General features: G+C 55.2%; 113 protein-coding genes, 2 pseudogenes and 1 other annotated feature (1 of these 116 only partly in view). Of the genes and pseudogenes, 70 read left to right on the forward strand and 45 right to left on the reverse strand.

Going from position 1 to position 113,100, the window contains the following annotated elements; translation table 11 throughout:
- Positions 1 to 406: 406 nt before the first annotated feature.
- Positions 407 to 1,108 carry a FadR/GntR family transcriptional regulator gene (locus PGR79_RS11840; protein WP_087858855.1) on the forward strand — a complete coding sequence of 234 codons (702 nt, stop codon included), beginning with the start codon at positions 407 to 409 and terminating at the stop codon, positions 1,106 to 1,108.
- A gap of 13 nt (positions 1,109 to 1,121) precedes the next feature.
- Complete coding sequence (mdtD, locus tag PGR79_RS11845) at positions 1,122 to 2,519, forward strand: multidrug transporter subunit MdtD (RefSeq protein WP_087858856.1); 1,398 nt, start codon at positions 1,122 to 1,124, stop codon at positions 2,517 to 2,519.
- On the opposite strand, the gene rbsR is transcribed toward mdtD, so the two are convergent.
- The 7 genes from rbsR to kup all read right to left on the reverse strand — a co-directional run bounded on the left by rbsR (position 2,516) and on the right by kup (position 10,422).
- Positions 2,516 to 3,508, reverse strand: a complete 993-nt coding sequence (gene rbsR, locus PGR79_RS11850) for a ribose operon transcriptional repressor RbsR (protein ID WP_087858857.1) — start codon at positions 3,506 to 3,508, stop codon at positions 2,516 to 2,518. The two genes, mdtD and rbsR, sit on opposite strands and share 4 nt — an antisense overlap.
- A 3-nt stretch (positions 3,509 to 3,511) precedes the next feature.
- Positions 3,512 to 4,444, reverse strand: coding sequence for a ribokinase (gene rbsK, locus PGR79_RS11855; protein ID WP_183269082.1), 933 nt, complete (start codon positions 4,442 to 4,444; stop codon positions 3,512 to 3,514).
- 98 nt (positions 4,445 to 4,542) lie between these two features.
- Positions 4,543 to 5,433 (reverse strand): ribose ABC transporter substrate-binding protein RbsB, encoded by an 891-nt coding sequence (gene rbsB / locus PGR79_RS11860; RefSeq protein WP_015368990.1) that lies wholly within the window; start codon positions 5,431 to 5,433, stop codon positions 4,543 to 4,545.
- 27 nt (positions 5,434 to 5,460) lie between these two features.
- A complete protein-coding gene (rbsC, locus tag PGR79_RS11865; RefSeq protein WP_015368991.1) occupies positions 5,461 to 6,426 on the reverse strand; it encodes a ribose ABC transporter permease in 966 nt (321 codons plus the stop codon).
- Positions 6,427 to 6,431: 5 nt separating this feature from the next.
- Positions 6,432 to 7,937, reverse strand: a complete 1,506-nt coding sequence (gene rbsA / locus PGR79_RS11870) for a ribose ABC transporter ATP-binding protein RbsA (RefSeq protein ID WP_015368992.1) — start codon at positions 7,935 to 7,937, stop codon at positions 6,432 to 6,434.
- 10 nt (positions 7,938 to 7,947) lie between these two features.
- Entirely contained in the window at positions 7,948 to 8,367 is a 420-nt protein-coding gene (gene rbsD, locus PGR79_RS11875) for a D-ribose pyranase (protein WP_087858858.1), read from the reverse strand.
- 186 nt (positions 8,368 to 8,553) lie between these two features.
- The gene (gene kup, locus PGR79_RS11880) at positions 8,554 to 10,422 is read right to left on the reverse strand and encodes a low affinity potassium transporter Kup (RefSeq protein ID WP_015368994.1); all 1,869 of its coding nucleotides are present in this window, start codon (positions 10,420 to 10,422) and stop codon (positions 8,554 to 8,556) included.
- Between the two features lie 217 nt (positions 10,423 to 10,639).
- On the opposite strand from kup, the gene ravA reads away from it, so the two are divergent.
- Positions 10,640 to 12,139 carry an ATPase RavA gene (ravA, locus tag PGR79_RS11885; RefSeq protein WP_087858859.1) on the forward strand — a complete coding sequence of 500 codons (1,500 nt, stop codon included), beginning with the start codon at positions 10,640 to 10,642 and terminating at the stop codon, positions 12,137 to 12,139.
- Positions 12,136 to 13,584 (forward strand): ATPase RavA stimulator ViaA, encoded by a 1,449-nt coding sequence (gene viaA / locus PGR79_RS11890; protein WP_015368996.1) that lies wholly within the window; start codon positions 12,136 to 12,138, stop codon positions 13,582 to 13,584. The genes ravA and viaA overlap by 4 nt, the downstream gene beginning before the upstream one ends.
- A 3-nt stretch (positions 13,585 to 13,587) precedes the next feature.
- Here viaA and asnA read toward each other — a convergent pair whose 3' ends face one another.
- Positions 13,588 to 14,580 (reverse strand): aspartate--ammonia ligase, encoded by a 993-nt coding sequence (gene asnA, locus PGR79_RS11895; protein ID WP_047044566.1) that lies wholly within the window; start codon positions 14,578 to 14,580, stop codon positions 13,588 to 13,590.
- A gap of 152 nt (positions 14,581 to 14,732) precedes the next feature.
- Here asnA and asnC point away from each other — a divergent pair, with 152 nt between their 5' ends.
- The 25 genes from asnC to PGR79_RS12020 all read left to right on the forward strand — a co-directional run bounded on the left by asnC (position 14,733) and on the right by PGR79_RS12020 (position 40,006).
- Positions 14,733 to 15,191 (forward strand): transcriptional regulator AsnC, encoded by a 459-nt coding sequence (gene asnC / locus PGR79_RS11900; RefSeq protein WP_015368998.1) that lies wholly within the window; start codon positions 14,733 to 14,735, stop codon positions 15,189 to 15,191.
- A 98-nt stretch (positions 15,192 to 15,289) separates the two neighbouring features.
- Entirely contained in the window at positions 15,290 to 15,730 is a 441-nt protein-coding gene (gene mioC, locus PGR79_RS11905; RefSeq protein ID WP_087858860.1) for an FMN-binding protein MioC, read from the forward strand.
- A 383-nt stretch (positions 15,731 to 16,113) separates the two neighbouring features.
- Positions 16,114 to 18,003, forward strand: coding sequence for a tRNA uridine-5-carboxymethylaminomethyl(34) synthesis enzyme MnmG (gene mnmG, locus PGR79_RS11910; RefSeq protein ID WP_430921739.1), 1,890 nt, complete (start codon positions 16,114 to 16,116; stop codon positions 18,001 to 18,003).
- A gap of 112 nt (positions 18,004 to 18,115) precedes the next feature.
- Positions 18,116 to 18,739, forward strand: coding sequence for a 16S rRNA (guanine(527)-N(7))-methyltransferase RsmG (gene rsmG / locus PGR79_RS11915; protein ID WP_087858861.1), 624 nt, complete (start codon positions 18,116 to 18,118; stop codon positions 18,737 to 18,739).
- A 616-nt stretch (positions 18,740 to 19,355) separates the two neighbouring features.
- A complete protein-coding gene (gene atpI, locus PGR79_RS11920) occupies positions 19,356 to 19,736 on the forward strand; it encodes a F0F1 ATP synthase subunit I (RefSeq protein ID WP_015703918.1) in 381 nt (126 codons plus the stop codon).
- Between the two features lie 8 nt (positions 19,737 to 19,744).
- Positions 19,745 to 20,560: a F0F1 ATP synthase subunit A gene (gene atpB, locus PGR79_RS11925; protein ID WP_015369004.1), complete on the forward strand. Its 816-nt coding sequence runs from the start codon at positions 19,745 to 19,747 to the stop codon at positions 20,558 to 20,560.
- A gap of 48 nt (positions 20,561 to 20,608) precedes the next feature.
- Entirely contained in the window at positions 20,609 to 20,848 is a 240-nt protein-coding gene (gene atpE, locus PGR79_RS11930) for a F0F1 ATP synthase subunit C (RefSeq protein ID WP_000429386.1), read from the forward strand.
- A gap of 54 nt (positions 20,849 to 20,902) precedes the next feature.
- Positions 20,903 to 21,373 carry a F0F1 ATP synthase subunit B gene (gene atpF, locus PGR79_RS11935; RefSeq protein WP_004107293.1) on the forward strand — a complete coding sequence of 157 codons (471 nt, stop codon included), beginning with the start codon at positions 20,903 to 20,905 and terminating at the stop codon, positions 21,371 to 21,373.
- Positions 21,374 to 21,387: 14 nt separating this feature from the next.
- On the forward strand, positions 21,388 to 21,921 hold the full coding sequence (atpH, locus tag PGR79_RS11940; RefSeq protein WP_015369005.1) for a F0F1 ATP synthase subunit delta: 534 nt from the start codon (positions 21,388 to 21,390) through the stop codon (positions 21,919 to 21,921).
- Positions 21,922 to 21,933: 12 nt separating this feature from the next.
- A complete protein-coding gene (gene atpA, locus PGR79_RS11945) occupies positions 21,934 to 23,475 on the forward strand; it encodes a F0F1 ATP synthase subunit alpha (RefSeq protein WP_015369006.1) in 1,542 nt (513 codons plus the stop codon).
- Positions 23,476 to 23,525: 50 nt separating this feature from the next.
- Complete coding sequence (atpG, locus tag PGR79_RS11950) at positions 23,526 to 24,389, forward strand: F0F1 ATP synthase subunit gamma (protein ID WP_015369007.1); 864 nt, start codon at positions 23,526 to 23,528, stop codon at positions 24,387 to 24,389.
- A 26-nt stretch (positions 24,390 to 24,415) separates the two neighbouring features.
- On the forward strand, positions 24,416 to 25,798 hold the full coding sequence (gene atpD, locus PGR79_RS11955; RefSeq protein ID WP_015369008.1) for a F0F1 ATP synthase subunit beta: 1,383 nt from the start codon (positions 24,416 to 24,418) through the stop codon (positions 25,796 to 25,798).
- A gap of 20 nt (positions 25,799 to 25,818) precedes the next feature.
- Positions 25,819 to 26,238 (forward strand): F0F1 ATP synthase subunit epsilon, encoded by a 420-nt coding sequence (locus PGR79_RS11960; protein WP_015703917.1) that lies wholly within the window; start codon positions 25,819 to 25,821, stop codon positions 26,236 to 26,238.
- 709 nt (positions 26,239 to 26,947) lie between these two features.
- Positions 26,948 to 28,318 carry a bifunctional UDP-N-acetylglucosamine diphosphorylase/glucosamine-1-phosphate N-acetyltransferase GlmU gene (glmU, locus tag PGR79_RS11965; protein WP_113374105.1) on the forward strand — a complete coding sequence of 457 codons (1,371 nt, stop codon included), beginning with the start codon at positions 26,948 to 26,950 and terminating at the stop codon, positions 28,316 to 28,318.
- A 185-nt stretch (positions 28,319 to 28,503) separates the two neighbouring features.
- Positions 28,504 to 30,333 carry a glutamine--fructose-6-phosphate transaminase (isomerizing) gene (gene glmS / locus PGR79_RS11970; protein WP_113374104.1) on the forward strand — a complete coding sequence of 610 codons (1,830 nt, stop codon included), beginning with the start codon at positions 28,504 to 28,506 and terminating at the stop codon, positions 30,331 to 30,333.
- 167 nt (positions 30,334 to 30,500) lie between these two features.
- Positions 30,501 to 31,079: a hypothetical protein gene (locus PGR79_RS11975; protein ID WP_430921741.1), complete on the forward strand. Its 579-nt coding sequence runs from the start codon at positions 30,501 to 30,503 to the stop codon at positions 31,077 to 31,079.
- A 226-nt stretch (positions 31,080 to 31,305) separates the two neighbouring features.
- Positions 31,306 to 32,346 (forward strand): phosphate ABC transporter substrate-binding protein PstS, encoded by a 1,041-nt coding sequence (pstS, locus tag PGR79_RS11980; RefSeq protein WP_015369012.1) that lies wholly within the window; start codon positions 31,306 to 31,308, stop codon positions 32,344 to 32,346.
- Positions 32,347 to 32,471: 125 nt separating this feature from the next.
- Positions 32,472 to 33,431: a phosphate ABC transporter permease PstC gene (pstC, locus tag PGR79_RS11985; protein WP_015703914.1), complete on the forward strand. Its 960-nt coding sequence runs from the start codon at positions 32,472 to 32,474 to the stop codon at positions 33,429 to 33,431.
- Positions 33,431 to 34,321, forward strand: coding sequence for a phosphate ABC transporter permease PstA (gene pstA, locus PGR79_RS11990; protein ID WP_015369014.1), 891 nt, complete (start codon positions 33,431 to 33,433; stop codon positions 34,319 to 34,321). The genes pstC and pstA overlap by 1 nt, the downstream gene beginning before the upstream one ends.
- 46 nt (positions 34,322 to 34,367) lie before the next feature.
- Positions 34,368 to 35,141 (forward strand): phosphate ABC transporter ATP-binding protein PstB, encoded by a 774-nt coding sequence (gene pstB / locus PGR79_RS11995; RefSeq protein ID WP_015369015.1) that lies wholly within the window; start codon positions 34,368 to 34,370, stop codon positions 35,139 to 35,141.
- A 49-nt stretch (positions 35,142 to 35,190) separates the two neighbouring features.
- Positions 35,191 to 35,916 carry a phosphate signaling complex protein PhoU gene (phoU, locus tag PGR79_RS12000; protein ID WP_004145007.1) on the forward strand — a complete coding sequence of 242 codons (726 nt, stop codon included), beginning with the start codon at positions 35,191 to 35,193 and terminating at the stop codon, positions 35,914 to 35,916.
- 166 nt (positions 35,917 to 36,082) lie between these two features.
- Positions 36,083 to 36,283, forward strand: coding sequence for a hypothetical protein (locus PGR79_RS12005; protein ID WP_081422713.1), 201 nt, complete (start codon positions 36,083 to 36,085; stop codon positions 36,281 to 36,283).
- A 110-nt stretch (positions 36,284 to 36,393) separates the two neighbouring features.
- The gene (locus PGR79_RS12010; protein WP_395226727.1) at positions 36,394 to 38,028 is read left to right on the forward strand and encodes a carbohydrate porin; all 1,635 of its coding nucleotides are present in this window, start codon (positions 36,394 to 36,396) and stop codon (positions 38,026 to 38,028) included.
- A 42-nt stretch (positions 38,029 to 38,070) separates the two neighbouring features.
- Positions 38,071 to 39,237 carry an alpha/beta hydrolase-fold protein gene (locus tag PGR79_RS12015; RefSeq protein ID WP_395226726.1) on the forward strand — a complete coding sequence of 389 codons (1,167 nt, stop codon included), beginning with the start codon at positions 38,071 to 38,073 and terminating at the stop codon, positions 39,235 to 39,237.
- Between the two features lie 49 nt (positions 39,238 to 39,286).
- Positions 39,287 to 40,006, forward strand: a complete 720-nt coding sequence (locus tag PGR79_RS12020; protein ID WP_087858868.1) for a glucosamine-6-phosphate deaminase — start codon at positions 39,287 to 39,289, stop codon at positions 40,004 to 40,006.
- A 69-nt stretch (positions 40,007 to 40,075) separates the two neighbouring features.
- Here PGR79_RS12020 and yieH read toward each other — a convergent pair whose 3' ends face one another.
- A complete protein-coding gene (gene yieH / locus PGR79_RS12025; RefSeq protein ID WP_113374101.1) occupies positions 40,076 to 40,741 on the reverse strand; it encodes a 6-phosphogluconate phosphatase in 666 nt (221 codons plus the stop codon).
- Positions 40,742 to 40,911: 170 nt separating this feature from the next.
- On the opposite strand from yieH, the gene PGR79_RS12030 reads away from it, so the two are divergent.
- The gene (locus tag PGR79_RS12030) at positions 40,912 to 42,249 is read left to right on the forward strand and encodes an NCS2 family permease (protein WP_015369021.1); all 1,338 of its coding nucleotides are present in this window, start codon (positions 40,912 to 40,914) and stop codon (positions 42,247 to 42,249) included.
- Positions 42,250 to 42,294: 45 nt separating this feature from the next.
- Here the strand turns inward: PGR79_RS12030 and PGR79_RS12035 are convergent, their stop codons facing one another.
- The 10 genes and pseudogenes from PGR79_RS12035 to PGR79_RS12080 all read right to left on the reverse strand — a co-directional run.
- A complete protein-coding gene (locus PGR79_RS12035) occupies positions 42,295 to 42,861 on the reverse strand; it encodes an NADPH-dependent FMN reductase (protein ID WP_045378124.1) in 567 nt (188 codons plus the stop codon).
- A gap of 37 nt (positions 42,862 to 42,898) precedes the next feature.
- On the reverse strand, positions 42,899 to 43,483 hold the full coding sequence (locus tag PGR79_RS12040; protein WP_183269086.1) for a 4'-phosphopantetheinyl transferase family protein: 585 nt from the start codon (positions 43,481 to 43,483) through the stop codon (positions 42,899 to 42,901).
- 309 nt (positions 43,484 to 43,792) lie between these two features.
- A complete protein-coding gene (yidZ, locus tag PGR79_RS12045; protein WP_087858870.1) occupies positions 43,793 to 44,752 on the reverse strand; it encodes an HTH-type transcriptional regulator YidZ in 960 nt (319 codons plus the stop codon).
- A complete protein-coding gene (locus PGR79_RS12050) occupies positions 44,721 to 45,905 on the reverse strand; it encodes an MFS transporter (RefSeq protein WP_113374100.1) in 1,185 nt (394 codons plus the stop codon). The genes yidZ and PGR79_RS12050 overlap by 32 nt, the downstream gene beginning before the upstream one ends.
- A gap of 197 nt (positions 45,906 to 46,102) precedes the next feature.
- Positions 46,103 to 47,467, reverse strand: a complete 1,365-nt coding sequence (gene mnmE, locus PGR79_RS12055; protein ID WP_113374099.1) for a tRNA uridine-5-carboxymethylaminomethyl(34) synthesis GTPase MnmE — start codon at positions 47,465 to 47,467, stop codon at positions 46,103 to 46,105.
- Between the two features lie 194 nt (positions 47,468 to 47,661).
- Entirely contained in the window at positions 47,662 to 49,308 is a 1,647-nt protein-coding gene (yidC, locus tag PGR79_RS12060) for a membrane protein insertase YidC (protein ID WP_015369027.1), read from the reverse strand.
- 2 nt (positions 49,309 to 49,310) lie between these two features.
- A complete protein-coding gene (yidD, locus tag PGR79_RS12065) occupies positions 49,311 to 49,568 on the reverse strand; it encodes a membrane protein insertion efficiency factor YidD (RefSeq protein WP_015703903.1) in 258 nt (85 codons plus the stop codon).
- Positions 49,532 to 49,891 carry a ribonuclease P protein component gene (rnpA, locus tag PGR79_RS12070; RefSeq protein WP_015703902.1) on the reverse strand — a complete coding sequence of 120 codons (360 nt, stop codon included), beginning with the start codon at positions 49,889 to 49,891 and terminating at the stop codon, positions 49,532 to 49,534. Before rnpA ends, yidD begins: the two co-directional genes overlap by 37 nt.
- 15 nt (positions 49,892 to 49,906) lie before the next feature.
- Positions 49,907 to 50,047 (reverse strand): 50S ribosomal protein L34, encoded by a 141-nt coding sequence (gene rpmH / locus PGR79_RS12075; RefSeq protein ID WP_015369029.1) that lies wholly within the window; start codon positions 50,045 to 50,047, stop codon positions 49,907 to 49,909.
- A gap of 217 nt (positions 50,048 to 50,264) precedes the next feature.
- Positions 50,265 to 50,315, reverse strand: a pseudogene (locus PGR79_RS12080) (hypothetical protein); the annotation flags it as partial.
- Positions 50,316 to 50,666: 351 nt separating this feature from the next.
- Here PGR79_RS12080 and dnaA point away from each other — a divergent pair.
- The 13 genes from dnaA (at position 50,667) to PGR79_RS12145 (ending at position 66,655) form a co-directional block, all read left to right on the forward strand.
- Positions 50,667 to 52,067, forward strand: coding sequence for a chromosomal replication initiator protein DnaA (gene dnaA, locus PGR79_RS12085; protein WP_015703901.1), 1,401 nt, complete (start codon positions 50,667 to 50,669; stop codon positions 52,065 to 52,067).
- Positions 52,068 to 52,071: 4 nt separating this feature from the next.
- A complete protein-coding gene (gene dnaN / locus PGR79_RS12090) occupies positions 52,072 to 53,172 on the forward strand; it encodes a DNA polymerase III subunit beta (RefSeq protein ID WP_045378110.1) in 1,101 nt (366 codons plus the stop codon).
- Positions 53,173 to 53,320: 148 nt separating this feature from the next.
- A complete protein-coding gene (gene recF, locus PGR79_RS12095) occupies positions 53,321 to 54,394 on the forward strand; it encodes a DNA replication/repair protein RecF (RefSeq protein ID WP_045378107.1) in 1,074 nt (357 codons plus the stop codon).
- Positions 54,395 to 54,422: 28 nt separating this feature from the next.
- On the forward strand, positions 54,423 to 56,837 hold the full coding sequence (gene gyrB / locus PGR79_RS12100) for a DNA topoisomerase (ATP-hydrolyzing) subunit B (protein WP_087858873.1): 2,415 nt from the start codon (positions 54,423 to 54,425) through the stop codon (positions 56,835 to 56,837).
- A 202-nt stretch (positions 56,838 to 57,039) separates the two neighbouring features.
- Entirely contained in the window at positions 57,040 to 57,852 is an 813-nt protein-coding gene (yidA, locus tag PGR79_RS12105; protein ID WP_271032427.1) for a sugar-phosphatase, read from the forward strand.
- Positions 57,853 to 58,171: 319 nt separating this feature from the next.
- Positions 58,172 to 59,185 (forward strand): hypothetical protein, encoded by a 1,014-nt coding sequence (locus PGR79_RS12110; protein WP_271032428.1) that lies wholly within the window; start codon positions 58,172 to 58,174, stop codon positions 59,183 to 59,185.
- Positions 59,182 to 60,318, forward strand: a complete 1,137-nt coding sequence (locus PGR79_RS12115) for a BamA/TamA family outer membrane protein (protein ID WP_113374096.1) — start codon at positions 59,182 to 59,184, stop codon at positions 60,316 to 60,318. The genes PGR79_RS12110 and PGR79_RS12115 overlap by 4 nt, the downstream gene beginning before the upstream one ends.
- Before the next feature lie 233 nt (positions 60,319 to 60,551).
- A complete protein-coding gene (dgoR, locus tag PGR79_RS12120; RefSeq protein ID WP_015369039.1) occupies positions 60,552 to 61,241 on the forward strand; it encodes a D-galactonate utilization transcriptional regulator DgoR in 690 nt (229 codons plus the stop codon).
- Complete coding sequence (locus PGR79_RS12125) at positions 61,238 to 62,116, forward strand: 2-dehydro-3-deoxygalactonokinase (protein ID WP_213794855.1); 879 nt, start codon at positions 61,238 to 61,240, stop codon at positions 62,114 to 62,116. Before dgoR ends, PGR79_RS12125 begins: the two co-directional genes overlap by 4 nt.
- Entirely contained in the window at positions 62,100 to 62,717 is a 618-nt protein-coding gene (locus PGR79_RS12130; RefSeq protein ID WP_271032429.1) for a 2-dehydro-3-deoxy-6-phosphogalactonate aldolase, read from the forward strand. Before PGR79_RS12125 ends, PGR79_RS12130 begins: the two co-directional genes overlap by 17 nt.
- Entirely contained in the window at positions 62,714 to 63,862 is a 1,149-nt protein-coding gene (dgoD, locus tag PGR79_RS12135) for a galactonate dehydratase (RefSeq protein WP_271032430.1), read from the forward strand. Before PGR79_RS12130 ends, dgoD begins: the two co-directional genes overlap by 4 nt.
- 177 nt (positions 63,863 to 64,039) lie before the next feature.
- Positions 64,040 to 65,377, forward strand: coding sequence for an MFS transporter (locus tag PGR79_RS12140; protein ID WP_047037691.1), 1,338 nt, complete (start codon positions 64,040 to 64,042; stop codon positions 65,375 to 65,377).
- Between the two features lie 51 nt (positions 65,378 to 65,428).
- A complete protein-coding gene (locus PGR79_RS12145) occupies positions 65,429 to 66,655 on the forward strand; it encodes a DUF3748 domain-containing protein (protein ID WP_430921747.1) in 1,227 nt (408 codons plus the stop codon).
- Position 66,656: 1 nt separating this feature from the next.
- Here the strand turns inward: PGR79_RS12145 and PGR79_RS12150 are convergent, their stop codons facing one another.
- On the reverse strand, positions 66,657 to 66,986 hold the full coding sequence (locus tag PGR79_RS12150) for a YceK/YidQ family lipoprotein (RefSeq protein ID WP_015369045.1): 330 nt from the start codon (positions 66,984 to 66,986) through the stop codon (positions 66,657 to 66,659).
- 233 nt (positions 66,987 to 67,219) lie between these two features.
- Positions 67,220 to 67,294: a sequence feature (ROSE (Repression Of Heat Shock gene Expression) occurs in the 5'-region of heat shock genes and acts as an RNA thermometer to modulate expression.), on the forward strand.
- Between PGR79_RS12150 and ibpA the strand changes: the two genes are divergently transcribed.
- The 6 genes from ibpA to PGR79_RS12180 all read left to right on the forward strand — a co-directional run bounded on the left by ibpA (position 67,288) and on the right by PGR79_RS12180 (position 71,316).
- Entirely contained in the window at positions 67,288 to 67,701 is a 414-nt protein-coding gene (gene ibpA / locus PGR79_RS12155) for a small heat shock chaperone IbpA (RefSeq protein WP_015703892.1), read from the forward strand. Its footprint overlaps the feature before it by 7 nt.
- Before the next feature lie 116 nt (positions 67,702 to 67,817).
- Positions 67,818 to 68,246 (forward strand): small heat shock chaperone IbpB, encoded by a 429-nt coding sequence (gene ibpB, locus PGR79_RS12160; protein WP_015369047.1) that lies wholly within the window; start codon positions 67,818 to 67,820, stop codon positions 68,244 to 68,246.
- Between the two features lie 123 nt (positions 68,247 to 68,369).
- The gene (locus PGR79_RS12165; RefSeq protein WP_032713024.1) at positions 68,370 to 70,031 is read left to right on the forward strand and encodes a putative transporter; all 1,662 of its coding nucleotides are present in this window, start codon (positions 68,370 to 68,372) and stop codon (positions 70,029 to 70,031) included.
- 100 nt (positions 70,032 to 70,131) lie between these two features.
- Entirely contained in the window at positions 70,132 to 70,479 is a 348-nt protein-coding gene (locus tag PGR79_RS12170; RefSeq protein WP_015369053.1) for a YidH family protein, read from the forward strand.
- A complete protein-coding gene (locus tag PGR79_RS12175; protein ID WP_430921749.1) occupies positions 70,469 to 70,831 on the forward strand; it encodes a DUF202 domain-containing protein in 363 nt (120 codons plus the stop codon). The genes PGR79_RS12170 and PGR79_RS12175 overlap by 11 nt, the downstream gene beginning before the upstream one ends.
- Positions 70,828 to 71,316: a hypothetical protein gene (locus PGR79_RS12180; RefSeq protein ID WP_047044633.1), complete on the forward strand. Its 489-nt coding sequence runs from the start codon at positions 70,828 to 70,830 to the stop codon at positions 71,314 to 71,316. The genes PGR79_RS12175 and PGR79_RS12180 overlap by 4 nt, the downstream gene beginning before the upstream one ends.
- Here PGR79_RS12180 and dsdA read toward each other — a convergent pair.
- Both dsdA and dsdX read right to left on the reverse strand, forming a co-directional pair.
- Entirely contained in the window at positions 71,313 to 72,641 is a 1,329-nt protein-coding gene (dsdA, locus tag PGR79_RS12185; protein WP_430921751.1) for a D-serine ammonia-lyase, read from the reverse strand. The two genes, PGR79_RS12180 and dsdA, sit on opposite strands and share 4 nt — an antisense overlap.
- A 16-nt stretch (positions 72,642 to 72,657) precedes the next feature.
- Positions 72,658 to 73,995 (reverse strand): D-serine transporter DsdX, encoded by a 1,338-nt coding sequence (gene dsdX / locus PGR79_RS12190; protein WP_045389052.1) that lies wholly within the window; start codon positions 73,993 to 73,995, stop codon positions 72,658 to 72,660.
- Positions 73,996 to 74,218: 223 nt separating this feature from the next.
- Here dsdX and dsdC point away from each other — a divergent pair, with 223 nt between their 5' ends.
- Entirely contained in the window at positions 74,219 to 75,142 is a 924-nt protein-coding gene (gene dsdC, locus PGR79_RS12195; RefSeq protein ID WP_213794868.1) for a DNA-binding transcriptional regulator DsdC, read from the forward strand.
- A 251-nt stretch (positions 75,143 to 75,393) separates the two neighbouring features.
- Here dsdC and emrD read toward each other — a convergent pair whose 3' ends face one another.
- The 5 genes and pseudogenes from emrD to PGR79_RS12220 form a co-directional block, all read right to left on the reverse strand.
- The gene (gene emrD / locus PGR79_RS12200) at positions 75,394 to 76,578 is read right to left on the reverse strand and encodes a multidrug efflux MFS transporter EmrD (RefSeq protein WP_047044642.1); all 1,185 of its coding nucleotides are present in this window, start codon (positions 76,576 to 76,578) and stop codon (positions 75,394 to 75,396) included.
- Positions 76,579 to 76,753: 175 nt separating this feature from the next.
- Positions 76,754 to 77,587: a DMT family transporter gene (locus PGR79_RS12205; RefSeq protein WP_047046121.1), complete on the reverse strand. Its 834-nt coding sequence runs from the start codon at positions 77,585 to 77,587 to the stop codon at positions 76,754 to 76,756.
- A 67-nt stretch (positions 77,588 to 77,654) separates the two neighbouring features.
- Positions 77,655 to 78,101 (reverse strand): GNAT family N-acetyltransferase, encoded by a 447-nt coding sequence (locus tag PGR79_RS12210; protein ID WP_308958079.1) that lies wholly within the window; start codon positions 78,099 to 78,101, stop codon positions 77,655 to 77,657.
- 89 nt (positions 78,102 to 78,190) lie between these two features.
- Positions 78,191 to 78,310: a type I toxin-antitoxin system toxin TisB gene (gene tisB / locus PGR79_RS12215; protein ID WP_004145059.1), complete on the reverse strand. Its 120-nt coding sequence runs from the start codon at positions 78,308 to 78,310 to the stop codon at positions 78,191 to 78,193.
- Between the two features lie 370 nt (positions 78,311 to 78,680).
- A pseudogene (locus PGR79_RS12220) lies at positions 78,681 to 78,849 on the reverse strand (hypothetical protein).
- Positions 78,850 to 78,861: 12 nt separating this feature from the next.
- Here PGR79_RS12220 and ivbL point away from each other — a divergent pair.
- The 7 genes from ivbL to uhpT all read left to right on the forward strand — a co-directional run bounded on the left by ivbL (position 78,862) and on the right by uhpT (position 86,164).
- On the forward strand, positions 78,862 to 78,957 hold the full coding sequence (gene ivbL / locus PGR79_RS12225; RefSeq protein ID WP_016162016.1) for an ilvB operon leader peptide IvbL: 96 nt from the start codon (positions 78,862 to 78,864) through the stop codon (positions 78,955 to 78,957).
- Between the two features lie 104 nt (positions 78,958 to 79,061).
- Positions 79,062 to 80,750 carry an acetolactate synthase large subunit gene (gene ilvB, locus PGR79_RS12230; RefSeq protein ID WP_087858887.1) on the forward strand — a complete coding sequence of 563 codons (1,689 nt, stop codon included), beginning with the start codon at positions 79,062 to 79,064 and terminating at the stop codon, positions 80,748 to 80,750.
- Positions 80,751 to 80,753: 3 nt separating this feature from the next.
- The gene (ilvN, locus tag PGR79_RS12235) at positions 80,754 to 81,041 is read left to right on the forward strand and encodes an acetolactate synthase small subunit (protein WP_016162014.1); all 288 of its coding nucleotides are present in this window, start codon (positions 80,754 to 80,756) and stop codon (positions 81,039 to 81,041) included.
- A 150-nt stretch (positions 81,042 to 81,191) separates the two neighbouring features.
- A complete protein-coding gene (gene uhpA, locus PGR79_RS12240; protein ID WP_015369064.1) occupies positions 81,192 to 81,785 on the forward strand; it encodes a transcriptional regulator UhpA in 594 nt (197 codons plus the stop codon).
- A 17-nt stretch (positions 81,786 to 81,802) separates the two neighbouring features.
- Positions 81,803 to 83,287, forward strand: coding sequence for a signal transduction histidine-protein kinase/phosphatase UhpB (uhpB, locus tag PGR79_RS12245; RefSeq protein WP_430921908.1), 1,485 nt, complete (start codon positions 81,803 to 81,805; stop codon positions 83,285 to 83,287).
- An 11-nt stretch (positions 83,288 to 83,298) separates the two neighbouring features.
- A complete protein-coding gene (locus tag PGR79_RS12250) occupies positions 83,299 to 84,627 on the forward strand; it encodes an MFS transporter (protein ID WP_113374086.1) in 1,329 nt (442 codons plus the stop codon).
- A gap of 145 nt (positions 84,628 to 84,772) precedes the next feature.
- Positions 84,773 to 86,164: a hexose-6-phosphate:phosphate antiporter gene (gene uhpT / locus PGR79_RS12255; protein ID WP_015369067.1), complete on the forward strand. Its 1,392-nt coding sequence runs from the start codon at positions 84,773 to 84,775 to the stop codon at positions 86,162 to 86,164.
- A gap of 80 nt (positions 86,165 to 86,244) precedes the next feature.
- Here uhpT and PGR79_RS12260 read toward each other — a convergent pair whose 3' ends face one another.
- Both PGR79_RS12260 and PGR79_RS12265 read right to left on the reverse strand, forming a co-directional pair.
- Entirely contained in the window at positions 86,245 to 87,111 is an 867-nt protein-coding gene (locus PGR79_RS12260) for a DUF6708 domain-containing protein (RefSeq protein ID WP_113374085.1), read from the reverse strand.
- A 21-nt stretch (positions 87,112 to 87,132) separates the two neighbouring features.
- Positions 87,133 to 87,990, reverse strand: a complete 858-nt coding sequence (locus PGR79_RS12265; RefSeq protein ID WP_113374084.1) for a DUF6708 domain-containing protein — start codon at positions 87,988 to 87,990, stop codon at positions 87,133 to 87,135.
- A 270-nt stretch (positions 87,991 to 88,260) separates the two neighbouring features.
- Here PGR79_RS12265 and PGR79_RS12270 point away from each other — a divergent pair, with 270 nt between their 5' ends.
- Positions 88,261 to 88,713 (forward strand): DUF1198 family protein, encoded by a 453-nt coding sequence (locus PGR79_RS12270; protein ID WP_004901545.1) that lies wholly within the window; start codon positions 88,261 to 88,263, stop codon positions 88,711 to 88,713.
- A 90-nt stretch (positions 88,714 to 88,803) separates the two neighbouring features.
- Here PGR79_RS12270 and PGR79_RS12275 read toward each other — a convergent pair whose 3' ends face one another.
- The gene (locus tag PGR79_RS12275) at positions 88,804 to 89,127 is read right to left on the reverse strand and encodes a helix-turn-helix domain-containing protein (RefSeq protein WP_004173862.1); all 324 of its coding nucleotides are present in this window, start codon (positions 89,125 to 89,127) and stop codon (positions 88,804 to 88,806) included.
- On the reverse strand, positions 89,111 to 89,470 hold the full coding sequence (locus tag PGR79_RS12280; RefSeq protein ID WP_087858890.1) for a type II toxin-antitoxin system RelE/ParE family toxin: 360 nt from the start codon (positions 89,468 to 89,470) through the stop codon (positions 89,111 to 89,113). Before PGR79_RS12280 ends, PGR79_RS12275 begins: the two co-directional genes overlap by 17 nt.
- Positions 89,471 to 89,681: 211 nt before the next feature.
- Between PGR79_RS12280 and nepI the strand changes: the two genes are divergently transcribed.
- Positions 89,682 to 90,866 carry a purine ribonucleoside efflux pump NepI gene (nepI, locus tag PGR79_RS12285; RefSeq protein ID WP_015369069.1) on the forward strand — a complete coding sequence of 395 codons (1,185 nt, stop codon included), beginning with the start codon at positions 89,682 to 89,684 and terminating at the stop codon, positions 90,864 to 90,866.
- A gap of 5 nt (positions 90,867 to 90,871) precedes the next feature.
- Here nepI and phnX read toward each other — a convergent pair whose 3' ends face one another.
- Together phnX and phnW are read right to left on the reverse strand one after the other, a co-directional pair.
- A complete protein-coding gene (gene phnX / locus PGR79_RS12290) occupies positions 90,872 to 91,681 on the reverse strand; it encodes a phosphonoacetaldehyde hydrolase (protein ID WP_015703877.1) in 810 nt (269 codons plus the stop codon).
- A gap of 9 nt (positions 91,682 to 91,690) precedes the next feature.
- A complete protein-coding gene (gene phnW, locus PGR79_RS12295) occupies positions 91,691 to 92,794 on the reverse strand; it encodes a 2-aminoethylphosphonate--pyruvate transaminase (protein WP_113374083.1) in 1,104 nt (367 codons plus the stop codon).
- 141 nt (positions 92,795 to 92,935) lie between these two features.
- On the opposite strand from phnW, the gene phnR reads away from it, so the two are divergent.
- The 5 genes from phnR (at position 92,936) to phnV (ending at position 97,625) form a co-directional block, all read left to right on the forward strand.
- Entirely contained in the window at positions 92,936 to 93,655 is a 720-nt protein-coding gene (phnR, locus tag PGR79_RS12300) for a phosphonate utilization transcriptional regulator PhnR (protein WP_045397821.1), read from the forward strand.
- A 178-nt stretch (positions 93,656 to 93,833) separates the two neighbouring features.
- Positions 93,834 to 94,847, forward strand: coding sequence for a 2-aminoethylphosphonate ABC transporter substrate-binding protein (gene phnS / locus PGR79_RS12305; RefSeq protein WP_040182531.1), 1,014 nt, complete (start codon positions 93,834 to 93,836; stop codon positions 94,845 to 94,847).
- Between the two features lie 5 nt (positions 94,848 to 94,852).
- Entirely contained in the window at positions 94,853 to 95,965 is a 1,113-nt protein-coding gene (gene phnT, locus PGR79_RS12310; protein WP_113374082.1) for a 2-aminoethylphosphonate ABC transport system ATP-binding subunit PhnT, read from the forward strand.
- Positions 95,965 to 96,825, forward strand: coding sequence for a 2-aminoethylphosphonate ABC transporter permease subunit (phnU, locus tag PGR79_RS12315; RefSeq protein WP_087858896.1), 861 nt, complete (start codon positions 95,965 to 95,967; stop codon positions 96,823 to 96,825). Before phnT ends, phnU begins: the two co-directional genes overlap by 1 nt.
- A 2-nt stretch (positions 96,826 to 96,827) precedes the next feature.
- Positions 96,828 to 97,625, forward strand: coding sequence for a 2-aminoethylphosphonate ABC transport system, membrane component PhnV (gene phnV, locus PGR79_RS12320; RefSeq protein ID WP_113374081.1), 798 nt, complete (start codon positions 96,828 to 96,830; stop codon positions 97,623 to 97,625).
- Positions 97,626 to 97,682: 57 nt separating this feature from the next.
- On the opposite strand, the gene PGR79_RS12325 is transcribed toward phnV, so the two are convergent.
- The 3 genes from PGR79_RS12325 to PGR79_RS12335 form a co-directional block, all read right to left on the reverse strand.
- On the reverse strand, positions 97,683 to 99,062 hold the full coding sequence (locus PGR79_RS12325) for a carbohydrate porin (protein WP_113374080.1): 1,380 nt from the start codon (positions 99,060 to 99,062) through the stop codon (positions 97,683 to 97,685).
- A 276-nt stretch (positions 99,063 to 99,338) separates the two neighbouring features.
- A complete protein-coding gene (locus tag PGR79_RS12330; protein ID WP_015703869.1) occupies positions 99,339 to 100,664 on the reverse strand; it encodes a PTS cellobiose transporter subunit IIC in 1,326 nt (441 codons plus the stop codon).
- An 11-nt stretch (positions 100,665 to 100,675) separates the two neighbouring features.
- Positions 100,676 to 100,990, reverse strand: a complete 315-nt coding sequence (locus PGR79_RS12335) for a PTS sugar transporter subunit IIB (protein WP_015369080.1) — start codon at positions 100,988 to 100,990, stop codon at positions 100,676 to 100,678.
- A 292-nt stretch (positions 100,991 to 101,282) separates the two neighbouring features.
- Between PGR79_RS12335 and PGR79_RS12340 the strand changes: the two genes are divergently transcribed.
- Positions 101,283 to 102,218, forward strand: a complete 936-nt coding sequence (locus PGR79_RS12340) for a LacI family DNA-binding transcriptional regulator (protein ID WP_113374113.1) — start codon at positions 101,283 to 101,285, stop codon at positions 102,216 to 102,218.
- A 29-nt stretch (positions 102,219 to 102,247) separates the two neighbouring features.
- Here the strand turns inward: PGR79_RS12340 and PGR79_RS12345 are convergent, their stop codons facing one another.
- The 5 genes from PGR79_RS12345 to PGR79_RS12365 form a co-directional block, all read right to left on the reverse strand.
- Positions 102,248 to 102,562, reverse strand: a complete 315-nt coding sequence (locus tag PGR79_RS12345) for a CcdB family protein (RefSeq protein ID WP_113374079.1) — start codon at positions 102,560 to 102,562, stop codon at positions 102,248 to 102,250.
- Positions 102,563 to 102,564: 2 nt separating this feature from the next.
- Positions 102,565 to 102,798, reverse strand: coding sequence for a type II toxin-antitoxin system CcdA family antitoxin (locus PGR79_RS12350; RefSeq protein ID WP_045390507.1), 234 nt, complete (start codon positions 102,796 to 102,798; stop codon positions 102,565 to 102,567).
- A gap of 216 nt (positions 102,799 to 103,014) precedes the next feature.
- Positions 103,015 to 103,305 carry a YicS family protein gene (locus PGR79_RS12355; protein WP_015369086.1) on the reverse strand — a complete coding sequence of 97 codons (291 nt, stop codon included), beginning with the start codon at positions 103,303 to 103,305 and terminating at the stop codon, positions 103,015 to 103,017.
- A 101-nt stretch (positions 103,306 to 103,406) separates the two neighbouring features.
- On the reverse strand, positions 103,407 to 104,309 hold the full coding sequence (locus PGR79_RS12360; protein ID WP_045375196.1) for an EamA family transporter: 903 nt from the start codon (positions 104,307 to 104,309) through the stop codon (positions 103,407 to 103,409).
- A 63-nt stretch (positions 104,310 to 104,372) separates the two neighbouring features.
- A complete protein-coding gene (locus tag PGR79_RS12365; RefSeq protein ID WP_113374078.1) occupies positions 104,373 to 105,278 on the reverse strand; it encodes an AraC family transcriptional regulator in 906 nt (301 codons plus the stop codon).
- Between the two features lie 116 nt (positions 105,279 to 105,394).
- On the opposite strand from PGR79_RS12365, the gene PGR79_RS12370 reads away from it, so the two are divergent.
- A complete protein-coding gene (locus PGR79_RS12370) occupies positions 105,395 to 105,931 on the forward strand; it encodes a carboxymuconolactone decarboxylase family protein (RefSeq protein WP_113374077.1) in 537 nt (178 codons plus the stop codon).
- A gap of 19 nt (positions 105,932 to 105,950) precedes the next feature.
- On the opposite strand, the gene PGR79_RS12375 is transcribed toward PGR79_RS12370, so the two are convergent.
- Positions 105,951 to 106,421: a DUF1348 family protein gene (locus tag PGR79_RS12375; RefSeq protein WP_087858902.1), complete on the reverse strand. Its 471-nt coding sequence runs from the start codon at positions 106,419 to 106,421 to the stop codon at positions 105,951 to 105,953.
- Complete coding sequence (locus tag PGR79_RS12380) at positions 106,421 to 107,050, reverse strand: pyridoxamine 5'-phosphate oxidase family protein (RefSeq protein WP_063447230.1); 630 nt, start codon at positions 107,048 to 107,050, stop codon at positions 106,421 to 106,423. The genes PGR79_RS12375 and PGR79_RS12380 overlap by 1 nt, the downstream gene beginning before the upstream one ends.
- Positions 107,051 to 107,089: 39 nt before the next feature.
- On the opposite strand from PGR79_RS12380, the gene PGR79_RS12385 reads away from it, so the two are divergent.
- A complete protein-coding gene (locus tag PGR79_RS12385; RefSeq protein ID WP_162750186.1) occupies positions 107,090 to 108,061 on the forward strand; it encodes a LysR substrate-binding domain-containing protein in 972 nt (323 codons plus the stop codon).
- On the opposite strand, the gene PGR79_RS12390 is transcribed toward PGR79_RS12385, so the two are convergent.
- Entirely contained in the window at positions 108,058 to 109,551 is a 1,494-nt protein-coding gene (locus tag PGR79_RS12390; RefSeq protein ID WP_015369093.1) for an MDR family MFS transporter, read from the reverse strand. The genes PGR79_RS12385 and PGR79_RS12390 overlap by 4 nt on opposite strands.
- Before the next feature lie 80 nt (positions 109,552 to 109,631).
- Here PGR79_RS12390 and PGR79_RS12395 point away from each other — a divergent pair, with 80 nt between their 5' ends.
- Complete coding sequence (locus PGR79_RS12395) at positions 109,632 to 110,279, forward strand: TetR/AcrR family transcriptional regulator (protein WP_045390522.1); 648 nt, start codon at positions 109,632 to 109,634, stop codon at positions 110,277 to 110,279.
- Positions 110,280 to 110,455: 176 nt separating this feature from the next.
- On the opposite strand, the gene PGR79_RS12400 is transcribed toward PGR79_RS12395, so the two are convergent.
- Entirely contained in the window at positions 110,456 to 110,872 is a 417-nt protein-coding gene (locus PGR79_RS12400) for a GNAT family N-acetyltransferase (protein ID WP_113374075.1), read from the reverse strand.
- A gap of 288 nt (positions 110,873 to 111,160) precedes the next feature.
- On the opposite strand from PGR79_RS12400, the gene eefA reads away from it, so the two are divergent.
- Both eefA and eefB read left to right on the forward strand, forming a co-directional pair.
- Positions 111,161 to 112,285, forward strand: coding sequence for a multidrug efflux RND transporter periplasmic adaptor subunit EefA (eefA, locus tag PGR79_RS12405; RefSeq protein WP_430921760.1), 1,125 nt, complete (start codon positions 111,161 to 111,163; stop codon positions 112,283 to 112,285).
- A protein-coding gene (gene eefB / locus PGR79_RS12410) for a multidrug efflux RND transporter permease subunit EefB (protein WP_430921762.1) crosses the window boundary here: on the forward strand, positions 112,285 to 113,100 show its 5' end (the start). Its footprint extends 2,292 nt past the window's final position; the window shows 816 of its 3,108 coding nt (coding positions 1–816); its start codon is at positions 112,285 to 112,287; the stop codon falls past the right edge of the window. The genes eefA and eefB overlap by 1 nt, the downstream gene beginning before the upstream one ends.

Below are 113,100 nucleotides of genomic sequence, written 5' to 3' on the forward strand. Positions count from 1 at the left end.
ATCCATGTCACTTTGAGTGCCCACACAGATTGTCTGATAAATTGTTAAAGAGCAGTTGCAACGCGGCTTTCAGCTCACCGTTGCGAGGTCCCGTATATTACGTTTTCCTCATTCAGAGTCAAGCGTTTATTTTCACTTTTCTCTGTCGGTTTTCAGCGTTGTTATTTACCGCTGAAACCCTGCTGACCCGGCGGCTTGCTTGCCGTTGTTCCGTGTCAGTGGAGGCGCATTATAGGGAGTTCTGAGACGTTGACAAGCCCTGTTTTCAAAAAACTTTTCAACCGTCTCTTTTTTCGCCAAAGGCGGTGTTAAAACCGTAAAAAAACGCCCTTTTGCTGTTTTAACCACCGAAACAAGCCGCCAGATGGCATACTGATGAAGTAGAAAAGAGAAAGGAACGGCATTCATGTCTATAAGCGCACAGCAGCTGGCGGCACAAAAAAACATCTCCTGGGTCATCGCGGAGAAGATCGCCCAAAAAATCCTCACCGGCGAATATCCGCCAGAGAGCATCCTTCCTGGTGAAATGGAACTGGGTGAACAGTTTGGCGTGAGCCGGACGGCAGTGCGAGAAGCGGTAAAAACGCTGGCAGCTAAAGGCATGCTGCTTCCGCGTCCGCGTATCGGTACTCGCGTTCTGGCGCGCAGCAGCTGGAACTTTCTGGATAAAGAGCTGCTCGCCTGGTGGCTGACGGAAGATAATTTTGCCGAGGTGGTTAGCCATTTCCTGGTGATGCGCAGCAGCCTGGAGCCTCAGGCCTGTTTTCTGGCGGCGATAACCGGCACCTCCGAGCAGAAAGCGCAGCTCAATACGCTAATGGAAGAAATGATCGAACTAAAAAGGCATTTTATCCGCGAACGCTGGATTGAAGTTGATATGGCCTGGCATGAACATATCTATGCGATGAGCGGCAATCCGTTTCTCACCTCTTTCGCGTCATTATTCCATTCGGTATACCAGACATATTTCACCTCGATTACGCAAAATGAAGTCGTTAAACTCGATCTGCACCAGGCTATTGTTGACGCCATTCAGGAAAGCGACGGCCCGCGCGCGCAGCTTGCCTGCCAGACATTATTGAATACCCCAAACCATACAGGTAAATAAAGAAGGAAATGGCATGACCGGGAAGAAAGGGCTGAGTATGGCCGGACTGCCGTGGATTGCGGCCATGGCTTTCTTTATGCAGGCGCTGGACGCCACTATTCTTAATACCGCGCTTCCCGCGATTGCGCATAGCCTCGGTCACTCCCCGCTGGCGATGCAATCCGCCATTATCAGCTACACCCTGACGGTAGCGATGCTGATTCCGGTGAGCGGCTGGTTAGCTGACCGCTTTGGCACCCGCAAAGTCTTTATCGTTGCCGTTAGCCTGTTTACCCTGGGCTCCCTCGCCTGCGCGCTTTCCACTTCGCTTCCCGAATTGGTTGTCTTCCGCGTTATCCAGGGGATCGGCGGCGCGATGATGATGCCGGTTGCGCGTCTGGCGCTGTTACGCGCCTATCCGCGTAGCGAACTGCTGCCGGTACTCAACTTCGTTACCATGCCCGGACTGGTCGGCCCCATCCTCGGTCCTGTACTTGGCGGCGTGTTAGTTACCTGGGCCAGTTGGCACTGGATTTTCTTGATTAATATCCCGATTGGCATCATCGGCATTCTCTACGCCCGCAAATATATGCCGGACTTCACCACGCCCCGCCGTCGTTTCGACACCAGCGGTTTTGTGCTTTTCGGTTTAAGCCTGGTGCTGTTCTCCAGCGGTATTGAGCTCTTTGGCGAGAAAATTGTCGCCAGCTGGCTGGCGCTGGCCGTCATCGCCCTGAGCGTCGTGCTCATGCTGGCCTATATTCGACATGCTCGTCGCCATCCCACTCCGCTGATTTCGCTCTCTCTATTTAAGACCCATACCTTCTCTGTCGGAATCGCCGGTAACCTGGCGACACGGTTAGGTACCGGCTGCGTGCCGTTCCTGATGCCGCTGATGCTACAAGTCGGTTTCGGCTACCCGGCCATTATCGCCGGCTGCATGATTGCGCCGACGGCCATCGGCTCAATTATCGCCAAGTCGACCGTCACGCAGATCCTGCGCTGGTTTGGTTATCGCAAAACATTGGTGGGAGTCACCATCTTTATTGGTCTGATGATCGCGCAGTTTGCGCTGCAGTCGCCGGGAATGCCGCTTTGGCTGCTACTACTGCCGCTATTTGTACTGGGGATGGCGATGTCCACGCAGTTCACCTCGATGAACACCATTACGCTTGCCGACTTAACCGATGACAATGCCAGCAGCGGCAACAGCCTGCTCGCGGTAACCCAGCAGCTGTCGATTAGCCTGGGCGTGGCCATCAGCGCGGCGGTCCTGCGCTTTTATGAAGGGTTTGACAACGCCAGCACCATCGAACAATTCCACTATACCTTTATCACAATGGGTGCGATCACCGTGGTATCAGCGTTGATGTTTATGCTGCTCAGAGCCAAAGATGGCCGCAACCTGATAACGGAGCGGCACAAGCATTAAGCTGAACCGCGAATCACCAGCTCGGGGGTAAGCTGCACGCGCTGTTGTTTTTGCCCGGGTTCCGCCATGCGGTGAATCAGCACATCGATAGCCAACTCCCCCAGTTCATCTTTGGGTTGATGAATGGTGGTAAGCGGCGGGGTCATATAGCGCGCCAGTTCAATATCGTCATACCCCACCAGCGCCATATCCTGTGGAATACGCAACCCGGCCTGATACAGCGCCTGATAAGCGCCGACCGCCATCGCATCATTACCGACAAATACCGCCTGCGGCCGTGGCGTTAACGCCAGCAGTTGCTGCATCGCAGTAAAACCGCCGCCAAATTCAAAATCGCTGGTAATGACATAACCTTCGGCGACATCCAGCCCGGCGCGCGCCATCGCCGCATGATAACCTTCCAGGCGCAGTCGCGACGGCGTCTTATCCAGCGGCCCGGCAATGCAGGCAATACGGGTATGACCGCGATCGATCAGATACTGGGTCGCCATATCGCCACCGAGCAATGAATTATCCTGAATCAGATCGCTGTCGCCGTCGAAAGGCGCCCAATCCATCATCACCGTCGGCACCGACGGATAACGCTGCATGATCTCCTGGGAAGGTTGATGCGTTTCGGTGCACAGCAGCAGCAGACCATCGACGCGTTTTTGCATCAACGTTTCCAGATTGCGGTTCATCCGCTGCTCATCGCCTTCGGTATTACATAGCACCAGGCTGTAACCGCGCTCGAAACAGCTACGCTCCACGCCGCGCACCAGCTCCGAATAAAACGGGTTGGTACTGGCGGTGATCAGCATGCCGATGGTTCGCGTCTGATTTAACTTGAGGCTACGCGCCAGCGCCGAAGGCGCGTAGTTAAGACTTTTGATCGCCGCATCAACTTTGGCGGTAATCGCCTCGCTGACAAAGCGGTCTTTATTAATGACGTGAGAAACGGTCGAGGTGGAAACGCCCGCGACGCGGGCCACATCCTTCATGGTAGCCAAGCATTACCCCTGTTGACGCAAGAATTCGTCGATCTCTTTGCGCCACGGCACAGACGGTTGCGCCCCCTTACGGGTGACGGCAATCGCGGCGGCGGCATGGGCAAAACGGATGGCGTCTGACACTTCGCGGCCTTCCAGCAGCGCGGTGACAAATGCGCCATTAAAAGTGTCGCCAGCGGCAATCGTATCGATGGCCTGAACTTTAAATCCTGGAACCCGGCGGCTTTCGCCCTCGCAGCTTAACCATACGCCGCGGCTGCCGAGAGTAATCATCACCGTACCAATTCCCTTCGCATGAAGCGCGCTGGCGGCTTTCGCGGCATCGTCGTCGCTCTCAACGCGAATACCGGTCAGCTTTTCCGCTTCGGTTTCATTGGGCGTAATGACATCCACCAGCGCCAATAGCTCATCCGAAAGTTCACGCGCCGGTGCGGGGTTGAGTACCACCGTCGTCTGATGCTGATGGGCGATTTTCGCGGCGGCCATCACGCTCTCCAGCGGCGACTCCAGCTGCATTAACAATGCCTGCGCGCTGGCGATACGTTCTTTCTCCGCCTCAACCTGAGAAACCGATAGCGCCGCATTAGCGCCGGCATGAATACCGATGACATTCTCACCTTCCGCGTTAACGAAAATTAACGCGACGCCAGTAGATTCACCAGCAACGGCGCGCACCGGCGCCACGTCGATATTATCGCTCGCTAGCTGGCGGCGGACGCGTTCGCCAATGTCGTCATCGCCGGTACAGGCAATGAAGGCAATATCCGCGCCGCTACGCCCGGCAGCCACCGCCTGGTTAGCGCCTTTACCGCCGAATGCGACCTGATAGTGGTTTCCGGTGACGGTCTCACCTGGAGTAGGGAAGGATTCAAGGTTAAGAATGTGATCGGCATTGATGCTGCCAAGGACGACAAGTTTGCCTGCGGTTTTCATCATCTTTATTCCCGGGAAAGCGCGCCACCGGACTCCGGTGGCGCATGCCCTGCTTTTCTTTTTATGTTGTCCCTCGGGCCGTTGCCGACCCGAATCGCATTTTACTGCTTAATGACCAGTTTCAGCTCAACCGGATAGCTGGCATCCACTTTTTCGCCCTTCAGCACTTTATCAGCGGTTTCGACGCCTTTAACGCCGATCTGCTCCGGCAACTGGGCGATAGTCGCTGCCAGTTTGCCACTATTTACTGCTTTTTCGCCATCCGGAGTGCCGTCAAATCCAACCACCATCACATCAGATTTTCCTGCAGTCTGCAGCGCACGCAGCGCGCCCAGCGCCATTTCGTCGTTCTGCGCAAACACCGCCTGCACGTCCGGATGCGCCGTCAGCAGGTTCTGCATCACGTTCAGACCTTTAGTACGGTCGAAGTCAGCAGGCTGGCTGGCCAGTACGTTGAACTTATGCGCCGCCACGGCCTGTTTGAAACCTTCGCCGCGCTCGCGCGCCGCAGAGGTACCTGCAATGCCTTGCAGCTCAATCACTTTCGCGCTTTCGCCGACTTTCTTCGCAATATAGTCGCCGGCCATTTTACCGCCCAGCACGTTATCGGAAGCAATATGGCTTACCACATCGCCTTTAGAAGCCTGGCGGTCAAGGGTAATGACCGGGATTTTAGCCTGGTTCGCCATCTTCACCGCATTGCCGACAGCATCGGAGTCGGTTGGGTTAATCAGCAGCAGCTTAGCGCCGCGCACCGTTAAGTCCTGTACGTTCGCCAGCTCTTTTGCCGGGTTATTTTGGGAATCCAGCACCACCAGGTTGTAACCCAGCTTATCGGCTTCTTTCTGCGCGCCGTCTTTCAGAGAAACGAAGAACGGGTTATTCAGGGTAGAGATAACCAGTGCGATGGTATCTTTCGCCATCGCGTTTGCGCTAACGGTCGCGCTTAGAGCAACAGCAGAGACCAGGGTCGCCAGTTTTTTCATATTCATAGTTAAGATGTCCTGTAGAGTTCTCAGTTACTGCTTTTTGTTATCTACCAGTACCGCCAGCAAAATCACCACCGCTTTGACGATCATCTGGTAATAGGAAGAAACGCCTAAAAGGTTCAGACCATTGTTCAGGAAGCCAAGGATCAACGCGCCAATCAGCGTGCCGACGATGCGCCCCTTACCACCGGCCAGGCTGGTGCCGCCAAGTACGACCGCTGCAATCGCGTCTAATTCATAGCCTGTCCCCGCCGTTGGCTGCGCAGAGGAAAGACGCGCCACTTCGATGATACCGGCCAGTGAAGCCAACATCCCGCACAGCGCATAGACGATGATTTTCACTCTATTCACGCTGATGCCGGAAAGCCGCGTCGCCGCTTCGTTACCGCCCAGCGCGTAAATATAACGGCCCAGGCGAGTATGGTGCAGCATGTACCAGGCCGCCAGGAAGACAATCGCCATAATCCATACCGGCGTCGGGATCCCCAGCGGGCGTCCGATACCAAACCAGCCAAATAGATCGGCGTTATCGCTAAAGCCGGTGTTGATCGGGCTGCCGTTGGTATAAACCATCGTCACGCCGCGCAGCAGCAGCATCATCACCAGGGTGGCGATAAACGCCTGCACGCGACCTTTCGCGACAATTACCCCGGTCACCGCGCCAATAGCCGCACCGAGCGCCAGCGCGGCGGCAACGGCCACCAGCGCATTCACTTCGATACCGACGATAGACGCCGCGACGGCGCCGGTCAATGCCAGCAGAGAACCGACGGACAGGTCGATCCCCGATGTCAGAATGACCAGCGTCATCCCGACCGCCATGATGGCGTTAACGGAAGTTTGCTGCAGAATATTGAACAGGTTATTAACGGTAAAAAAGTTAGGGCTCATGGTCGAAACGATCGCGATCAGCACCAGCAGGGCGATCAGCGATTTTTGCTCCATCAGCCACGCTTTAGTGAAATAGCGGCGACCAGTAACAGCCTGGGTAGTCATCTTTTTTACTCCTGATTCACACGGTTAAGCTTGCCCACAGCGGCAGCCATCAATACTTCCTGGGTGGCCTGCTCGCGTGTGAATTCACCGCCGAGATGCCCTTCATGCATCACAATGATGCGATCGCTCATGCCCAGCACTTCCGGCATCTCCGAAGAGACGAGAATGATGCTCAGGCCATCGGCTTTAAACTGGTTAATCAGCTGGTAGATCTCTTTCTTCGCCCCGACGTCGACGCCACGGGTTGGTTCATCAAGGATCAGCACTTTTGGCCGGGTCATCAGCCCGCGAGCAATAGCGACTTTTTGCTGGTTACCGCCGGAAAGCAGACCTATTGCCTGCTCCATTGAAGGCGTCTTCACATTAAACAGCCGAATGAAATCACTGACCGCCTGCTGTTCATCTTTATGCTTAAGGCTGCCGCCCGCCCGGCTGAAGTAGCGCAGCGCGGTCAATGACATGTTCTCTTTGACCGACATTCCGAGCACCAGGCCATCACGCTTACGGTCTTCGGAGATATAGACAATGCCGTTAGCCAGACCATCCTGCGGTGAACGGGTGACAACTTCATGGCCATCCAGCGTCACGGAACCGCTGCTACGCGGCAGCGCGCCGTACAGCACTTTCATCAGTTCAGTACGTCCGGCCCCCATCAGCCCAGCGACGCCAAGGATTTCGCCCTGACGCAGGGTAAACGTCACGTTTTCCACACCGGAGCCGCAGAGATTATCGACCTTCAGACGGACCGCGCCCGGCGCCTTATCGAGATGCGGATATTGATCTTCCAGCTTACGGCCAACCATCATCTCGATCAGTCGATCCTCATCCAGCGAAGCCACTTCGCGCTCGGCAATAAATTGCCCGTCGCGGAATACGGTGACGTCATCGCAGATTTCGAAGATCTCTTTCATGCGGTGAGAGATATAGACAATGCCACGCCCCTGCGATTTCAATTCGCGAATGACGCGGAACAGCGATTCGGTCTCGGTATCGGTCAGGGCATCGGTGGGCTCATCCATAATGATGACCTTCGATTCGAAGCTCAGCACTTTGGCGATTTCCACCATTTGCTGATCGCCAATCGACAGATCGCCCACCAGCTTCTGGCTGTTAAAGCGTAAATTCAGCTTCGCCAGCAGCTTGTCCGCTTCGGCATACATCTTTTTCCAGTCGATTTTGCCAAAGCGGTTAACGAACTCGCGGCCAAGGAAGATGTTTTCTGCAATCGTTAATTGCGGGATCAGGTTGAGTTCCTGGTGAATGATGCCGATACCGGCTTCCTGTGAGGATTTTGGGCCGTTAAAGGTCGTTTCTTTACCTAACCACAGCAAAGAACCGGCATCACGGGTATAGATGCCGGTCAGTACCTTCATCATCGTAGATTTACCGGCGCCATTTTCCCCTACCAGCGCCATTACCCGGCCGGCATAGACATTCAGCGCCGCGCCCGAGAGCGCTTTGACGCCAGGGAACGCTTTATCGATCCCTTTCAGCTGTAATAAAGCTTCCATGACGGCGACCTCAGAAAGTGACGCCAGCACAGAGAATAATATTCGCAAACGGGGAACACTCCCCGCTGCGAATTACCGCCTGACTATCTGCGGTTTGTTTTTTGAACTGCTCATGACTGGTGTAACGAATTTCAATCGTATTTCCCTGGTGCTGCTGCAGCTGCTCAAGATGATTGAGCAACGTCGCGTGGAGTTGCGGATTATGGGTTTTAATCTCTTCCGCGATGACCGCCGCCTCAACCTGCATTTCCGTCGTTACGACTTCCAGTACCTGCATAAAAGAAGGTACGCCCTGAGTAAGCGCCATATCAATGCGCGCGCTGCTGCGGGGAACCGGCAACCCGGCATCGCAAACAACCAGCGTATCGGTATGACCGAGGCGGGAGATAACGGAAGAAATATCAGCGTTAAGTACGGTGCCTTTTTTCATTTTTTCTCTTTTGCTCCACTAGCGAAACGTTTCGCTGGGCTAAGTATTGTCAATCAGCGAACAGAAAACCACCGGCAGAAGAGAGAAATGTGATCGCCATCGAAACGTTTCGCAAGACGTGGACAAGAAGTTACATCAAGATGTGAGAGACAAAAAAGCCCTTCGTTATTGAAGGGCTTTTTAACATCAGATTTCCACCTGCGTACCGAGTTCGATAACCCGGTTCGGCGGGATTTCAAACTGATCCGGCGCGCGCAGAGCGTTACGCTGCAGCAACAGATACAGTTTGCCGCGCAGGCGCAGATACCATGGCCGTTTGCCGATAATCAGCGACTCGTGGGACATAAAGAACGACGTTTCCATCATTCGACAACTCAACCCTTCCAGGCCGCAGCGATGGAACACCTCTTCGACGTTCGGCGTTTCACGCCAGCCATAGCTTGCCACGACGCGCCAGAACGACGGCGACAGTTGCTCAATCTGCACGCGGCGAACGTTATGCACATACGGGGCATCTTCGGTGCGCAGAGTCAGCAGGATCACGCGTTCATGCAACACCTTGTTGTGTTTCAGGTTATGCAGTAGAGCAAAAGGGATCACGTTCAGGGCGCGAGACATATAGACCGCGGTACCCGGCACGCGCACCGGCGGCGATTTTTCCAGCGAGGAGATCATCGCTTCCAGCGAGTTGCCATGCTCATGCATCCGGCGCAGCAGGCGGAAACGCTCGCTCTTCCAGGTGGTCATCACCGTAAACATCACCAGGCCCAGTGATAACGGCAACCAACCGCCGGAGACGATTTTATCGAGGTTCGCCGAGAACAGCGGAATATCGATACACAGGAAGGCCACCAGCATCAGGCCGACAAACAGCTTATTCCAGTGCCAGTTTTTGCGCGCCACGGTCGCCGACAGAATGGAGGTCAACACCATGGTGCCCGTTACCGCAATACCGTATGCCGCCGCAAGATTAGAAGAGTGCTCGAAGCTGACAATGACGATGACCACAGAAACGTACAGCAGCCAGTTAATGAACGGGATGTAAATCTGCCCGGACTCCATTTCCGAAGTATGGATAATGCGCATTGGCGACAGATAGCCCAGACGCACGGCCTGGCGAGTCAGCGAGAAGACCCCGGAAATCACCGCCTGCGAGGCGATAACCGTCGCCAGGGTCGCGATAATCAGCATCGGGATCAGCGCCCATTCCGGCGCCAGCAGGAAGAACGGGTTTTTAATGGCTTCCGGGTGCTTCAGCAGCAGCGCGCCCTGGCCAAAATAGTTAAGCACCAGTGATGGCAGCACCACCGAGAACCACGCCACGCGAATCGGTAGTTTGCCGAAGTGGCCCATATCGGCATACAGCGCTTCCACACCGGTAATCGACAGCACCACCGCGCCAAGCGCAATAAAGGATACCGTTTTGTACTGCAGGAAGAAATGTACCGCCCAGTAAGGGTTAAGCGCCTGCAGAACTTCCGGGTTATCGAGGATACTGCGCGCGCCAAGCACCGCCAGCAACAGGAACCAGATCAGCATAATTGGCGCGAACAGCTTGCCGACCATCCCGGTACCGTGTTTTTGAATAGCAAATAGCAGGGTTAGTACAATAATGGAAATGGGGACAATCCAGGTATCCAGCTGTGGGGCGATAATTTCCAACCCCTCTATCGCCGACATCACCGATATTGCCGGGGTTATCACTACTTCACCATAGAAGAAGCTACCGCCAATCAGGCCGAGTATCACCAATACGGAGGTCATCTTTGCCGAGGTGTTGCGCCCCGCCAGCGACATCAGCGTTAAGATCCCGCCCTCGCCGGCGTTATCCGCCCGCATCACGAAGGTGATGTATTTAATTGATACGGTGAAGATCAACAGCCAGAAAATCAGCGACAGAAAGCCAAACACCGCATCGCGTTCAACGCCAAAGCCAAACTGGCCTGACAGACATTCGCGAAGAGTATACAGTGGACTGGTACCGATATCGCCGTAAACCACGCCGATTGCCGCCAGCGTTATTGCCGGCAACGATTGTTTATTATCAGTGCTCATAGACTAGTCTTTTCGTTTATAAAACAAATGTGTGCCTAGTCCCTTGGCCCACAAAAAGCGCACAGTATGCACGATTATTTGCTGAATCGTACCCCTAACTGACACCATATTAACTTAGCTCAAAGAAAATAAATCGATTCTTCAGGCTATTACCACCCCTAATCAAACATCTATACTCGACGCAATAACGACACACGACAAAGCACGCAACTCTATTATGGCTCAATCACATTTACTGGCAGAAAGAATTTCCCGACTTAGCGCCGCTCTGGAAAAAGGACTCTTTGAACGCAGCCACGCAATACGTCTGTGCCTGCTGGCTGCGCTCAGCGGCGAGAGCGTATTCCTGCTGGGGCCGCCCGGCATCGCTAAAAGCCTGATCGCCCGTCGCCTTAAGTTCGCTTTCAAGCAGGCGCGCGCTTTTGAATATCTGATGACCCGCTTCTCCACCCCGGAAGAAGTCTTCGGCCCGCTGTCGATTCAGGCCCTCAAAGATGAAGGCCGCTATGAGCGTTTAACGGCAGGCTATCTGCCAGAAGCGGAAATTGTCTTCCTGGATGAAATCTGGAAAGCCGGCCCGGCTATCCTTAATACCCTGCTGACGGCCATCAACGAACGCCACTTCCGCAACGGCGCCCATGAAGAGAAAATCCCGATGCGCCTGCTGGTTGCGGCGTCGAACGAACTTCCCGAAGCGGATAACAGCCTCGAAGCCTTATATGACCGCATGCTGATCCGCCTGTGGCTGGATAAAGTGCAGGATAAAACTAACTTCCGCTCGATGCTGGTGAGCCAACAGGATGAAAACAGCAATCCGGTTCCCGAAAACCTGCAAATCAGCACCGAAGAGTTCACCCAGTGGCAGCATGACATTGGTACCGTGAAGTTGCCGGACAATGTCTTCGAGCTGGTTTTCCAGCTGCGCCAACAATTAGATGCCTTGCCTAATGCGCCTTACGTTTCCGATCGCCGCTGGAAAAAAGCCATCCGTCTGCTGCAGGCCAGCGCCTTCTTTAGCGGCCGAGACGCCATCGCGCCTATCGACTTGATCCTGCTGAAAGATTGCCTGTGGCATAACATCGAAAGTATGAATCTGATGTCACAGCAGTTGGAATCCCTGATGACCAGCCATGCCTGGGGCCAGCAGGCGATGCTGACTAAACTGGGCGCCATCATCCAACGCCGCATTCAAATCCAGCAACAGCACAGCGATAAAACCGCGCTTAAAGTCACGCGCGTTGGCGGCATGTTCAGCCGTAAGCCGCATTACGAACTGCCGGACGGAATTGAAGGCGAGACGTTGACGCTGCTTCTCCAGCAACCGCTGAAATTGCACGATCTCGAAGTCATTCATATCGCCTTCGAACGCGATGCGCTGGTCAACTGGCTGGAGAAAGGCGGCGAGATCCGCGGCAAGCTCAACGGTATCGGTTTTGCCCAGCCATTGACGATGGATGTCGATGCCAGCCAGCACCTGGTGGTGCGTGACGTCAGCCTGCAAGGCTCGCGCCTGTCGCTGCCCGGCAGCGAATCTCAGGAAAATATGCCTGCCGAGATCCGCCAGCAACTGGAAGCGCTGGATGACGAATGGCACCAACAACATAACCGCTTTAGCGAACAGCAAAAATGCCTGTTTATTCCTGGCGACTGGCTGGGGCGTATCGAAGCCAGCTTGCAGGACGTCGGCGCGCAAATTAAACAGGCGCGCCAGCCATGACGCTCGACATGCTGAATGTCATGCTGGCGGTCAGCGAAGAAGGGATGATCGAGGAGATGCTGCTGGCGCTGCTGGCCTCTCCTCAACTGGCGGTGTTCTTTGAAAAATTTCCGCGGCTGAAAAATATCATCGCCGCCGATATTCCGCGTTGGCGAGAAGCGGTTCGCGCCCGGCTCAAAGAGACGCAAATTCCTCCCGAACTGGACGCCGAAGTGCAGATCTATCAGCAGGCTCAGCTGCTTTCAACGTCGCAATTTATTGTGCAACTGCCGCAGATCCTCGGCAAGCTGCATAAGCTACAGTCGCCCTTTGCCGCTCAGGCGCAGCAGCTGGTGGACGATAACGCGACCTTCACCCCAGCCCTACATACTCTGTTCTTACAACGCTGGCGCTTAAGCCTCGTGGTACAGACCACCACCCTCAACCAGCACCTATTAGACGATGAGCGCGATCAGCTGCTCAGCGAGGTGCAGGAACGAATGACGCTCAGCGGGCAGCTAGAGCCGGTGCTGGTGGAAAACGACAACGCCGCCGGCCGCCTGTGGGATATGAGCGCCGGCGAGCTTAAACGTGGCGATTATCAGCTGATCGTGCGCTATGGTGATTTTCTCAGCCAACAGCCGGAACTGATGCAACTGGCTGAGCAGTTGGGCAGATCCCGGGAAGCCAAACTGGTGCCGAAGAAGGATGCGCCGATGGAGGCCTTCCGCGCAATGGTTCGTGAACCGGCAACGGTTCCAGAGCAGGTCGATGGCCTGCAGCAAAGCGACGATATTCTGCGCCTGTTGCCACCAGAGCTGGCAACGCTCGGCATCACCGAACTGGAGTTCGAGTTCTACCGTAAGCTGGTGGAAAAACAGTTGCTAACCTATCGCCTGCACGGCGACGCATGGCGGGAGAAAATAACCGAACGCCCGGTAACCCGGCAGGATTTTGATGAGCAGCCGCGCGGGCCATTTATTGTCTGCGTAGATACCTCAGGTTCGATGGGCGGCTTTAACGAGCAATGCGCTAAAGCCTTTTGTCTGGCGCTGATGCGCGTCGCGCTAGCGGATAACCGCCGCTGCTACATCATGCTGTTCTCCAGCGAAGTGGTGCACTACGAGCTAACCGGCCCGCAGGGGCTGGAGCAGGCGATCCGTTTCTTAAGCCAGCGTTTTCGCGGCGGCACCGATCTGGCCAGCTGTTTTCGCGCGATCGTTGAGCGTTTGCAAAGCCCGCAATGGGTCGATGCCGATGCGGTGGTGATTTCCGATTTTATCGCCCAGCGGTTGCCGGATGAGGTGGTCAATAAGGTGGGGGAGCTGCAGCACAAACATCAGCACCGTTTTCACGCGGTGGCGATGTCGGTACACGGCAAACCCGGCATCATGCGCATCTTCGATCATATCTGGCGCTTTGATACCGGATTGCGTAGCCGCCTGCTGCGTCGCTGGCGGCGTTAATCTTTACAGCAGAGCGGCGACGCTTTCACGCACCTGCGCGGGCCATACGCCGCACTGTACCTGGCCGATATGGTCAAGCTGTAGCAACAGCATGGTTAAACGCGACTGGCCAATACCGCCGCCAATAGTCTGCGGCATTTCGCCGCGCAGCAGCGCCTGGTGCCATTCAAGTTGCAGACGGTCTTCATCGCCGGTCACCGCCAACTGGCGCTTCAGCGCCTCGGCGTCAACACGGATCCCCATAGAGGAAAGCTCAAAAGCATCTTCCAGCACCGGGTTCCACACCAGGATATCGCCGTTCAGGCCGGCAAAACCTTCCGCTGATGGCGAGCTCCAGTCATCATAATCCGGCGCGCGAACATCGTGGCGCTTGCCGTCAGACAGTTTACCGCCGATACCGATTAAGAAGACGGCGCCAAGCTCTTTAGCGATCGCTCGCTCGCGACCTTTGGCGTCCAGATCCGGATAACGGCTCAACAGTTCCTGACTGTGAATAAAGTGGATCTGTTCCGGCAGGAATGGCGTCAGACCAAATTCCTGACTTACCGCCAGCTCGGTGGCTTTGATCCCGGCATAGATCGCCTCAACCGTCGCTTTCAGCGTGCCGGTATGACGTTCGCCGTCGCCCATGACGCGTTCCCAGTCCCACTGGTCAACATAAACGGAGTGAATTGGGGTGAGGCGGTCTTCATCGGGGCGAAGGGCCTTCATGTGCGTGTACAGCCCTTCGCCCGCGCTGAAGTCGTGTTGTCCCAGGGTTTGACGCTTCCACTTCGCCAGTGAATGAACCACTTCGAATTGGGCGTCTGGCAGTGTTTTCACTTTTACCTGAACCGCTTTCTCGCAGCCGGATAAGTTGTCCTGCGTCCCATCACCGACGCGGCTTAAGATCGGCGCCTGCACTTCAATCAGGCCAAGCTTCTCTTCCAGCTGACGGGAAAAATGGGATTTAACGAAACTAATCTGGCGTTGTTTTGCGATGTATGCGGTTTTCATTTTTTATCACTCCTGCGTCCTGTTGATATTGATTAAGCAACAGAAATGGCACTGAATTCAATAATCAATCAATAAAAAGACGTCTTGAGTTTTGATTCTTTAAATTAATAGGCTAAAATAGTAAGAATCATCAAACATCATAAGAAAAAACAATGGAAAATTATCAGATCGACAATCTGGACCGCGGCATTCTTGATGCCTTAATGGCGAATGCGCGCACTGCCTACGCCGAACTGGCCAAACAGTTCGGCGTTAGCCCAGGTACGATTCACGTACGCGTAGAGAAAATGAAACAGGCGGGCATTATTACGGGGGCAAGAATCGACGTCAGCCCGAAACAGCTCGGTTATGACGTCGGCTGTTTCATCGGCATTATTCTTAAGAGCGCCAAAGACTATCCTTCCGCTCTCGCCCGGCTGGAGAGCCTGGAAGAGGTGACAGAGGCTTACTACACCACCGGCCACTACAGCATCTTTATTAAGGTAATGTGCAAATCCATCGATGCCCTACAACAGGTACTTATCAACAAGATCCAAACAATCGATGAAATTCAGTCCACTGAAACCCTGATCGTGCTGCAGAACCCGATCATGCGTACCATCAAGCCCTGATCGCTTTTTTTAATCCCACATTTTTCCACAGGTAGATCCCAGCTCGCTCACAGCGTACAATACGCCACTCAGAATAGTTGAGCGAGCGATCGGCGATCATGGCAGACATTACACTTATCAGCGGCAGCACCCTGGGCAGTGCGGAATATGTAGCAGAACATCTGGCGGAAAAGCTGGAAGAAGCGGGCTACAGCACTGATATCCAGCACGGTCCGCTGATTGACGATCTGCAGGCTGAAGGGATCTGGTTAGTTATCTCTTCTACCCACGGCGCCGGCGATATTCCGGACAACCTGGTCCCCTTCTATGAAGCATTGCTGGAGAAGCAGGCCGATCTTTCCGCCGTTCGCTTTGGCGCGGTGGGCATCGGTAGCCGCGAATATGACACTTTTTGCGGCGCAATCGACAAATTAGAAGCGGCATTGAAAGCCAGCGGGGCAAAACAGATCGGCGAAACGCTGAAAATTAATGTCCTCGAACACGAGATTCCTGAAGATCCGGCCGAGGTTTGGGTGGGATCCTGGAAAGATTTACTCTGAGTTTTGTAAAGATCCACACTTTCTTCTGTGGATAAACCTGCTCAAAAGCTTGGATCAACCGGTAGTTATCCAAAGAATAACCGAAGTATGCTTTTTGAGCTGTGCATAACCCTTCATTCTGATCCCAGCTTATACGGAACAGGATCACCGATCATTCACAGATTGTGATCCTTCTTAAGCGTTTGATCTTAAATTGCGGATCCGACTTATCCACAAAGAGAGTCGATCCTAATAAGAGATCACAATAGAACAGATCTCTAAATAAAAGATCTTCTTTTTAATACTCAGGATCCCGGAGTCTTTCTCGAAAGAGCAAAGTTGAGTAGAATCCACGGCCCGGGCTTCAATCCATTTTCAAACCGCGTTATGCGAGGCAGATCACCATGTTTTATCAGGATCCTTTTGACGTCATCATCATTGGCGGGGGTCATGCAGGCACTGAGGCCGCGATGGCAGCAGCGCGAATGGGCCAACAAACCCTGCTTTTGACACACAATATCGACACGCTGGGGCAGATGAGCTGCAACCCGGCGATTGGCGGCATTGGGAAGGGACACCTGGTAAAAGAAGTGGATGCGCTCGGTGGTCTGATGGCGAAAGCGATCGATCAGGCAGGCATTCAGTTTAGGATACTAAACGGCAGCAAAGGCCCAGCAGTCCGTGCGACCCGCGCCCAGGCCGACCGGGTGTTGTATCGCCAGGCGGTACGCACCGCGCTGGAGAACCAGCCGAACCTGATGATCTTCCAACAGGCGGTGGAAGATCTGATTGTCGAAAACGATCGCGTCGTTGGTGCGGTAACCCAAATGGGTCTCAAGTTCCGTGCTAAGTCGGTGGTATTGACCGTCGGCACCTTCCTGGACGGTAAAATTCACATCGGCCTGGACAACTACAGCGGCGGTCGTGCCGGCGATCCGCCGTCGATCCCGTTGTCTCGCCGTCTGCGTGAACTGCCGCTGCGCGTAAGCCGCCTGAAAACCGGTACTCCCCCGCGTATCGACGCGCGCACCATCGATTTTAGCGTGCTGGCGCAACAGCACGGCGATAACCCGATGCCGGTCTTCTCGTTTATGGGATCCGCGGATCAACATCCGCGCCAGGTACCGTGCTATATCACGCACACCAACGAGAAAACCCATGATGTGATCCGCAGCAATCTCGATCGCAGCCCCATGTACGCCGGGGTGATTGAAGGCATCGGCCCGCGTTACTGCCCGTCGATCGAAGACAAAGTCATGCGCTTTGCCGATCGCAATCAGCATCAGATCTTCCTTGAACCGGAAGGGCTGACTTCAAACGAAATTTATCCAAACGGTATCTCCACCAGCCTGCCGTTTGATGTGCAGATGCAAATCGTCCGCTCAATGCAGGGGATGGAAAACGCGAAGATCGTTCGTCCTGGCTACGCCATTGAGTACGATTTCTTTGACCCGCGCGACCTGAAGCCGACGCTGGAGAGCAAATACATTCAGGGTCTGTTCTTCGCCGGCCAGATCAACGGTACTACCGGGTATGAAGAAGCCGCCGCGCAGGGTCTGCTTGCCGGTCTTAATGCCGCCCGCTTCTCAGCGGAAAAAGAAAGCTGGGCGCCGCGTCGCGATCAGGCCTACCTTGGCGTGCTGGTGGACGATCTGTGCACACTTGGTACTAAAGAACCGTACCGCATGTTTACCTCCCGTGCGGAATATCGCCTGATGCTGCGTGAAGACAACGCCGATCTGCGCCTGACTGAACAGGGGCGTGAGCTGGGGCTGGTGGACGATGAGCGCTGGGCGCGTTTCAACGAGAAACTGGAAAGCATTGAGCGTGAACGCCAACGCCTGAAAACCAGCTGGGTTAACCCGCTGGCGGAAAGCGCAGCCGAAGTGAACGCTCACCTGACCGCGCCGCTATCGCGTGAAGCCAGCGGCGAAGATCTGCTGCGTCGTCCAGAAATGACCTACGAACAGCTGGTACAGCTTTCTCCGTTCGCACCGGGCCTGCAGGATCAGCAGGCGGCCGAGCAGGTTGAGATTCAGGTTAAGTACGAAGGCTATATCGCTCGTCAGCAGGACGAGATCGAAAAACAGCAGCGCAACGAGAATACTTTGCTGCCGGCAACGCTCGATTACCGTCAGGTATCCGGCCTGTCCAACGAGGTTATTGCCAAGCTGAACGACCATAAACCGTCATCGATCGGCCAGGCATCGCGTATTTCCGGAATTACTCCGGCGGCAATCTCTATTTTGCTGGTGTGGCTGAAAAAGCAGGGGATGCTGCGCCGCAGCGCCTGATAGCCGTCAGAGCGCGCAAATTTGGCGGATGCAAAATCAGCGATCGCCTTTATAATTCACAGCCCGGTAGCGTTAGCGCCTCCGGGCTCATTATTTTTAGAAGGTACTCACCGTGCTCAACAAACTTTCTCGTCTGCTGGACGAAGCGGGTATTTCGCTCACCGATCACCAGAAAAATCAGCTGGTGGCTTATGTCGGGCTGCTGGATAAGTGGAACAAAGCCTATAACCTGACCTCTGTTCGCGATCCTAACGAGATGCTGGTTCGCCATATCCTCGATAGCATTATCGTTGCGCCGTATCTACAGGGCTCACGTTTTATCGATGTGGGAACAGGTCCTGGCCTGCCGGGGATTCCGTTGGCTATCGTGCGCCCGGAATCTCATTTCACATTACTGGATAGTCTCGGCAAGCGTGTGCGCTTCCTGCGCCAGGTCCAGCATGAGCTAAAACTGGATAACATCGCGCCTGTGCAGAGCCGTGTGGAAGCGTTTCCCGCAGAGCCGCCGTTTGATGGCGTCATTAGCCGCGCTTTTGCCTCGCTGAACGACATGGTGAGCTGGTGCCACCACCTGCCGGCGGCTGATGGGCATTTCTACGCGTTGAAAGGGCAGGCGCAGGAAAGTGAAATGGCAGACCTGCCAGAAGGTTATCAGGTTTGCGACGTGATTAAACTCCATGTACCCCAGCTGGAAGGGGAGAGACATTTGGTGGTCATTAAGCCAAACGCCTTATAATTTTTATCAAAAAATGTGGAAAAAATGTGGCCTGCGCATGTTACAAAAATCAAAGTTACCTGCGGGTATTATCTGGCCACTTTTAACCTTGTTTTTACTATGGCTTTTCTAGCGTTTAACTTTAGCGTGGTGGTTTACTGGCAGAATAGTCAACTTTGAAAATATCAGGGTGCTAAAAATCGATGAACTGTCAGTTCATATTGATGTTAAATTTTTATTATAAATGTCAATAAAAGGTTTTTATTGTATGTGGGGTTGTTTTACAAAAAGACCTCACTTTTTATCTTGAATATCAAAAAGATGAAAACTTACTGATTCTGTACAGATTTAATTCGATTGCACCGAAAATGTTTATTATGTGATCTAATGCACGCTTTAATGGCCGCCTTTTCTCATTATTTGCACTTCTGGTTGATCCCTCACTGATTGACGAAATGCATGAAAAATTGCCGCTCAGAAAATAATTAAACATTTATTCACTATTTTGCTACTTAATGTTTGAAATCACGTGTTGTCACCGTATAATTTGTCCGCTTTTTGACGCTTGACTCTTGGTCTTAAAGAACGTTTTATACGACACGCGGCATACCTCGAAGGGAGCAGGAGTAAAAACGTGATGTCTATGTCGCTCGTGAGTCGAAACGTTGCTCGAAAGCTTCTGTTTATTCAGTTACTGGCAGTAATAGCAAGTGGACTGCTGTTCAGCCTCAAAGACCCCTTCTGGGGCATCTCCGCCATATGCGGAGGTTTGGCAGTCGTTTTGCCAAACGCGTTGTTTATGATTTTTGCCTGGCGCCATCAGGCGCATACACCAGCACAAGGCCGAGTGGCCTGGACCTTCGCCTTCGGTGAAGCATTCAAGGTGTTGCTGACCTTCGCCCTACTGGCGATGGCGCTGGCGGTTTTTGAAGTGGTATTTTTGCCGCTGATAGTGACGTGGGTTTTGGTGCTGGTGGTACAAATTCTGGCTCCAGCTGTAATTAACAACAAAGGGTAAAAGGCATCATGGCTTCAGAAAATATGACGCCGCAGGATTACATAGGACACCATCTGAACAACCTTCAGTTGGACCTACGTACATTCTCGCTGGTGGATCCGCACAACCCCCCAGCCACCTTCTGGACGCTCAATATTGACTCCATGTTTTTCTCGGTGGTTCTCGGTCTGCTGTTCCTTGCCATGTTCCGTAGCGTTGCTAAGAGAGCGACCAGCGGCGTACCAGGGAAATTCCAAACCTTCATCGAAATGATCATCGGCTTCGTCCATGGCAGCGTCAAAGACATGTACCATGGCAAGAGCAAGGTCATCGCGCCGCTGGCGCTTACCGTGTTCGTCTGGGTATTCCTGATGAACCTGATGGACCTGCTGCCAATCGACCTGATTCCTTATATCGGCGAACACATTTTCGGCCTGCCTGCACTGCGCGTGGTTCCGTCTGCTGACGTGAACATCACCCTGTCGATGGCGCTTGGCGTGTTCATCCTGATTATTTTCTACAGCATCAAAATGAAAGGCGTTGGTGGGTTCGTTAAAGAACTGACCATGCAGCCGTTCAATCACTGGGCGTTCATTCCTGTCAACTTAATCCTTGAAGGGGTAAGCCTGCTGTCCAAACCGGTTTCTCTCGGTCTGCGACTGTTCGGCAACATGTATGCCGGTGAGCTGATTTTCATTCTGATTGCTGGTCTGTTGCCGTGGTGGTCACAGTGGATTCTGAATGTGCCTTGGGCCATTTTCCACATCCTGATTATTACGCTGCAAGCCTTCATCTTCATGGTTCTGACGATTGTCTATCTGTCGATGGCATCCGAAGAGCATTGATTTTTACCAACACTACTACGTTTTAACTGAAACAAACTGGAGACTGTCATGGAAAACCTGAATATGGATCTGCTGTACATGGCTGCCGCTGTGATGATGGGTCTGGCGGCAATCGGTGCTGCGATCGGTATCGGCATCCTCGGGGGTAAATTCCTGGAAGGCGCAGCGCGTCAACCGGATCTGATTCCTCTGCTGCGTACTCAGTTCTTTATCGTTATGGGTCTGGTGGATGCTATCCCGATGATCGCTGTAGGTCTGGGTCTGTACGTGATGTTTGCTGTCGCGTAGTAAGTTGTTCGAAAGAAACCTAAGCCACAGAGTTAATTTAAGAGGTATTGTGCTGTGAACATGAACGCAACAATCCTCGGCCAGGCCATCGCGTTTGTTATCTTCGTATGGTTCTGCATGAAGTACGTATGGCCGCCGTTAATGGCTGCCATCGAAAAGCGCCAGAAAGAAATTTCTGACGGTTTAGCTTCTGCAGAACGCGCTAAGAAAGATTTGGACCTTGCACAGGCCAACGCGACCGACCAGCTGAAAAAAGCGAAAGCGGAAGCCCAGGTAATCATCGAGCAAGCGAACAAGCGTCGCTCTCAGATTCTGGACGAAGCTAAAGCTGAAGCAGAACAGGAACGCACCAAAATCGTCGCACAGGCGCAGGCTGAAATCGATGCCGAACGTAAACGTGCTCGCGAAGAACTGCGTAAGCAGGTTGCTATCCTGGCTGTTGCTGGCGCCGAGAAGATCATCGAACGTTCCGTGGATGAAGCTGCTAACAGCGACATCGTGGATAAACTTGTCGCTGAACTGTAAGGAGGGAGGGGCTGATGTCTGAATTTGTAACGGTAGCTCGCCCCTACGCCAAAGCAGCTTTTGACTTTGCCGTCGAACACAAAAGTGTTGAGCGCTGGCAGGATATGCTGGCGTTTGCCGCTGAAGTGACTAAAAACGAACAAATGGCAGAGCTTCTCTCCGGTGCCCTGGCGCCGGAAACGCTCTCAGATGCGTTTATCGCTATCTGCGGCGAGCAACTCGACGAAAATGGTCAGAACCTGATTCGGGTGATGGCTGAAAATGGTCGTTTGAAGGTGCTCCCGGATGTTCTTGAGCAGTTCATTCACCTGCGTGCGGCCAGCGAGGCCATCGCAGAGGTAGATGTTATTTCTGCCAACCAACTGAGTGAAGAACAGCTTGCGAAGATCTCCGGCGCGATGGAAAAGCGTCTGTCACGCAAAGTTAAGCTGAATTGCAAAATCGATAAGTCTGTTATGGCAGGAGTTATCATCCGTTCGGGTGATATGGTCATTGATGGTAGCGTACGCGGCCGTCTTGATCGCCTGGCAGACGTCTTGCAGTCTTAAGGGGACTGGAGCATGCAACTGAATTCCACCGAAATCAGCGAACTGATCAAGCAGCGCATTGCTCAGTTCAATGTTGTGAGTGAAGCTCACAACGAAGGTACTATTGTTTCTGTAAGTGACGGTGTTATCCGCATCCACGGCCTGGCCGATTGTATGCAGGGTGAAATGATCTCCCTGCCGGGTAACCGTTACGCTATCGCACTGAACCTGGAGCGCGACTCCGTTGGTGCGGTTGTGATGGGTCCGTATGCTGACCTCGCCGAAGGCATGAAGGTTAAGTGTACTGGCCGTATTCTGGAAGTTCCGGTCGGTCGTGGTCTGTTAGGCCGCGTGGTGAACACCCTGGGTGCGCCAATTGACGGTAAAGGTCCTGTTGAGCACGATGGTTTCTCGCCAATCGAAGTTATCGCTCCGGGCGTTATCGATCGTCAATCCGTAGACCAGCCGGTACAGACCGGTTACAAATCTGTTGATGCCATGATTCCAATCGGCCGTGGCCAGCGTGAGCTGATCATCGGTGACCGTCAGACCGGTAAAACCGCGATGGCAATCGATGCGATCATCAACCAGCGTGATTCCGGCATCAAATGCGTATACGTAGCTATCGGCCAGAAAGCGTCCACCATCTCTAACGTGGTGCGTAAACTGGAAGAGCACGGCGCGCTGTCCAACACTATCGTTGTTGTGGCTACCGCTTCTGAATCTGCTGCACTGCAATACCTGGCGCCGTATGCCGGTTGCGCAATGGGCGAATACTTCCGCGACCGCGGTGAAGATGCGCTGATCGTTTACGATGACCTGTCTAAACAGGCTGTTGCTTACCGTCAGGTTTCCCTGCTGCTCCGTCGTCCGCCAGGACGTGAAGCATTCCCGGGCGACGTGTTCTACCTCCACTCCCGTCTGCTGGAGCGCGCATCCCGCGTTAACGCGGAATACGTTGAGAAGTTCACCAATGGTGAAGTTAAAGGTAAAACCGGCTCCCTGACTGCGCTGCCGATTATCGAGACGCAAGCTGGTGACGTTTCCGCATTCGTTCCGACCAACGTAATTTCCATTACCGATGGTCAGATCTTCCTGGAAACCAACCTGTTCAACTCCGGTATTCGTCCGGCGGTTAACCCGGGTATCTCCGTATCCCGTGTTGGTGGTGCTGCTCAGACCAAGATCATCAAGAAACTGTCCGGTGGTATCCGTACCGCGCTGGCGCAGTATCGTGAACTGGCTGCGTTCTCTCAGTTCGCATCCGATCTGGACGAAGCGACTCGTAAGCAGCTGAGCCACGGTCAGAAAGTGACCGAACTGCTGAAACAGAAACAGTATGCACCTATGTCTGTAGCACAGCAGGGCCTGGTACTGTTCGCTGCTGAACGCGGTTACCTCGAAGATGTGGAACTGGCGAAAATCGGTAGTTTCGAAGCCGCTCTGCTGGCTTACGTTGACCGTGACCACGCTCCGCTGATGCAAGAGATTAACCAGACCGGTGGCTATAACGACGAGATCGAAGGCAAGCTGAAAGGCATCCTCGACTCCTTCAAAGCAACCCAGTCCTGGTAAAGTCTGGCGGCTTGCCTTAGGGCAGGCCGCAAGGCATTGAGGAGAAGCTCATGGCCGGCGCAAAAGAGATACGTAGTAAGATCGCAAGCGTCCAGAACACGCAAAAGATCACCAAAGCGATGGAGATGGTCGCCGCCTCCAAAATGCGTAAAACGCAGGATCGCATGGCGGCCAGCCGTCCATATGCAGATACTATGCGCAAAGTGATTGGTCACCTTGCGAACGGTAATCTGGAATATAAGCACCCGTACCTGGAAGAACGCGACGTTAAACGCGTGGGCTACCTGGTGGTGTCGACCGACCGTGGTCTGTGCGGTGGCTTGAACATTAACCTGTTCAAAAAACTGCTGGCGGATATGAAAGCATGGTCCGATAAAGGCGTTCAGTGCGACCTCGCAATGATCGGCTCTAAAGGCGTGTCTTTCTTTAACTCCGTGGGCGGCAATATTGTGGCCCAGGTGACCGGTATGGGTGATAACCCGTCCCTGTCCGAACTGATCGGCCCGGTAAAAGTGATGTTGCAGGCCTACGATGAAGGCCGTCTGGACAAGCTTTACGTTGTCAGCAACAAATTTATTAACACCATGTCTCAGGCTCCGACCATCACTCAACTGCTGCCGTTACCGGCTTCAGAAGATGATGATCTGAAACGTAAGTCCTGGGATTACCTGTATGAGCCAGATCCGAAAGCGCTGCTGGATACCCTCCTGCGTCGTTATGTGGAATCTCAGGTTTATCAGGGCGTGGTAGAAAACCTGGCCAGCGAGCAGGCCGCCCGTATGGTGGCGATGAAAGCCGCGACCGATAATGGCGGCAGCCTGATTAAAGAGCTGCAGTTGGTATACAACAAAGCTCGTCAGGCCAGCATTACTCAGGAACTCACCGAGATCGTCTCGGGGGCCGCCGCGGTTTAACCAGGTTATTTCGTAGAGGATTTAAGATGGCTACTGGAAAGATTGTCCAGGTAATCGGCGCCGTGGTCGACGTCGAGTTCCCTCAGGATGCCGTACCACGCGTGTACGATGCCCTTGAGGTACAGAATGGTAATGAGAGCCTGGTGCTGGAAGTTCAGCAGCAGCTCGGCGGTGGCGTAGTTCGTGCTATCGCCATGGGTTCTTCCGACGGTCTGCGTCGTGGTCTGGAAGTTAAAGACCTCGAGCACCCGATCGAAGTCCCGGTAGGTAAAGCGACTCTGGGCCGTATCATGAACGTCCTGGGTCAGCCGATCGACATGAAAGGCGATATCGGCGAAGAAGAACGTTGGGCTATCCACCGCGCGGCGCCTTCCTATGAAGAGCTGTCCAGCTCTCAGGAACTGCTGGAAACCGGTATCAAAGTTATCGACCTGATGTGTCCGTTCGCTAAGGGCGGTAAAGTTGGTCTGTTCGGTGGTGCGGGTGTAGGTAAAACCGTAAACATGATGGAGCTGATCCGTAACATCGCGATCGAGCACTCCGGTTACTCCGTGTTTGCGGGCGTAGGTGAGCGTACTCGTGAGGGTAACGACTTCTACCACGAAATGACCGACTCCAACGTTCTGGATAAAGTATCCCTGGTTTACGGCCAGATGAACGAGCCGCCGGGAAACCGTCTGCGCGTTGCGCTGACCGGTCTGACCATGGCTGAGAAATTCCGTGACGAAGGTCGTGACGTTCTGCTGTTCGTCGATAACATCTATCGTTACACCCTGGCCGGTACCGAAGTATCTGCACTGCTGGGCCGTATGCCTTCAGCGGTAGGTTATCAGCCGACTCTGGCGGAAGAGATGGGCGTTCTGCAGGAACGTATCACCTCCACCAAAACCGGTTCTATCACCTCCGTTCAGGCGGTATACGTTCCTGCGGATGACTTGACTGACCCGTCCCCAGCAACCACCTTTGCGCACCTTGACGCAACCGTGGTACTGAGCCGTCAGATCGCGTCTCTGGGTATCTACCCGGCCGTTGACCCGCTGGATTCCACCAGCCGTCAGCTGGATCCGCTGGTTGTTGGTCAGGAACACTACGACACCGCGCGTGGCGTACAGTCCCTGCTGCAGCGTTATCAGGAACTGAAAGACATCATCGCCATCCTGGGTATGGATGAACTGTCTGAAGAAGATAAACTGGTGGTAGCTCGCGCTCGTAAGATCCAGCGCTTCCTGTCCCAGCCGTTCTTCGTAGCAGAAGTATTTACCGGTTCCCCGGGCAAATACGTTTCGCTGAAAGACACCATCCGTGGCTTTAAAGGCATCATGGAAGGCGAATACGATCACCTGCCGGAGCAGGCGTTCTACATGGTCGGTTCCATCGAAGAAGCCGTGGAAAAAGCCAAAAAACTTTAACGCCTTAATCGGAGGGTGATATGGCAATGACTTACCACCTGGATGTCGTCAGCGCAGAGAAACAAATGTTCTCTGGCCTGGTCGAGAAAATCCAGGTAACGGGTAGCGAAGGTGAACTGGGTATTTTCCCGGGTCACGCCCCGCTGCTCACCGCCATTAAGCCTGGTATGATTCGCATCGTTAAACAGTTCGGTCACGAAGAGTTTATCTATCTGTCCGGCGGCATTCTTGAAGTGCAACCGGGCAACGTGATCGTTCTGGCCGATACGGCAATTCGCGGTCAGGACCTCGACGAAGCGCGAGCCCTGGAAGCGAAACGTAAAGCGGAAGAGCACATCAAGAGCTCTCACGGCGACGTGGATTACGCTCAGGCGTCCGCGGAACTGGCCAAAGCGATCGCTAAACTGCGCGTTATCGAATTGACCAAAAAAGCGATGTAACACCGGCTTGAAAGCTAAAAGCCAGTCTGGCAACAGACTGGCTTTTTTTATGGTTTACGTCAGCGGTAATATTGTGCAAATTTCACACTGGCGACTCGTAATTGTTATTGATTAGTTAAATGATGAGGCGTAGACTCTTTTTTGTGATGTTAGTCACAAAAAATACGTTATCAAATAGTACCTGCAATCTGGAAATCATCATGAAACTGTTTCATAAAATCATCGCCAAATTTAGCGCCCTGAGCTTCTAATCGCTGCGCTATCGCCCAGCTTTCACGTACTATCGCTCATCAAAACGACAACATATGCGATGTGAAACCGCTGAAAAAAGGTCACCTGAAGGTGGCCTTTTTGCTTTTTATTCATCTCATTAATTACTTTCCAGCCCAAACTCATTGACCTTTCCCGCCTGGGACAGGCTAAAATTCTGTCAGGTTAGAAACTTACGATTTATCAGCGACAACGGTAAAACACTGCTTTATTCAGGTGACAAAAAAACAGCAAAAGCAGTGAGATAGAAGACTATCTCCCTCACTATCATCGTTTTTCAGCGTTAAACTGATTTGCGATGGTGAAAAATAGCGCCCTAAAATGGTGTATAGCATTGAGCCTGGACGTTTTCTCCGCGTCTCGTTTCATGATGAAAAATATGTAGCAATTTCAACGTGAAAGGCTTTTACTTTTCGTTCTAACAGCTGTCAGGATGCGTATGTCAAACAGTGCGATGAGCGTGGTTATCCTTGCCGCAGGCAAAGGGACCCGCATGTATTCCGATCTTCCTAAGGTGCTGCATACTTTGGCCGGGAAGCCAATGGTTCAGCACGTCATTGATGCGGCTAAAGATTTAGGCGCTGCCGCGGTACACCTGGTGTACGGCCACGGCGGCGATCTGCTGCGTCAAACGCTGCATGAAGATAACCTCAACTGGGTGCTGCAAGCAGAGCAGCTCGGTACCGGCCATGCGATGCAGCAGGCGGCGCCGTTCTTCAATGATGATGAAGATATCTTGATGCTCTATGGCGATGTGCCGCTGATTTCGGTTGAAACGCTACAGCGCCTGCGCGCCGCAAAACCGCAGGGCGGTATTGGCCTGTTAACGGTGAAGCTGGATGATCCAACCGGTTATGGGCGCATCACGCGAGAAAATGGCCAGGTGACAGGTATCGTTGAGCATAAAGACGCCAGCGAAGCGCAGCGCCAGATTCAGGAGATCAATACCGGGATTCTGGTCGCTAACGGCGCGGACCTGAAACGCTGGTTGGCGAAGCTCACTAACAATAACGCCCAGGGCGAATACTACATCACCGATATTATCGCGATGGCCCATCAGGAAGGTCATGAGATCGTTGCGGTGCATCCTCAGCGTCTGAGCGAAGTTGAAGGGGTGAACAACCGCCTGCAACTCGCGCGTCTGGAGCGAGTATATCAGTCAGAGCAGGCGGAAAAGCTGCTGCTGGCGGGCGTGATGCTGCGCGACCCGGCGCGTTTCGATCTGCGCGGCGTGCTGAAACACGGGCGCGATGTCGAAATTGATACTAACGTTATTCTGCAAGGTCATGTCGTGCTGGGCGATCGCGTGAAGATCGGCGCCGGCTGCGTCATCAAAGACAGCGTCATCGGTGATGACTGCGAAATCAGCCCGTATAGCGTGGTTGAAGATGCGCAGTTGCAGGCCGACTGCACCATCGGCCCGTTTGCGCGTCTGCGTCCGGGGGCTGAGCTGCTGGAAGGCGCTCACGTCGGCAACTTTGTCGAAATGAAGAAAGCGCGTCTGGGCAAAGGTTCGAAGGCAGGTCATCTCTCCTACCTCGGCGATGCTGAAATTGGCGACAACGTTAATATCGGCGCGGGTACTATCACCTGTAACTATGATGGCGCAAATAAGCATAAAACGATCATCGGCGATGATGTGTTTGTCGGTTCTGATACGCAACTGGTCGCGCCGGTCAGCGTCGGTAATGGCGTGACGATTGCCGCGGGCACCACCGTCACGCGTAATATTGCTGACAACGAACTGGTGCTAAGTCGCGTGCCGCAGGTCCACAAACAGGGCTGGCAGCGTCCGGTGAAGAAAAAGTAGTGATTAGATTGTCGCCGGGTGAGAGATCGCCCGGCGAACCAGGATGAGAGGATCAATATAGGTCCCCTTCCGCAAGCAGTACCATAAAAATAACCCCACTCTCTACAAGGCTCGGGGCGCCCGTAAAGGGCAAATACAGGTCAGCGACAACGCATGGCATATCGCCATTATCAGGAAATTTAACTATGTGTGGAATTGTTGGCGCAGTCGCGCAGCGTGATATTGCTGAAATCCTTCTCGAAGGTTTACGTCGTCTGGAATACCGTGGCTATGACTCTGCCGGTCTGGCTGTGGTCGATAACGAAGGTCATATGACCCGCGTTCGTCGTCTCGGTAAAGTTCAGATGCTGGCTCAGGCGGTAGAAGAGCAACCGTTACACGGCGGTACCGGGATTGCCCATACCCGCTGGGCGACGCACGGCGAGCCGTCTGAGAGCAATGCGCATCCGCATGTTTCTGAACATATTGCGGTGGTCCATAACGGGATCATCGAGAACCATGAGCCGCTGCGCGCCCTGCTGCAGTCCCGCGGCTATGTCTTCGTCTCTGAGACCGATACCGAAGTTATCGCGCATCTGGTGCACTGGGAGCTGGAACAGGGCGGCACTTTGCGTGAAGCCGTGCTGCGCGCAATCCCGCAGCTGCGCGGCGCCTATGGTACGGTGATCATGGATACCCGCGATCCGGGGACGCTGCTGGCGGCACGCTCAGGCAGCCCGCTGGTCATTGGCCTGGGCATGGGCGAAAACTTTATCGCTTCTGACCAGCTGGCGCTGCTGCCGGTGACCCGCCGCTTTATCTTCCTCGAAGAGGGCGATATTGCCGAAGTTACCCGTCGTACGGTGGTGATTTTCGATAAATCCGGCGCGGAAGTGAATCGCCAGGAGATCGAATCTAATCTGCAGTATGACGCCGGTGATAAGGGGATTTATCGCCACTATATGCAGAAAGAGATTTACGAGCAGCCGAACGCGATTAAGAACACCCTGACCGGGCGCATCAGCCATGGCGAGGTCGATCTCAGCGAACTGGGGCCGAATGCCAACGCGCTGCTGTCGCAGGTTGAGCATATCCAGATTGTTGCCTGCGGAACCTCGTATAACTCCGGGATGGTCTCCCGTTACTGGTTCGAAGCGTTAGCCGGCGTGCCGTGCGATGTCGAGATTGCTTCGGAATTCCGCTACCGCAAATCCGCGGTGCGCCGCAACAGCCTGATGATCACCCTCTCCCAGTCAGGTGAGACGGCGGATACCCTGGCGGCGCTGCGCCTCTCTAAAGAGCTCGGCTATCTGGGTTCGTTGGCCATCTGCAACGTTCCGGGCTCTTCGCTGGTGCGCGAGTCCGATCTGGCGTTGATGACCAAAGCCGGTACCGAAATCGGCGTGGCATCGACCAAAGCCTTTACCACTCAGCTGACCGTGCTGTTGATGCTGGTGGCGAAACTGGCGCGTCTCAAAGGCCAGGACGCGGCTATCGAGCAGGATATCGTGCATGGCCTGCAGGCGCTGCCGAACCGTATCGAGCAGATGCTGTCGCAGGATAAGCGCATCGAACAGCTGGCGGAACGTTTCTCCGATAAGCATCACGCGCTGTTCCTTGGCCGCGGCGATCAGTACCCGATCGCGCTGGAAGGGGCGCTGAAGCTGAAAGAGATCTCCTACATTCATGCTGAAGCTTATGCGGCGGGCGAGCTGAAACACGGCCCGCTGGCGCTGATTGATGCCGAAATGCCGGTCATCGTTGTGGCGCCGAACAACGAATTGTTGGAAAAACTGAAATCCAATATTGAAGAAGTTCGCGCCCGCGGCGGTGAACTGTACGTCTTCGCCGATGGAGACGCCGGTTTCAGCGGCAGCGACAACATGCACATCATCGAGATGCCCCATGTCGAAGAGGTGATTGCGCCGATCTTCTTTACCGTGCCGCTGCAGCTACTGGCTTATCACGTTGCGCTGATCAAAGGCACCGACGTTGACCAGCCGCGTAACCTGGCGAAATCGGTGACCGTAGAGTAATCAGGCTGTACGGACCGACACTCTTGTGAGTGACGCTATAATCCGGTATTTCTGCAAAGGGATACCGGATTTTTTATCTGCTATCAACGGTTGATTGTGTGTTTGCGGATAGAGTTACCGCCATTGCTTATAGAAACCAATGAAATTTACTCAGTGGCGATTCTAAAATGAAAAACTTATGTGGTAATAATTTCTTAGCGCTTCTCAAGCATGGTGTGGAAATCGATCAACTTATCAAGCGAAGAGATAGAGATGAGATCGCGCAGCATACAACAACAGATATGATGAGTTTGTCTCATGGGCAACGCTTATCACCTTCTCCGCTAGTTCCTGCTTGTATTTATTTGATATTAATTGTTATTTTTTCAGTTAATGCGGCTTTTATATTGCAGAGTCTCCAACTTACTCCGCCCCGTTTTCTGGCTTTCTACTTTCCGCTGCTATTAGGGGTTATTGTTATAACCAGCTTAGCTGCAGGGTTAGTAGGTCGAGGTCATGCTGTTGGATTACGTATTTTTATGTACCTATATCTCGCCAATTTGTTTGTTTTTTGTCTAGTCCTGGCGCTTGCCGTCATCGCAGATGAAGCTATTGCTGCCAATAAGGTCATTCTTTTTATGTGTGAGATAGCCATACTCTGGTTAGGCCGTAGATTGATGAATGGAACGGCTTTTACACTGTTTACGCTTTATCGCCGTACGATCAGGCTTGCTATGGTTGCCCAACATCTCAACGTTGCCAGATGATTTTACGCTATCCATAATCATGTAATAAAAGCCAAATCTTCCTGTCATATGACCAATAGATAAAATTTCAATGCATTGATATTATTGGTTTTATTTTGGCTTATCTTACTTTACCCCGGTATGTCATAAAACTGTCATAATTCGTACATTTTACTGTCACCTGTTTGTCCTATTTTGCTCACCATAGCTTCGAAACAACGGTTTACGAATCCCAGCAGGAGACATTATGAACGTTATGCGTACCACCGTCGCAACAGTTGTCGCCGCGACCTTATCGATGAGCGCTTTCTCTGCTTTCGCAGCAGCAAGCCTGACTGGCGCAGGTGCAACTTTCCCTGCTCCGGTGTATGCCAAATGGGCTGATACCTATCAGAAAGAAACGGGCAATAAAGTTAACTACCAGGGGATCGGTTCCTCTGGCGGCGTTAAACAGATTATTGCCAACACCGTGGATTTTGGTGCTTCTGATGCTCCTCTGGCTGATGACAAACTGGCGCAGGAAGGCCTGTTCCAGTTCCCGACCGTTATCGGCGGCGTGGTGCTGGCGGTTAACCTGCCGGGCGTTAAATCCGGCGAGCTGGTGCTCGATGGTAAAACCCTTGGCGACATCTATCTGGGTAAAATCAAAAAATGGGATGACGAAGCGATCGCTAAACTCAACCCTGGCCTGAAGCTGCCGGCTCAGAACATCGCCGTGGTTCGCCGCGCGGATGGTTCCGGTACTTCTTTCGTCTTCACCAGCTATCTGGCGAAAGTGAACGAAGAGTGGAAATCTAAAATTGGCGCAGGTTCTACCGTAAACTGGCCAACCGGCCTGGGCGGTAAAGGCAACGACGGTATCGCGGCCTTCGTTCAGCGTCTGCCGGGCGCTATCGGCTATGTCGAGTATGCTTACGCTAAGCAGAATAACCTGGCCTACACCAAACTGCTGTCTGCTGACGGCAAGCCGGTCAGCCCGACGGAAGACAACTTCGCTAATGCGGCGAAAGGTATCGACTGGAGCAAGTCCTTCGCTCAGGACCTGACTAACCAGAAAGGTGAAAATGCATGGCCGATCACCTCAACCACTTTCATCCTCGTCCACAAGGCCTCCAATAAGCCGGAGAATACCGCGGAAGTGCTGAAGTTCTTCGACTGGGCATATAAAAACGGCGGCAAAGAAGCGAATGCGCTGGATTACGCCAGCCTGCCGGACAGCGTGGTTGAGCAGGTTCGCGCCGCATGGAAAACCAACGTGAAAGACAGCAGCGGTAAAGCGCTGTACTAATACCCGCGGAATGTCGAGCTGCCGGCGAGCTTCCTGCAGCTCGAATTATTTCGGGTATAGCATTACCTTTGCCCATAAGCTCAGTAAAATGCTGGCTTTTTGGGCCCGAACTTAAAGAGTAACCTATGGCTGCAACCAAGCCGGCATTCAACCCTCCGGGGAAAAAGGGTGACATGATCTTCAGCGCGCTGGTGAAACTGGCTGCGCTGATTGTGCTATTGATGCTGGGTGGCATCATCGTTTCCCTCATCATCTCTTCATGGCCAAGTATTCAGAAATTTGGCTTTTCCTTTTTGTGGACCAAAGAGTGGGATGCGCCGAATGAAATCTTCGGTGCGCTGGTACCGATTTACGGGACTCTGGTTACCTCAATTATCGCGTTGTTGATCGCCGTTCCGGTGAGCTTCGGCATCGCGCTGTTCCTGACTGAACTCTCCCCAGCCTGGCTAAAACGCCCGCTGGGTATTGCTATTGAGCTGCTGGCGGCGATCCCGAGTATCGTATACGGCATGTGGGGCCTGTTTATTTTCGCCCCGCTGTTTGCGACTTACTTCCAGGAACCAGTCGGCAACGTCCTTTCGACGATCCCCTTTGTCGGTGCGCTGTTTGCCGGCCCGGCGTTCGGTATTGGCATCCTGGCGGCCGGCGTCATTCTGGCCATCATGATCATTCCTTATATCGCCGCCGTAATGCGCGATGTCTTCGAGCAGACTCCGGTGATGATGAAAGAGTCCGCATATGGGATCGGCTGCACCACGTGGGAGGTGATTTGGCGCATCGTGCTGCCGTTCACCAAAAACGGGGTGATCGGCGGCGTCATGCTCGGCCTGGGGCGCGCGCTGGGTGAAACCATGGCTGTCACCTTTATCATCGGTAACACCTATCAGCTAGACAGCGCTTCGTTGTATATGCCGGGCAACAGTATTACCTCGGCGCTGGCCAATGAATTCGCGGAAGCGGAAAGCGGCCTGCACGTAGCGGCGCTGATGGAACTGGGTCTGATCCTGTTCGTTATCACCTTTATCGTTCTGGCCGCGTCGAAGTTCATGATTATGCGTCTCGCTAAGAACGAGGGGGCACGCTAATGGCAACGATCGAATTGCAAACCACCGCCGCGCTGGCGGAATCCCGTCGCAAGATGCAGGCTAAGCGCCGCCTGAAGAACCGCATCGCCCTGACCCTGTCGATGGCGACTATGGCGTTTGGTCTCTTCTGGCTTATCTGGATCCTGATGTCGACCATCACGCGTGGCATCGACGGCATGAGTCTGGCGCTGTTTACCGAAATGACGCCGCCGCCGAATACCGCGGGCGGCGGTCTGGCGAATGCCCTGGCGGGCAGCGGCCTGCTGATCCTGTGGGCGACCGTTTTTGGTACGCCGCTTGGCATCATGGCCGGTATCTATCTGGCGGAGTACGGCAGAAAGTCGGTACTGGCGGAAATCATCCGCTTTATCAACGATATTCTGCTTTCCGCGCCATCTATCGTCGTGGGGCTGTTCGTCTACACCATCGTGGTGGCGCAGATGCAGCACTTCTCCGGCTGGGCGGGCGTTATCGCGCTGGCGCTGCTGCAGGTGCCAATCGTGATTCGTACCACTGAAAACATGCTGAAGCTGGTGCCGGATAGCCTGCGTGAAGCAGCCTATGCGCTGGGGACGCCGAAGTGGAAGATGATTTCCGCGATCACCCTTAAGGCGTCGGTATCCGGCATTATGACCGGTATCCTGCTGGCCATTGCCCGTATCGCCGGGGAGACGGCGCCGCTGCTGTTCACCGCGCTCTCCAACCAGTTCTGGAGCACCGATATGATGCAGCCGATCGCCAACCTGCCGGTGACCATTTTTAAATTTGCCATGAGTCCGTTCGCGGAATGGCAGCAACTGGCATGGGCCGGGGTATTGATTATCACCCTGTGCGTCTTGCTGCTGAATATTCTGGCGCGCGTTGTCTTCGCGAAGAAGAAACACGGTTAATTTTTGCGGCGCGGCCTAAGCGGCGCCGAATGAGGAAGAGATTGAGATGAGTATGGTGAACGCGAATCCGGGTAAAATTTCAGTTCGTGACCTGAACTTCTACTACGGCAAATTCCATGCCCTGAAGAACATCAACCTGGATATCGCTAAGAACCAGGTGACGGCGTTTATCGGCCCGTCAGGCTGCGGTAAATCCACTCTGCTGCGTACGTTCAACAAGATGTTTGAGCTGTACCCGGAGCAGCGTGCGGAAGGCGAAATTCTGCTGGATGGCGACAATATTCTCACCAATACCCAGGATATCGCGCTGCTGCGCGCGAAAGTAGGGATGGTATTCCAGAAGCCGACGCCGTTCCCGATGTCCATCTATGACAACATCGCCTTCGGCGTGCGCCTGTTTGAGAAGCTGTCGCGCGCCGATATGGACGAGCGCGTGCAGTGGGCGTTGACCAAAGCCGCATTATGGAATGAAACCAAAGATAAACTGCACCAGAGCGGGTATTCTCTCTCCGGTGGTCAGCAGCAGCGTCTGTGTATTGCCCGCGGTATCGCGATTCGCCCGGAAGTGCTGTTGCTCGATGAACCTTGCTCAGCGCTGGACCCCATCTCCACCGGGCGCATCGAGGAGCTTATCACCGAGCTGAAGCAGGATTACACCGTCGTTATCGTTACCCACAACATGCAGCAGGCTGCGCGTTGTTCCGACCATACGGCATTTATGTATCTTGGCGAGCTGATTGAATTCAGCAACACGGACGATCTGTTTACCAAGCCCGCGAAGAAACAAACTGAAGATTATATTACTGGCCGCTACGGTTGATTGCCCTTCTGCTTTCAGGTGCTAACCCGATGGGCAATCAGGAGACATCATGGATAACTTAAATCTTAATAAACATATTTCCGGCCAGTTCAACGCAGAACTGGAGTACATACGCACCCAGGTGATGACCATGGGTGGGCTGGTGGAGCAGCAGCTTTCTGATGCGATCACCGCGATGCACAATCAGGACAGCGATCTGGCGAAGCGCGTAATCGACGGCGACAAGCAGGTCAATATGATGGAAGTGGCGATCGACGAGGCCTGCGTGCGCATCATCGCTAAACGTCAGCCGACCGCCAGCGACCTGCGGCTGGTAATGGCGATCATCAAGACTATCGCCGAGCTGGAACGTATTGGCGACGTGGCGGATAAAATCTGCCGCACCGCGCTGGAGAAGTTTTCCCAGCAGCACCAGCCGCTGCTGGTGAGCCTGGAGTCGCTGGGCCGCCATACCGTGCAGATGCTGCATGATGTACTGGATGCCTTTGCGCGTATGGATCTCGATGAAGCGGTACGTATCTATCGCGAAGACAAGAAAGTCGACCAGGAGTATGAAGGCATCGTGCGTCAACTGATGACCTATATGATGGAAGATTCACGTACCATTCCGAGCGTCCTGACCGCGCTGTTCTGCGCGCGCTCCATCGAACGTATCGGCGATCGCTGCCAGAATATCTGCGAATATATTTTCTACTTCGTTAAAGGCCAGGATTTCCGTCACGTAGGCGGCGACGAACTGGATAAGCTGCTCGCGGGTAAAGATCCGAAAGAGTAAAGATCACGATGGTTGATTCTGGTAAAGGAGATTATCAGAATCAACTATGATTTTGCGCATAGCAGACATATTGCTGCGATTATCGTCACAATTAATACTCTGACTATTTGAGTTTTAAATTTTCTCGCGTAACAATCCCTCTCACTGACTGAGCGCTGAAGCTCAGATGGTTAAAATGGATTGTTACTGCGACAGCAGGCAAAACCTGATATTGCCCCAGGCGGCGATGTCAGGTTTTTTTGTTTTAGACGCTGAATGGTTTGCTGATAAGGGTTGTTACCGCAATGAGCGGGCAAAACCTGAAGAGGATTATCTGTTAATGCAGATGGTCTCCTTCAGGTTTTTTTTTGCTACTTATTCGGCATGAAAATAAAAGCTGCAGTTACGTGGAATGGTATTAGTGCAGTTTATTAAAAACATAACGCCATTTATTAATTACGTGTTTCATTTACGCCAATGCTTATATAAGGGATTATTATGATTAGAAGAAATATGATCGCTTCGGCGATGGTTTTGCTGGCGCCGCTTTCTTATTCAACAAATCTTATTGCCGGGCAACTTACGGTTGAACAACGGCTGGAGCTTCTGGAAAAAGCGCTTCAGGACACACAAAAAGAACTCAAGAAATATCAGGATCAGGAGAAAAAAAGGAACCAGGTCTGGGCCGCCTGGTCGCAACCGGTAAATAGCCAGAAGAGCCGGAGCGCGGAAGCGCCCACGGCGACCAAAGCGGCCGCTAAGCCGGATGCGGTGCTGGTCAAAAATGAACAATCCGAGCAGGGCGGTGAGCCTGCCTATAGCGCCATGACGCTGAAAGATTTTAGCAAATTCGTGAAAGATGAAATTGGCTTTAGCTATAACGGCTATTACCGTTCTGGCTGGGGAACTGCCTCGCACGGCTCGCCAAAATCGTGGGCCATCGGCTCGCTTGGCCGTTTGGGTAACGAGTATTCCGGCTGGTTTGATTTACAGCTTAAACAGCGCGTTTTTCAGGAAGGCGATAAACGTGTGGACGCCATCGTGATGCTCGATGGCAACGTGGGTCAGCAATATTCTACCGGCTGGTTTGGTGACAATGCCGGCGGCGAAAACTACCTTCAGTTCTCGGATATGTACGTCAACACCAAAGGCTTTCTGCCGTTTGCCCCGGAAGCGGATTTCTGGGTCGGTAAGCACGGCGCGCCGAAAATCGAGATCCAGATGCTGGACTGGAAAACGCAAAGAACCGATGCGGCAGCTGGCGTAGGGCTTGAAAACTGGAAGGTGGGCGCCGGTAAATTTGATATCGCGCTGGTGCGCGAAGACATCGATGACTACGACCGCTCTTTGACCAATAAGCAGCAAATTAATACCAATACCCTGGATGTACGTTACAAAGATATTCCGCTGTGGGATAAAGCCTCGCTGATGGTGAGCGGGCGCTATGTCGCTGCGAATCAGAGTTCATCAGAGAAATATAAAGAGGGGAATGAAGGTTACTATCAATGGAAAGATACCTGGATGGTGGGAACTTCGTTAACGCAGAAATTTGATAACGGCGGCTTTAACGAATTCTCATTATTACTGGCGAACAACTCCATCGCCAGCAGCTTCTCGCGCTATGCCGGATCGAGCCCGTATACCACCAATAATGGGCGTTATTATGGCGATCATACCAACGGCACCGCCGTACGCTTAACCTCACAGGGGGAAACCTATCTGCGCGATGATGTCATTATGGCTAATGCGATCGTTTATTCATTTGGTAATGACGTTTATAGCTATGAAACCGGCGCCCATTCAGATTTTGAATCTATTCGCGCCGTGGTTCGTCCGGCATATATCTGGAATAAATATAATCAGACCGGTGTTGAGCTGGGATACTTCAAACAGCAGAACAAAGATGTGATGGGGAAGAAATATAACGAATCCGGTTATAAGACCACCTTATTCCATACCTTCAAAGTTAATACCAGTATGCTGACCTCGCGCCCGGAAATCCGCTTTTATGCGACTTATATTAAAGCCGAAGATATCGACCTGGATAAGGCTGCTAACAATACCACCGCGGTTTTTGAAGATGGCAAGAACGACCAATTCGCCCTCGGCGCGCAGGCCGAAATTTGGTGGTAAGGCCGCAAGCTCCTGCTCATAAAAACGTAAAAAGGAATCAAAATGAAACGACATGCAATCTACTTCGCCCTGGCGCTGGCTGGCGCCACAATTACGGCGCACGCCGCTCCGCTGCCGACGATGCCTGATGCCGCCATTCCTGTCAGCCAGTATATTACTCAGGTGAATACGGATAACAGCGTGACTTTCCGGTTATTTGCCCCCGATGCCAGGCGCGTATCCGTCGTCACGGGATCGACGCCGGATACGTTTGTCTCTCATGACATGACCAAAGATACCCAGGGCGTATGGACGTGGAAAAGCGATCGCCTGGCCGCCAATCTTTATGAGTACTACTTCGATGTGGACGGTTTTCGTTCCGTCGATACCGGTAGCCGCTACCAGAAACCGCAGCGCCAGGTGAATACCAGCCTGATCCTGGTGCCCGGCAGCATTCTTGACGATCGGGCAGTCCCGCACGGCGATCTGCGTACCGTCACCTACCATTCGACGGCGCTTAAGTCAGAACGCCGCGTCTATGTCTGGACGCCGCCGGGCTATAACGGCAGCGGCGAACCGTTGCCGGTGCTCTATTTCTACCACGGTTTTGGCGATAGCGGCCTGTCGGCCATCGACCAGGGGCGCATCCCGCAAATGATGGATAACCTGCTGGCGGAGGGCAAAATCAAGCCGATGCTGGTGGTGGTGCCGGATACCGAAACCGATATTCCTCAAGCGATCGCGGAAAACTTCCCGCCGCAGGAGCGGCGTAAAAACTTCTATCCACTCAATGCGAAAGCCGCAGACAACGAACTGATGCACGACATCATTCCGCTGATCGATTCCCGATTTAACGTGCGTAAAGATGCCGACGGCCGGGCGCTGGCGGGGCTGTCGCAGGGCGGTTACCAGGCGCTGGTGTCCGGGATGAACCATCTTGAGAGCTTCGGGTGGCTTGCCACCTTTAGCGGGGTTACGACAACCACGGTTCCCGATGCTGGCGTGGAGGCGCAGTTGAATAATCCTGACGCCATCAATAAACAACTGCGTAACTTTACGCTGGTGGTTGGCGAAAAAGACGCCGTCACTGGCAAAGATATTGCCGGCCTGAAAAGCGAACTGGAAAAGCAGAAGATCAAATTTGATTACCACTCTTATCCCGGCCTGAATCATGAAATGGACGTCTGGCGTCCGGCCTATGCCGAGTTTGTGCAAAAGCTCTTTAAATAACCGTCAGGGGGCATGGCGCCCCCTGTCTCAACCAGTAAAGGAAGATGAGATGAAATTGATTGTGACGGAAGATTATGAAGAGATGAGCCTGGTCGCCTGCCATCATCTTTTAGGCTATATCACGGTGCCGCGACGGATGAATCTGGCGGTGACGGCGGGGAGTACGCCGAAGCGTATGTATGAGCATTTGACCGCCGCCATCAAAGGGAAATCATTCTATGATCGGGTTCACTATTACAACTTTGATGAGATTCCTTTTCGCGGCCAGCAGCGTGAAGGGGTGACGATTTCCAACCTGCGCCAGCTGTTTTTTACTCCAGCGCAAATCAAAGAAGACAACATCCATAAATTGACGCTGGAGAACGCGGCTCAACACGATCGCCGCCTCGAAGAGGCCGGCGGTCTTGACCTGGTCGTGCTGGGGCTGGGCGCCGACGGCCATTTTTGCGGCAACCTGCCGAACACTACACGTTTTCATGATGAGACGGTCGAAGTGCCGATTCAGGGGGATCTGATTGGCATTGTCGCGAACGGTGAGATGGGGGGCGATTTCAACGTGGTGCCGGATAGCTATGTCACCATGGGGCCGAAAAGCGTGATGGCGGCAAAAAACCTGCTGTTGATTGTCAGCGGCGCGGCGAAAGCGCAAGCGCTAAAGCAGGTGGTGGAAGGCCCGGTCAGCGAACAGGTACCGGCCTCTGTGCTCAAGTTGCACCCTTCGTTGGTGATTATTGCGGATAAAGCGGCTGCGGCGGAATTGCAGCACTAAAAAGCCGCTGGCCAGCGGGGCTACCGTTGTGACCAACCGTAGCCCGACCGAGCGTAGTGACGTCGGGTCTTAACGAGTAATATCCCAGCCACGCGCTCTCCACAATGCCGGCAGCTCAGCTAAATCGGTAAAGGTCGTTACTTTCGGATGATCGATCGGTTGGTTGTGCGGGTCGGCGCAGAAGTAAAAGACTTCCATACCCGCGGCGATCCCTGATTGGGCTCCCGCGCTGGAATCATCGACCAGAATACAGTTTTCGACTTGTACCTGCATGGCCTCTGCCGCATGGAACATCAGCGCCGGGTCGGGTTTCCAGCGCTGAATGTCGTAACCGCTGTACAGCCGGTCTGGGAAGTGGTGCAGCATCTGCGTTCTACCGAGCGAATGCTGCATTTTACTGACCGGGCCATTCGACACCACGCACATGGGGATCTTCACCGCGTCCAGCAGCGCAGCGGCGCCGGGGATGATCTCCAGCTCGCTATCGAACAGACGGGCGACTTCGGCGCGGTACACCGGCTCCAGGGTTTCTTTTTTCAGGTTAACGCCATATTCAGCGTTGATGGTGTCGATAATCTCGTACAGCTTAACGCCCTTGAAGCGCTTAAAAATTTCGGCTAAATCCAGCGTAATACCGAATTCCTGAAACATGTGAACATAGGCGCGTGAGCAAATCACCTCGCTATCGACCAGCGTGCCGTCACAATCGAAAAATACTGCTTGTGGTTGGGTCATACTCTTTCCAGTTTAACAAGTTTAACGTTTTCGTAATGCTCAATGCCGCGACGCAATCGTTGCCGTATAAGCAAAATAAATGAAAAAAATTACCATACAACCGCGCCTGGTGCCGTAATTTGGTATAGGATAGCCTCGAATTTTCCCTCCTTTACGTTCGGAAACCGATAATGAGTCAACAACCAACCAGCCAGTCTTCTGGCCAGGGTCTGCTGGAGCGCGTATTTAAACTGCGCGAGCACGGCACCACGGTGCGCACTGAAGCGATCGCCGGTTTCACCACGTTCCTGACGATGGTCTACATCGTCTTCGTGAACCCACAAATTCTTGGCGTGGCGGGTATGGATACCAGCGCTGTCTTTGTGACCACCTGTCTGATCGCGGCCTTCGGCAGCATCCTGATGGGGCTGTTCGCGAATCTGCCGGTAGCGCTGGCGCCAGCGATGGGGCTGAATGCCTTCTTTGCCTTCGTGGTGGTTCAGGCGATGGGCCTGCCGTGGCAGGTGGGAATGGGCGCGATTTTCTGGGGCGCCGTCGGCCTGCTGCTGCTGACCCTCTTCCGCGTTCGCTACTGGATGATTGCCAATATCCCGGTGAGCCTGCGCGTCGGTATCACCAGCGGTATCGGGCTGTTTATCGGCATGATGGGCCTGAAGAACGCTGGCGTTATCGTGGCGAACCAGGACACGTTGGTCAGCATTGGCAACCTGACTTCCCATAGCGTGCTGCTGGGCGTTCTCGGGTTCTTTATTATCGCTATCCTGGCATCGCGTAATATTCATGCCGCCGTTCTGGTCTCTATCGTCGTTACCACCCTGTTGGGCTGGATGCTCGGCGATGTGCACTACACCGGCATCGTCTCCGCGCCGCCGAGCGTAACCTCGGTTGTGGGTCAGGTCGATCTGGCCGGTTCGCTGAACCTTGGCCTGGCGGGCGTGATCTTCTCGTTCATGCTGGTTAACCTGTTCGACTCCTCCGGCACCCTGATTGGCGTCACCGATAAAGCCGGGCTGGCGGATGCGCAGGGTAAATTCCCGCGCATGAAGCAGGCGCTGTTTGTCGATAGCGTGTCGTCCGTCGCCGGCTCCTTTATTGGCACCTCTTCGGTTACGGCCTATATCGAATCCTCCTCCGGCGTTTCCGTTGGCGGGCGTACCGGCCTGACCGCCGTTGTCGTGGGTATCCTGTTCCTGCTGGTCATCTTCCTGTCGCCGCTGGCGGGGATGGTTCCGGCCTACGCCGCCGCCGGGGCGCTGATTTACGTTGGCGTGCTGATGACCTCAAGCCTGGCGCGCGTGAAGTGGGATGACCTGACGGAAGCGGTACCGGCGTTTATCACCGCGGTGATGATGCCGTTCAGCTTCTCGATTACCGAAGGTATCGCCCTGGGCTTTATTTCCTACTGCGTGATGAAGATTGGTACCGGCCGTCTGCGTGAACTCAGCCCGTGCGTGATTATCGTTTCGCTGCTGTTCGTGCTGAAAATTGTCTTTATCGATGCGCATTGATCCGCACACATGATGAGAAAGCCCGGCATCGCTGCCGGGCTTTTTTTATGCTTTAACCCGCTGAATATAATCGCCAAAGGCGGTCAATTGGCCGCGCAGATGGTCCAGCGTGCTCTGATCGACCACTTCCCCTGCCTGCGGATCGACTTTGTTCTGAATCACGCCGCCCATAAACTCCGGCTTGTTCATCACCATCGCATCGAGGAAGACCAGAATCTGGCGCAGATGATACTGACAACGCGCCCCGCCGATAGCGCCCATTGAGCTGGTCTGGATCAGCACCGGCTTACCGGCCAGCGGCTGTTCCGGCAGACGTGAGAGCCAGTCGATGGCGTTCTTCAGGCCGCCGGGTACCGAGTAGTTATATTCCGGGGTAACGATCACCACGCCGTCCGCTTCGCGGATTTGTTTCGCGATCTCCTGCACGCTCTGCGGGAACCCCTCTTCCTGTTGGATATCGGCATCGTACAGCGGAATATCGCCGATCGACGGCAGCGCGGAGATTTCCATGCCCGCAGGCGCAATGCCTGGCAGCGTGCGCGCAACCATGGCATTAAAAGAACCTTTGCGCAGACTTCCGAGTAACGTAACAACTTTCAACGTATCAGACATGAGTGCTCCTTTGCATCATGATGGCCGGCTAAACCGGTCAGTTGAGGGAGAATACTTTTTCTACCGGTAAGCTGGTAAAGCGCATCAGGCGCGCGTCAGTCTCTTTGGCGCGCGTTTGCGCATCAGGCAGGCAGCGCCAGCCCTCTTTACTATCAAATTCCCAGACCTTCAGCGGCCCGATATTCGGGGTGACGGCGATTGACCACACCAGCAGCGTCTCAGCATCGCAGATGGCTTCAATCGATTGGGTGCCAGCGGTACGCAGGCGACCAGACCCCGGCAGCAGTTGTACTCGCACGGGGGCTTCACCGGTGAGCTTCAGCACGCTTCGGCGCAGCGCCACCAGTTGAGCGCGGGCTTCATCCGGATCGTGCTGGATGTTAATCCATAAATTCTCATTGCTATTGAAGACATAGCGATCGGCGGCATGCAGAGGATGGACGCCACGCGAGGCGTGCTGCAGTTCCATATCGAGACCGCAGTCACCTTCGGTCGTCAGCGCTACGCCGACGATATTCCCGGCATAAGAGATGGAAAAGCGGGGAAGGTGGGGATCGCGAAATACGGGCCGTCCACTGGGTTCGCTGATGATTTCCGGCAGCTCGCCGATACCATAAAGCATGAAAAGCAGTTCAGCGAGCAGCGAACGCGAGGCGCGATAGCGGCTCTGTCGGTATTCGGGTAGGTTACGTGCGGATTGATGACATGCCGCCGACAAACGCGTCGATAGCGGCTCCCTGGTGTTGAGTATCCCTCTTGCAAAATGCGTTGCCATTCGTCGCTCCGTGATTAATGGTCAGAGATAAAAATTGTGAATGATATTATCGCTCACAATGAGCAGGTTTTAATGCGGAAATTCTTCCTTGAGAAGGGATAATGTCTGACTTTTACAATTTCTTGCGCAACAACGTGAGGATGATGGGCAATTTCCCTACAGTGTATTGGAATAGAGCTGTTTAAGGGTCTCTCTGAGCCATACGATCTTTGGATTATAGCTATTACGCTTATGCCACAGCAGGGTGAACGGCACGCGCATTTTTTCCAGCAGCTGCGGCTCCAGCGGCAGCGGGCGTGATACCAGCGGCAGATGATGCTGCTGATTATAGTGCTGACAATAGCGCGGCGCGGTGGCTATCATGGTGTGATTCGGCTGCGCCGCCATGAACAGCGACTGTTCAAAGCCGGGCAGAGTCAGCGCGACGGTCCGTTTGTAGCCCAGGTCATGCAGCACATCATCCAGCGCCCAGGTGTCGCTTTGTTCCCAGCAGATATTGATGTGCGGATAGCGCAGGAAAGCCGCCAGGTTCCACTCTTCATTGAGCGCCGGATGATCGGCGCGCAGCCACACCTGCGGCAGGTCGCTAAACAGGACATCAAAATCGATATACCACGGCAGCAGGCTCAACTGTTCGCGCGAACGCGGATGGGTTTCCCGGCCGCAAAAACCGATATCAACCTCGCCGCGAATAATGGCATCCAGCGAGTCGTAATCCCAGTTGCGTAAACGGATCAGCGCCTGTGGATAACGTTGATAAATTTGCTGGGAGAGGGTGTTGAACAGGATCATCAGCAGCGGCGATTCCGCCGCCAGCTCGAACTTCAGGCCGCTTGGCATGGTATGGTGCGGTTTATCGAGGATCTGATTGCCCATCTGCATCCAGTCGGCAAGATCCTGCTCCATGCTGCTCATTAACGGCGTTGGCGCCAGCCCTAGTGGGGTTTTAACAAATAGCGGATCGTCAAACCAGGCGCGTAGCTTGGCCAGTGATTTACTCACCGCCGACGGCGAAACGTTCATCCGTTTCGCCGTGCGGGTGACGCTGCGCTCCTGGGTCAGAAGCTGCAGACATAGCAGTAAGTTAAGATCGAGACTCGACAGGGATTTCTTCATTATCTTGCGTCGCGCGCGCCGGCGAGACGACCAGTATCAGAACAATACTGACTATGCTACAGGCAATGAGTATCCCGATCAGCATATTCATGGCGCTCAGCCCGATGATAGCCGCCAGCCAAATCCACAGCGAAGAACCACAGACCTGAGCGATGCCGAGAGCGGAGCTGGCGACGCCCGCCCGCAACGTGAAAGGCCCCAACGCCTGGCTCATCGCGACGCCAAAGCCAACCGAGAAACCCGCGCAGATCATGCCTAATCCCAGCATGGTGATGGGCTGGCTGGCGGCGAGGCTCAATACCACGCCAGCGACAAGGAACAACGTCTGCGAGGTCAGCATCAGGGTGCGCGGTTTAAACAGCGTCAGGGCAAACGGCGTGGAGAACGACACGGCCATGCTGACCATTGCCATCAGCGCCATCGCCATTGAATAAGTTCCGCGGTCGAAACCCATTTCTTCCATCATCAGTACCGGTGAGACGTTTACGTAGGTCAGAATTGCGGTGACGCTGAGAGTCGTAATGACTATACGGCTGAGGAAAAAACGGTTTAGCAGCGACTCTGCGGCGCCATTGTGCTGTGCGCCTGCATGAAAATGCGTTGCCGGGCGCGTCTCACGCAGGATAAACACCGACAATAACCCTACCATCACCCCCATGCCTGTCATGGTGTAGAACAGGCTCTGCCACGGATATTTCAACATGATCAGATGGCCAAGTACCGGCGCGAGGACGGGAATAATGCAGGTAATGCCATTAAGCAGCGACAGTACCTTGGCGCGGCGGCGCTCGTCCAGCGTATCGCGCAGAACGGCAAAAGCGACGACGTAGCAGCTTCCCGCGCCGATCCCCTGGATAAAGCGGCCGATCAGGAAATGCGTGCTGTTATGCGCCTGCGAGCACAGTAGCGAGGCCAGTATGAAGGTGATGGCGCCGAAAATCGCGACCGGTTTACGCCCGGATTTATCCGCCGCGCGCCCGGCAAAAAGCATCGCGGTAGCCATGCCGGCTAAATAGACCGAGAAGGCGATATGCAGCTGCGCCTCGCTGGCGCCAAGATCCTGGGCGATACGCGGTAGGCCGACCAGATACATATCAATGCCGGATGGATAGAGCAGTACCAATGCGAAACTGCAGATAAGAAAGCGTGCCATAGGACCCTCGCAATAAGAATGGCGTACAGCATAGTGGCTAGCGCCAGGGAGTACGAGTTGCCATTTGGACAACACTCTTTTCCTGAAAGGAAAAACGGGTTATTGCCTCACAGAGTTGATGTGATTAAGGCAATCAAATAAAAAAAACCGCCATAACAGAACGTTATGGCGGGTTAGTAGATGCTTACCAGTAACGCTTACTTACCGATACAGAAACTGGAGAAGATGCGGCCCAGCAGGTCGTCAGAGGTAAATTCGCCGGTGATTTCGCTTAATGCCTGTTGCGACAGACGCAGCTCCTCCGCCAGCAGCTCCCCGGCCCACGCGCCCAGCAGCTGGGCCTTGCCCTGCTGCAGATGGTTCGCCGCCGCTTCCAGCGCCTGCAGGTGGCGACGACGGGCGAGGAAACCGCCTTCCATGTTGGTATCGAAGCCCATGCTCTGCTTAAGGTGGTTGCGTAGCACCTCGACCCCTTCACCGGTACGCGCCGACAGGCGGATCAGTGAGTGGCCATTTACTTCGCAGAGCCCCAGCGCTTCGCCGGTGACGTCGGCTTTATTACGCACCACGGTAATCGGCAGCTTAGCCGGCAGGCGCTCGATAAAGTCCGGCCAGATCTCCGCCGGGTCAACGGCGCTGGTGGTGGTGCCGTCGACCATAAACAGCACCCGATCCGCCTGTTCAATTTCCTGCCAGGCGCGTTCGATGCCGATGCGCTCCACTTCATCACTGGCGTCACGAAGGCCTGCGGTATCGATGATATGCAGCGGCATACCGTCGATGTGAATATGTTCGCGCAGTACGTCGCGGGTGGTGCCGGCGATATCGGTGACGATCGCCGCTTCGCGTCCGGCCAGCGCGTTGAGCAGGCTTGATTTACCGGCGTTTGGCCGTCCGGCGATCACCACTTTCATCCCTTCACGCAGCAGGCTGCCCTGACGGGCTTCGGCGCGGACGGCATCGAGATCGGCGATCACGTCGTTCAGTTGGGCTTCAATTTTACCATCGGAGAGGAAATCAATTTCTTCATCCGGGAAATCAATCGCCGCTTCCACGTAGATGCGCAGGTGAGTGAGTGCTTCCACTAGATGGTTCACACGCGCGGAGAAGGCCCCTTGCAAGGAGTTCAACGCCGAACGGGCCGCCTGCTCTGAGCTGGCGTCGATAAGATCGGCGATGGCCTCTGCCTGCGCCAGGTCGAGCTTGTCGTTGAGGAACGCGCGCTCGGAAAACTCGCCCGGATTGGCGATGCGAACGCCGGGTAACGTCAGAATACGTTTGAGCAGCAGATCCAGAATGACCGGGCCGCCGTGGCCCTGCAGTTCGAGGACATCTTCGCCAGTAAAGGAGTTGGGTCCCGGGAACCACAGCGCAATCCCCTGATCCAGCGGCGTACCGTCGGCGTCTTTAAACGGCAGATAGTCGGCATAGCGCGGCTTCGGCAGCTTGCCGAGTACCGCCTGCGCGACGTCGCGCGCCTTAAGGCCGGAGATACGCAGGATGCCCACACCCCCGCGTCCCGGAGGGGTTGCCTGGGCGACGATAGTGTCGTTATGGCTCATGGTGACTCTCTATGTAGATGTAAAAAAGGCGGTCCATTGACCGCCTTCTCTGGCATTAACGTTACCGTAGATACTCGAAATAATTCAAGTTGCAGAAAGGCGGCAAGTTAGTGAGGCCCCAGGAGCTTACTGTAGTAAGTGACTGGGGCGAACTAATGAAGCCAACGCATCTGCGGCTTGAAGAATGAAGAGTATCAGGATTTTTTCTTCTCGCGGCTATGTAGGCCACGCTTCTCCAGACCACGGTAAATCAGCTGCTGCTGAATAATGGTTACCAGGTTGCTGACGATGTAGTACACCACCAGACCAGACGGGAACCACAGGAAGAACACCGTGAAGATGACCGGCATAAAGGTCATGATCTTCTGCTGCATCGGGTCGGTCACGGTGGTCGGCGACATCTTCTGGATGAAGAACATGGTCGCGCCCATGATGATCGGCAGGATGTAGTACGGGTCTTGCGCGGACAGGTCATGGATCCACAGGATAAACGGCGCATGACGCAGTTCAACCGAGGCGCTCAGCATGTAGTACAGCGCAAGGAAGATTGGCATCTGAATAATCAGCGGGAAGCAGCCACCCAGCGGGTTAACTTTTTCTGCTTTATACAGCGCCATCATTTCCTGGCTTTGACGTTGTTTATCGTCGCCCAGACGCTCGCGCATTGCCTGAATCTTCGGCTGCAGCATACGCATCTTCGCCATGGAGGTGTACTGCGCTTTAGTCAGCGGGTACATGATGCCACGAACGATAAAGGTGATGACGATAATTGAGAAGCCCCAGTTGCCGAGGAAGCCGTGGATGAATTTCAGCAGCTTAAACAGCGGTTGGGAGATGAACCACAACCAGCCGTAGTCGACGGTCAGATCCAGGTGCGGCGCGACGGCAGCCATTTTATCCTGCAGAGCCGGGCCGACCCACAGCACGCTTTCCAGCTTGTCGGTTTGACCTGGCTGCACCAGTACCGGCTGCGATTTGTAGCCGATAGCGACAACGCCATTACCGAGGTTAGCGGTATAGAAGTTGTTGGTGCCGTTGTTATGCGGAACCCACGCGGTGGTGAAGTACTGCTGCAACATCGCCACCCAACCGTCTTTGGTGCTGACGTTCAGGTTTTCGTTGTCGACGATAGTATCGAATTTATATTTTTCGTATTTCGAATCAGCAGTGGAGTACGCCGCGCCACGGAAGGTGTGCATGGTAGACAGACCGCCGGTTTGCGTATCGCGGCTCGATGGCAGCGCTGCTGTTTGCTTGAGCTGACCGAAGGAGGAGATCTCCAGCGGTTTTTCGCCGACGTTTTTCACGTTGTAGCCAACGTTCACCGCATAATCACCGCGTTTCAGGGTGAAGGTTTTGGTGAAGACGTTGCCCGCTTTGTCGGTGTAGGTCAGCGGAATAACGATTTCGTTCTGGCCGTCTGCCAGTACATACGCATCTTTATCAGCGTTATACAGCGGACGCGGGCCGTTAGCCGGGTTATCCGGGCCGTCACGACCGGTTAAGCCGCTCTGTGCCTGATAGATAAACTGTGGCGTGGTTTCCAGTAACTGGAACGGTTCAGTAGATTTCAGCGCTTTCGGGTAAGCCGGAAGCAGCGCTTGCTCAACATCACCACCGCTGGTGTTGATGGTCAGATCAAGCACATCAGTTTTAACCGTAATCAGTTTCCCCTGGCCACTGGCCGGTACGCCCTGGTCTGCGGCGCTACCCGCTGCTGTGGTCGTAGTCTGCGTGGTCTGCTGCTGGGTTTGCGGATTTTTGTCCTGCTCCCAGGCTTGCCAGATCATGAAAGACACGAACAACAAAGCGATGATAAGAAGATTGCGTTGCGAATCCATCGTTAGTGTTCTCTGGTATCAAATGGTCCAGGCGGGACGGGGTCGTCACCACCAGGGTGTAAAGGGTGGCATTTTAATACGCGTTTCACCGTCAACCAACTGCCTTTTATCACTCCAAACCTGCGCAATGCCTCAATTCCGTATTGAGAACAGGTTGGCGTGAAACGACAGTGCGGCCCGAGTAGCGGACTAATCAGGCGCTGATAGACCCTGATAAGGCCTATCAGGACCCGCGAGCCAGGCGACAATGGCGGCGCCATAATTTTTCCAACGCTTCCGAGAGAGCACGGTTATCGAGGTCGGCAACCCCTTTCTTTGCCACCACCACGAAATCCATTGGCGGGAGTTCATGTTGACGTAAACGGAAGCTTTCACGCGTCAGACGTTTAATCCGATTGCGTTCATGCGCGCGCTTAACGTTTTTCTTGGCGACGGTAAGACCGATGCGGGGATGCCCCAGCGAATTCAGGCGGCCGAGGATGGTGATTTGCGGCGTGCCAGCCCGTTGTGGCTGCTGGAAGACGAAAGTGAAATGACTGGGAGTTAACAAACGTAACTCCCTGGGAAATGCTAGCTTAACCACGCAGGGTTAGCTTTATTACTTGGAAACGGTCAGACGAGCGCGGCCTTTAGCACGACGACGTGCCAGAACCTGACGACCATTTTTATTAGCCATACGAGCACGGAAGCCGTGAGAACGGTTGCGCTTCAGTACAGACGGTTGAAAAGTGCGTTTCATGGCGATTTCTACCTAAACTTGAATAAATTCACTGACTTTTGCGTAGACCCGAACGAACTTCGAACGACTTACGCCTCAGCGTGGGTGATTAAAGAGGCCGGATTGTAATAATTGTACACTCCGGAGTCAATTCTCTTTCCTTATTTCTCGCACCTTGCCGCACAAAAAATAAGCTGAGACGAGTTGCGAAAACGGGCGTTACGCGCCGGGTGGGGGATTATACGGCCTGGCGGGTAAAGCGCAAGGATCGTAAAGGATCTTTGTTAGATCAATTCTATCCAAAACCGGCATAGCTCATTAATTTTTCCAATATGCGGGCGAAATCGTGCCGCACTCTCGCCAGGATCGATTACACTTACCCGGTTTCGATCCTCCTGTGGATAAATCGGGAAGAATCTGTTGAGAAACACAAGATCTCTTTCTCAGTTTAGGCTATGATCCCCGGTCCCGATCGCGATCCACGGATCCGTCCCGGGTAAAACCGCAAATAGCGGTTCGCACGTCACCCCTTTTGCGCAGGGGCTTTTTCGGCTTATGCAGGGTCTTGCGACGTGTGCCAACAATCACGATTGTTTCAGTTTTTCTTTTATATCGATTTTATGTTCGAGTGGAGTCCGCCGTGTCACTTTCGCTTTGGCAGCAGTGTCTTGCCCGATTGCAGGATGAGTTACCAGCCACAGAATTCAGCATGTGGATCCGCCCATTGCAGGCGGAACTGAGCGATAACACGCTGGCACTGTATGCGCCAAACCGTTTTGTGCTCGATTGGGTAAGGGACAAATACCTTAATAATATCAATGGGCTCCTCAATGACTTTTGTGGCGCGGACGCCCCACAACTGCGCTTTGAAGTGGGCGCGAAGCCTGCGGCGCCGTCCCATCAGGGGACGGCCAACGTCGCCACGGCGATCCCGGCCGCTCAGGTGCAAACCGCGCGCGTCGCGCCTGCTGTCGCCCGTCAGGGCTGGGATAACGTTCCGGCGCCGGCAGAGCCAACCTACCGTTCCAACGTCAACGTCAAGCATACGTTTGATAACTTCGTCGAAGGTAAATCTAACCAGCTGGCACGCGCGGCGGCGCGTCAGGTGGCCGATAACCCTGGCGGCGCGTATAACCCGCTGTTCCTTTATGGCGGCACCGGTCTGGGGAAAACCCACCTGTTACACGCCGTCGGCAACGGCATTGTGGCGCGTAAGCCAAATGCTAAAGTGGTTTATATGCACTCCGAGCGTTTCGTGCAGGACATGGTTAAAGCCCTGCAGAACAACGCCATCGAAGAATTTAAACGCTATTACCGCTCCGTTGACGCCCTGCTGATCGATGATATTCAGTTCTTCGCCAATAAAGAGCGTTCACAGGAAGAGTTCTTCCACACCTTCAACGCCTTGCTGGAAGGTAATCAGCAGATCATCCTCACTTCGGATCGTTATCCAAAAGAGATCAACGGCGTAGAGGATCGTCTGAAATCGCGCTTTGGCTGGGGCCTGACGGTGGCGATCGAGCCGCCTGAACTGGAAACCCGCGTCGCGATCCTGATGAAGAAAGCCGATGAGAACGATATCCGCCTGCCGGGCGAAGTCGCGTTCTTTATCGCCAAGCGTCTGCGTTCGAATGTGCGTGAGCTGGAAGGGGCGCTGAACCGCGTCATTGCTAACGCCAACTTTACCGGCCGGGCTATCACTATTGATTTCGTGCGCGAAGCGCTGCGCGATTTACTGGCGCTGCAGGAAAAATTAGTCACCATCGACAATATTCAAAAGACGGTGGCGGAGTATTACAAGATTAAGGTAGCGGACCTGCTGTCCAAACGCCGCTCCCGTTCGGTGGCGCGCCCACGCCAGATGGCGATGGCGCTGGCCAAAGAGCTGACCAACCACAGCCTGCCGGAAATCGGCGATGCGTTTGGCGGCCGCGACCATACCACCGTGCTGCACGCCTGCCGTAAGATTGAGCAGTTGCGTGAAGAAAGCCACGATATTAAAGAAGATTTTTCCAATTTAATCAGAACATTATCCTCGTGACGCTATGAAATTTACCGTAGAACGTGAACATTTATTAAAACCGCTGCAACAGGTGAGCGGTCCGTTAGGTGGTCGTCCGACGCTGCCGATTCTCGGTAACCTGCTGCTTCAGGTCGCGGACGGCACGCTGTCGCTAACCGGTACCGATCTGGAAATGGAAATGGTCGCGCGCGTGTCGCTGATTCAGCCGCACGAAGCGGGCGCCACCACCGTTCCGGCGCGTAAATTCTTTGATATCTGCCGCGGCCTGCCTGAAGGCGCGGAGATCGCCGTGCAGCTTGAAGGCGACCGTATGCTGGTGCGCTCCGGCCGCAGCCGCTTCTCGCTGTCGACCCTGCCTGCCGCCGATTTCCCGAATCTCGACGACTGGCAGAGCGAAGTGGAATTTACCCTGCCGCAGGCGACGATGAAGCGCCTGATTGAAGCCACCCAGTTTTCGATGGCGCACCAGGACGTTCGTTACTACTTAAACGGCATGCTGTTTGAAACCGAAGGTAGCGAACTGCGCACCGTCGCCACCGACGGCCACCGCCTGGCGGTTTGTTCAATGCCGCTGGAAGAGTCGCTGCCGAACCATTCGGTGATCGTGCCGCGTAAAGGGGTGATTGAGCTGATGCGTATGCTCGACGGCGGCGATACGCCGCTGCGCGTGCAGATCGGCAGCAACAATATCCGCGCTCACGTCGGCGATTTTATCTTCACCTCGAAGCTGGTTGATGGCCGTTTCCCGGACTATCGCCGCGTATTGCCGAAAAACCCGGATAAACACCTTGATGCCGGCTGCGACATTCTCAAGCAGGCTTTCGCCCGCGCGGCAATCCTCTCGAATGAGAAATTCCGCGGCGTGCGGCTGTACGTCAGCGAGAACCAGCTGAAAATCACCGCTAACAACCCGGAACAGGAAGAGGCGGAAGAGATCCTTGACGTGACCTACGCCGGAACGGAGATGGAGATTGGCTTCAACGTTAGCTATGTGCTGGATGTGCTCAATGCGCTGAAATGCGAGAATGTGCGCATACTGCTGACGGATTCCGTATCGAGCGTGCAGATTGAGGATGCGGCTTCACAATCCGCCGCCTACGTTGTCATGCCTATGAGATTGTAGAATCTGCAAAGGGGCTGGTTTACTTGCCATTTCGCCTTCCGGCAGTGCTCGAAATGCTCACGTACTTCGTGTACGCTCCGCTTTCTGCGCGCTGGCGATAGACGAACTGGCTGCGACACCCACGCCCCTTGAATGATGACGAGCTGATATGTCGCTATCCCGACTCTTAATCAAAGATTTCCGCAATATTGAAAATGCGGATCTCGCTTTATCCCCCAGCTTTAACTTCCTGGTTGGCGCAAACGGCAGCGGCAAAACCAGCGTGCTGGAAGCTATCTATACGCTCGGCCACGGCCGTGCGTTTCGCAGTTTGCAAATTGGCCGGGTGATTCGTCACGAGCAGGATTCGTTTGTCCTGCACGGGCGTTTACAGGGCGAAGAGCGCGAAACCGCCATTGGCCTGACCAAAGACAAACAGGGCGACAGCAAGGTGCGTATCGACGGCACCGACGGCCACAAGGTGGCGGAACTGGCGCACCTGATGCCGATGCAGCTAATCACGCCGGAGGGGTTTACTTTACTCAACGGCGGCCCCAAATACAGAAGAGCGTTCATTGATTGGGGATGCTTTCATAACGAAGCCGGATTCTTCACCGCCTGGAGCAACCTGAAGCGCCTGCTGAAACAGCGCAACGCCGCGCTGCGCCAGGTGAGCCGCTATGCGCAACTGCGGCCGTGGGATCTGGAATTAATTCCGCTGGCGGAACAAATCAGCCGCTGGCGTGCCGAATACAGCGCCGCTATTGTCGAAGACATGGCGGATACCTGTCAGCAATTTTTACCGGAATTCACCCTCACCTTCTCTTTCCAGCGCGGCTGGGAAAAAGAAACGGACTACGCCGAGGTGCTGGAGCGGAATTTCGAACGCGACAGAATGTTAACCTACACCGCCCACGGCCCGCATAAAGCGGATTTTCGCATTCGCGCCGATGGGGCGCCGGTGGAAGACACCTTGTCGCGCGGGCAGCTTAAGCTGCTGATGTGCGCCCTACGACTGGCGCAGGGCGAGTTCCTGACCCGCGAAAGCGGGCGGCGCTGCCTGTACCTGATAGATGATTTTGCCTCGGAGCTTGACGATGCCCGGCGCGGGCTGCTTGCCAGCCGCTTAAAAGCCACGCAATCGCAGGTTTTCGTCAGCGCCATCAGCGCTGAACACGTAATGGACATGTCGGACAAAAATTCGAAGATGTTCACCGTGGAAAAGGGTAAAATAACGGATTAACCCAAGATTAAATGAGCGAGAAACGTTGATGTCGAATTCTTATGACTCCTCCAGTATCAAAGTCCTGAAAGGGCTGGATGCGGTGCGTAAGCGCCCGGGTATGTATATCGGCGACACGGATGACGGCACCGGTCTGCACCACATGGTATTCGAGGTTGTGGATAACGCTATCGACGAAGCGCTCGCAGGTTACTGTAAAGACATCGTTGTTACTATCCACAGCGATAACTCCGTCTCCGTACAGGATGACGGTCGCGGCATCCCAACCGGCATTCACCCGGAAGAGGGCGTCTCCGCGGCGGAAGTTATCATGACCGTCCTGCACGCCGGCGGTAAATTCGATGATAACTCCTATAAAGTGTCCGGCGGTCTACACGGCGTAGGCGTCTCGGTGGTTAACGCCCTGTCGCAGAAGCTGGAGCTGGTTATCCAACGCGATAACAAAGTCCACAAACAAATTTATGAGCACGGCGTGCCGCAGGCGCCGCTGGCGGTAACCGGCGAAACAGAAAGCACCGGTACCATGGTGCGTTTCTGGCCAAGCCTGGAAACCTTCACCAACGTCACTGAATTCGAATACGAAATCCTGGCGAAACGTCTGCGCGAGCTGTCGTTCCTGAACTCCGGGGTCTCTATCCGCCTGCGCGATAAGCGCGACGGCAAAGAAGACCATTTCCACTACGAAGGCGGCATCAAGGCGTTTGTTGAGTATCTCAACAAGAACAAAACGCCGATCCACCCGAATATCTTCTATTTCTCCACTGAAAAAGACGGTATCGGCGTTGAAGTGGCGCTGCAGTGGAACGACGGTTTCCAGGAAAACATCTACTGCTTTACCAACAACATTCCGCAGCGTGACGGCGGTACTCACCTGGCGGGCTTCCGCGCGGCGATGACCCGTACCCTGAACGCCTACATGGATAAAGAAGGCTACAGCAAAAAAGCGAAAGTCAGCGCCACCGGCGACGATGCGCGTGAAGGCCTGATTGCCGTGGTTTCCGTGAAGGTGCCGGATCCGAAGTTCTCCTCTCAGACCAAAGACAAGCTGGTCTCCTCTGAGGTGAAATCGGCGGTTGAGCAGCAGATGAACGAACTGCTGAGCGAATACCTGCTGGAAAACCCGTCCGATGCGAAGATCGTGGTCGGCAAAATTATCGACGCCGCGCGTGCGCGTGAAGCCGCGCGTCGCGCCCGTGAAATGACCCGTCGTAAAGGCGCGCTTGACCTGGCAGGCCTGCCGGGCAAACTGGCGGATTGCCAGGAACGCGACCCGGCGCTGTCTGAACTGTACCTCGTGGAAGGGGACTCCGCGGGCGGCTCTGCTAAACAGGGCCGTAACCGTAAGAACCAGGCTATCCTGCCGCTGAAGGGTAAAATCCTTAACGTCGAGAAAGCCCGCTTCGATAAAATGCTCTCTTCTCAGGAAGTGGCCACGCTTATCACCGCGCTGGGCTGCGGCATCGGCCGCGATGAGTACAACCCGGATAAACTGCGTTATCACAGCATCATCATCATGACCGATGCGGACGTCGACGGCTCGCACATTCGTACCCTGCTGTTGACCTTCTTCTATCGTCAGATGCCGGAAATCGTGGAACGCGGCCACGTTTACATTGCTCAGCCGCCGCTGTACAAAGTGAAGAAAGGCAAGCAGGAACAGTACATTAAAGACGACGAAGCGATGGATCAGTACCAGATCTCCATCGCGCTCGACGGCGCGACCCTGCACACCAACGCCAGCGCACCGGCCTTAGCCGGCGAGTCACTGGAAAAACTGGTGGCCGAGTACAACGCGACGCAGAAAATGATTGGCCGCATGGAGCGCCGTTTCCCGAAAGCGATGCTCAAAGAGCTTATCTATCAGCCGACGCTGGCCGAAGCCGATCTGAGCAACGAGCAGACCGTCACCCGCTGGATTAACCAGCTGATCAGCGAGCTGAACGAAAAAGAGCAGCACGGCAGCCAGTGGAAGTTTGATGTTCGTGAAAACAGCGAGCTGCAGCAGTTCGAGCCGATCGTGCGCGTGCGTACCCACGGCGTCGATACCGACTACCCGCTGGATAACGAGTTCATCACCGGCGCGGAATACCGCCGTATCTGCACCCTCGGCGAGAAGCTGCGCGGGCTTATCGAAGACGACGCGTTTATCGAACGTGGCGAGCGCCGCCAGCCGGTAGCCAGCTTCGAACAGGCGCTCGACTGGCTGGTTAAAGAGTCGCGTCGCGGCCTCTCTATCCAGCGTTATAAAGGACTGGGCGAGATGAACCCGGATCAGCTGTGGGAAACCACCATGGATCCGGACAGCCGCCGCATGCTGCGCGTCACCGTGAAGGATGCGATTGCCGCCGACCAGCTGTTCACCACCTTGATGGGCGATGCCGTTGAACCGCGTCGCGCCTTTATCGAAGAGAACGCCCTGAAAGCGGCGAACATCGATATCTAAGCCTGTATTTCCCCGGTGACATGATGTCTATCGGGGCTACGGTTTTGCTAAACCCGGTACGCGTTGCGCTGCCGGGTTTTTCTTTTGCGGCAAAAGGGGAATCCGCATGCGCAATCCATCCTCGTTTTCTCCCGCTGCGAGAGCTGTTTTTTGAGCGGAATCGCGTTAGCATGAGTGAAGACTCATCTTACCCGGGGATCCCATGGCTATTAAACTGATTGCAATTGATATGGACGGCACGCTGTTGCTGCCTGACCATACCATTTCTCCGGCGGTGAAAACCGCCATCGCGGCAGCGCGCGCCCGCGGCGTTAACGTGGTGCTGACGACCGGCCGCCCCTACGCTGGTGTCCATAGCTATCTGAAAGAGCTGCACATGGAACAGCCGGGCGACTACTGCATCACCTATAACGGCGCGCTGGTTCAGAAAGCCAGCGACGGCAGCACCGTGGCGCAAACGGCGTTAAGCTACGATGATTATCGCTTCCTTGAGCAACTCTCTCGCGACGTTGGCTCGCACTTCCACGCGCTCGATCGTAATACGCTTTATACCGCGAACCGCGATATCAGCTACTACACGGTGCATGAATCCTACGTGGCGACCATTCCGCTAGTATTCTGCGAAGCAGAAAAGATGGACCGTAATATTCAGCTGCTAAAGGTGATGATGATCGATGAGCCTGCTGTTCTCGATCGGGCCATCGCCCGTATTCCGGCGGAAGTGAAAGAGAAGTATACCGTGCTGAAAAGTGCGCCGTACTTCCTCGAAATCCTCGATAAACGCGTCAATAAAGGCACCGGCGTGAAGTCTCTGGCCGATACGCTGGGCATCAAGCCGGAAGAAGTTATGGCGATTGGCGATCAGGAAAATGATATCGCGATGATTGAATTCGCCGGCGTCGGCGTGGCGATGGATAACGCCATCCCGACGGTGAAAGAAGCGGCGAATTTCGTCACTAAATCGAACCTTGAAGATGGCGTCGCCTTCGCCATTGAAAAATACGTCTTAGCCTAAGCGCATTTCGGGCCCGGAATTCTCCGGGCCTCAGACTGCTGACAAAGAAGGAAAAAGCGTGGTTTTTCCTTCTTTGTGGTTATCAGCCGAAAATCAATAAATTGATTTTCCATGTTTTTTGTCTGGTGCAATCTGTAAGTGCAACGGTTGCATAAGGTTTGTCATCAATCTCAGGCCCGGAATTCTCCGGGCCTGTCTTCTCTTTTTTCATGAATAGATGTTAATCCGCATTTAAATCCCTTAATCAGCGCAGGGGATTCTATAAGCTACCCGCCCCATTTTATGAATTCTGTTCTTAAGAACTAACATCATATTTCCTATGAATAAAAATCACTTTTTGATGTTGGTTGCGCTGCCTTTTCTCTCTTTTCAGGCCTGCGCGGCCGCAGAACCAACGACTCAACTTGAACCCGTATACGCCTGGCACGGTAGCGAACCGGCGGATCTGCCCGCGCCTGACAATAGCCAGGCCGCGGCGCCGGAATCGACGTCGGTATTGCCTTTTTTAGGCGATGAAGCCAGAAAGCACGGCTACGTCCTGCCGCTGCCGTTTGGCGTCGGCGTTAACTATATGGATATGCGGCAAAATATTAATGTCGATAGCATTAATTTTACCGGCTTATCGTTAGGTAATTTTTCACTGGATAACGCCTTCCAGATTGGCGTCGGTAATACGCGGGAAAGCAGTAAAACCGAGACCCTTAAGCTGGATGCCTGGCTGCTGCCGTTTATGAACGTCTATGGCCTGGTTGGACATACTAAAGGCCATTCTATCTCGCAAATCGCCGTCGGTCTGAAAGGGCCGAATGGTAAAGTCGTGCCCATGCCAGGTATGCAGAATCTTGATTTTCGCCTTGATTTTAAAGGCACGACTTACGGCGTTGGCACCACGCTGGTGGGCGGCATCGGCAACTGGTTCACGGTATTAGACGCCAACTATACGCAGACGCGTTTTGATATTCTCGACGGCAGCATTGATGCTTTTACCTTTTCGCCGCGTTTGGGCTATCGTTTCAATACGCCGTCGGTAGATGCGCTGCATCTGCCCAACGGGAAGCTGAATATCTGGGTTGGCAGCATGTATCAGGATGTGCAGCAGGAATTTAAGGGCAGCCTGAACGATCTGTCGATGCCGTCGACGATGCTGCAAAACATGGTCAATCTGGCTAACAAGAACGGTAACGGTCGCTTTGATGTGAAACAGCATCTACAGTCGCCGTGGAACGTGCTGGTGGGCGCGCAGTATGAGATGACCCGGAACTTTAATATCACTACGGAGTTTGGTTTTGCCGAACGTAACAGTTTCTTTATCGCCGGCGAGTATCGCTTTTGAGACGACTGTTTAGCGCCATCCTGCTGCTAACATGCCTTGTTATTGGGCAGGCGCAGGCACAGGCGCTCAGCCGCGAAAAAATCGACGGCTGGTTGCAAAACCTTGGCGCCAGCGACAAGTTCGACGCCAGCAAAGGCATCGACTGGGGCGTCATGCCAGGGCCATTTTATACGCCGGAGCTGGGGCTTGGATTGGGTACGGCCGTTGTGGGCATGTATCGCCCGGACCCAAATGACACCATCAGCCAGAACTCCACGCTGACGCTTAGCGGCTACGTTAGCTCCACCGGCGCGTTTGGCCTCAGCGTTAAAAACTATGCTTTTTTCGACAACGATTTGTGGCGGGTATTTGTTGAAGGCTCGATGGCCAACACACCGACTTACTACTGGGGACAGGGTTTTCACGCCGGCGACAAAGACAATGAGAAAGAAAAATATACCGCCCAGGTGCTGACTCTGCGCCCGATGGTCTACCGGCAGCTCGTCGATAATGTCTACCTGGGGGCGGGGTGGTCGCTGGCGGCGCAAAATGCCGATGAGATGGACCATGACGATCTGCCGAAAATAGAAAACACCCCGCAGGGGCCGTCGGTATTCAGCTCCGGCGCCAGTATTGATATCAACTGGGACGATCGCGATTTTGTTCCCAACCCACGCAAGGGCCAGTACGCCGATTTTCGCTATACCCATTATGCGCCGGGACTCGGCAGCGATACGCGTTTTGATGAGTTTCGTCTGCACTACAGCCGCTATCAGGCCCTGAGCGATAAAAGCGTGCTGGCCTGGGAAGCGGATGGCACCTTCACCCAGGGCGATGTGCCGTGGAGCATGATGCCGCTGCTCGGCAGCGATGAACGTATGCGCGGCTATTACCAGGGGCGCTACCGCGATAAAAACGTGGTCAGCTCTCAGCTGGAATACCGTCGTCAGTTGACGTGGCGACACGGCGTTGTTGCCTGGGTCGGCGCGGGCACCATGGGGCCATCCATTGATTCACTGAATGATGGACGCTGGCTACCTTCGGCGGGCGTCGGCTACCGCTTTGAATTCAAACCTCGCGTTAATATTCGCCTCGACTACGGTATCGGTAAGGGCAGCAGCGGCTTTTACTTCCAGGTCGGCGAAGCGTTCTAACTCTTATTTACCCTCCTTTCCTGCTTTGACGGCTCAATTTGTCGTGGGAACAGGCATTTTTATTTTTATGGATTGTTCTTTTTGTGATCTAAATTGTAGTACAACATAATAATGTTGTACTACATTGAGCTCATGGCGACGATGCCTGACATCACGCTAGTAGTACAAAAGTGAGGCGAAATTCAGCAGCGACGGTAAAGTAGAGCAGTACACATAGAGCATAAGGACTCTCCATGACTCTCAATAAGACCGATCGCATCGTGATCACGCTGGGCAAACAGATTGTCAGCGGTAAGTACGTACCGGGTTCAGCGCTACCGGCCGAAGCGGAACTGTGTGAAGAGTTTGAAACTTCGCGCAACATCATCCGCGAAGTATTTCGCTCGCTAATGGCGAAGCGGCTGATCGAAATGAAGCGTTACCGAGGCGCGTTTGTCGCTCCGAGAAACCAGTGGAACTACCTCGATACCGAGGTACTGCAGTGGGTACTGGAAAATGATTATGACCCGCGTCTTATCAGCGCGATGAGTGAAGTGCGCAACCTGGTCGAGCCCGCTATTGCCCGCTGGGCGGCGGAACGCGCCACCTCGAGCGATCTGGCGGAAATCGAGTCGGCGCTCAATGACATGATCGCCAACAACCAAAACCGGGATGCCTTTAACGAGGCCGATATTCGTTACCACGAAGCGGTGCTGCAGTCAGTACATAACCCGGTTTTGCAGCAGCTTAGCGTGGCGATCAGTTCGCTGCAGCGGGCGGTATTTGAACGGACTTGGATGGGTGATGAAGGCAACATGCCGAAAACCCTGCAGGAACATAAAGCGCTATTTGACGCCATTCGGCATCAGGATAGCGACGCGGCGGAGCAGGCGGCGTTGACGATGATCGCCAGCTCGACACGAAGGCTCAAGGAAATCACATGACGGCTCGCTACATCGCAATAGATTGGGGATCGACGAATTTACGCGCCTGGCTTTATCAGGGCGAAGAATGCCTGGAAAGCAGGCAATCTGAAGCGGGCGTAACGCGCCTGAACGGTCGCTCTCCCGCTGCGGTGTTAGCGGAAATAACTCAAAACTGGCGCGATGGCGCCACACCGGTGGTGATGGCAGGGATGGTTGGCAGCAACGTGGGCTGGAAAATCGCCCCCTATTTGCCGCTTCCTGCCGCTTTCTCGGACATTGGCCAGCAGTTAACTGCCGTTGGCGACAATATCTGGATAATTCCCGGTCTTTGCGTTTCCCGTGACGATAACCATAACGTCATGCGTGGGGAAGAAACGCAGCTGCTGGGCGCTCGCGCCTTAGCCCCTTCGTCTGTCTACGTGATGCCGGGAACCCACTGCAAGTGGGTACTGGCCGATCGCCTGCAAATTCACGATTTTCGTACCGTTTTGACCGGTGAGTTGCATCATCTGTTGCTTCAGCACTCGCTGGTGGGCGCCGGCTTACCGCCGCAGGAAACGTCCGCCGACGCATTCGCGGCCGGTCTGCAGCGCGGTATCAACAACCCCGCTGTCCTGCCGCAGCTGTTTGAAGTGCGCGCTTCGCACGTGCTGGGCGCGCTGCCTCGCGAGCAGGTTAGCGAATTTCTTTCCGGCCTGCTGATTGGCGCTGAAGTTGCCACCCTCAGCGACACGTTCGCCGGGAAGCAGGCTATTAGCCTCGTCGCCGGATCATCGTTAACGTCCCGCTATCAGCAGGCATTCGCCGCCATTGGCCGCGAAGTCACCGCGGTTGCGGGCGATACGGCATTTCAGACAGGAATAAGGAGCATCGCTTATGCAGTGGCAAACTAACCTTCCGCTTATCGCTATCCTGCGCGGTATTACGCCAGACGAGGCGCTGGCTCACGTTGGCGCCGTTATCGACGCCGGTTTCGACGCGGTCGAAATCCCGCTGAACTCGCCGCAGTGGGAGAAGAGTATTCCGCAGGTCGTCGATGCTTACGGCGAGCAGGCGCTTATCGGCGCGGGCACCGTGCTGCAACCGGAGCAGGTCGACAGGCTGGCGGCCATGGGCTGTCGGCTGATCGTGACGCCAAACATTCAGCCGGAAGTGATCCGGCGGGCGGTGGGTTACTGCATGACCGTGTGTCCAGGCTGCGCCACCGCCAGCGAAGCCTTCAACGCGCTGGATGCCGGCGCGCAGGCGCTGAAAATCTTCCCGTCATCGGCTTTTGGACCGGATTACATCAAAGCGTTGAAAGCCGTGCTGCCGCCGGAGGTTCCGGTCTTTGCCGTTGGCGGCGTGACGCCGGAAAACCTGGCGCAGTGGATTAATGCCGGTTGTGTGGGGGCTGGGCTGGGTAGCGATCTCTATCGCGCCGGCCAGCCGGTTGAACGTACCGCGCAACAGGCAGCCGCATTCGTAAAAGCGTATCGAGAGGCAGTGAAATGAAAATAACCAATATCACCACGTACCGTTTACCTCCGCGTTGGATGTTCCTGAAGATTGAAACCGATGAAGGCATTGTCGGCTGGGGCGAACCGGTGATTGAAGGGCGCGCCCGCACGGTGGAGGCGGCCGTTCATGAATTTGGCGACTACCTGATTGGCCAGGATCCGGCGCGGATTAACGACCTGTGGCAGGTGATGTACCGCGGCGGCTTTTATCGCGGCGGCCCGATTATGATGAGCGCCATCGCCGGTATTGACCAGGCGCTATGGGATATTAAAGGTAAGGTCCTGAATTCCCCGGTCTGGCAACTGATTGGCGGGCTGGTGCGCGACAAAATTAAAGCCTACAGCTGGGTGGGCGGCGACCGCCCCGCCGAAGTAATTGACGGGATTAAGAAGCTGCGCGGTATTGGTTTCGACACCTTTAAATTAAACGGCTGCGAAGAGATGGGGCTCATCGATAATTCCCGTGCGGTTGATGCGGCGGTGAATACCGTAGCGCAAATCCGCGAAGCGTTTGGCAATGAAATTGAGTTTGGTCTCGATTTTCATGGCCGCGTTAGCGCGCCGATGGCTAAGGTATTAATTAAAGAGCTGGAGCCATATCGCCCATTATTTATTGAGGAGCCGGTATTAGCCGAGCAGGCGGAATATTATCCGCGGCTGGCGGCGCAAACGCATATTCCAATTGCCGCCGGCGAACGTATGTTCTCGCGCTTTGAATTTAAACGGGTACTGGAAGCGGGCGGGGTGGCTATTTTACAGCCCGATTTGTCGCACGCAGGCGGTATTACCGAATGCTATAAAATTGCCGGAATGGCGGAAGCCTATGACGTCGGGCTGGCGCCGCACTGCCCGCTGGGGCCGATCGCGCTGGCCGCTTGTCTGCACGTCGATTTCGTTTCACATAACGCGGTTTTCCAGGAACAGAGCATGGGGATCCACTACAACAAAGGCGCCGAACTGCTTGATTTTGTGAAAAATAAAGAAGATTTCAATATGGAAGGCGGCTTCTTTAAACCTCTGATGAAGCCGGGGCTGGGCGTGGAAATTGATGAGGCCCGCGTGATTGAGTTAAGTAAAAATGCGCCGGACTGGCGAAATCCGTTGTGGCGGTATGAGGATGGCTCTGTCGCCGAATGGTAAATGCGCGTCATACTTCGCACTGGTGATGCGTTGGCTGCATTTTCTTACCCTGGTCACATACTATTGTATGCTCCCAGGGATGCGAAAATTTGCCGCCTTTCCCCAGCACGAATTATTTAGCGCATCGCAACATAGTTATTAATAAAAAACAAAAACACCCTCTGTAAATTACCGGGCATGGTGAGCGGCTTCGCTATGCCCAAAATCTGGAGACAGATTGCGATGGATATTTCAGTTACCGCTGTAAAACCCGGGCGTCGCCGTTATCTGACGCTCATCATGATCTTTATTACCGTGGTTATTTGTTATGTTGACCGCGCCAACCTCGCCGTCGCCTCGGCGCATATTCAGGAGGAGTTTGGTATTAGCAAAGCGGAAATGGGCTACGTATTTTCCGCCTTTGCCTGGCTGTATACCCTCTGTCAGATCCCTGGCGGTTGGTTCCTTGACCGCGTAGGATCCAGGCTTACCTACTTTATCGCTATATTTGGCTGGTCCGTCGCGACGTTGCTACAAGGCTTCGCTACCGGCTTAATGTCGCTGATTGGTTTACGCGCCATTACCGGCATCTTCGAAGCGCCAGCTTTCCCGACCAACAACCGCATGGTGACCAGCTGGTTCCCGGAACACGAACGCGCCTCTGCCGTTGGGTTTTATACCTCGGGGCAATTTGTGGGTCTGGCCTTCCTCACGCCGCTACTGATCTGGATCCAGGAGCTATTAAGCTGGCACTGGGTATTTATCGTTACCGGCGGTATCGGCATTATCTGGTCGTTAATCTGGTTTAAGGTTTATCAACCGCCGCGCCTGACTAAAAGCATCAGTAAAGCCGAACTCGACTATATCCGCGACGGCGGCGGCCTGGTGGATGGCGATGCGCCGCTGAAGAAAGAGGCGCGTCAACCATTATCCAGAGCGGACTGGAAGCTGGTCTTTCACCGTAAGCTGGTTGGCGTTTACCTTGGGCAGTTCGCGGTTACCTCGACGCTGTGGTTCTTCCTGACCTGGTTCCCGAATTACTTAACCCAGGAAAAAGGCATCACCGCGCTGAAGGCCGGCTTTATGACCACGGTGCCCTTCCTCGCCGCGTTTTTTGGCGTCCTGCTCTCCGGCTGGTTGGCGGATAAGCTGGTGAAAAAAGGCTACTCGCTGGGCGTGGCGCGCAAAACGCCGATTATCTGCGGGCTGCTGATCTCCACCTGCATCATGGGGGCGAACTATACCAACGACCCCGTCTGGATCATGGCGCTGATGGCGCTGGCATTCTTCGGCAACGGTTTTGCGTCTATCACCTGGTCGCTGGTCTCCTCTCTGGCGCCGATGCGCCTGATCGGCCTGACCGGCGGGGTCTTTAACTTCGTTGGCGGACTGGGCGGCATCACCGTCCCGCTGGTGATTGGTTATCTGGCGCAGGATTACGGCTTTGGCCCGGCGCTGGTTTATATCTCCGTAGTGGCGCTGATAGGCGCGCTGTCTTATATCCTGCTGGTCGGCGATGTGAAACGTGTAGGCTAAATTTTGGCGATACGCTACCCTGATGCGTAAGTCTCGCATCAGGGTATCGTCATGAAACAAGTCACTTTTGCTCCCCGTCACCATCAGCTTACCAATATCAATACCTGGACCCCGGACAGCCAGTGGCTGGTTTTCGACGTCCGTCCGTCGGGGGCCTCTTTCACCGGAGAGACCATTGAGCGGGTGAATATCCATAGCGGCGCCGTTGAGACGCTCTATCGCGCCGCTGACGGTGCCTGTGTTGGTGTGGTCACCGTACACCCGACGCAAGATAAATACGTTTTTATTCACGGCCCGGAACACCCGGACGCCAACTGGCATTACGATTTTCATCACCGTCGCGGGGTGGTGAACTGGCAGGGTGAAACCCGCAATCTTGATGCGCTGGATATTACCGCGCCTTATACCCCCGGCGCGCTGCGCGGCGGCAGCCACGTTCATGTCTTCAGCCCAGACGGCCAGTTCGTTAGCTTCACGTATAACGACCACGTACTTCACGAATACGATCCGGCGCTGGATCTGCGCAACGTTGGCGTAGCCGCGCCCTATGGCCCGGTGAGCCCGCAGGGCGCCCATCCCCGCGAATATGCCGGCAGCCACTGGTGCGTGCTGGTGAGCCGTACCACGGCGAACCCATTGCCGGGCAGCGATGAGATCAATCGCGCTTATGAAGAGGGGTGGGTCGGCAATCATGCACTAGCCTTTATCGGCGATACGCTGGCGGAAAACGGCGACAAAGTGCCTGAACTGTTTATTGTGACGCTGCCGCGGGATGAGGCAGGGTGGAAGCGGCAGGGCGATGCGCCGCTGGCCGGAAGTGCAACGACGATGCCCGCGCCGCCGGCAGGCGTCAGCCAGCGTCGTTTGACCTGTACCCACCAGCACCGCTATCCGGGGCTGGTGAATGTACCGCGCCATTGGGTACGAGCCAATCCGCAGGCCACCGAGATCGCCTTTCTGATGCGTGATGACGCAGGCGTTGTACAGCTGTGGCTTATCCCGCCTGCGGGCGGCGAGCCGCGCCAGCTGACACATACGGTAACGGGCATCCAGTCAGCATTTAACTGGCATCCGTCGGGCGCGTGGCTGGGATGTGTGGTGGAAAACAAAATCGCGCTCTGCGATGCCCGCAGCGGCGCGGTAAGTTATTTGACGACCGATCGCGAAAATCCGCCGTCCGCGGATGCCGTCGTATTTTCACCGGATGGCAAATACCTGGCGTGGATGGAAGACGTCGACGGTTATCGCCAGTTGTGGATAACCGAAACGCAGCGCTAGCTTAGCGCGAAGGCATTGGCGCTGGCGGGATGACGGAGTTGGTCGCCAGCGTCTCCTGCTCGCTTTTTTCGACGCGCGATTTGACCGAGCTATCGGTGCGGAATAAATCCCACGGCAGCAGTAGCGTGTCCATGACCGCGGTGAACGGCATATCGAGGGCCACCAGCGATTTCACGCCCCAGTTAGTGTCGTCATCGCCCAGCGTATGGGCGCTGGAGCGCGTGCCTGGGTAGGTTCCTTCCTTGCCGCCGGTATGCGACATCACGCTGGAGCAACCGCCCAAACTAATCATCCCGCTGAACAGGACCAGCTTTAACAATCCGCTTTTCATCACTCTTCCGTCATTTTATCGGGGTTACTTCGGTTATAACGAGCCGTCCCGTGAATGCCTAGCGTTATTGCACTGCACTGTGGCGAGTATCGCACTTTGCCTTTTGTGCTTTGCAACCAGTCTAAGCATTCGCCAGCAAACTGCAAAAAAATTTGGCCGAAAAGGCCTTGAAAAGCGTCGGGGCACACCCATTTTAGTAGTGTCACCCAATGAGGATACGCCTGAGGGGTATTCCGGGTCATAACGGCTTGTCCATGATGGAAAGCCATTGAATTCTCGCTGATTTCAGGAGCTATTTACTATGCGTAATTTCGATCTCTCCCCGCTTTATCGTTCTGCTATTGGTTTCGACCGTCTGTTCAACCTGTTAGAAAATAATCAAAGCCAGGGCAACGGCGGCTACCCTCCGTATAACGTTGAATTAGTAGATGAAAACAATTACCGCATCGCGATTGCCGTCGCCGGTTTTGCGGAAAGCGAATTAGAGATAACCGCGCAAGACAATCTTCTGGTGGTGAAAGGCTCCCATGCCGCCGAGCAGAAAGAGCGCACCTACCTGTACCAGGGTATCGCGGAGCGCAACTTCGAGCGTAAATTCCAGCTCGCCGATAACATTCATATTCGCGGCGCTAACCTGGTCAACGGCCTGCTGTATATCGATCTGGAACGCGTGATTCCGGAAGCGAACAAACCGCGCCGTATCGAAATTAACTAATTTTCCGCTTCAGGCCGCGCGGCGGCCTGAATAAACAACTTGCTTGCCGTCAGGGAGCAAATGCGAATTCGCTGAATTCGCAGGTACTTACTCGCTTCTCAGAAGGAGAAAACACTATGCGTAACTACGATTTATCCCCACTGCTGCGTCAATGGATCGGTTTTGACAAACTGGCTAATGCCCTGCAAACCGCCGGTGAAAGCCAAACCTTCCCGCCCTATAACATCGAAAAAAGCGACGATAACCATTACCGCATTACCCTCGCGGTAGCCGGGTTCCGTCAGGAAGATTTGGATATTCAGCTGGAAGGTACGCGTCTGACCGTTAAAGGCACGCCGCAGGCCGCTGAAAAAGAGACCAAATGGTTGCACCAGGGGCTGGTGAATCAGGCCTTCAGCCTGAGTTTCACCCTCGCGGACAATATGGAAGTCTCCGGCGCCACCTTTACCAATGGCTTATTGCATATCGACTTAACCCGCCACGAGCCGGAAGTCGCGGCCCCGCAGCGTATCGCCATTAGCGAGCGCCCGGCGCTGAATAGTTAATTCAGCCACATCGCTTTCAAGCCCTGATAACTCGGGGCTTTTTTGTGCGCGGGACTACATACAGTATTCCCGCCTTCAGTCATAATCCCTGTTAATAATAATGTTATTCACAGGGAAAATAGTATGAGTGATATAGCATTGACCGTCAGCGTGTTGGCGCTGGTTGCGGTGGTGGGATTGTGGATCGGTAATGTCAAAATCCGCGGCGTTGGATTTGGTATCGGCGGCGTGCTGTTTGGCGGCATTATCGTGGGCCACTTTGTGGATCAGGCAGGGATTACGCTGAGCAGCCCGATGCTGCATTTTATCCAGGAATTCGGCCTCATTCTCTTCGTCTATACCATCGGTATTCAGGTCGGTCCGGGCTTTTTTGCCTCGTTACGCGTCTCCGGACTTAAGCTCAATCTGTTCGCCATTCTTATCGTCGTACTTGGCGGGCTGGTGACGGCGATCCTGCATAAACTGTTCAATATTCCGCTTCCGGTCGTTCTCGGCATCTTCTCTGGGGCGGTCACTAACACCCCCGCGCTTGGCGCCGGGCAGCAAATCCTGCGCGATCTTGGCCTGCCGTTTGATGTCGTCGATCAGATGGGGATGAGTTACGCGATGGCCTACCCGTTTGGTATCTGCGGCATTTTGCTGACCATGTGGCTGGTGCGGCTGTTCTTTCGCATTAATGTGGAAAAAGAGGCGCAGCAGTTTGATGAGAGCAGCGGCAACGGGCACGCTCATCTGCATACCATTAACGTGCGGGTGGAGAACCCGAACCTGAATAATATGGCGATTCAGGATGTGCCAATGCTCAACAGCGACAAAATTATCTGCTCGCGGTTGAAGCGCGATGAGCTATTGATGGTGCCGGCGCCGGGTACGCTTATCCAGCATGGCGATCTGCTGCACCTGGTCGGGCGGCCGGAGGATTTACACAATGCGCAGCTGGTGATTGGTAAAGAAGTGGCGACTTCGCTCTCAACGCGCGGTACCGATCTCAAAGTGGAACGCGTGGTGGTCACTAACGAGAAGGTATTAGGGAAGAAAATCCGCGATCTGCACTTTAAACAACGCTATGACGTAGTGATTTCGCGGCTTAATCGCGCCGGGGTGGAGCTGGTAGCCAGCAGCCATGCCAGCCTGCAGTTTGGCGACATTCTTAACCTGGTTGGACGTCCACAGGCCATTGACGCGGTGGCCAATGAACTCGGCAACGCGCAGCAAAAGCTGCAGCAGGTACAAATGCTACCGGTGTTTATCGGCATTGGTCTCGGGGTGCTGCTGGGGTCTATTCCGCTGTTTATTCCCGGTTTCCCGGCGGCGTTGAAACTGGGGCTAGCCGGCGGGCCGCTGATTATGGCGCTGATCCTCGGGCGTATCGGCAGCATCGGCAAGCTGTACTGGTTTATGCCGCCGAGCGCCAACCTGGCGCTGCGCGAACTCGGTATCGTGCTGTTTCTGGCGGTGGTGGGGCTGAAGTCCGGCGGCGATTTTGTCGATACGCTGCTCCACGGCGAGGGGCTCAGCTGGATAGCCTACGGTATTTTCATCACCGCTATCCCGCTGCTGACGGTGGGCATACTGGCGCGGATGCTGGCGAAGATGAACTATCTGACCCTCTGCGGGATGCTGGCGGGCTCAATGACCGACCCGCCGGCGCTGGCCTTCGCCAACAATCTTCACGCCACCAGCGGCGCGGCGGCGCTCTCCTACGCCACGGTTTATCCGCTGGTGATGTTCCTGCGGATAATCACTCCTCAGCTACTGGCCGTGCTGTTCTGGGGGCTGAGTTAGCGAATTCCGAATACCGGCATCCATCGGGTGCCGGTTCTTCTCTCCTGTTCGTGATTTAGGCTATGCTGTGGCCTGTTTGCGTGACGAACAAGGACTGCTGATGAAAATTTCCCGCATTGGCGAAGCGCCGGATTACCGCTTTTCGCTGGCCAATGAACGCACCTTTCTGGCGTGGATCCGTACGGCGCTCGGTTTTCTCGCCGCGGGCGTCGGGCTCGATCAGCTGGCGCCGGATTTTGCCACTCCGCTTATTCGCGAAGTGCTTGCGTTGCTACTATGCCTGTTTGCCGGTGGGCTGGCGGTGTACGGCTATCTGCGCTGGCTGAGCAACGAAAAGGCGATGCGCCTGAAGCAGGATCTCCCCTATACCCGTACGCTACTGGTGATTAGCGTCCTGCTGCTGGCGGTCGTGGCGGCGGTGATGCTGCTGGTGCTGTATGGCGGATAAACGCCGGGCGCGGCGGGAGAGCGATCCCGGTCTGCAGCCGGAGCGCACCTCGCTGGCGTGGTTTCGTACTCTGCTGGGCTACGGGGCGCTGATGGCGCTGGCGATTAAACATAACTGGCATAGCGCCGGGCTGGCGTTCTGGATATCGATTGGCGTACTGGCAGTGGTGGCGATCATTCTCTGGCGCTACACCTGTAGCCGCCATTTGATGGATGTCGGCGAGAGCGATTTTTTGCAGCCGGGAGCAGTTCGTGACAAATTTTTGATCTCCCTCGCAGTGCTTTCGCTGTCATTATTGTTTGCTGTAACGCATCTACGGCAGATCATTTTATTTCTTAAGGATGTGACATGACAGGATGTCGGACAGAATGCCACTCCCTCGCTCACAACGAACCGGCAGTGCAGGAGGTGAAAGTTTATCGCCACCACTGCCAGCAACCGCAGCAGCTATATCGGGAGCTACGCGCACAGGGCGTGCGCGCCGTTCGTTTTATTCCGCAGCTCAGAGCGGAAGATGCCAATGCGTGGGGAAACTTCCTTTGCGCCATTTTCCATATCTGGGCGCGGGAAGATATTGGCCGCATAACGATTACGTTGTTTGAGGAAACTCTGCGTATCTGGTGCGGCGAACCGCTGCGCGAACAACGGCAGGTGGCCGCCAATAGCGCCTGTTTTGTCTGTGCGTGGCGGCGATTATGCGCAGGCGACGACGATCCGCTCTGTGAAGGCTACCGCCAGTTCTATGTCGCCAGCGCGCCCTGTATGCGGGTTATGCGCGATCTGCGTAAACAGCAGCGGTCACCGGGCGAACTGATGCCGCTGCTGCGGGCGATTTAACGCCCCTTCGCCAGATACTGCGCCATCTCTTCTTCCGGCACCATACCGCCGCCGGTCGCCCATACCAGGTGGGTGGCCTGACGTAGCTGTTCGTCGCTCAGTCCTTGTAGCTGATGGTACGCTTTACTGGCGCAGACGAGCTGCGGTCCGGCCATCCCGGCCAGCGCGGACGGCTCAAGGCGAATGTTTTCCGCCGTTGCCAGCCAGCCCAGCATGTCGTACATCGTTTGATCGTCGAGGGTATACAGGCCGTCGAGCAGGCGTTCCATCGCCCGGCCAACGAAGCCGGAAGCGCGGCCGACCGCCAGACCATCGGCGGCGGTCAGGTTATCAATCCCTAAATCCTGCACCGCAATCTGGTCATGGAGCCCGGTGTAAATGCCGAGCAGCATGCATGGGGAATGGGTCGGTTCGGCGAACAGACAGTGAACGTGGTCGCCAAACGCCAGTTTCAGGCCGAATGCGACGCCGCCGGGGCCGCCGCCAACGCCGCATGGCAGATAGACAAACAGCGGGTGATCGGCATCGACCACGCGTCCTGACCGGGCAAACTGCGCTTTCAGGCGTTCGCCGGCCACGGCATAGCCGAGGAACAGCGTGCGCGAGTTTTCATCGTCGATGAAAAAGCAGTTCGGGTCGGATTCCGCCGCCTTGCGCCCCTGTTCGACCGCCACGCCGTAATCTTCTTCATACTCAACAACCGTTACGCCGTGGCTGCGCAGTTTGGCCTTTTTCCATGCGCGGGCATCGGCAGACATATGTACCGTGACCTTAAAACCAATGCGCGCGCTCATGATGCCGATCGACATACCGAGGTTGCCGGTAGAACCAACGGCGATGCTGTACTGGCTGAAGAACTGCTTGAATTCTGGTGTCAGCAATTTGCGATAATCATCTGAGGTGGTGAGCAGCCCGGCTTCCAGCGCCAGCTTTTCCGCATGGGTCAGCACTTCATAAATGCCGCCGCGCGCCTTAATGGAGCCCGAAATCGGCAGGTGGCTATCTTTTTTCAGTAACAGTTCGCCGTGAATCGGCTGGTTGAATTGTTGCTCGAGGAGGCGTTTCATTGCCGGAATGGCAACCACTTCTGATTCGATAATCCCGCCGGTGGCGGCCGTTTCCGGGAAGGCTTCCGCCAGATACGGCGCGAAGCGCTGAAGGCGTTCGTGAGCGTCTTTTACATCTTCGGCGGTCAAGCCGACATAGGGCAACCCTTGCGCCAGCGTCGTGGTCGCCGGGTTAAACCAGGTGGTTTCTTTCAGAGCGATCAGCTCCTGCACAAGCGGGAAAGTCGCGGTTAATTGGGTCAGTTCAGCGTTTTTCATATTACGTCTCGTTCGCTTAGATGATGAAAGAAAGCAGGAAGGTGGCGGCGAGTGCAAGTAAAGAAGCGATAAATGTCGCCGTCGTATAATACTTGAACGTTTCGCTGAGGCTTGCGCCACAGTATTGTTTCACCAGCCAGAACAGGGAATCCGTCACGATCGTGCAGCCAATCGCGCCGGAACCGATGGCAATAGCGATGATCTCCGGACTTACGCCGGGATATAGCGGTAGCATCGGCGCGACGATAGCGGTGGCGCCCATCATGGCCACGGTAGCGGAGCCGACGGCGGCGTGAAGGATCAGGGCCACCAGCCAGGCCAGCAGAATCGGATGCATATGCAGATTCGAGAGGATCACCGCCAGGCTATCGGCCAGGCCGCTGGATTTCAAAATCGCGTTGAACGCGCCGCCCGCGCCAATAATCAGCAGAATATTAGCAATCGATCCGAAACCATTTTCAGTATGGGTCAGCAGGACGCCCATCCCCATCTGCCGACGAATACCAAGAATGTAATAAGCGACAAAGACGGCAATAAACATCGCGGTGATGGGGTTGCCGATAAACTCCAGCAGCATATACAGCGTGCCGCCTTTAGCCATATTCAATTCAGCGACGGTTTTCACCAGCATCAGCCCAATCGGCAGCAGCACGGTAAATAGCGTAGCGCCGAGCGAGGGCAGCGTCGATTCTTCGCGTACTTCAAGGTTAGAAAACTCGGTCGGCACCGGTTTAAACGGCAGGCGGTTGCCGAGCAGCTTGAGGAACAATGGGCCGCCTACCAGCGAGGCAATCAGGCCAACCAGCAGGCCGTAGACGATGACCGTGCCGATATCCGCGCCGAGTTTATTCGCCACGAACAGCGCGGCCGGATGCGGCGGCACCACGCAATGCACCGCCATCAGCGCGGTACACAGGGGGATGGCCAGCTTCAGCAGCGAGGTATTGGTTTTTTTTGCAATGGAAAAGGCCAGCGGGATCAGCAGCACCACGCCAACCTCAACAAACAGCGTAATGCCGCAGATCAGGCCAACCAGCACCATGATCACGTCTGCCGACAACCAGCGACAGCGCTGCAGCGCCAGGCCGATGCGTTCAGCCGCGCCGGAGACTTCCATCATCTTCCCGAGGATGGTACCGAGACCGATCACCGCCGCCAGGAAGCCAAGCGTACCGCCAATACCGCTCTCAATGGCGTTGACCATATCAAGCGGCCCCATGCCCATCATCGCGCCGACGAAAAAGCTTGCCAGCAGGAGCGCCAGAAACGGATGAAACTTCAGTTTGACGATCGTTAAAACGATTAGCACGATACTGATAAACAGCGTGCCTACCACCCAGATTTGAGATTCCATATCCCACCTCGCCGTAAATAACGCGTGGTTATTGAACAGAAAAGCGACATAGGCTGACAAACGATATAAATCGCTTTTCAGATGAGCCAAATTGATGAAAATGCGTGATTTGGTTCTTAAATAGCCCGTTAAATGTGTGTTGAGTCACTTTTATTCATCTTTCAGGCGCGCTCCGGCTGCGTTTTTTTTACACTTACCGGCAAAGAAAAGGCGGGGAATCGTGATGGATGTAATGAAAGAGATAGGTAATCGCCTGCTGAACGGCTGGCAGTTGTCAAAGCTGTATACCTTTGAAGTTGCGGCTCGCCATGAGTCCTTTGCACTGGCGGCGGAAGAGCTGTCGCTGACCCCGAGCGCCGTTAGCCATCGCATCAACCAGCTGGAAGAAGAGCTGGGTATTCAGCTATTTATACGTTCGCACCGCAAGGTGGAGTTGACGCGCGAGGGGCGGCGGGTATTCTGGGCGTTGAAATCCTCGCTGGATAGCCTTAATCAGGAGATTCTGGATATTAAAAATCAGGAGCTCTCCGGCACGCTGACGGTGTACTCGCGCCCGTCGATCGCCCAATGCTGGCTGGTGCCGGCGCTGGGCGATTTCACCCGCCGCTACCCATCCATCTCGCTGACTGTGCTCACCGGCAACGATAACGTCAATCTACAGCGTGCGGGTATCGATCTGGCGATCTATTTTGATGATGCGCCGTCATCACAGCTAAGCCATCATTTTCTGATGGATGAAGCGATCGTGCCGGTATGTACGCCGAAATACGCACAGCAGCAGCAGATAATCCGCAATCCAGGCAATCTGCGCTACTGCACGTTACTACATGACCGTCAGGCATGGAGCAATGATTCCGGTACCGATGAGTGGTTCAGTTGGGCGCAGCAATTTGCAATTGAATTGCCGCAATCATCGGGTATCGGCTTCGATCGTTCTGATTTAGCGGTGATTGCGGCGATGAATCACGTCGGAGTAGCGATGGGGCGTAAACGGCTGGTGCAGAAGCGGTTAGAAAGCGGGGAGCTTATCGCGCCGTTCGGCGAGATGACGCTAAAGTGTCACCAGCATTACTATGTGACGACCCTGCCGGGCCGTCAGTGGCCGAAAATCGACGCTTTTATTGAATGGCTGCACAGCCTGACATAAGGCAAAAGCCGCTATCCGGGGATTTCCCTGCTTGCGCTACGCTTAGCAGGGCTACGGTTCTGCGCAACCCACTGCCGGGGGCCTTCATCAGAACGGTAGCCCGGATAAGGCGTAAGCCGCTATCCGGGGATTTCCCTGCTTGCGCTACGCTTAGCAGGGCTACGGTTCTACGGAGCCCACCGCCGGAGCCTTCATCAGAACGGTAGCCCGGATAAGGCGTAAGCCGCTATCCGGGGGAGCGCCAGCGGCGCTTAGACAGGCTGCTGGTGGCTGGTAAAGCGCGAGGCCAGCGGCAGCCAGCACAGCAGAATCAACAGCCCCATTAACATCATTAGCAGGCCGAGGCTGCTTTGCCCCGTTTGCGGCATCATCGCCGACAGCCAGGCCAGCACGCCGGAGCCGATATTCTGCAAGCCGCCAACCAGCGCGCCAGCGGTACCGGCGAGGAACGGAAATGGCTCCATCGCGCCGCTGGTAGCCAGCGGGAACAACATACCCGCGCCGAAGAAGAACAGCGCCGCAGGCACCAGCAGTGTCCAGACGGTCATAACGCCGAATAGCCCCGGCAACCACATCATAACTCCCGCCAGCAGGCAGCAGATAACCGACTGCCACATCAGCGTTGAGAAGCGTTTATTCGGACGGCCAGCGAACCACGCGCCGAAGAACGCCGCCGGGATCGGCAGAATAAACAGAATACTGACCGCCATACTGCTCAGGCCGAGGACCGCGCCCATCAGCACGCCGGAACAGGCTTCGAACACCGCAATCCCGGCCAACCCGCCCACCAGCATCAGCAGGTAACAGTTAAAGGCGCCGGTACCGAACAGCGTTTTGTAGCTGGCCAGTAGTTTCGTCCGCGGCGCGCCTTGCGGGCGCGTTTCCGGCATCCATTTCGCCATGCTGAAGGTTACGCCCGCGCACAGCACTAGCAGGAAGGCGTAACAGGCACGCCAGTTCCACAGGGTATCAAGGATACCGCCGAGCAGCGGCGCAATCAGCGGGCTGACCAGTATTCCCATATTTAACAAACTGTTGGCGTGACGCAGCTGCGCGCCTTCGTAAAGATCGCGCGGCAGGGTTCGCGCCATCACGCCGCCGACGCCGGTGCCCATCCCCTGCATGGCGCTGGCGGCGATCAATACCGGCAGGCTATGGGTGGTGATGGCAACCAGCGTTGCCAGCATAAAAATAGACATCCCGACAAGGATCACCGGGCGGCGGCCCACGCGGTCGGAGAGCGGGCCGTAGAACAGCTGCGAAATGCCGTACGTCAGGAGGTAGGCCGCCATCACGCTCTGTACCGCCCCTTCGCGGACGTTAAGCGATACCGCCATGTCGGCGATAGCCGGAATATAAATGGTCTGCGCCATCTGGCCAACGGCCACCAGCAGTACCAGCATCAACAACAAATTGAAGTTCTTATGCCGTTTCATGTCGATGAATACTTCGTGAGCAATGAGAAATGAAGAATATGTGACTGGCACATCCCTTAAACGATGGAGGAATCTACCACAATAAAATGACAGAACAACTACATAGGACCGATTGTTGGGGAAAATTCAGGCAGGTTTTGTAAACAGGATCGGCAACTAATGTTGCCATTTTAATCTATGAGAGACGCAGCAGGATTGCTCCGGCGGCAATACCGCAGGCGGCAACGATGCGCAGCGCTACCACTTGTTCCTTAAGGACGATAAACGCGATCAGCGCGCCGAACAGAATGGAGGTTTCACGCAGCGCGGCGACCACCGCCAGCGGCGCCTGAGTCATCGCCCATAGCGCCAGGCCGTAGGATCCCATGGTGCCGACGCCGCCGAGGATGCCCTTTTTCCAGTGCTGGCGTAAATAACGGCTGGCTTCGCGCCGCCGTGCCGCCATGGCCCAGCACAGCAGGCAGCAACCGTTCATAAAAAAGGTCCACAGGGTATAGCCGAGCGCCGATCCCGCCAGCCGTACCCCGGTGCCGTCTACCAGCGTATAGCCCGCGATAAAACAGGCGTTGATCAGCGCCAGCATGATGCCTTTACGGGAACTGACGCGGCCGTTAAAGGCCATCGCCAGAATCGCCAGGCAAATGACGCCAATACCCAACCAGGCCAACGGCGATAAGCGATCGCCGAGAAATATCACGCTGATAGCCGCGACCAGCAGCGGTGCGGTGCCGCGCATTAGCGGATAGGTCTGGCTCATATCCGACACCTGATAGGTCTTCGCCACCAGTACCGTATACACCACCTGCAACGCACATGACGCCACCAGATAGGGGGCGCTGGCCAGCGTCGGCTGCGGCGCGAAGGGGAGCATCACCAGGGCAATCAGCGAGGCCGACCCGCTGACGCTTATCGCCGCGTACATTTTATCGCCGCTGGCTTTGACGATAGCGTTCCAGCTGGCGTGCAGCAGTGCAGCGAAAAGCAAAATGCAGAATACGGTGATGGTCATCGCAGGCAGATTCAGCAGTTAAGGTCAGCGGACTGTAACATGCGCCCGCTGCGCCAACCAGCCGCGCTTACAGCGAGCAGAACAGGCGATGCGTAACCCGAGGCTCATCGTATACCGGGCGGAAACCAAAGCGTTCATAAAAGGGCCAGGCCTGCGCCGGGGCATGAGTGTTAAGGAAATCGAACCAGGCGCCGGAATGCGTGATGACTGAGATCAGCAGCTGCTGGCCAATTCCCTGGCGGCGATGGCTATCGCGAATATAGAGATGGCGAATGCGCCCGGCCCGCGGCTGCTGGCTGAAGGGGTCGACGTTCAGACCGCAGACCCCAACCAACTGGCCACGGACAAACGCGCCCAGCAGCTTTTCACCAGGGGCGTTAAAGCGGTTTTTGCCGCTTTGCCAGTTTTCCGCCAGACGGCGCAGCATATTGAAATGCTGTTCAAGGCTTTCGGTGCGCAGCGCGACGAACCCCGGATCCTCCGGCGTCGTTGCGGCAATTAATAGCGGTGGCATGGTTCCTCCATCAAGTCTTCCCGGAACGCCCGAAGGACGCCTGTAGGGGGGCGGTTTCCCGCCCCCCTCAGGTGCGACTTGAACCTGAATCAGCGGAACTGTTTCAGGACTGCATCAAGTAGTTGCAACACAGCAACCATGAGTTTCAGGATTAAAATAATAATATCCATTCCGCCCATACGCGCGTCTCCTGTGGTTAAGGAGCACAATAAGCTGACGTACCTTTCCGCTGCCTGTTGCCAGCTTATCCCTGTTCTCACAGGGGTTGCGCAGTGGTGGCCGTACGGGCCGGACACGACGCATTGTTGACGTAACACAGTGTGCTCTCTCGGGGTTAAGGCACTGACGGCACCACCCGTTTCAGCCAGGACTTCGTTGCGCCGGTCAAACTTGCGGCCCCCGAATGGCACAAAGTGAACACATCCAGTATAGATAAATACTGTATGTATGAACAGTATTTTTTGGACAAATTCGCACCCGTCGTACATACTCTATGACAGAGAAATTTCGACCTTAAATTGCGCGAATTGCAGCGATCGCGTATACTTTTGTCGTTGACGTAATACAGTGTGCTTACGGCTACCACCCGTAAAAATGCTGATAAAAACCTCGCTCCGGCGGGGTTTTTTGTTTTCTGCCGCTGATGTCGCAAATTGTGATCTTTCGCGCAAATTCTCGTGGATGAAAATAAATCCATTGTGAAAACGCAAAACCTGTGTTTGTATAAATTCAGCTTATTTTTCGACACAACAGGTCCCTAATGAACGCTGCCATGATGACTTCGACCCTACTAAAAACCGCGCCTGCCGCGGTGGTCGTCGTGTCTGTGGTGGTCGTCGTCGGCAATGCGCCGTAGGGTCCGGAACAACACGAATTCCAAACCCCGCCGGCGCAAACCGAGCGGGGTTTTTTGTTGGCGAGCCCCCCGGTAAAGTCGGCCCAGAATAAAAGGACTGGAGCATGGCAAGTTCGGGCACCACATCAAACACAATGCGCTTTACCGGCGCGCAGCTGGTTGTTCATTTACTGGAACGCCAGGGTATCACTATGGTCAGCGGCATTCCGGGCGGCTCCATTCTGCCTATCTATGATGCCTTGAGCCAAAGCACGCAGATCCGCCACATCCTGGCGCGCCACGAGCAGGGGGCGGGTTTTATCGCTCAGGGGATGGCGCGTACCGAAGGTAAACCCGCAGTCTGTATGGCCTGTAGCGGCCCTGGCGCCACCAACCTGATTACCGCCATCGCCGATGCCCGCCTCGATTCTATTCCACTGGTCTGCATCACCGGACAGGTTCCGGCCTCAATGATCGGCACCGATGCCTTCCAGGAAGTCGATACCTACGGCATCTCTATCCCCATCACCAAGCATAACTACCTGGTGCGCGACATCGCCGAGCTGCCGCAGGTGATGAGCGACGCCTTCCGTATTGCCCAGTCCGGGCGCCCCGGGCCGGTGTGGATAGATATTCCTAAGGACGTACAGTCGGCAACCATTGAACTGGAAACGCTCCCAGAGCCCGGCGAGCGCGCCCCGGCACCGGCATTCGCGCCTGAAAGCGTGCGTGAAGCGGCGGCAATGATCAACGCGGCGAAACGCCCGGTACTGTATCTGGGGGGCGGCGTAATTAACGCGCCGCAGCCGATTCGGGACCTGGCGGAAAAAGCCAACCTGCCGACCACTATGACCTTAATGGCGCTGGGTATGCTGCCGAAGGCGCATCCTTTGTCGCTGGGGATGCTGGGGATGCACGGCGCGCGCAGCACTAACTTTATTCTGCAAGAAGCTGATTTACTGATTGTTTTAGGGGCTCGTTTTGATGATCGGGCGATTGGCAAGACCGAGCAGTTCTGCCCGAACGCGAAGATTATTCACGTCGATATCGATCGCTCGGAGCTTGGCAAAATTAAGCAACCGCACGTAGCGATTCAGGGCGACGTGGCGGAGGTCTTAGCCCAGCTTATTCCGCAGATTGAGGCGCAGCCGCGTGATGAGTGGCGCCAACTGGTGGCTGATTTGCAAAGAGAATTCCCCTGCGCCATTCCGCAGGAAAGCGATCCGCTCTCCCATTACGGCCTGATTAACGCCGTGGCCGCCTGCGTTGATGATGAGGCGATCATCACCACCGATGTGGGTCAGCATCAGATGTGGACGGCGCAGGCCTATCCACTCAACCGTCCCCGCCAGTGGCTGACTTCCGGCGGTCTCGGCACCATGGGCTTCGGCCTGCCGGCGGCCATCGGCGCGGCGCTGGCCAATCCGCAACGTAAGGTTATTTGTTTCTCCGGTGACGGCAGCCTGATGATGAATATTCAGGAGATGGCCACCGCCGCCGAAAATCAGCTGGATGTAAAAATTATCCTGATGAACAACGAAGCGCTGGGGCTGGTGCACCAGCAGCAGAGCCTGTTCTATCAGCAGGGTGTCTTCGCCGCAACCTATCCGGGGATGATTAACTTTATGCAGATCGCCGCCGGTTTTGGTCTGCAAACCTGTGATTTAAATAACGAAGCCGATCCGCAAGCGGCGCTGCAGGCGATTATCGACCGTCCCGGCCCGGCGCTGATCCACGTGCGTATCGACGCGCAGCAGAAAGTGTATCCGATGGTACCGCCGGGTGCGGCCAATACTGAGATGGTGGGGGAATAAGCCATGCAAAAGCAACACGATAACGTCATTCTGGAACTCACCGTCCGCAACCACCCTGGCGTCATGACCCACGTCTGCGGGCTATTTGCCCGCCGCGCGTTTAACGTTGAAGGCATTCTCTGCTTGCCGATCCAGGGCAGCGAGCATAGCCGCATCTGGCTGCTGGTAAATGATGACCAGCGACTGGGGCAGATGATTAGTCAGATTGAAAAGCTGGAAGATGTCACCAATGTGGCGCGTAACCAGTCCGATCCCACCATGTTTAACAAAATTGCGGTGTTCTTCGAATAGTGCTCAAGGCTTGAACGGTAAGGTGCTTATGGTTAAGGTAAGCGCCTTTGCCGGATGGCGCTGCGCTTATCCGGCCTACAGGGAGTGAATCCGTAGGCCGGATAAGGCGTTTACGCCGCCATCCGGCGCTTTCAGGCACCAGGAAACACCATGACTACCATCGCCCTTATTGACGATCATTTGATTGTCCGCTCCGGTTTTGCTCAGCTACTGGGGCTGGAAGCTGATTTTCAGGTTGTCGCTGAATTCGGCTGTGGACGCGAGGCGCTGGCGGGGCTACCGGGGCGCGGTGTACAGGTTTGTATCTGCGATATCTCAATGCCGGATATTTCCGGGCTGGAGCTGTTAAGCCAGTTGCCTAAGGGGATGGCGACCATCATGCTGTCGGTGCATGATAGCCCGGCGCTGATCGAGCAGGCGCTGAACGCCGGCGCGCGCGGCTTCCTGTCGAAACGCTGCAGTCCGGATGAACTGATCGCCGCGGTCCGCACGGTGGCAGCGGGCGGTTGCTATCTCACGCCGGATATCGCCATGAAGCTGGCCGCCGGGCGCCAGGATCCGCTCACCAAACGCGAGCGCCAGGTGGCGGAAAAGCTGGCGCAGGGTATGGCGGTGAAAGAGATCGCCGCTGAGCTCGGTCTGTCGCCGAAAACCGTTCACGTTCATCGCGCCAACCTGCTGGAAAAACTGGGCGTCAGCAACGACGTCGAGCTGGCGCGCCGCATGTTCGATAGCTGGCAATGAACACCGTCGTTTCACGATTGCTGTCGGTGATCGGCTGCGCCTTTATCTTCTCAGCCGCCTGGTTCTGCCTGTGGAGTATCAGTCTGCATCTGGTGGAACGCGCGGATTTAGCGGTGTTGCTGTTTCCCTTTGGCCTGCGTTTAGGGCTGATGCTGCAATGCCCGCGTGGCTACTGGCCGGTGCTGCTGGGAGCCGAGTGGCTGCTTATCTTCTGGCTGGCGCAGGAAGTGGCGCTGGCGCATCCGATAATATTGATGACCGGAAGTCTGCTGACCCTGCTGCCGGTGGCATTGATTTCACGCTATCGCCAGCAGCGAGACTGGTTGACATTGTTGCGCCAGGGCGGGGCACTGATCGCCGCCTCGCTGCTGCAATCGCTGCCGTGGCTGGCGCAAGAAGGCAGTGAGGGACTGACCGCGCTGTTGTTGACGCTGACCGGCGGCCTGACGCTGGCGCCGACCTGCCTGGTTATCTGGCATTATCTGACCAGTACCGTCTGGCGGCCGTTGGGGCCGTCGCTGGTGTCGCAGCCGGTTAACTGGCGTGGCCGGCATCTGATCTGGTACCTGCTGCTGTTTACCGTCAGCCTGTGGCTACAGCTCGGGTTGCCCGCCGAACTCTCCCGCTTTACCCCTTTTTGTCTGGCGCTGCCGATTATCGCTCTCGCCTGGCACTACGGCTGGCAGGGGGCGCTGATCGCCACCCTGATGAACGCCATTGCGCTGATTGCCAGCCAGACCTGGCACGATCACCCGGTTGATTTATTGCTTTCACTGCTGGCGCAGAGCCTGACCGGACTGCTGCTGGGCGCGGGGATCCAGCGATTGCGCGAGCTTAACCTGTCGCTACAGAACGAGCTGGCGCGTAATCGGCGGCTGGCGGAACGCCTGCTGGAAACGGAAGAGAGCGTGCGGCGTGACGTGGCGCGCGAGCTCCACGATGATATTGGCCAGACTATCACGGCAATTCGCACCCAGGCGGGGATCGTGCAGCGTCTGGCGCCAAACAACGCAAGCGTACGGCAGAGCGGCCAGTTGATAGAACAACTGTCGCTGGGGGTTTACGACTCTGTGCGAAGACTGCTTGGTCGTCTGCGGCCGCGTCAGCTTGACGATCTGCCGCTTGAACAGGCGGTACGTTCGTTGATGCGCGAAATGGAACTGGAAGACCGCGGCATCGTCAGCCACCTTGAATGGCGGATTAACGAGGCGGGGCTGAGCGAAAACCAGCGCGTGACGCTGTTTCGCGTTTGCCAGGAGGGACTGAATAATATCGTTAAGCACGCCAGCGCCAGGGCCGTCACCCTCCAGGGCTGGCAGCAGGATGGGCGATTGATGCTGGTGCTGGAAGATGACGGTTGCGGTCTGCCGCCGGGGTCGAATCTGCAGGGCTTCGGCCTGACCGGCATGCGTGAGCGCGTGACCGCGCTGGGCGGTACGTTAACTATCTCCTGCACACACGGTACCCGCGTGTGCGTCAATTTACCGCTGCGTTACGTCTGAGGGGATCGCCGATGTTTGCCTTTTTAAAAGCGCCGCCGGACGCCGCGCCGATTAGCGATAAACGCGAGCTGGACGAGCGTTATCGTTACTGGCGTCGCCATATCCTGCTTACCATCTGGCTTGGTTACGCGCTGTTTTATTTCACCCGCAAAAGCTTTAATGCCGCGGTGCCTGAAATTCTGGCCAGCAATGTACTGACTCGTAGCGATATTGGCCTACTGGCCACGCTGTTTTACATCACTTACGGGCTGTCGAAATTTTTCTCCGGTATCGTCAGCGACCGCTCCGACGCCCGCTATTTTATGGGGCTGGGGCTCATCGCCACCGGGGTGGTGAATATTCTGTTCGGTTTTTCTACCTCGCTGTGGGCTTTCGCGCTGCTGTGGGCGCTGAATGCCTTCTTCCAGGGCTGGGGCTCGCCGGTATGCGCCCGGCTGCTGACGGCCTGGTATTCGCGAACCGAGCGCGGCGGCTGGTGGGCGCTGTGGAATACCGCGCATAACGTCGGCGGCGCGCTGATCCCAATGGTCGTGGGGGCGGCGGCGCTGCATTACGGCTGGCGAATGGGGATGACGATTGCCGGCTGTCTGGCGATCCTCGCCGGACTGTATCTGTGCTGGCGGCTGCGCGATCGCCCGCAGGCGGTGGGGTTACCCGCCGTAGGCGACTGGCGTCACGATGCGCTGGAAATCGCCCAGCAGCAGGAAGGCGCAGGGCTGACGCGTAAAGAGATACTGACCCGCTACGTGCTGGCCAATCCCTATATCTGGCTGTTATCGCTGTGCTATGTGCTGGTGTACGTGGTGCGGGCGGCGATTAACGACTGGGGCAATCTGTATATGTCGGAGACGCTTGGCGTCGATCTGGTGACCGCTAACTCGGCGGTGACCATGTTTGAGCTGGGCGGTTTTATCGGCGCGCTGGTGGCGGGGTGGGGCTCGGATAAGCTGTTTAACGGCAATCGCGGGCCGATGAACCTGATTTTCGCCGCCGGAATTTTGCTGTCGGTTGGCGGGCTGTGGCTGATGCCGTTCGCCAGCTACGTCATGCAGGCGGCCTGCTTCTTCACCACCGGGTTCTTCGTTTTCGGCCCGCAGATGCTGATCGGTATGGCGGCGGCGGAATGTTCGCATAAAGAAGCCGCCGGGGCGGCCACCGGGTTTGTCGGCCTGTTCGCTTATCTTGGCGCCTCGCTTTCCGGCTGGCCGCTGGCGCAGGTGATGGATATCTGGCACTGGACCGGATTCTTCGTGGTGATTGCGATTGCCGCCGGCATTTCCGCGCTGCTGCTGCTGCCGTTTTTAAACGCGCAGGCGCCGCGTACCGTCAGCGAAGCGTGATGTAGCTCACCCTTTCGCCGCGAACGGGGCAAAACTAAGAAATTTTCCCGGTTTTACCTGGAAGCCGTCTCAGGCCAGACAGCGCGCGGGTTTTTACAATGCCTGGTTATTACGCAGGCATAAAAAATCAGCTCAGGAGATACCCATGCTGGCCTTTCTGAATCAGGTGCGCAAGCCGACCCTGGATCTGCCGCTCGACGTGCGGCGCAAAATGTGGTTCAAACCTTTCATGCAGTCCTATCTGGTGGTCTTCATCGGCTACCTGACCATGTACCTGATCCGCAAGAACTTTAACATCGCGCAGAACGACATGATCTCCACCTACGGGTTGAGCATGACGCAGCTGGGGATGATTGGCCTGGGCTTCTCCATCACCTACGGCGTGGGCAAGACACTGGTCTCTTATTATGCCGACGGTAAAAACACCAAGCAGTTCCTGCCGTTTATGCTGATCCTCTCCGCCATCTGTATGCTGGGCTTTAGCGCCAGCATGGGGGCGGGTTCAACCAGCCTGTTCCTGATGATCGCCTTCTATGCGCTGAGCGGCTTCTTCCAGAGTACCGGCGGCTCGTGCAGCTATTCCACCATCACCAAGTGGACGCCCAGACGCAAACGCGGCACCTTCCTCGGCTTCTGGAATATCTCCCACAACCTCGGCGGCGCGGGCGCGGCGGGCGTGGCGCTGTTTGGCGCCAACTATCTGTTCGACGGTCACGTGATCGGCATGTTTATCTTCCCGTCGATTATTGCGCTGATCGTCGGCTTTATTGGCCTGCGTTACGGTAGCGACTCTCCGGAATCCTACGGCCTTGGCACGGCGGAAGAGCTGTTTGGCGAAGCGATTAGCGAAGAGGACAAAGAAACCGAAGAAAATGCGATGACCAAGTGGCAGATCTTTGTTGAGTACGTGCTGAAAAACAAAGTGATCTGGCTGCTGTGCTTCTCCAACATCTTCCTCTACGTGGTGCGTATCGGTATCGATCAGTGGTCCACCGTGTATGCTTTCCAGGAGCTGAAGCTGTCTAAAGAGGTGGCGATTCAGGGCTTTACCCTGTTTGAAGTCGGCGCGCTGGTTGGCACGCTACTGTGGGGCTGGTTGTCGGACTTGGCCAACGGCCGCCGCGCGCTGGTGGCCTGCGTCGCGCTGGCGCTGATTATCGCCACCCTCGGGGTTTACCAACATGCCAGCAACCAGTACGTCTATCTGGCCTCGTTGTTTGCGCTGGGCTTCCTGGTGTTTGGTCCGCAGCTGTTGATCGGCGTCGCCGCCGTCGGTTTCGTACCGAAAAAAGCGATCGGCGCCGCCGATGGAATCAAGGGCACTTTCGCCTATCTGATCGGTGATAGCTTCGCCAAACTGGGTCTCGGGATGATCGCCGACGGCACCCCGGTCTTCGGCCTGACCGGCTGGGCCGGCACCTTTGCGGCGCTGGACGCCGCCGCCATCGGCTGTATCTGCCTGATGGCCATCGTGGCTATCTTCGAAGAGCGTAAAATTCGCCGCGAGAAAAAGAATCGAGTTTTGCAGACTGCCTGATTCACCAGGTATTTGGTAACCTTGCCCGGCCATTGCGCCGGGCTTTTTTATAGGGTTTTCTGGGCGGCAAACGCATTAAATTAGCCGGTGATTTTTTCATATTCTTCTAATGATGACGCGGTAGATTTTTTAAGCATCTCCTCAGGCCATTCGACTTTGCGCCCGTAAATGCCCACGTTAGGATTAACGGTCATATCTAACATCTCGTCTTTGAAATCCATATAGCGGTTAATCCAGGTCCAGAGTTTATAGTTATTTAAACATTTAGACTCAATGATAGTTTTTTCTGAAATAAGTGTAAATATATCAGTAATACTTTCATTTTCATAAGCATGTAAGCAAATAAACGATCTCTGATAATAAAAATCATAATAACCTTTTATAGAACTCCAGGAGAATTCTTTGTATTCTGGTCGGGTCCGTTTATAGAATGGAAAGCGGGTTCTGGCTTTATAGTTGCGGTTTGGTCTTTGAAGCATCTTCATAAAAACATATTCGCAGATATAAACCTTTCCTGTTTTTCGATTAAAACGAATTGGGTAATGTCGTGGAGAAAAGAAGCAGTAATTTACTGCAAATGACGAGAAATAAGCTATAGCAAATATTGCAATGATGCTGAAATGAATGGTGAGTGTTAGCAGTAATTCACTTTTTTCTTGCCAAAAAAACGCCGCGTAACTTTCAAAATCGAAAATCATATAGTATAAAAATATAATGATTACCAAACATGATAAAATAGTTAAGGGTAATAACATAATGATATAGAAAATGTTCATCCAATAAAATGTTGAATGATTACGCGTGATTTCACAATAATCATCATTAACATAGAATAACTTTCCCGAATGTGTTAGCTTATCTGTATCGCCTGGAGTCTCAGTGATAAGGTTTTTAAGTTCCGTATCGGTAATTTGCTTTGCTAAATAGTGGTTTTGGATCGGGAGCATATGCATTCCTTTGCTTATTGACTATGATGCCGTTTCGGTGATTTTTTCATATTCATCTAATGATGATGTTGTAGATTTCTTAAGCATCACCTCAGGCCATTCGACTTTGCGCCCGTAAATGCCCACGTTAGGATTGACGGTCATATCTAACATCTCGTCTTTGAAATCCATATAGCTACTGATCCACAGCCATAGTTTATAGTTATTCATCAACATCGTTTCAGTTCCTGTATCATTCGAGGTGAGGATGAAGGAGTCAACGATGCTGTGGTTTTCATATACGTGACAGTTTATTATTGCGTTATAATTTAGAGAATAGCTCCCTTTTATATCACTCCAGTCAAATTCCTTGCATTCTGGTTTTGGTTTTTTATAAAAAGGGCTGTGAAGGAAAAATGTATAGGGTTGCCTCTTAATTAAACCAGACAGAATATACTCGTAAACATAGATTTTTCCTGTTTTACGGTTAAAGCGAATTGGATAATGGCGAGGTGCGAAAAAAGCGTAATTTACGATGGCCGAGAAAATAAAGGATAAGGCTATTGAAAGTAAAATTGCAAAATGAAAAAGGAGTGTGCTATTTAATTCCTGCTCATTTCCCCAATATGCGTTAATATACCATTCAAAATCAAAAATTATTTCATATAAAAAAACAATGACTCCGATAACTATCACAAGAATAATGGGAGAGAATAACGCAACTAATAAAATGTTAGCGCCATAAGATGATGAGTAGTTACGGGTTATTTCGCAATAATCATCATTTACATAAACAAGTTTACCCGCGTGCGTGAGTTTATCTGTATTACTTCTCGTCTCAGCATTAATTCTGGCAAGACCCTCGTTATCTATATGTTTTGCTAAATAGTCGAATTGCATAATATACATTCCATTGCTTGATAAGGGTAGCGAATCCATTAAAGCATAACATGCTTAATTATTACTGTGCAAAAATAGCAATTCATTGATTAAGCTAATTACCTTAGTATGAATATTAGTTTTTAATATATTGTTTCTTTATGCCAGTGTGATTGATTAATTCGTTAAAAGTATAAAGTAACGCGATAAGTCACATTATGGTTCGTCCGACAGTCGACAGCAGGCAAATTCCCATTATGATAGTGAGGCCGCGATTGGATGAGAGGATGCATGATCTGGATAGGACTGGCCACCCTGGTAGTGGTATTTGTTGTGGGATTTCGGGTGCTTACCTCTGATTCACGCCGCGCGATTCGCCGCCTGAGCGAACGCCTTGGCATTACGCCTGTTCCGTTGGAATCGATGATCGATCAGCTGGGAAAAACCGCCGGTAATGAGTATTTGCGTTACCTGGAGCGGCCCAATGAAGCACATCTGCAGAACGCCGCGCAGGTGCTGCTTATCTGGCAGGTCGCGATTGTCGACGCCAGCGAAAAAAACCTGCACTACTGGTATCGCCTGATGCAAAAAGCGCGATTAGCGGCGCCGATTACCGACGCACAGATCCGCCTGGCGCAAGGTTTTCTGCGCGAACTGGACCCGGATGTGAGCGATTTACATAACCTACAGCAGCGCTATAACGATCTGTTTCTCCCGGAAGACGGCGTGCACTGGTTGCACTGATCTCATTGTTATCCGGCCTACGGTTCAAACCTATATCTCCCTTGGGTTCCTTGTAGGCCGGATAAGCGTAAGCGCCATCCGGCAGAATATCTACAGTAGGATTTTCAGGCCGTGTTTTTGTACGACGCTAAGCAATTTTAATGACATTCCGCTCGGTCGTTTAGCGCCAGTCTCCCATTTTTGCACGGTAGACACACTGGTATTCAGATAACGAGCGAACACGGGTTGGCTAACATTGAGTTGTTCACGTAGCGCTTTAATTTCAATGGGTTGAAGTGCGGCTACGCTACCGAGACATGATTCATCAAAATGGCGCATTGTTTCCTGTGGGATTGCGCCAACGCTGAATAGCCCCGACGCAGCGCTATGGATCGCCTCGAAAGCCGGGCTTTTGTATTTATTTTTTGCTGTCATCGCAAATCTCCACCAGTTCTTTACTTTTAACTAAGGCCGTCGTTTTCTCTTCAGAGAGATTGGCATAGTGTTTTGCTAACTCACGAAACCCCATTAATTCGCGATGGTTGATATTGGCTATATCCTGTTTGGCATATAGAAAGGTATAAAACCAATACCCTGCGCTTTTGGTAAGGATGATTGCGCGATCGCGATTCTTGTTGAGTCGCTTTTTATAAACCCCTCCTCCTAAATCAACCACTTTGCCCTGAAGCGCAGATTGAATTGCCTGATAGAGCTCGTCGTCGGAAATGCCATGAGAGCTAGCCTCTCTGGCGAACCATTTGGTTTTAAAGATACGCATTGCTGACATCCTGTCGTTAAAAGTATAGCACATAGTGCTATATTAAATTCTCCTGAGATTTGTTAAAGCGATAGCAAGCATCGTTTTTTTAAACATGCGAGCAGCTACGCATCCTCTTATGAAAAGCGAGAAGAGTTGCGAAAACGTTAAGTACGTCACATACAAAATGTTACACTGCGCAGCTTTCCGCCACTTTCTTCGCAGGTTACTCATGAGTCATTCAAATGAAACCAAACCCCATGCACGCGATCTCGCGCGGCCAAACTGGTCGGCGGTCTTCGCGGTTGCTTTCTGCGTCGCCTGCCTGATTACCGTCGAGTTTTTGCCGGTTAGTCTGCTGACGCCGATGGCGCTGGATTTAGGCATCTCCGAAGGGATGGCCGGGCAATCGGTGACGACGACGGCATTCGTCGCGATGTTTTCCAGCCTGTTTATCACCACGGTTATCGGCAAAACCGATCGCCGCTACGTGGTTATCCTGTTTTCGCTGCTGCTGACCCTTTCTTGCCTGCTGGTCTCGTTTGCCGATAGCTTCACCCTGCTGCTGCTGGGACGCGCCTGTTTGGGTCTGGCGCTCGGCGGTTTCTGGGCGATGTCGGCGTCGCTGACCATGCGTCTGGTGCCGATGCGCGTGGTGCCGAAAGCGCTATCAATTATTTTCGGCGCGGTATCAATCGCGCTGGTGATCGCCGCCCCGTTGGGCAGTTTCCTTGGCGGGCTTATCGGCTGGCGCAACGTCTTTAACGGCGCGGCGGTGATGGGCGTGCTGTGTACGCTCTGGGTGCTGAAAGCGCTGCCGTCGCTGCCGGGTGAATCGGCGGCTCAGCAGCAAAATATGTTTGGTCTGCTGAAGCGTCCGGGGGTGATGGCCGGGATGTGCGCCATTTTCATGGCCTTTGCCGGACAGTTCGCCTTCTTTACCTATATTCGCCCGGTTTACATGACCCTCGCCGGTTTTGACGTCGACGGCCTGACGCTGGTGCTGCTGAGCTTTGGTATCGCCAGCTTTATCGGCACCTCGCTCTCCTCGGTGGTGCTGAAGCGCTCGGTCAAAGCGGCGCTGGCGATTTCGCCGCTGGTGCTGACCGCCTGCGCGGCGGCGCTGGTACTGTGGGGAGAAAGCAAAATCGTCGCCTCGACGGTGGCGATTATCTGGGGCTTCGCGTTTGCGCTAATCCCGGTGGGGTGGTCAACGTGGATCACCCGTTCTCTCTCCGATCAGGCGGAAAAAGCCGGGTCGATTCAGGTGGCGGTGATCCAGCTTGCCAACACCTGCGGCGCCGCGGTCGGCGGCGTTGCGCTCGACCACTTAGGGCTGCTGTCGCCGCTGGTGTTGTCAGGAATATTAATGCTGTTTACCGGCCTGCTGGTGACGACCAAAGTGAAGGTGAATTAACCCGCTTACGGCCGCTCGCCTTTTGCCAGCCGGGCGTTGATGTCGGCAATCACTTCCGGCAGATCCGCCAGGGTATCAACCACATAGTGAGCCCCGGCGGCATACAGTTTGCCTGCCGCCCGCTCGCGACGGGTGGCGATTTCCTCTTTCGACATCGCCTGGTACTCCTCCCAGGTAGCGCCGAATTCGTTACCGGACACCGCCAGCCCGACGCTCCACATCCCGGCATGTAACCCTTCGCTGATGCCCGGTGCGGCATCATCGACCTTCACGCAGTGGGCCACATCGTCTATGCCCAGGGTAATCACGTTCTGCAGCGCCATCCACGGGCCCGGACGACCGCCGACGGCAAGGTCATCGGTGGCGACCCAGTGGTCCGGGGCGTAGCCCTGGGCGGCAGCGGCTGGTACCAACTTTTCCATCACCGGGCGCGGATAACCCGAGCAGGAGCCGATCTTCAGGCCCTCGGCGCGAAACGCGGCGATAGTGTCGACAACGCCGGCAATCGGTGCGGAAAAATCGACAACCTTAGCGATTTGCAGCGGCATAAACGCGGCGTAGATCGCATCGATATCGGCGGCAGTCATCGCGCGGCCGAATTTGGCCTGCCAGCGGCTATCGACAGCAGGGAGTTTGCCCAGCGCCTCAATGTGCTGCCACTTGCCAAGCCCCATCGGCACGCGGGCCTCTTCAAGGGTGATCTCAATATCGAAGGCCTTGCGGAAGGCCTCGACGAAAATTTGCGTCGGGGCGAAAGAGCCGAAGTCTACAGTGGTGCCTGCCCAGTCAAGGATCAGTGCGCTAATACGGTTCATGGCGGTTCCTTATTGTTTCCAGTACATGGCGTTGTCGATAGCCGCCAGCAGGGCGGTGATATCGGCGTCGTAGACTTCGCCAATGTTGCCGATGCGGAAGCAATCGCTTTGCGATACTTTGCCCGGATAGATAACGAAGCCCTGATCTTTCAGCTTCTGGTAGAAGGTGTGAAAGCGATACTGCGGCGCATCCGGTGAATAAAAGGCGGTAATGATCGGCGAGTGCAGGCTATCGTCGAGCAGTGGCCGGAAGCCGAGCGCGCGCATCCCTGCCACCAGACGGCGTTGATTGTTGCGGTAGCGCTGATAGCGGGCGCTAACGCCGCCCTCCTGCGCCAGCTCTTTCAGCGCCTGGGCAAAGGCCAGCACGGTATGGGTCGGCGAGGTGAAGCGCCACTTACCGTGGTTATCTTCCATGCAGCGCCACTGGGCGTACAGATCCAGTGATAGCGAGCGCGAACGGCCTTTGCAGGCGGCCAGTTCCGATTCGCGGGCAATCACGAAGGCAAAGCCCGGCACGCCCTGAATACATTTGTTGGCGGAGCTTATCAGGTAATCAATATTCAGCGCGGCGATATCCAACGGAATGCCGCCAAAGCTGCTCATCGCATCGACGATATAGCGTTTATCGTACCGTTTCGCCAGTTCGGCCACCTCTTCGATCGGATTCAGCATGCCGGTGGTGGTTTCGCTATGTACCATCGCGATATGGGTGATCGCCGGGTCGTTCTGCAGGATCTGTTCGATCGCCGCCGCATCAGGGCGTGCGACTTCGCCGCAGTCGTAAGGATGGCAGGCGATGCCCATCAGCTGCGCCATCTCAATCATACGCGCGCCATAGGCGCCATTGCTGACGATCAGCACTTTGCCCTGTCCGCCGATGACGCTGCCGAGTACCGCTTCGACCGCGTAGCTGCCGCTGCCCTGCAGCAGTACCGCTGTATAACCGTCGGCCGGGGTAGCCAACTGCACCAACTGCTGGCGAATGGTCTGTACCACGCCGAGATTGTAATCATCATCCCAGGTACAGCTATCGAACAACATCGCCTCTTTCACCGTACGGGAGGTGGTTAGTGGGCCGGGGGTCAGCAGCAGGTAGTTCCGTGAAGTCATTTGTCTCACCATTTGGTCTATACCAGATTTATATTTATCATGGAGACAAAGCCGGGGCAGGGTCAAAGGAAATGTGGCGCTGCAACAAAAAATTCATCTGGCTATGTATAATGAGCGCACGAAAAGTGGCAGTGAGTAAACATGAAATCACCCTCTGGCGAGATGCCGCAATACCTGATGATTAAAGCGCAGCTGCAGGCGCGTATTCAAAACGGCGCCCTCAAAAGCGGCGACAAGCTGCCTTCCGAGCGCGAGCTGTGCGCGCTGTTCAACACGACCCGGATTACGGTGCGTGAGAGCCTGGCGCAGCTGGAGGCCAGCGGCGTGATTTATCGCGCCGACCGCCGCGGCTGGTTTGTGACGCCGGAGCGTCTATGGCTGGATCCGACGCAAAATACCAACTTCCACAAGCTGTGTCTCGAGCAGGGGCGCGAACCGAAAACGGTGCTGCTTGATGGCCGCCTGGCTGCCGTGCCGCTGGATGTGATGGCGCCGTTGGCGCTGCAGCCCTTCGATCAGGTCTATTTGCTGACCCGGCTGCGCTATGCCGACGGCCGGCCGGTGTGCTACTGCGAAAACCACTGTCTGCCCGCGCGGGTGCCTGAGCTGCTGCGCCACGATCTCAACGGCAGTCTGACCGAGATTTATCAAACTCAGTACGACCTGATCTATACCAGTATGCATTTGTCGTTTTATCCCACTTCAATGCCGCCGCAGGCCGCAGAGGCGTTGGGGGTGATGGAAGGGCGCCCGGCGCTGCTGTTGCGCCGGCTGAATTACGATCAGCATGGACGTATTCTCGATTACGATATTGAATACTGGCGGCATGACAGCCTGCGGATCGAAGTCGATACCCATTGATTTTATTGGTTAAATTTTTTGATCTCCCCGGTGGCGCTAACGCTTACCGGGACTATGCATCCCGCTCGTTTTAACTCTTTCGACACACTTCTTTCATCGTTTTGTCATAAACCCCCGGTAGCGTGAAGCCAAATCTGGTCTACACCAGAATAACTGACTATCCGATGAGGCTTATACGATGAAACTCTCCCGACTTGCTCTGCTGTCCCTGTTCGCGCTGACCAGCTCTCCGGTTTGGGCGGACGGCGTCGTCACGGTTTATTCCGCCGACGGCCTGCATGACGGCGATAACAGCTGGTATCAGAGCCAGTTCGCTGCCTTCACCAAAGCGACGGGCATCAAAGTGCAGTATGTGGAAGGCGGCTCCGGCGCGATTGTTGAACGTCTGGCCAAGGAGCGCACCAATCCACAGGCTGATGTGCTGGTCACGGTGCCGCCGTTTATCCAGCGCGCCGCGAAAGAGCAATTGCTGGCAACCTTTACCCCGCAGGGTAGCGCGCAGATCCCCGGCGCTAACGACCGCTACGCGCCGCTGGTGAACAACTATCTGACCTTCATCTATAACGGCCAGTTGCTGAAAACCGCGCCGGCCAGCTGGCAGGATTTGCTGGATAGTCGCTTTAAGAACAAGTTGCAGTACTCCACGCCGGGTCAGGCGGGCGACGGTACCGCGGTGATGCTGCAGGCGTTCCACAGCCTCGGCGGTAAAGACGCCGGTTTTGCGTATCTGGGTAAGCTGCAGGCCAATAACGTTGGCCCATCGGCCTCGACCGGCAAGCTGACGGCGCTGGTCAATAAAGGCGAGCTGTACGTCGCCAACGGCGATTTGCAGATGAACCTGTCGCAGATGGCGCGTAACCCGAACGTTAAAATTTTTTGGCCGGCGGATGATAAAGGCGAGCGCAGCGCGCTGGCGCTGCCCTACACCATCGGGTTGGTACAGAACGGACCGAACAGCGAAAACGGCAAGAAGCTGATCAATTTCCTGCTGGATAAACCGGCGCAATCCAGCGTCAGCGCGCGCTCCTGGGGCCTGCCGGTACGCAGCGATGTGGCGCCGGATGACGCTAACTTTAAGGCGGCGAAAGCGGCGCTCGACGGCGTGAAGAGCTGGGAGCCGAACTGGGACGACGTTGCAGTATCGCTGTCGGCGGATATCGCCCGCTGGCATAAAGTGACCGATAGCGAGTAAGCCTGATGTTGATGAAAACCACCGTCACTCCTTCCCCGTCGCTGGCGGGGACTTCCGGGATCACCCTGGACTCGCTGCGCGTTTCATACCACGGCAACGTGGTCTTAAAACCGCTGTCATTGACCATTGAACCCGGAGAAGTATTGGCGCTGATAGGCCCTTCCGGTTCCGGGAAAACCACGGTGCTGCGGGCGATTGCCGGTTTTGTGCAACCGGCTGGCGGTCGGATCCTGATTGGCGACACGGACGTCACCCAGCTGCCGCCGTACAAACGCGGGCTGGCGATGGTGGTGCAGAACTACGCGCTGTTCCCGCATATGAAGGTGGAAGATAACGTTGCTTTCGGCCTGCGGGCGCAAAAGCAGCCCAGGGGGCTTATCACCGAGCGGGTGACTGAAGCCTTAAAAATTGTCGGTATGGCGGATTATGCCACCCGCTACCCGCATCAGCTTTCTGGCGGCCAGCAGCAGCGCGTCGCGATAGCCCGTGCGATTGCCGTGCGTCCTCGGGTGCTGTTGCTTGATGAACCGCTGTCGGCGCTGGATGCGCAAATTCGTCATAACATGGTGGAAGAGATTGCCCGCCTGCATCGCGAACTGCCGGAGCTCACCATCCTCTACGTCACCCACGATCAAACCGAAGCGCTGACCCTGGCGGACAAAATCGGCATCATGAAAGACGGTTCGCTGATCGCCCACGGTGGAACGCACGAGCTGTACCACTATCCGCCGAACCGCTTTAGCGCCGAATTCCTCGGCCGCGCCAATATCCTGCAGGCAACGGCGCTGAAAGACAGTACCGAGCCGGGGCTGGTTAGCGTGAGCTGCGGCGGCGGCCTGATTAACGCCTTCAGCCGGGGCGGCCTGCATGGCAACAACAAGCTGTTATGCATTCGCCCGCAGCACATGAGCCTGGCGCCGCGATCGGCAATCAGTAATCGCCTCAACGCTACCCTGACCTCGGTACACTGGCAGGGCGATCTGACGCATCTGCTGTGCGACGTCGCTGGCGAAGCGGTGCGGATCGTCATGACCCACGTAAACCCACTGCCGCGCCCGGGGGACAAGCTGGCGCTCTACTTTGAACCTGGCGATGCGGTTCTGATCGAGGTGCAATAATGGCGCAAACCCTCACGCTTGCGCGTCCGGCGCGAAACCTACGCCCTTACCTGTGGCTGGCGTTGCCGCTGCTGGTGCTGGCGACGCTATTTTTCTATCCGCTACTGCTGATCGCCGAACAGGCGTTACGCGACGCCAGCGGCAATCTAAGCCTCGAGACTTTCTGGCAGGTGATCGACTCTAAGCGCTTTATCAGCGCATTGTTTAATACCTTGCAGATCGCCGTTTTCGCGACGCTCGGCTGCCTGGTGCTCGGCAGCGTGCTGGCGCTGATTCTGGTGTTTATTCCGTTCCCCGGCAGCCAACTGGTGAGCCGGGTCATCGATACGTTTATCGCGCTGCCGACCTTCCTGATTACTCTCGCGTTCACCTTTATTTACGGCTCGGCGGGGCTGCTCAACGGCACCCTGATGGCGTTGTTTGCTTTTGAACTGCCGCCGGTAGATTTTCTCTATTCAATAAACGGCGTGATTCTGGCGGAGATTACCGTCTTTACGCCGCTGGTGATGCGCCCGCTAATGGCGGGACTGCGGCAGATAGATAAGAGCCAGCTGGAAGCGGCGAGTATTCTCGGCGCTCACCCGTTACGGGTGATTACCCAGGTTATCTTCCCGGCGGCGCTACCGGCGCTGATGGCGGGCGGCAGCCTTTGCCTGCTGCTGACCACTAACGAGTTCGGTATCGTGCTGTTTATTGGCGCCAAAGGGGTTAATACCCTGCCGATGATGGTCTACAGCAAGGCGATTCTGGAGTCGGATTACAGCGTGGCCTGCATGATTGCGCTGATTAATATTCTGCTGTCGCTGGGGCTGTTTATGCTCTATCGGCTGGCTGCGGCGCGCACTGGCGTAAGGAGTTAACGATGTTGATTTGGTCGCGTAAAGGCCGCGCGGCGGCGGGCGCGCTGGCGGTGACGCTATTTGCCGGCGTTTTCCTGCTGCCGCTGGCGGTGATTTTACTCTCCAGCCTGAGTAAACAATGGAACGGCCTGCTGCCCACCGGCTTTACCTTTACCCACTTTGTTAACGCCTTTCGCGGCGCGGCGTGGGATTCGCTGTTTTCGAGCCTGATGGTGGGCTTCTGCGCCAGCCTTCTGGCGCTGCTGTGCGGGATGTGGGCGGCGCTGGCGCTGCGCCAGTATGGCGCGAAGTTACAGAAATATCTTGGCCTGGCGTTTTATCTGCCCAGCGCTATCCCCTCGGTTTCCGTCGGACTGGGCATTCTGGTGGCGTTCAGCCAGGGACCGCTGCAGATGAACGGCACCTTCTTTATCGTCCTGACGGCGCACTTTGTGCTGATCTCCGCCTTTACCTTCAGCAACGTAACGACCGGGCTGGCGCGGATTTCCGCCGATATTGAAAACGTCGCCTCAAGCCTGGGCGCTTCGCCGTGGTATCGCCTGCGCCATGTTACGCTACCGCTGATGACGCCGTGGATGATTTCAGCGCTGGCGCTGAGTTTATCGCTGTCGATGGGAGAGTTAGGGGCGACGGTGATGATCTATCCGCCGGGTTGGACGACGCTGCCGGTGACTATTTTCAGCCTCACCGATCGCGGCAATATCGCCGATGGCTCGGCGCTGACCATTGTGCTGGTGGGCGTCACGCTGCTGTTGATGATGAAGCTTGAGCGCATCGCCCGCCGATTAGGCCAGAGATAGGTTGTATCCGGAGTTGTAGCCCGGCTCAGCGTAGCGCCAGCCGGGAATCGGATTGCCTCAGAACCAGGCCTCAAACATACCGCCGATGTTCAGCGAATCCAGCCGCTCGTCGCTGGTGCCGTCTACTTTCGCGGTGTGCTCGTTATTCACCTGGCCGCCGGTAACATAGAAGCGCAGCATCGGGCGGAACTCCGGCCCCATGCCGATGGCGATGTTCTGCGACAGCGTCAGCTTCCAGCCGTGGTTATCCCCGCCCTGGTCGTAGTCAACGCGCTGGTAGCCCGCTTCCAGCCAGGTCGAGTGCACATCGTTCCAGAAGTACATCGGCCGGACGATCGCGCCGTAGTTTTTACGGTTGTCGGTATTGTCCTTGCCGTTGTCGTAGTCGTGGAAGGCCAGCAGATATTCGATCTGCGCCTGCTGGGTGAATTTATGGCTGCCCTCGAAGCTGGCGTAAACCGTGGTCAGGTCGTCAGTTTTGTTGTAGACGCTGTTATCCGAGTTATCGGAGTAGCGTAGAATAACTTTGTTCACCCCGCTGTCGTTGGTATGGCTCAGCACCAGCCCGCCCTGCCAGGCATCGAGGCGCGCGTCGCTGTCCACCGCTTTTGAGTCAAAGCCGTAGTTGGCGTACACCTCGACGTCGATCGGCCCGGCCTTGATGTTGTGGGTTTTGGTGGTCAACGCGTAGTGGCCGTTGTCGCCGGTATCGGAGCTGCCGGTACAGGTGATGCGCGACGGGTTGGTCTCGTCGGCCATCACTTCCGGGCTACAGGATTTCACCTGCGACACCGTCGCCACGTCGAACTGCACGCCGCCGATATCGAAATTCTTCACCCCGGCCCCCTGGCCGTCGTGGTTCATCCAGAAGTAGTCGTTGATCCCCTGTTGCGGGCGCTGGTGGAAGTCGCGGCCGGCCCAGATATAGGCGTTGGGGTTGGATTCAAGGACGTTGGTGACGCCGACGTAGGCTTTTTTCAGGTTAACCTCGTCGCTCCAGTGGTCAAACATGACGTTAATATCCCAGATGGCCCCCTGCGCGCTTTTGAACGCTTTGCTGATCTGGAATTCGCCGCCGTTGCTTTCGTTACCGAGACGGCCAATCGCCGAGGCGCCGTTATAGGAGCCATCGACGCCGACGTATTTCTGGTCGCCGGTCTGGAAATGGGCGCCATAGCGGGCGTAGCCGCTAAATTTCAGGCCGAATGGGATCGCCAGATCCGGCGAAGCCGCGGTGGTTTGCGGGTTGGTAATAACATCGACCTTTTTATTGGCCGCGGCGTCGATTTTCGCCTGGCGGTCGGCCAGCGCTTTATCGACGGCTTTCGCGACGATGGCGTCGATCTGTTCCTGAGTAAAATCCTGCGCCAGTACGGAAATTGGGCACAGCGCGGCGATAACCGCCATGGCCAATGGCAGCTTTTTAACTGTATTCATGGTTATCTCACTTTAATAATTAATATATGCAGACAATAACCGCCCCATTCTGGTTAAAATAAAAATAACCAAAATAAGCTGATTTGTTTTTTCAGGGTACAGCTACGCCGGAGAATAAATATCTTACTCTCAGTGGCGAAATTTAACGGCTAGTACAAATGCAGATGTATTAATTTTTTCTCAAAATATATTTCCTGAGGTTATTGCGTTTATAATCAGATTATTTGGCGAAAATCCCTTTTCCGCATAAATACATATTTTCAGGTAATACAGGAATTACTGGCTAACGGCCCCGGCGACCGGTGCCACGCTTTTCGCCTTTTCGACTTCATTCTTTATTAATGAACGCTCATAGGCGCGCAGGAATGGCAGATAAATCACTGCCGACATCACCATGCAGATAACGCACATCACCACCGGGCTTAAAGTCCAGTTAGCCGCCCACGAGGCGCCAATCGGCGCGGGCGTCGTCCACGGCGTCAGCGACACTACCTGACTCAGCCAGCCAAGGCGGGTTGCGCCGTAAGCCAGCACCGCGTTGACCATCGGCACGCAGACGAAGGGAATAAACATCATTGGGTTCATGATGATCGGCGCGCCGAACAGAATCGGTTCGTTGATATTAAAGAAGCTCGGCACGATGCCCATTTTGCCGATAGTCCGCAGATGCGTGACCCGGCTACGCAGCAGCAGGAAGGCCAGCGGCAGGGTCGAACCGACGCCGCCAATCAGCAAATAGTGATCCCAGAAGCCCTGCAGGTAGACGTGCGGCAGCGCCGCGCCGGCCGCCAGCGCCGCCTGGTTTGCCGACAGGTTGGCCATCCAGAACGGGTTCATAATCCCGGTGACGATAAGCGAGCCGTGAATACCGGCGAACCAGAAAATCTGGCACATCAGCACCGACAGCAGAATCGCCGGCAGCGAATCGGAGGCGGAGACCAGCGGTTCCAGCAGATGCATAATCGCCTGCGGCAGGATCATGCCGGTTTGCGCTTCAATGAACAGGTTGAGCGGATGCAGAGTACCGATGACCACCAGTACCGGAATGAGGATCTCAAATGAACGGGCGACGCCGGTCGGCACCTCTTTAGGCAGGCGGATGGTCACATTGTTTTGCTTAAGCCAGGCGTAAACGCGGGTGGAGTAGATGGCGGTGATCAGCGCGGTGAAAATGCCCTGGCCGGATAAATACTGAGTAGAAATTTTGCCATCGGCATAGGGCGCGGCGACCAGCAGGAAGGCCATAAACGCCAGCAGGCCGGACATGACCGGATCGAGCTGGAACTGGCGTCCGAGGCTGGCGCCGATGCCGACCGAGATAAAGAAGGTCATAACGCCCATGCTGAGGTTAAACGGCAGCATCAGCTGTTCACGGTACTGCTGGGAAAAATCCAGCCAGCCGCGGGCAAAACCGTTAGTGGTCTCCGGCGAGAAAGGCGGAAAGATAAATACCAGCATGAAAGAGCCGATGATCATGAACGGCAATGCGGCGGTAAAGCCATCGCGGATGGCGATAACATATTTCTGTTGCCCAAGGCGTCCTGCCAGCGGAGTAATAGACTGCTCGATCACGGCAATCATCGACTGATACAGAGAACTCATTTGAACACCTCTTAGTGCGCCGCGGCGATCAGCGACAGGGCATAATTCAGAACGTTATCTCCCCGCTGCATTCCGTAATCCATCGTATCGATAGGCTGAACGGGAATATTCAGGGGAGCGGCTTTCTCGCTAAGCATTTTCAGCATGTATTTGACCTGGGGGCCAAGCAGCACCACCTGGTATTGCGGAAACTGCATATCAAATTCGGCAACGCCATAGGCGTCAATCTGCACCGGCAGGTCGCGTTCCTTTGCGGCATCCACCATTTTCCTCACCAGCAGGCTGGTGGACATCCCGGCGGAGCAACACAGCATAATCTTGTACATCGACGGCTTTCCTCATATGTAAAAAGTTATTGCGAGGATGATTTGATATCAGACGGAAACCGGTTTCCATTTATAAAAAACAGAACTGTGAGCGCGGTCAATAACTCACCGTTAGCGGCCTTACTAATTAGATTTCGCTCACAAAATAATGTCGATTTGGCGTGGTTTTTTGCCGAAATGGAAAATCGGTTTCCAAATAAAAAAGGAAACGGCTATACTGCCGCTGGTTATAATTGAAGCGATTCAGGACACAGCGTTACAGGGGCTAAGCCGCACCTGCCAGGGGAAAAAAATGTCGACAATCAATGATGTATCACGGTTAGCCGGGGTATCGAAAGCCACGGTTTCGCGCGTGCTGAGTGGTTCGCGCGGGGTAAAAGAGGCCAGCCGCCAGGCGGTGCTTCAGGCGGCGGAAACGCTGAACTACCGGCCCAATATGATTGCCCAATCCTTACTGAGCCAGTCGACGGGCTGTATCGGCGTGATTTGCGCGCAGGACAACATCAATCAGACCACCAGCTATCTCTACGCCCTGGAAAAACAGCTCAGCCAGCATCAGAAGCATCTACTGCTGCGCTTCGCCAATAACCGCGGCGACGTATTAAGCGCGCTGGATGAACTCACCTGTGGCCTGTGCGATGACGTGCTGATCATCGGCGCGCGCTTTCCGCTGCAGATCGAGCGCCCCGATGTGGCGCTGATTGATTGTCTGGAAAGCGATGGCGAGAACAGTATTCAGTTTGATCACGCCTTCGCCGCGGAAACCGCCTGTCATTATCTGATTAATCAGGGGCGGCGGCAGATTGCGCTGATCCATCCGCAGGGGAGCGGCTTTGCCGATCAGGTGCTGCTGGGCTATAAGCATGCGCTGGAGAAGAACTTCCTGCCGTTTAATCGCAACCTGGTCTTCCTGGACTGCGCCTCGTCGTCGGTGGCGGTGCAGGAGTTGATGAATAACGCCACTACCCTGAACTTTAATGCGCTGTTGGTGAGCGATGAACTGCAGGCGCAGCGGGTAGTGCCGCAGCTGCAGGCGTTTAACCGCGCGGTGCCGGAAAAAGTAATGGTCTTCAGTCTCGCGGGTTCGCTGCAGATGCCGGGTATTCCGACCATCCCGGCGATTGAGTATTCGATGGATGCGATGGCTTCGCGGATCGTCAACTGGCTGATCGGCAAAAGCCCGCAGCCCGGCGGCAGCCTGCTGCGCGGCGACTTAATTATTCCCTAGAGGTGCGGAGATATTCTAAACATGCGTGTCTAAATGCCATCAAGCATGAAATCGAGCGCTCCTTTAATAGCGTTGCGGTATCCGCTCGCATCGCAAAACTCGACTCCTAAGGCTTTAACAGGAATGGTTGCCGCTTCGTGTGTCATCAAAACGTATTTTTTCCCGTCAACCAAAGCCAGTATCGGGTTTAAACGCTCCGGCGCGGGATTAACACTGAGTCGCTCAACGGGCATTAACGGGATCGCTAAGCGGCGATTAATGTCGCCAATAATGTCACTGGTAACATCAATTAAAAGTGGGAAGGCCGGGTTTTTACTGGTACTTCTGTAGACATAATATTGCACTGTCAAAAACTCCGATATTCATCAGAAAAGCATCCGGTCTCTTCCCCTAAAGCATTCATTGCAGCTATTGCTTCAGCATTAGCTTCTCGCCAACGCAGGGCAGCATGTTTTTTCAGCTCAGCATCAAGCGCTGCGGCTAATGTCGCGCTCATATTTACACCGGCTTCGCGCGCACGATTGAGTAAATCCCGTTCGAGAGTGACGGTCACGTTTTGCGTTTTACGTTTTACAGTCATGATGAGATCTCCAGTGAGCAGATATGTGGAGCTTACACGTATACTGACACGATCGCTACCTGGCGGCCTCTGATAGCTCATCGCGATAAAACATATTATTTAGGAGATACGGTGAGGGTAACGCCCTCATGGGACGTAAAGCCTGAGTCCGGCGAAGTACCGAACTCAGGTCAGGATAATTTGGAGTGGCAACGGTTTTCCTGATAATTCAGCCCGTTATTTCTCCGGGCAGCGAATTTTATCAATGGCGGCCAGATAGCCTTTTTGATTATTGCGCTCTTTCGCCAGCGTCGCTTCGCGAACGTAACTCTGGTTGTCTTTCGAGGCGAGGATTTTATTGGCGAAATCGGTATCGCTGAGGGTGCTCGCCGGGGCGCATTTTTCCTTCACCGCTTTCAACACCTGCTGTTTTTGCTGCTCAAACTGCAGGCTTTGCAGCGGCGATTCGGCCCACGCCGCGCTGGCGCTAAGGGCAGTAACCAGACACAACATCCAACACGCTTTCATGGCGCTTCTCCTTCACTTTTCGCTTCAGTCAACTATATGCGCAGCAGGTGAATTGCGCAAATGTTAGACACTTTTTGTTGTTTAAAATCAGACGATTGCTATTACGCCGCGCGTACCCGCCGCCGGGAATCCACCGCGATAAGAATGACCGAAGAGAGAATCAACAGCGTCCCAAGCCAGTCCGGCAGGGTAAAGGTAATACCCAACAGCAAGAGAGAGAGCAGGGCGCTGCTCAGCGGCTCGGCGCAGCTGAGGATCCCGGCTTTCGCGCCGCCAATCTGCTGGGCGCCGTTGAGGTACAGGCTGAAGGTCAGCGAGGTACCGATCACCACGAGATAGAAAAACGCCAGCAGCAGACGGCCGTTCACCACAAAGTTCGCGCTTTGGCTGCCATAAAACGGCAACAGCATCGCCCCGCCAATCAGCATGCTCCAGCCGACGATCGGCAGCGTGCCGTAGCGGGCGATAAGCGTTGAGGGATAGGTGGTATAAAACGCCGCCGCGAAGGCTGAGGCGATCCCCCAGAACAGCGCCGCCGGCGAGATGGAGAGCGAAGTCGGATTGCCATGGGTGACCAGCAGGAAGGTGCCGGCCAGCGAGGTGCCAATCGCCAGCAGCACAAAGGGGCTGGGCCGCGCCTTACGCGCCAGCGCGAACCAGGCGACGATAATCGTCGGCGACAAAAATTGCAGTACCGTAGCGGTAGCGGCGTTCGACTTCTCGATGGTCATCAGGAAGGTGTACTGTACGGTTAACGCGCCGACCAGCGAGAAAAACAGCAGGCTGAGCGCGTCTTTGCGGTTTTGCATAACGCGGAAAATTTTGTCGCCGTGAACGAAGGCGAGCATCAGCAAAATCAGCCCGGCGAACAGCAGGCGGATCATGGTCAGATAGGGCGATGACATCTGACTTTGCTGCATAATGTACTGCGCGCAGACCCCGGAACTGCCCCACAGGACGGCGGCGATCAATACGTTCAACATCCCTCTTTTGCTGGAACCCATTTTTCCCTCGCGTGAAATAGCGCAAAGCAGGAATCATAGCACGGCGGCGACGCGGCGCGTGTTTTACTGCTGACGCCACTCGCCCGGCGTCATGCCGTAGTGTTTTTTAAAGGTTTTCGCAAACGAAGCCTGTGATTGAAAACCGCAGCGTTCGGCAATCACTTCCAGCCGCGTCTGGCGATCGAGATGCAGCAGGCGAGCGGCCATCGCCATCCGCAGCTGCGACAGCCACGCCTGCGGCGTCAGATGATAGACGCGGGCAAAATGGCGGGCGAAGGTGGCGCGCGATAAAAACGCCCGCGCCGCCATGCTCTCGATAGTCCACGGCTGTTCCGGCGCGGCCAGTACCGCGAGAACGGCCGGCATCAGCCGCGCATCGCTCATCAGGCGCAGCAGGCCGCCCGGCGGCTCCCGCGCGCCGAGCAGGGTACGTAACAGCAGTATCAGCAGCGTATCGCCAAGACTGCGTACGATAGCGCTGCCGCCGGGATGTTCCGCCAGGCTTTCGCGCACCAGCACGTTAAGCAAAATATCCAGTTCCGGGCAATCTTCGCGCTCATCGGTATGTAAATGGATCAGCGCCGACTCTTCGGCGAACAGCCAGTTGACGTGCGGGCCGAAGTAAAACTCGCCGCACAGCATCTCCAGCGCGTCGCTTTCCACGGCGGTACGCACTTCCGTCAGCGTGCCGTTAAAGCGGTGGGCGACGGGCAGTACCTGACCCCACTCCACCAGGCTCTCCATCAGATGCGGCGAACCGTGCGGCAGCAGGATCACGTCGCCGGCGCGCATGTGGCGGGTTTGATGGCCGACGGTTAGGCGCCCTTCGCCGTGCAACACAAAGTGCCACGGCACCACGCCCGCTCGCATTTGATCGTGTCCGGCCTGCCAGCGGCCGCCGAAACGGCAATGCAGATTCACTTCGCAACGCGGGGCCAGCAGCGTCAACAGATGGCTCAAACTATCCATGCGACTCCTGAGACGATAAGACAAAAAAATGAGACGAAGAGCGCCAGTCTAGCACGTCGCCGACCACTAAGATGTCTCCATTGCCACAACATACCCTCAAATAACAGGAGTACACCATGAGCCGTTTAGCCGATATCCGTGAACAAGATGCCACCGGTAAAGCCGCCGATATTTTCGCCGGAATTAAAAAAGCGATGGGTAAAGTACCGAATGCCTATCTGACCATCGGCGGCCACTCGCCGGCGGCGCTGCAGCAGGCGCTGGCGCACAACGCGATGCTGCATAAAAGCAGCCTTAGCGCGCAGGAGCTGGAAGCGATTAATTTATCGGTCAGCGAAGCGACCGGCTGTGATTACTGCCTGGCCGCCCATACCCTGATGGCCAAAAAAGCGGGCTTCAGCGGCGAGCAAATCCACGCCCTGCGCCGCGGCGAGTATACGGAAGATGCGCGCCTGGACGCGCTGGCGAAATTCGCCCAAACGCTGGTGACCACCACCGGTACGCTGCCGGAAGCGGATGTCGCCGCGCTGCGTCACGCCGGTTTTAGCGACCAGCAGGTGATTGAGATCATCAGCGCCGTCAGCGCCATCCTGTTCACCAACATGGTGAACCGGGTTAACGACACGGTAGTGGACTTCCCGAAAGCCGATTAACCCGTCGTCGCGCGCCTGTTTACAGTCCCAGTTCGCTTAGCCCCGGATGATCGTCAGGGCGGCGACCCTGGGGCCAGTGGAACAGGCGCTCGCTTTCCGCGATCGGCAAATCGTTAATGCAGGCGTAGCGTGTGGACATTAGGCCGTGCTCATCAAACTGCCAGTTTTCATTGCCGTACGAACGAAACCAGTTGCCGCTGTCGTCGCACCACTCATAGGCGAAGCGTACGGCGATGCGATTCTCCTGCCACGCCCATAGCTCCTTAATCAGCCGGTATTGCAGCTCTTTACGCCATTTTCGCTGCAGAAACTCCACGATTTGCCCCCGTCCGTGGACAAATTCGCTGCGGTTGCGCCATTCGCTATCCACGGTATAAGCCAGCGCGACTTTTTGCGCATCGCGGCTGTTCCAGCCATCTTCTGCGGCGCGCACCTTCTGCACTGCACTGTCGCGGGTGAACGGCGGTAACGGGGGACGTTGTTCGCTCATCAGGACTCTCCTTTTGGGGATAATTGATGCTGCAGGCGCTGATTCTCCTGCTCCAGTTCATGAATACGCTCTTGCAGGCTCTGGCTGTATTCCGCGACCTGCTGTGCGCTGTAGCGCGGCGTAATGTGCTGCGGGCAGTTCCAGTCAAAAGCCTGCAGATGAAAACGAAACAGGCGTTCGATGCGGGCGCGATAGTTTGCCGGCGTCACTAACGCCAGCAGCTCAGGCTGCTCTTCCGCCGCCAGCACCTCGACGGTAGCGTAGATCTTCAGCCTGGCACGGCGCGGGTAATCCATCAAAAACAGGCAGGCCCGGTCGCTGCCGCGCAGGTTGCCGGTGGTAATGTACTGGCGATTACCGCCGAAATCGGCCATGGCCAGCGTGGCGTCATCCAGCAGGCGCAGAAAACCCGGCGGGCCGCCGCGATGCTGAATGTAGGGCCAGCCGCTTTGCGACACCGTCGCCAGATAAAAACTGTCGCGGGTAGCGATCATCCCTTCTTCGCTGGCGCCGAAGCGATCCGCCTGACGGCGGCTGTGCGGCGTTTGCCACAGCTGGTCGCTGCCCATTTCATGTTGCACATCCATGACATCCGGGGTGATAGCGATATCGAGAAAGGTTGCTGCCATAACGCCTCCTGAAGGTAGGGGGCTATCATGGACTGTGCTGTGAAAAATGATAATACTGCTTACCTGGTAATCATCTTTCCAGATAACGGGAGAATAATGGACCGATTAAGCGCTATGGCGCTGCTGGTGAAAGTCACTGAACTGGGCAGTATGTCGGCGGCGGCGCGGGCGATGAATATGCCGCTAACGACCGTGAGCCGTAATATCGGCGAGCTGGAGAGCGCGCTGGGAGTCCGTTTATTGACGCGCACCACCCGTAAACTCACCCTCACTGATGCCGGCGTCGATTATGTCGCCGCTGCGCGGCGGATCCTCGAAGAGGTGGAAAACGCCGAACGCCGGGCAACGGGTGAATACCAGGAGCCGAAGGGCGAGCTGGTGATCTCCGCGCCGACGATGTTTGGTCGCCAGCACGTTCTGCCAATCATTAGTGAATTTATCGCCCGTTATCCGCAAATTCGCGTACGTTTGTTACTTAGCGACAGTAATGCCGATCTGGTCGGCGACCATATCGATCTGGCGGTACGGATTGGCGAACTGGCTGATAGCAGCATGGTGGCGGCCCGGCTGGGCGCGATGCGTATTGTGGCCTGCGCCCATCCCGCGCTGTTGGCGAAATACGGCGAACCGCAGCGTCCGCGCGATCTGGCGGCGTTGCCGATCATCCGTATTGAATCGCCGATGCCTTATCGCGGCTGGCGCTTTCGCGCCGTTGAACGGGAAGATCAGCTGATTAATCTGCCGCCGGTGTTGGCCGTCACCACGCCGGAGAGCGCCGCCGATGCCGCCCGGCTGGGCGTTGGCGTGGCCCGCTTGCTGCACTACCAGGCGCTGGATGGCCTGCGCTGCGGGGAACTGCGTCTGCTGCTGGAAAGCGTCGAGCCGGAGCCCGCGCCGGTTCATTTGTTATATACCGCGCGGGAGCTGGCTCCGCTTAAGCTGCGGAAATTTATCGATTTTGCCGCGCCGGCGCTGCGCCAGTCCTTGCTACGCATTGCCGGGGCCGTTTAATGCGCCGCGGTTTTCAGCGGCGCCTCCTTCAATAGCCAGGAAAGGACAAACGCGACGGCCATAATGCAGGCCGCCATCAGGAATGCCGCATGGATCGCCGCGCCGAAGGCGTCGAGATAATCGAGACGGATCGCCGCTGGCAGATGCTGTACCGCCACCGGGTTCATGGCTGGCGGCAGCACCGCGCCCTCAGGCAGCAGTTTCTGCAGGTTATTTTGCAGCACATGGGTAAAGACCGCGCCGAACAATGCCACGCCGATGGAGCCGCCAATCGAGCGGAACAGGGTCACGCCGGAAGTGGCAACACCGTACATCTGCGCCGGCATCGCGTTCTGTACCGCCAGCACCAGTACCTGCATCACCAGCCCCAGACCCGCGCCGAGCACGCCGGTAAACAGATAAAGCTGCCACATCGGCGAATGAATGGTGATGCGGGTCAGCAGCACCATGCCGGTCACGCCGAGCAGGGTACCGATAATCGGGAAAATCCGGTATTTCCCGGTGTGGCTAATCACCCGGCCGCTGATGATGGAGGTCAGCAGCAGGCCGCCCATCAGCGGGATTAACTGTAACCCGGCCTCGGTTGGCGTCGCCTCTTTCACCACCTGCAGATAGAGCGGCAGGAAAGTGACCGAACCGAACAGCGACATGCCGATAACAAAGCCAATCAGGCTGCACAGCAGGAAGCTACGGTTGCGGAACAGCGACAGCGGAATAATCGGCTCGGCGGCAATCCGCTCTTCGTAGATAAAACCGATGATCCCCACGATGCCGAAGGCCAGAATGCACCACAGCTGCGGGTCATTCCACGCATGGACGCTGCCGCCTTCCGAGGTAAACAGGATGATGCACAACAGCGCCATGCTGAGGTAAATCGCCCCCAGCCAGTCAATCTGATGCTGGCTGCGTTTGTTGCTGCTGTGGAATACCGCGCCGATAACCAGCAGCGCGAACAGACCCAGCGGCAGGTTGATATAGAAAATCCAGCGCCACGAGGCGTGCTGTACCAGGAAACCGCCGATCAGCGGGCCGATAACCGTCGCCAGGCCGAAGACGCCGCCGAACAGCCCCTGATAGCGCCCACGGTTGGCGGGTGGGATAACGTCGGCGACCGCCGCCATGCTGATCACCATCAGGCCGCCGCCGCCGAGCCCCTGCAGCGCGCGCATCAGTACCAATTGCGTCATATTTTGCGCAAGCCCGCAGAGCGCGGAACCGGCAAGAAACAGCACGATCGCCACCTGCAGCACGATTTTGCGCCCGAAAAGATCGCCGAATTTACCGTACAGCGGCACTACGATGGTCGAGCTGAGGATATAGGCGGTGACCACCCACGAAAGTTTATCCAGCCCGCCGAGCTCGCCAACGATAGTAGGCAAGGCGGTGGAGACAATGGTCTGGTCCAGCGCCGACAGTAGCATCACCAGCAGCAGGGCGCTGAACAGCAGGCGGATTGAGGGCGCCGGTTGGTTTGCGACTTCAGATGTCATTGCATCACTCGCTTGAAATTAATTAAATGCATAATTAATATTTAGGGAAATGATGAATCGGGTCAAGAGATCGCCAGCATATGCCAGCACTAAAAGCTAATGAAGCGCCGCGCCGCCCCGGTCGGCCACGCGGTAAAAAGCCGGGAACCGCTAACCGCGAGCAGTTGATAGATATCGCCCTGGCGCTGTTTGCTCGCCACGGCGCGGCCCGCGTGTCGCTAAATGCCATTGCCAAAGAGGCCGGGGTGACGCCGGCGATGCTGAATTACTATTTTACGTCGCGGGAAGCGCTGATTGAGAATTTGCTGGAAGAGCGCTTTATGCCGCTGCGTAACGATATCAGCCGCATTTTTGTCGACCATCCGCAGGATCCGGTGACGGCGTTGACGATGATGGTTGAGACGCTGGCGGACATGGCGGAGCAAAATGCCTGGTTCGCGCCGCTGTGGATGCAGGAGATCATCGGCGAGATGCCGATGCTGCGCCAGCACATGGATGCGCGCTTCGGCGAGGAGCGTTTTCAGGTGATGCTGGAGACGGTTCGCCGCTGGCAGCAGGAGGGGAAAATTAACCCGGCGCTGGCGCCGGAACTGCTGTTTACCACGGTGATTAGCCTGGTGCTGGTGCCATTCTCGCGCATCCATAGCGACCCGCGTTTACAGGCGGTAACCCGGCAGACCATTGTTAGCCACGCGCTGGCGTTAATGGGCCACGGGGTCGGCGGTTAAGGTATGATTTTGTGTCAATGCAGATACCGACACTGCTTCTGCGTTATGGCTCTCCTGGCGCAGGGATTTTCCCGGAGGCGGCGCGTTGCGCCTTGTCCGGGCTACCAAAGAACTGTAGGCCGGATAAGGCGTAGCCGCCATCCGGCGCAAAAGTCGCGCCTTATCCACGGTTATCGTTACAGCGTCTTCGATAAATAGTGGCGTTGCATACCCGCGTGCGGGAAATCGGGCAGCGACATCTGCAACTGATAGCCTAATTTCTGATAAAACGGCAGCGCCTGGAAGCTAAAGGTATCGACCAGCAAATGACTGCAGCCCAACGCCTGCGCCTGCTGTTCCGCTTCCTGCATAAGCTCGCGGCCCAGGCCGTTGCCGCGCATCTCTTCGCTCACCCACAAGTATTCGATACACAACCAGTTGCCTTTGCGTTTGGCGATAAGCCCGCCACGCATCACCGCTTGCTCATCGCGGGAGTAAATGCCCAGATCGCCAAACTGCGTCGGGTCGAGGTAGCGTGAATTGTATTCACGCAGGCCTGCCAGCAATTCTTGTTGATCGTCGGGATTAATGCTTTTTGTAATTATTAGAGCCATTAAGTTTCTCCAGTTGCACAGGCAATCGTTATATTTTCCTCTACTGACTTTCACAAAATATTCTTATTTTCTCCATTATTTTTTGTCTTAATTTTGTCGTTCAAAGTAAGCGAAATAACCTTTCCATGACTTTCGAAAGGGCGGGCTGAGAATCCCCACAATAATAATAGTGTTAAGGAACATCTACGCTCCATTTCGATATTTTCATTGAGACGAAAATGTCGCAGCGCCCATCTTTTCCTCGCGATTTAATTCACGGGGGGACGTCTTACATCTTGAGAAAATAAAATGAAACACATCATAGCCCCCATCGCGACAGCATTATTTCTCCTGAGCGGATGCGATAATGCGCAGACAACTGCGCCGCAACAACCCACGCCGGAGGTGGGAATTGTAACGCTGCAAGCCCAGCCGGTGCCGGTTGTCAGTCAACTGACTGGCCGCACGACCGCCTCGCTCAGCGCCGAAGTGCGTCCGCAGGTCGGCGGTATCATTCAGAAGCGCCTGTTTACCGAAGGCGATATGGTGAAGGCCGGGCAGGCCCTTTACCAGATCGATCCCTCCAGTTATCGCGCCGCCTGGAACGAAGCGGCGGCCGCGTTGAAGCAGGCACAGGCGCTGGTGGTCTCTGATTGCCAGAAAGCTCAGCGCTACGCGTCGTTGGTCAGAGATAACGGCGTCTCTCGCCAGGATGCCGACGACGCTGCCTCCGCCTGCGCCCAGGACAAGGCCAGCGTGGAGTCGAAAAAAGCGGCGCTTGAGAGCGCGCGCATCAACCTGAACTGGACCACCGTCACCGCGCCGATTGCCGGGCGCATCGGCATCTCCTCGGTCACGCCGGGAGCGCTGGTCTCTGCAGACCAGGATACCGCGCTGGCGACGATCCGCGGCCTCGACACCATGTATGTCGATCTGACGCGATCCAGTGTCGATCTCCTGCGTTTACGCAGGCAGAGCCTGGCCAGCAACAGCGATACCCTCAGCGTGACGTTAACCCTTGAAGATGGCAGTAGCTATCCCGAAAAAGGGCATTTGGCGCTCACCGAAGTCGCCGTCGATGAATCCACTGGCTCGGTGACCCTGCGCGCCATCTTCCCCAACCCGCAGCACGTCCTGCTGCCGGGAATGTTTGTCCGCGCGCGTATCGATGAAGGCATCATGAACGACGCGATCCTCGCGCCGCAGCAGGGTATCACCCGCGATGCCAAAGGCGACGCCACGGCGCTAGTTGTCGATGCCGACAACAACGTTGAGCAGCGTACCGTGCAAACCGGCGATACCTACGGCGATAAATGGCTGGTGCTGAGCGGTCTGAAAGCGGGCGACAAGCTGATTGTCGAAGGCACCGGTAAAGTATCCCCCGGACAAGCGGTGAAGGCCGTTGCCGTCAAAAATAACGGAGGCAATGCCTGATGTTCTCCCGTTTCTTCGTACGGCGCCCGGTCTTTGCCTGGGTGATCGCTATCCTTATCATGCTTGCCGGGGCGCTGGCGATCCGCACGCTGCCGGTGGGGCAATATCCGGACGTCGCCCCGCCGGCGGTCAAAATATCCGCTACCTATACCGGAGCTTCCGCAGAAACCCTGGAAAACAGCGTCACCCAGGTTATCGAGCAGCAGCTCACCGGACTGGATAACTTACTTTATTTCACCTCCACCAGCAGTTCGGATGGTACGGTGAGTATTACCGTCACCTTTGAGCAGGGAACCGATCCGGATACCGCTCAGGTACAGGTACAAAACAAAGTGCAGCAGGCGGAATCGCGTCTGCCGAGTGAAGTACAGCAATCTGGCGTAACGGTAGAAAAATCGCAAAGCAGTTTCCTGTTAATCCTCGCGGTGTATGACAAAACCAACCGCGCCACCAGTTCTGATATCTCCGACTGGCTGGTCAGCAATATGCAGGACCCGCTGGCGCGCGTGGAGGGCGTCGGCAGCCTGCAGGTATTCGGCGCCGAATACGCGATGCGCATCTGGATGGATCCGACCAAACTCGCCTCTTACTCGTTGATGCCTTCCGACGTACAGTCGGCGATTGAGGCGCAGAACGTGCAGGTCTCCGCGGGTAAAATCGGCGCGCTACCGTCGTCCAATGCCCAGCAATTGACTGCTACCGTGCGCGCGCAGTCGCGGCTGCAAACATCTGACCAGTTCAAAGCGATCATTGTAAAGAGCCAGTCAGACGGTTCAGTGGTGCGCCTGAGCGATGTCGCGCGGGTGGAAATGGGC

The sequence above is a fragment of the Klebsiella sp. 141161 genome (assembly GCF_050600815.1).
Lineage (GTDB): Bacteria > Pseudomonadota > Gammaproteobacteria > Enterobacterales > Enterobacteriaceae > Klebsiella > Klebsiella aerogenes.

What these genes read in the sequence shown, in the direction of transcription:
- PGR79_RS12210 (WP_308958079.1), bottom strand. Translation starts at nt 78,101, where the DNA reads ATGCCACCGCTATTAATTGCCGCAACGACGCCGGAGGATCCGGGGTTC.
- phnX (WP_015703877.1), bottom strand. Translation starts at nt 91,681, where the DNA reads ATGAACCGTATTAGCGCACTGATCCTTGACTGGGCAGGCACCACTGTA.
- mnmG (WP_430921739.1), top strand. Translation starts at nt 16,114, where the DNA reads ATGTTTTATCAGGATCCTTTTGACGTCATCATCATTGGCGGGGGTCAT.
- phnW (WP_113374083.1), bottom strand. Translation starts at nt 92,794, where the DNA reads ATGACTTCACGGAACTACCTGCTGCTGACCCCCGGCCCACTAACCACC.
- PGR79_RS11975 (WP_430921741.1), top strand. Translation starts at nt 30,501, where the DNA reads ATGAAAAACTTATGTGGTAATAATTTCTTAGCGCTTCTCAAGCATGGT.
- dgoR (WP_015369039.1), top strand. Translation starts at nt 60,552, where the DNA reads ATGACTCTCAATAAGACCGATCGCATCGTGATCACGCTGGGCAAACAG.
- asnC (WP_015368998.1), top strand. Translation starts at nt 14,733, where the DNA reads ATGGAAAATTATCAGATCGACAATCTGGACCGCGGCATTCTTGATGCC.
- yieH (WP_113374101.1), bottom strand. Translation starts at nt 40,741, where the DNA reads ATGACCCAACCACAAGCAGTATTTTTCGATTGTGACGGCACGCTGGTC.
- nepI (WP_015369069.1), top strand. Translation starts at nt 89,682, where the DNA reads ATGAGTCATTCAAATGAAACCAAACCCCATGCACGCGATCTCGCGCGG.
- dsdX (WP_045389052.1), bottom strand. Translation starts at nt 73,995, where the DNA reads ATGGAATCTCAAATCTGGGTGGTAGGCACGCTGTTTATCAGTATCGTG.
- phnS (WP_040182531.1), top strand. Translation starts at nt 93,834, where the DNA reads ATGAAACTCTCCCGACTTGCTCTGCTGTCCCTGTTCGCGCTGACCAGC.
- uhpA (WP_015369064.1), top strand. Translation starts at nt 81,192, where the DNA reads ATGACTACCATCGCCCTTATTGACGATCATTTGATTGTCCGCTCCGGT.
- ilvB (WP_087858887.1), top strand. Translation starts at nt 79,062, where the DNA reads ATGGCAAGTTCGGGCACCACATCAAACACAATGCGCTTTACCGGCGCG.
- PGR79_RS12205 (WP_047046121.1), bottom strand. Translation starts at nt 77,587, where the DNA reads ATGACCATCACCGTATTCTGCATTTTGCTTTTCGCTGCACTGCTGCAC.
- ilvN (WP_016162014.1), top strand. Translation starts at nt 80,754, where the DNA reads ATGCAAAAGCAACACGATAACGTCATTCTGGAACTCACCGTCCGCAAC.
- kup (WP_015368994.1), bottom strand. Translation starts at nt 10,422, where the DNA reads ATGAGCACTGATAATAAACAATCGTTGCCGGCAATAACGCTGGCGGCA.
- rbsC (WP_015368991.1), bottom strand. Translation starts at nt 6,426, where the DNA reads ATGACTACCCAGGCTGTTACTGGTCGCCGCTATTTCACTAAAGCGTGG.
- gyrB (WP_087858873.1), top strand. Translation starts at nt 54,423, where the DNA reads ATGTCGAATTCTTATGACTCCTCCAGTATCAAAGTCCTGAAAGGGCTG.
- PGR79_RS12030 (WP_015369021.1), top strand. Translation starts at nt 40,912, where the DNA reads ATGAGTCAACAACCAACCAGCCAGTCTTCTGGCCAGGGTCTGCTGGAG.
- ibpB (WP_015369047.1), top strand. Translation starts at nt 67,818, where the DNA reads ATGCGTAACTACGATTTATCCCCACTGCTGCGTCAATGGATCGGTTTT.
- phnR (WP_045397821.1), top strand. Translation starts at nt 92,936, where the DNA reads ATGAAATCACCCTCTGGCGAGATGCCGCAATACCTGATGATTAAAGCG.
- PGR79_RS12340 (WP_113374113.1), top strand. Translation starts at nt 101,283, where the DNA reads ATGTCGACAATCAATGATGTATCACGGTTAGCCGGGGTATCGAAAGCC.
- dnaN (WP_045378110.1), top strand. Translation starts at nt 52,072, where the DNA reads ATGAAATTTACCGTAGAACGTGAACATTTATTAAAACCGCTGCAACAG.
- PGR79_RS12040 (WP_183269086.1), bottom strand. Translation starts at nt 43,483, where the DNA reads ATGCTTTATGGTATCGGCGAGCTGCCGGAAATCATCAGCGAACCCAGT.
- yidC (WP_015369027.1), bottom strand. Translation starts at nt 49,308, where the DNA reads ATGGATTCGCAACGCAATCTTCTTATCATCGCTTTGTTGTTCGTGTCT.
- phoU (WP_004145007.1), top strand. Translation starts at nt 35,191, where the DNA reads ATGGATAACTTAAATCTTAATAAACATATTTCCGGCCAGTTCAACGCA.
- pstS (WP_015369012.1), top strand. Translation starts at nt 31,306, where the DNA reads ATGAACGTTATGCGTACCACCGTCGCAACAGTTGTCGCCGCGACCTTA.
- atpI (WP_015703918.1), top strand. Translation starts at nt 19,356, where the DNA reads ATGTCTATGTCGCTCGTGAGTCGAAACGTTGCTCGAAAGCTTCTGTTT.
- PGR79_RS12170 (WP_015369053.1), top strand. Translation starts at nt 70,132, where the DNA reads ATGAAAATTTCCCGCATTGGCGAAGCGCCGGATTACCGCTTTTCGCTG.
- PGR79_RS12335 (WP_015369080.1), bottom strand. Translation starts at nt 100,990, where the DNA reads ATGTACAAGATTATGCTGTGTTGCTCCGCCGGGATGTCCACCAGCCTG.
- atpE (WP_000429386.1), top strand. Translation starts at nt 20,609, where the DNA reads ATGGAAAACCTGAATATGGATCTGCTGTACATGGCTGCCGCTGTGATG.
- PGR79_RS12360 (WP_045375196.1), bottom strand. Translation starts at nt 104,309, where the DNA reads ATGGGTTCCAGCAAAAGAGGGATGTTGAACGTATTGATCGCCGCCGTC.
- yidZ (WP_087858870.1), bottom strand. Translation starts at nt 44,752, where the DNA reads ATGAAGAAATCCCTGTCGAGTCTCGATCTTAACTTACTGCTATGTCTG.
- PGR79_RS12010 (WP_395226727.1), top strand. Translation starts at nt 36,394, where the DNA reads ATGATTAGAAGAAATATGATCGCTTCGGCGATGGTTTTGCTGGCGCCG.
- atpH (WP_015369005.1), top strand. Translation starts at nt 21,388, where the DNA reads ATGTCTGAATTTGTAACGGTAGCTCGCCCCTACGCCAAAGCAGCTTTT.
- PGR79_RS12265 (WP_113374084.1), bottom strand. Translation starts at nt 87,990, where the DNA reads ATGCAATTCGACTATTTAGCAAAACATATAGATAACGAGGGTCTTGCC.
- mioC (WP_087858860.1), top strand. Translation starts at nt 15,290, where the DNA reads ATGGCAGACATTACACTTATCAGCGGCAGCACCCTGGGCAGTGCGGAA.
- recF (WP_045378107.1), top strand. Translation starts at nt 53,321, where the DNA reads ATGTCGCTATCCCGACTCTTAATCAAAGATTTCCGCAATATTGAAAAT.
- glmS (WP_113374104.1), top strand. Translation starts at nt 28,504, where the DNA reads ATGTGTGGAATTGTTGGCGCAGTCGCGCAGCGTGATATTGCTGAAATC.
- pstC (WP_015703914.1), top strand. Translation starts at nt 32,472, where the DNA reads ATGGCTGCAACCAAGCCGGCATTCAACCCTCCGGGGAAAAAGGGTGAC.
- rbsA (WP_015368992.1), bottom strand. Translation starts at nt 7,937, where the DNA reads ATGGAAGCTTTATTACAGCTGAAAGGGATCGATAAAGCGTTCCCTGGC.
- eefA (WP_430921760.1), top strand. Translation starts at nt 111,161, where the DNA reads ATGAAACACATCATAGCCCCCATCGCGACAGCATTATTTCTCCTGAGC.
- PGR79_RS12145 (WP_430921747.1), top strand. Translation starts at nt 65,429, where the DNA reads ATGAAACAAGTCACTTTTGCTCCCCGTCACCATCAGCTTACCAATATC.
- atpA (WP_015369006.1), top strand. Translation starts at nt 21,934, where the DNA reads ATGCAACTGAATTCCACCGAAATCAGCGAACTGATCAAGCAGCGCATT.
- pstA (WP_015369014.1), top strand. Translation starts at nt 33,431, where the DNA reads ATGGCAACGATCGAATTGCAAACCACCGCCGCGCTGGCGGAATCCCGT.
- PGR79_RS12180 (WP_047044633.1), top strand. Translation starts at nt 70,828, where the DNA reads ATGACAGGATGTCGGACAGAATGCCACTCCCTCGCTCACAACGAACCG.
- PGR79_RS12325 (WP_113374080.1), bottom strand. Translation starts at nt 99,062, where the DNA reads ATGAATACAGTTAAAAAGCTGCCATTGGCCATGGCGGTTATCGCCGCG.
- PGR79_RS12375 (WP_087858902.1), bottom strand. Translation starts at nt 106,421, where the DNA reads ATGAGCGAACAACGTCCCCCGTTACCGCCGTTCACCCGCGACAGTGCA.
- atpB (WP_015369004.1), top strand. Translation starts at nt 19,745, where the DNA reads ATGGCTTCAGAAAATATGACGCCGCAGGATTACATAGGACACCATCTG.
- rbsD (WP_087858858.1), bottom strand. Translation starts at nt 8,367, where the DNA reads ATGAAAAAAGGCACCGTACTTAACGCTGATATTTCTTCCGTTATCTCC.
- PGR79_RS12020 (WP_087858868.1), top strand. Translation starts at nt 39,287, where the DNA reads ATGAAATTGATTGTGACGGAAGATTATGAAGAGATGAGCCTGGTCGCC.
- mdtD (WP_087858856.1), top strand. Translation starts at nt 1,122, where the DNA reads ATGACCGGGAAGAAAGGGCTGAGTATGGCCGGACTGCCGTGGATTGCG.
- uhpT (WP_015369067.1), top strand. Translation starts at nt 84,773, where the DNA reads ATGCTGGCCTTTCTGAATCAGGTGCGCAAGCCGACCCTGGATCTGCCG.
- yidD (WP_015703903.1), bottom strand. Translation starts at nt 49,568, where the DNA reads ATGGCGCCGCCATTGTCGCCTGGCTCGCGGGTCCTGATAGGCCTTATC.
- PGR79_RS12125 (WP_213794855.1), top strand. Translation starts at nt 61,238, where the DNA reads ATGACGGCTCGCTACATCGCAATAGATTGGGGATCGACGAATTTACGC.
- PGR79_RS12395 (WP_045390522.1), top strand. Translation starts at nt 109,632, where the DNA reads ATGCCAGCACTAAAAGCTAATGAAGCGCCGCGCCGCCCCGGTCGGCCA.
- PGR79_RS12015 (WP_395226726.1), top strand. Translation starts at nt 38,071, where the DNA reads ATGAAACGACATGCAATCTACTTCGCCCTGGCGCTGGCTGGCGCCACA.
- viaA (WP_015368996.1), top strand. Translation starts at nt 12,136, where the DNA reads ATGACGCTCGACATGCTGAATGTCATGCTGGCGGTCAGCGAAGAAGGG.
- PGR79_RS12390 (WP_015369093.1), bottom strand. Translation starts at nt 109,551, where the DNA reads ATGACATCTGAAGTCGCAAACCAACCGGCGCCCTCAATCCGCCTGCTG.
- ibpA (WP_015703892.1), top strand. Translation starts at nt 67,288, where the DNA reads ATGCGTAATTTCGATCTCTCCCCGCTTTATCGTTCTGCTATTGGTTTC.
- PGR79_RS12050 (WP_113374100.1), bottom strand. Translation starts at nt 45,905, where the DNA reads ATGGCACGCTTTCTTATCTGCAGTTTCGCATTGGTACTGCTCTATCCA.
- atpD (WP_015369008.1), top strand. Translation starts at nt 24,416, where the DNA reads ATGGCTACTGGAAAGATTGTCCAGGTAATCGGCGCCGTGGTCGACGTC.
- rpmH (WP_015369029.1), bottom strand. Translation starts at nt 50,047, where the DNA reads ATGAAACGCACTTTTCAACCGTCTGTACTGAAGCGCAACCGTTCTCAC.
- yidA (WP_271032427.1), top strand. Translation starts at nt 57,040, where the DNA reads ATGGCTATTAAACTGATTGCAATTGATATGGACGGCACGCTGTTGCTG.
- PGR79_RS12270 (WP_004901545.1), top strand. Translation starts at nt 88,261, where the DNA reads ATGATCTGGATAGGACTGGCCACCCTGGTAGTGGTATTTGTTGTGGGA.
- PGR79_RS12370 (WP_113374077.1), top strand. Translation starts at nt 105,395, where the DNA reads ATGAGCCGTTTAGCCGATATCCGTGAACAAGATGCCACCGGTAAAGCC.
- ravA (WP_087858859.1), top strand. Translation starts at nt 10,640, where the DNA reads ATGGCTCAATCACATTTACTGGCAGAAAGAATTTCCCGACTTAGCGCC.
- rbsB (WP_015368990.1), bottom strand. Translation starts at nt 5,433, where the DNA reads ATGAATATGAAAAAACTGGCGACCCTGGTCTCTGCTGTTGCTCTAAGC.
- PGR79_RS12005 (WP_081422713.1), top strand. Translation starts at nt 36,083, where the DNA reads ATGGTTAAAATGGATTGTTACTGCGACAGCAGGCAAAACCTGATATTG.
- PGR79_RS12110 (WP_271032428.1), top strand. Translation starts at nt 58,172, where the DNA reads ATGAATAAAAATCACTTTTTGATGTTGGTTGCGCTGCCTTTTCTCTCT.
- PGR79_RS11840 (WP_087858855.1), top strand. Translation starts at nt 407, where the DNA reads ATGTCTATAAGCGCACAGCAGCTGGCGGCACAAAAAAACATCTCCTGG.
- rbsK (WP_183269082.1), bottom strand. Translation starts at nt 4,444, where the DNA reads ATGATGAAAACCGCAGGCAAACTTGTCGTCCTTGGCAGCATCAATGCC.
- PGR79_RS12250 (WP_113374086.1), top strand. Translation starts at nt 83,299, where the DNA reads ATGTTTGCCTTTTTAAAAGCGCCGCCGGACGCCGCGCCGATTAGCGAT.
- mnmE (WP_113374099.1), bottom strand. Translation starts at nt 47,467, where the DNA reads ATGAGCCATAACGACACTATCGTCGCCCAGGCAACCCCTCCGGGACGC.
- PGR79_RS11960 (WP_015703917.1), top strand. Translation starts at nt 25,819, where the DNA reads ATGGCAATGACTTACCACCTGGATGTCGTCAGCGCAGAGAAACAAATG.
- PGR79_RS12275 (WP_004173862.1), bottom strand. Translation starts at nt 89,127, where the DNA reads ATGACAGCAAAAAATAAATACAAAAGCCCGGCTTTCGAGGCGATCCAT.
- phnT (WP_113374082.1), top strand. Translation starts at nt 94,853, where the DNA reads ATGTTGATGAAAACCACCGTCACTCCTTCCCCGTCGCTGGCGGGGACT.
- PGR79_RS12035 (WP_045378124.1), bottom strand. Translation starts at nt 42,861, where the DNA reads ATGTCTGATACGTTGAAAGTTGTTACGTTACTCGGAAGTCTGCGCAAA.
- PGR79_RS12150 (WP_015369045.1), bottom strand. Translation starts at nt 66,986, where the DNA reads ATGAAAAGCGGATTGTTAAAGCTGGTCCTGTTCAGCGGGATGATTAGT.
- PGR79_RS12280 (WP_087858890.1), bottom strand. Translation starts at nt 89,470, where the DNA reads ATGCGTATCTTTAAAACCAAATGGTTCGCCAGAGAGGCTAGCTCTCAT.
- PGR79_RS12330 (WP_015703869.1), bottom strand. Translation starts at nt 100,664, where the DNA reads ATGAGTTCTCTGTATCAGTCGATGATTGCCGTGATCGAGCAGTCTATT.
- glmU (WP_113374105.1), top strand. Translation starts at nt 26,948, where the DNA reads ATGTCAAACAGTGCGATGAGCGTGGTTATCCTTGCCGCAGGCAAAGGG.
- PGR79_RS12260 (WP_113374085.1), bottom strand. Translation starts at nt 87,111, where the DNA reads ATGCTCCCGATCCAAAACCACTATTTAGCAAAGCAAATTACCGATACG.
- emrD (WP_047044642.1), bottom strand. Translation starts at nt 76,578, where the DNA reads ATGAAACGGCATAAGAACTTCAATTTGTTGTTGATGCTGGTACTGCTG.
- PGR79_RS12175 (WP_430921749.1), top strand. Translation starts at nt 70,469, where the DNA reads ATGGCGGATAAACGCCGGGCGCGGCGGGAGAGCGATCCCGGTCTGCAG.
- dsdC (WP_213794868.1), top strand. Translation starts at nt 74,219, where the DNA reads ATGGATGTAATGAAAGAGATAGGTAATCGCCTGCTGAACGGCTGGCAG.
- atpG (WP_015369007.1), top strand. Translation starts at nt 23,526, where the DNA reads ATGGCCGGCGCAAAAGAGATACGTAGTAAGATCGCAAGCGTCCAGAAC.
- pstB (WP_015369015.1), top strand. Translation starts at nt 34,368, where the DNA reads ATGAGTATGGTGAACGCGAATCCGGGTAAAATTTCAGTTCGTGACCTG.
- phnV (WP_113374081.1), top strand. Translation starts at nt 96,828, where the DNA reads ATGTTGATTTGGTCGCGTAAAGGCCGCGCGGCGGCGGGCGCGCTGGCG.
- phnU (WP_087858896.1), top strand. Translation starts at nt 95,965, where the DNA reads ATGGCGCAAACCCTCACGCTTGCGCGTCCGGCGCGAAACCTACGCCCT.
- PGR79_RS12400 (WP_113374075.1), bottom strand. Translation starts at nt 110,872, where the DNA reads ATGGCTCTAATAATTACAAAAAGCATTAATCCCGACGATCAACAAGAA.
- PGR79_RS12355 (WP_015369086.1), bottom strand. Translation starts at nt 103,305, where the DNA reads ATGAAAGCGTGTTGGATGTTGTGTCTGGTTACTGCCCTTAGCGCCAGC.
- ivbL (WP_016162016.1), top strand. Translation starts at nt 78,862, where the DNA reads ATGAACGCTGCCATGATGACTTCGACCCTACTAAAAACCGCGCCTGCC.
- dsdA (WP_430921751.1), bottom strand. Translation starts at nt 72,641, where the DNA reads ATGAAAAACGCTGAACTGACCCAATTAACCGCGACTTTCCCGCTTGTG.
- dgoD (WP_271032430.1), top strand. Translation starts at nt 62,714, where the DNA reads ATGAAAATAACCAATATCACCACGTACCGTTTACCTCCGCGTTGGATG.
- PGR79_RS12165 (WP_032713024.1), top strand. Translation starts at nt 68,370, where the DNA reads ATGAGTGATATAGCATTGACCGTCAGCGTGTTGGCGCTGGTTGCGGTG.
- asnA (WP_047044566.1), bottom strand. Translation starts at nt 14,580, where the DNA reads ATGAAAACCGCATACATCGCAAAACAACGCCAGATTAGTTTCGTTAAA.
- PGR79_RS12365 (WP_113374078.1), bottom strand. Translation starts at nt 105,278, where the DNA reads ATGGATAGTTTGAGCCATCTGTTGACGCTGCTGGCCCCGCGTTGCGAA.
- PGR79_RS12350 (WP_045390507.1), bottom strand. Translation starts at nt 102,798, where the DNA reads ATGACTGTAAAACGTAAAACGCAAAACGTGACCGTCACTCTCGAACGG.
- PGR79_RS12380 (WP_063447230.1), bottom strand. Translation starts at nt 107,050, where the DNA reads ATGGCAGCAACCTTTCTCGATATCGCTATCACCCCGGATGTCATGGAT.
- PGR79_RS12130 (WP_271032429.1), top strand. Translation starts at nt 62,100, where the DNA reads ATGCAGTGGCAAACTAACCTTCCGCTTATCGCTATCCTGCGCGGTATT.
- PGR79_RS12140 (WP_047037691.1), top strand. Translation starts at nt 64,040, where the DNA reads ATGGTGAGCGGCTTCGCTATGCCCAAAATCTGGAGACAGATTGCGATG.